Raw genomic sequence first — 114535 nt, forward strand, 5'->3', positions numbered from 1 at the left:
CGGTGAGGAATTGGTCATGGAGCTATCCGGTTTCAATTCGGGAGAAACCAATCCGGTGCTGCTGGTTTTTGGAGCAATTATTCTTATGCTGGCGCTTTTCATATTCGCTGTAAGCCGCGGCAAGGGTAAAACCGGGAACGGGGAAGAAGCAGTTGTGAGTGAGGACAAACTTTTACAGCGGATTGCCCGGCTGGATGATGAATATGAAGATGGGGAAATTGCTGAAGATAGATACCGGCAAAAACGGGAAGAACTGAAACAAGCCATCTTGAGGCTTCGGCGGGATGAAGGAAAAGATTAAGGAATCACTTGATGTCGGGCAAGGCCAAGACAACCCGGTCATTGAAGTCAACCGCCTGGTAAAGTCCTTTAATCACCGTCCGGCCTTGAAGGGTATTGACCTGCGAATACCACAAGGGCAAACGATGGTTGTTTTCGGGCCGAATGGCGCCGGCAAGACCACTCTGCTCAAGATCCTGGCCACTGTCATGAAGCCAACCTCCGGCCAGGTAAGAATCAATGAGGTTTCCTTAAATGAGAACCCTGATGCCGTCAGGCGACAAATTGGGGTGGTCAGTCACCAGAGTTTCCTCTACGGCAGCCTGACGGCCAGTGAGAACCTTGAATTTTACTGCAGGCTTCATGATGTTGACAACCCGCGTCACCGCGCTGCGGAAGCCGCCGCCATGGTGGGTATGACCTATCGCCTGCATGACCGCGTGGATACTTTCTCCCGGGGGATGCAGCAGCGTGTTTCGATTGCCAGGTCACTGCTGCACCGGCCTTCAATTCTACTCATGGATGAACCGGAAACCGGTTTGGACCAGCAGGGCATTGTCATGTTGTGGGATCTTATCCGGCGGGAGGGGACTACGGTAATTCTCACCACCCACAATATGGAACGTGGACTGGAGCTGGCCGACAGGGTTGTGATTATGAACAAAGGCAAGATCGCGCTGGACGCAAGCGCAACCGCGATTGATTTGGACGGCTGCAAAAAAGCCTATTTTGAACTGACCGGCGGATACTCATGAAGTCCACTTTCACCAAAGTATGGGCCATCGTGCAAAAAGATATAATGACCGAGTTGCGTACCCGGGAGACCGTTGTATCGGTACTGGTATTTGTACTGATGGTGCTGGTGGTTTTTAACTTTGCTTTTGGGACTGACCGGGCAGCTATGGAAGCGGTGGCTCCCGGTGTCCTGTGGGTTGCTTTTTCTTTTGCCGGTGTGCTGGCGTTGAATAGGACTTTCATGCCTGAAAAAGACAATGGCTGCCTGGAAGGGATGCTGGCCTGTCCGGTCAGCCGAGAAGAGATTTACCTGGGAAAGATGCTATCCAGTTTTTTGTTCATGCTGCTGGTGGAAGCGGTGACCCTGCCGGTATTCGCTCTGCTGTTCAATCTGCCGGTTTTATCGCTGCCCATTATCCTGGTAACCGTGCTGGCTACACTGGGTTTCGCCGCTGTAGGCACACTATTCTCCGCTTTGGCAGTCAACACCCGGGCCAGGGAAATGATTCTGCCCATCCTGTTTCTGCCGGTAGTTGTCCCGGTAATCATCAGCGCGGTCAAAGCAAGTGCCCAGGCCTTATCAGGCGCCCCTTGGGGTGATATGATGTCCTGGATTCAAATACTGGTCGCTTTTGACGCCGTTTTCTTGGCGGCGTCGTACATGATATTCAGTTATATCGTGGAAGAATAAATTCCGGAGGATGTGATGAAAGCAGGATCGCCCAAGGCAAGTTATCTTTTACTTGGACTAAGCATCATCCTGGTAACAGTTAGTTTATTGCTGATTTTTATCGTGGTTCCGACCGAGGCGACCATGGGTATAATACAGCGAATTTTTTACTATCACGTACCGGTGGCATGGGTTGCTTTTCTGGCGTTTTTCGTGGTTTTTATTTCCAGCATAATGTACCTGTGGAAAAGAGACCGGAAGTGGGATATTGTCGCCATGTCCTCGGCCGAGCTGGGTGTAGTTTTCACTACTCTGGTGTTGATAACCGGTTCAATATGGGCTAAGCCGATATGGGGCATATGGTGGACATGGGATGCCCGGTTGACTACTTCACTGGTGCTTTGGCTTATCTACATAGCCTATTTGCTAGTACGTTCTTATATACCAGAGGAAGAAAAAGCGGCTCGTTTTGCCGCTGTGGTGGGTATTATCGGTTTTATTGATGTTCCTATTGTAGCGCTGGCTATTCAGCTTTGGGGCACCCAGCATCCTGACGCGGTTATCTTTGCAGGAGGACTGGCTCCTGAAATGCTGGCGGCATTACTCACCAGCCTGGCAGCAATTACCTGCGTGTATTTGTTGTTACTATGGCAGCGCATTGGCTTAAGGAAAGCGGAAATTAAAATCAAAGAACTCCGCTCGCGGGGTGATTATTAGGAGGCTCTGTTTTGGAGAATATTAGTTATCTGTTCGCGGTGTTTTCGGTAATATGGCTGGTATTGTTCGGATACGTGTTTTTCTTGATCCGGCGGCAGCAGCAGTTAAAAAAGGATATAGACGCATTGACCGCCGAGCTTACTGAGCACCAATAGTGTTGTTCCTAACCAAATTATCAGAGTTGGTTATATTTGGTGGGATTATTACTGGTAACCTCGAAGTGACTATATAAAAAGTACTAATACTTACAGCAAGATTATCTTGACAGTACTAGTTCTTAGGGCTATACTTCCGGTGTCAACGACGCATGTTGTTCTCGACAAAGCTTTTTTTATTCGCCCGCGGGCGAAAAAATAAAGAGAAAGGAGGTATGATATGCCCAAAAAGACTCGGGGAAGGGTGGTAACCGCCTTGCTCGGGCTGCTTGTGTTGGCAGGTCTGGCCCTGGTGCTGGCGGGTTGTACCGGAGAACCGGGCGCAACCGGACCGCAGGGTCCGCCAGGGCCTCAAGGTGAACCGGGTGAAGATGCAACTGTAGCCTGTGTTGACTGTCACAATGAAACCGACCTCATATCCGCCAAGAGGCTGCAGTACAGCTATTCCGGGCACAACGCCGGCTTAACACTTGATTACGCCGGGGCCAGGGATAATTGCACCGCGTGTCACTCAGGTTCAGGCTTTGTGGCGTGGCAGGAACAGGGTGGAGCTACCAATGATGTTGACGCTCCCGCCAACAATACCAAAATTGACTGTCGTTCCTGTCATGAAATCCACACGACTTATTCCGAAGATGACTTCGCCCTCCGCAATGCTGAACCGGTTTCCTTGATTACTGATTCCAGTCAGGTTTATGACGCCGGCACCAGTAATCTTTGTGTCAACTGCCACCAGACACGAACAGCTCCGCCGGTGTCCAGTGGTGGGACTACCAGCTTCAGCAGCACTCATTACGGCCCGCATCACGGACCGCAGGCCAATTTCCTGCTCAGTATCGGTGGTTACGGGTTGACTGATGATCCCAATCCCCACGCTACTGAGGTCGAAGGAGGCTGCGTGACCTGCCATATGGCTGATGATTCAGCCATTCAAGCCGGCGGTCATACGTTCAAACCTTCTTTGGAAGGCTGCCAGGATTGCCATGCTGACCTGAATACCTTCAACCGCCATGATGTGCAGACAGAAACCCAGGCGATGCTTGATCAACTTGAAGCACTGCTGGAACAGCAGGGTGTTATGCACGACGGCCATCCAGTAACCGGACAGACCTTTACTGAAGACCAGATAGGCGCTTACTGGAACTGGATATTGGTAACCGAAGACGGCAGTCTGGGAGTTCACAATTCCTACTACGCCAGTGAACTACTGAAGAAATCGATTGCTGACTTAAGTTAATTAATTCTCGCGTGAAGCAAGGAGGGGAGCGTAGCCAACACTATTCTCCCCTCCGGCTTTTGGGTCATTAAGTTGACAACCGAGACAGGGCTGTTGTAGCATTCACAAGTATTAGTACCATATACTTAATACCGACTAGTACCGCACCATAACTAATTAACAGGATCACGAAGGAGAGTTATGGCAAAACAGGATAGGCCACCGATATACTTGTTGAATGGAAATGCCGCTAGACCAAGAATAATCCTGCCCTGTTCTGTCGGTGAGAAATCGGCGGTGGCTGGATGAAGAAAAAGATCAACCGCAGGGATTTTCTAAAATACAGCGGCGGAACCGTTGGTTTGTTCGCAGCTACTGGGCTGTTCAGAGGTCCGCTGGAGCCGCTGGTTGACAGTCACATTAAAACGGTAGAACTCAGGTGGGGTAAGGAGACGGTAACTACTTGCCCGTTCTGTTCCTGCGGCTGCGGGCTTATATGCTATACAGACGGCGACAAGCTGGTAAGAGTGGAAGGTGACCCTGAACATCCCATAAATCATGGTTCTGTCTGTCCCAAGGGAGGAGCCCTGGTTCAGTTGCGCAATGGGAGCGAAGAATGCAGCAGCAACCAATTTAGATTGCAGCAAGTTCATTACCGGGCCCCGGGTTCAGAAGAATGGGAAATCAAAGATTGGGATTTTGCCCTGGACCGCATTGCCCGAAAAATCAAAGATACCCGGGACCAGAACTGGATTTCAACCAATAGTAGTGGTCGGAGAGTGAACCGGACCGACGCCATAGCCTCTCTCGGTGGGGCCATGCTTAGTAATGAGGAATGCTATTTAATTTCTAAAATGATGCGGTCACTGGGGGTGGCGTACATAGAACACCAGGGGCGTGACAGCCAGGCGTCTGGAATAAGCGGTCTGAAAGCATCATTCGGTCGCGGGGCGATGAGCAATCACTGGACTGATTTATCAAATTCCGACAGCATTATAATTATCGGGTCCAATATGGCCGAAAACCACGCGGCCTGTTTTCTTCATGTAAAATCAGCCCAGGACAAGGGTGCTGTTGTCATCAGTGTTGACCCAAGGTTCACCCGGACATCGGCCAAGGCGAATGTTTATTGTCCGCTGCGGTCTGGAACCGATATCGCCTTTATCGGTGGGCTGATCAATTATGTGATAACAGATATGGAGAATAATCCTGACGATTATAACCCGGATTACATCAGGAATTACACCAACGCCTCTTACCTGGTACGGGATGGTTATCAAGGTCCGGCGGACTTGGACGGCTTGTTTTCCGGCTATAATACCAATACCGGCAACTATTTGCGGGATGAGTGGAGATTCCAAAGGGATTCCGCCGGTAATATCATGGTTGATGAGTCTTTAAGTGACAGCAACTGCGTTTTTCAGATACTGAAAAAACATTTTGCCCGATACACCTTGGGAAACGTGACCGAGATATGCGGTACTTCCATTGATGTTCTGACGCAAGTTTATCGTGCTTTCTCACAGACCGGCAGACGAGAAAAAGCCGGAGCCATCGTGTGTTCCACCGGAGTTACCCAGCATACTAATGCCACTCAAATTGTACGGTCTTTAGCCGTACTGCAGCTGCTATTAGGCAATATCGGTGTTGCCGGCGGAGGGGTTAATACACTTACTGTAGAATCAAATGCCCAGGGAGCGACCGATCACGGGATGCTGTCTGAATTGCTGCCTGGTTATATTGATTTGCCGCGGGATATTGATATAGACATGAAGCAGTATAAGGACCGGCTGGAAGGACATAATGACAGTTCAGCGGGATTACTAACCATCAACGAGCGAATACCTGCACTTACCAGCCTGCTCCGCAGCTGGTACTCAACGCATGCCCGGCCTGAAAACGGCTTTGCCTATGATAATCTGCCTCGTCTGGACATTGAACGTTCATATAACGGTATGGAGCTGTTCAGGGCGATGTCCCAGGGAGAGGTAAAGGGGCTGATGGTCTGGGGACAGAACCCGGCGGTAGGCAGTTCCAACGCCGGATTTACCCGAGAAGCCTTAGCAAAACTGGATTGGATGGTGGTATCTGACCTTTTTGAAACTGAAACAGCCGCTTTCTGGAAAAGACCCGGTACCAGCTCGTCCGGTATTAAGACCGAAGTGTTCCTGCTGCCGGCGGCCGCGTCGTTTGAGAAAGAAGGCAGCGTTACCAACGCCGGGCGCTGGATGCAGTGGCGAAATCAGGCTTTGGACCCCTTGGGGGAAAGCCGGTCTGATTTTGACCTGATTAACGAGCTTATGAAAAGACTGAAAGCATTATATGTTACCGAAGGCGGGCCACATGAAAGCGCTTTAACCGACCTTACCTGGGATTACCGTGGACCACAGGATGCCGCCCGGGAAATCAACGGAGTCAGCGCGGCAGAAGGCAGGATGCTGAGGGCGGAAGATGCTTTGAGTTCTGAAGGGGCAACATCCTGCGGCAATCGATTGTATCGCGGTAGCATGACTGAAACGGTTAACATGGCGGCTCGTCGTAATCGGGATCCCGGCGGGTTTATTATAAATCTCTATCACAGATGGGGCTGGAGCTGGCCTGGAAACACCCGGATTTTATACAACCGGGCTTCTGTCGACGGCAATGGTATGCCCTGGAACGAACGACATCCGGTAATCGAATGGAATTCCTTCACCCGGACGTGGAAAGGTGATGTTCCGGACGGGGCGGGGTCACCGGATATGAGTCCTTTTAGCGCTTTGATCGGCGGAAAAGGGAGCCTGTTCTCTCCTGGTCTCTTGGACGGGCCGATACCGGAGCATTATGAACCATGGGAAAGCCCGGTGCCCAATGCTCTCTCATCGGTAGCCCATAATCCGGTGATAAACCCGGTTGAAGGCGCCAAGGGGAATCCCGCGGATTATCCGCTGGTGGCTACCACTTTCAGGGTAGGTGAACACTGGGGTTCGGGACAGATGACAAGGAATATGCCCTGGCTGCTTGAAATGTCGCCTGAGCCTTATATAGAAATCGGGTCGGAACTGGCAGCTACCAGGAACATTGAAAGTGGTGACCTGGTGACTATCAGCTCGGCCAGGGGGCGGGTAGTCATGAAAGCCCTGGTTACGAAACGGATGAAACCATTCGAAATTCAAGGTAAGACCATTCACCAGGTGGCTTTGCCGACCCAATGGGGCTATATGGGCATGGCAACCGGTGACAGTGCTAACATCCTGACTCCCAGCGCCGGAGACGTCAATTCCGGGGTTCCCGAATTCAAGTCATTTTTATGCGATATTTCTAAGGGGGCGTAAATGGTAGAAGTAGCGGTATTGGTTGATATTACCCGCTGTATTGGCTGCCGGGCTTGTCAGATGTCCTGCAAGCAGTGGTGGCGTTTACCGTCTTCAGAGACTTCATTCAGCCCGGTGGTTACCAATCCCCCTAAGAGAAACGAGCATACCTATCTGAATGTGGAATATCACGAGGTCATTGACGAACAGGGTGAATTATCATGGAACTTTGTTCATAAACGCTGTTTTCACTGTGTTGATCCGGTCTGTGTTTCCGTATGCCCGGTAGCCGCTATGAGAAAGCATCCCAACGGCCCGGTTGTATGGGATGAGGCCAGGTGCATGGGATGCCGGTACTGTGCCCAGGCCTGCCCGTTCCGTATTCCCAATTATGATTATCACAGCACCTGGCCGGAAGTCAGCAAATGCTGGTTCTGCTGGGACCGTATAGCCGAAGGCTTACAGCCAGCCTGTTCCAAAGCATGCCCACCCAAGGCGATTGAATTCGGCGAACGGGAAGCCTTGTTGGCGGAAGCTCATCGCCGCATTGAGGAATACCCGGAAAAATATGTTGATTATGTATATGGGGAAAAAGAAGCCGGCGGCACCTCGCTGTTTTATATAGCCGGTGTGCCTTTTCAGGAATTGGGTTTCAATATGGATGTTCCCCACGAACATATGCCGGAGTTAACCTGGGAGTTTTTAAGCAAAATCCCGATGGAAGCCGCGGCCATTATCGGTTCACTGACCGCAATTTGGTATATCCGGGGACGTGCCCTGGGGGAAATGCCCGAGAAAAAGGAGGCCGGTCATGAGTAATGATAAGCCTTCTTTTTATACCAAGTGGGCGCCATCAAGTAATATTCCCTTGTTTACTCCCTGGAGCGTTTTTCTGCTGCTGCTGGCTTTGGGAGCACTTGGGGTGGCTGCGGCGAAATTTATTTTCGGCATGCATGCGGTAGACAATTTGAGCAATGACTGGCCCTGGGGCATCTGGGTGGCTTTCAATGTCATGGGTGGTGTAGCGCTCAGCGCCGGTGGATTTGTCACCGCCGGTATTGTCTATATTTTCCGTATCAAGCGTTATTGGCCGGTGATCCGGCCGGCGGTTTTTACCGCCTTTATCGGTTATGTAATTGCCGGCGCGGGCATTGCTATTGATATCGGCCGCACGCCGCGGATTGTTCATCCTTTATGGATGTGGCAGCCGGAATCGGTGATGTTTGAAGTAGCCGTATGCATGACGATATATACTACGGTGCTTTTTTTCGAGTTCGCGCCGCTGATTGGGGAACGTTTCCGCCTGCGGCGGATACTTAAGGTTCTTCATTCCATAATGATTCCCCTGATAATACTTGGCATTACACTTTCTTTTATGCATCAGTCCTCGCTGGGGGCTGTGCATCTGATCATGCCTCACTTGATGTATCCATTGTGGTACAGCGAGTGGATGGGTCACATGTTCTTTGTATCAGCTATGGCGCTGGGGCTTTGCGTGGTGATATTCGAGTCAACCGTCAGTTCCAAAATCTTTAAAAAAGGTCTCAGGGTTGACCTGCTTGGGGGGTTGGGTAAAGCCGCCGCCTGGATACTACTGGCCTATCTCAGTTTCCGGCTGTGGGACCTACACGCCACCGGAAGGTTGGATAGTTTCACTTTTGATAACGCTTTCGGCTGGCTTTTCGCCGTTGAGATCGGACTGATGGCGTTGCCGATGCTGCTGCTGTTCATCCCCCAGGTCCGGCGGTCTTCAGGCTGGCTTTTTTCATCAGCAGTTCTCGTAATGCTGGGAGTGGTTTTGAACAGATTGAGTACTGACCTGATTTCTTTTGCGCCTTCGAGAACCACAGCCTACATTCCGGCGGCTACCGAAGTGCTGTTTTCCATAGGACTGGTTGCCGGGGCTATGTTCCTTTTCCGTGTGGTGGCCAAATACCTGCCTCTATTCGAAGGACGGGGATACGGTTTGTCCACTGAAGAACAAAAGGCTAGTTTCCCTGTGGAGGAGGAGCCGGAAACCGCCGGTAGTTGATGCTGGCGAAAATATTTTGAAATAAAAACAGGCGCCTTCATCGACTGAAGGCGCCTGTTTTTTGAGCAAAAATCGACAGTTTTACTATAGGGGTTAATAACTAATTTAACGGTTTTGGTTCTCAGGTTTAACCAGCAGAATGGGGCAGGTGGCGCTGACTATTACTCTCTCGGTGGTGCTGCCGTATGCCCATCTACCACGGCCGGAACGGCCGTGGGTTGACATTACAATAAAACTGAACGGTGAATCGGCAGCCAGGCTGATTATTTCATCTGCTACTTTGCCGACACGGACTTCAATGCGTGTATCAATTCCTTCATCATTAAGCCTGGCCTGGATGGATTTAAGGTAACGTTGTCCGGAAACGGAGCATACTGCCGCTTCCTCATTCTTTTTTTCCCGCCACACATCCTGCATTTCATCGGTAAAATCAGCCGGGATTACCGGTTCATCACATACCTTGGTCAATATTACCTGAGTATTTTCCAGACCCCAGTCTTTCACCAGTTTAATAACAAATGGCAGGATTGATTCTGCCAGGGGTGATTCATCCAGCGGCACAATTATCTCTGTTCTGGGCCAGTTGCAGCTTACCGAACTCCCGTTGCGAATAAGCCATACCGGGATATTGGTACGACGCAGTACTTTCATGGCGTTGGAGCCTAAAACCCAGCGGTTGAAGCCGGAGCGGCCGTGAGTTGCCATCAGGATAAAATCACTGCTTTCCTGTTCGGCGTATTTTACGATGCCTTCGCTGGGCTGGCCTTCGAATATGGCTGATTTGGCTTTAACCGGCTGCCCGCTTTCTTCGCCTTGTTCCATGAGTTTATCAGCGGTAGTTTTAACATAAGCTTCGTGCATGGGGCAGAATTGGTTGTCCCCCAATTCGCAAATATGCAGGCAGGTGATCTCCATGTTCAGACGATGAGCCAGTTCCCTGGAGAACGGAAATACTATTTCACCCAATTTAGATCCGTCAAGCGGAATAAGAAGCCGTTTGAAATTAGCCATTTTTTCCTCTCAGCAGTTGAGGCGCAAAGCCTCAATTTGTTCCAAGGATTCTAACGCCGTATTATCGCCCAGTCAAGTTTTATATGGCAAAAGTGTTAGTACTTATGATATACTTACGATGTTAAATGTCTACCGCCAGCTGCTTACGCAGGCACAGAAAGGTCCATTAATGATATCTGTTTCCCGTCTGTTGTGTGATAATATCGGCCCCCAGGATTCTCTGCGCTATGGTAAACCCGGCGAGGATCAGGTTGCGCGTCATAACTCTTTTCTGCCGCCGATTGTTGTCTGGAATTGTACCCGGGCGTGCAACTTGCACTGCATCCACTGCTACGCCAGTGCCAACAATAATGGTTCACCCGATGAATTAACCACCGATGAAGCCAAAGCCTTTATTCAGGACCTGGCTGATTTTGGGGTTCCGGTTATTCTTTTTTCCGGCGGTGAGCCTTTGATGCGGCATGATATATTCGAACTGGCCGCCTTCGCCCGTGAGAAGGGAATGCGGGTTGCTTTGTCTACCAACGGCACTCTCATTGATGAAAAGATGGCAAAAAAAATACAGGATACCGGATTTGCTGAGGTAGGCATCAGCCTTGACGGGATAGGCGAAAACAATGATAAATTCCGGGCGCACAAAGGCGCTTTCGATGCCGCATTAGCCGGTATTAGGAGCTGCGTGGCCTGTAATCAGAGGGTTTCTCTAAGGCTGACTATTACTGGTCATACTCACCGGGAGATACCAGCGATACTGGATTTGATTGAGAAAGAAAATATACCCCGGGTTTGTTTTTACCATCTCGCTTACACCGGCAGGGGGGATAAGATGATAGAGGATGACCTTGCTCATGACCAGACCAGAGAGGCGCTGGATACTATCTGTAAGCGCACCGTAGAATGGCATAATAAAGGCATTGCCAAGGAAGTTTTGACGGTGGACAATGCAGCTGACGGTGTCTATCTTTACCTGAAAACAAAGGAAAAAGATGCGGAAAGAGCTTCTATTATATATAGCCTTTTGAAGAAAAACGGCGGCAATAGTTCCGGAATCCGGATCGGCGCTGTTGATGACACCGGACAGGTGCATCCGGACCAGTTTACCTGGCATCATACGTTCGGTAATGTAAAAGAGCGTCCATTCGGTGATATCTGGCTGGATACCTCATCTCCGCTGATGGCAGGATTGAAAGATAGAAAAAAAATACTCTCCGGGAAGCGCTGCCCCAATTGCCGGTTTCTTGAGCTGTGTAACGGTAATTTGCGGGTTAGGGCGGAAGCTGTCAGCGGCGACTACTGGGGTGATGACCCGGCCTGCTACCTCACAGACGAAGAGATAGGTATTTAATGACGGAGACCAATCGGACGGGCAAACAAATACTGGAACCTAAACTGCAGCTGGTGGCCTGGGAAATAACGCGAAGCTGCAATTTATTCTGCGACCATTGCCGCGCATCAGCGCTTCAGGGGCCTTACACCAACGAATTCAGCACGGAAGAATGTTTCAGGCTGGTGGATGACATACTCAAAGTCGGCAGTCCGATACTTATTCTTACCGGCGGCGAACCGCTGCTGAGAGAAGATATTTTTGATGTCGCCGAATATGCCTCTTCCAAGGGTTTGCGGGTAGTGATGGGAACAAATGGCACCTTAATAACGGAAGAAACAGCAGCGAAAATGAAGGCGGCATCCGTGGCCCGTATTGGAGTCGGGCTGGATTTTCCAAACGCGGTGATGGAAGATAAATTTCGCGGACACGAAGGTGCCTTTGAAGCGGCAATAGAGGGAATAAAAAATGCCCGGCGGGCGGGTATCGGGGTTCAGATTAATGCAACTATTACCAAGTTGAACGTAGGTTATCTTGAAGAACTACTGTTGCTGGCTAAAGAACTCGGTGCCGTTGCTTTCCACCCTTTTATGCTGGTGCCTACCGGCCGGGGCAAAGGGTTGGCTGAAGTGGAGCTTGCCCCACAGGAATATGAGGATATTCTCAATTGGATTTACGACAAGCAGAAGGAAATGGGTGACAGCATGTTTTTTAAGCCAACTGATGCACCTCATTACCTGAGAATAATGAAACAGCGGGAAAAGCAGTTGAAAACAAAAAATCCGGCTGGCAGCTGTCATTCAGGGGACGCACCTGTCGGATGCCAGGCACCGGCGCACCATGCCATGAATACCCTGAGCCGCGGGTGTCTCGCCGGATTAGGTTTTTGCTTTGTTTCTCACCGGGGCCAGGTGCAGGGCTGCGGCTACCTTGACGTATCTGCCGGTAATACCAGGGAACAATCATTCAGGGATATATGGAATAATTCGGCGCTTTTTAATGATTTACGCGATTTGAATTCTTACAAAGGAAAATGCGGTTATTGTGAATACCGCCGGCTTTGCGGCGGCTGCAGGGCACGGGCTTATGAAGCAACCGGTAATTACATGGAAGCTGAACCTTATTGCGTATATAATCCTAAAAAAACGATTACCAAATAGACGGAAAGCACTCAAGAGGCTTGTTATTGGATTTGGATACAACAGATAAACAGCTTATTGGCTTGCTACAGCGTGAGTTCCCGCTGGAAAGTGAGCCTTTTGATACTCTTGGAAGGCGCTTGGGAATCAGTGAGGAAGAGACCATAAGGCGCATACAGCGATTCAAAGATGAGGGGTTAATCCGGCAGATAGGACCGGTTTTAGAGGCTCGAAAGCTAGGCCGTCACACAATATTGGCGGCCCTGCGGGTGCCGGCGGAACATCTTGATAAAGCTGAATTGGTGATTAAAGCCCATCCAGGCATAAGTCATGCCTATCTGAGGGAACATGATTATAATGTCTGGATTACCCTTGCCGGGCACTCGGAGAATAATGTGCAGTCGGAATTGGAAAAGCTGCGGAAGGAAACCGGCGCTGACTCGGCGGTTTCTTTACCGGTAGTAAAACTGTATAAAATCGGTTTTTTTCTTGATCTGACTGAAAACGACCAACCGACTCCGGGAAACTTTGATATGGGGAACATCTACCAAATAGTGGAAACAACTTCTTTGGAAAAAAAGGTACTCAATGAAATCCAGCAGGATTTGCCGCTTATTGCCCAACCATTTAACATAATGTCCGCAAACTGCGGAATGGATGTAAACGAATTTTTAGCCTGTTGCCGGGCCTTAAAAGATAAGGGTGTTATGAGACGTTACGGGGCGGCGGTCAATCATCGCAAGGCCGGATATAAGGCAAACGCGATGACCTGCTGGACAGTAAATCCTGTAAGGATAGACGAGGCCGGGACCCGGCTGGCGGCTTGTCGGGAAGTCAGTCATTGCTACTGGCGAAGGCCCGGCGAAGACTGGAGTCATAATTTATTCGCCATGATACACGGGCAAAAAAAACAGGATTGTTTTCAGGTGGCAGAAAAAGTAACCAGTGAACTGGGCCTTGAAGAATATGAAGCCTTATTCAGTACCCGGGAAATCAAGAAAGAAAGGGTCAAATACCGGTTTTGAATCCCCAAAAGCGTTATTATCCGGCTTTTCTCAATATAACCGGGAGGAAGTGCGCCGTTATCGGCGGGGGCAGCGTGGCTTTGCGCAAAGTTGAAACATTGCTGGAATACGGGGCGGGCATAACGGTAATCAGCCCTTTTTTAGTGTCGGAATTGCAACAAATTGGTGGTGAAGGGTGGATTACTATTGTGGAGAGAGAATTCCGGGATGGTGATTTAGCCGGTTTCTTTCTGATTGTATCAGCTACGGATAAAGCTGAAGTCAACGACATGGTATACGCCGAGGCTGAACGGAGAGGGCAGTTGGTCAACGTGGTTGATGATGCCGGAAGGTCCAATTTTATCGTGCCTTCATCGCTGCAGCGCGGGGATCTGACCATCGCTGTTTCCACCGCCGGCAGGAGTCCGGCTTTAGCCCGCAGGATCCGCACTAACTTGGAAGACTATTTCGGTCCGGAATACGCTGAGCTGGTACAATTGGTAAATGATGTTCGGCAACAGTTATTGGCCGAAGGAGCTTTCGTCAGTCCAGCAAAGTGGCAGCAGGTACTGAATATTGAATATTTGAATAATTTGCTTCGGGATGGAAGAACTGAAGACGCAAAAACGATATTATTGGATAATCTCAGGGAAGGATAATGCCAAACAAGTATCACACACTCCAGATATGTTGTGTCGGAGTCAATCACAGCACTTCTTCGGTAGCTATTCGTGAAAGACTGGCTATAGGTCAATCACGGCTGAACGAAGGACTCGCGGTATTGAGGCAATATGTTGAATGCGGTGTTATTTTATCAACCTGCAATAGAACCGAAGTATATGCCACTTCTGATAAAGATGGACAGTTTCTGGAAGAATCACTGGTTAATTTCCTGAATGAATTTACCAGCGTCAGTTTCGCCGACCTGCTGCCCCATATATATTTGAAAAAAAACGCCAGCGCCTGCGGTCACCTGTTTCGGGTTGCCAGCGGTCTGGATTCAATGATTATCGGTGAGTATGAAGTGCTGGGGCAGATAAGCACCTCTCTGGAAGCAGCGGAAAAAGCGGACATGATTAATCTGCCTTTGAGAAATCTGTTCAACCAGTCATTAAGCACCGGCCGGCGGGTCCGGGAAGAAACCATGATAAGCCAAAGCGCAGTTTCCGTAAGTTCCGTAGCCGTTGAACTGGCTAAAGAAGTGCTCGGCGACTTGACCGGTCGGGTGATAGCCGTCATCGGAGCCGGGGAAGCCGGCAGATTAGTAGCCAAGGCCGCCCGAGACCGTGGCGCTTCCGGCTTGATTATCTATAACCGGTCGCGAGAGAAGGCTCATTTAATGGCTGATTCGCTTGGAGCTGACATGATTGTAGATGATATTACCGAAGCCCTTGTTGAAGGTGACGTGGCGGTAAGCTGTACGTCCGCGCCTCACCTTGTTATCAGTTCTGAGCAGGTCAGACAAGCAACTGAAATCAGGAAAGGGAGACCTTTGGTATTAATAGATATCGCCGTGCCGCGTGATATTGACCCCCAGGTTAGAACTATTGAGAATGTTGCTTTGTATAATATTGATGACCTGAATGATATATGCAGTATTAACCGAAACAAGCGTCAGAGTGAAAGCATAAAGGCTATGAACATAATCGGCGCTGAGGCTGAGAAGTTTGTTGAGTGGTGGGACACACTGGAGATTAAACCCATAGTAAGTGCCCTGATTCAGAAAGCGGAAGATATCCGCCGAAAACAATTGGAGATGACTCTCAGGAAGCTTCCCCCTATGTCTGAAAAGCAGCAGGAATGCCTGGAGTCAATGACTAAAGCTATTGTTACCAAAGTCCTGCATGATCCTATAGATTACTTGAAGGATGATGCGCAGAACAAAAAGGAATATTCACGTATGGTCAGTGAAATATTCCGTTTGGATAAGGAAAAAGTTTAATGAGCAGGATATTCAAAATCGGCTCGCGGGCCAGCCGTCTGGCGCTGGCACAGGCTGAATCGGTTAAAAAAATTTTAGAAACTGCGCATCCCGGGGAAAAGTTTGAAATTATCAAAATCAGCACCCAGGGCGACTTGAACCGTCGGGTGTCGATGGGAGAGCTACCGGGAGTTGGTTTTTTCGTTAAGGAAATTGAAGCCGCGCTTCTAACAGAAGAAATTGACATCGCCGTTCATTCGCTGAAGGATATGCCGGTGGGTATTCCCGACGCGCTGGAATTGGCTTCTGTGGTTGAAAGGGCTGATCCCAGAGATGTATTGATAACACGCGGCGAAACCCTGGCTGAGCTTCATCATGGGGCCAGAATAGGCACTGATAGTCTGAGAAGGGCATTCCAGGTTAAAGCTGTCAGGCCCGATCTGAAAGTGCAATCGATCAGGGGTAACGTTGAGACCCGAATGGATGGGGTTGCCGCCGGCAATTGTGACGGGGTGTTACTTGCTGCCGCCGGCCTGGTCAGACTTGGGCTGGAGCACCGAATTACAGAATATTTACCTCTTGATTATTTTCTGCCGCCGCCTGGACAGGCCGCTTTGGGGATTGAGATCCGGAATGATGACTCGGAATCATCCTTACTGGTAAAAACTATTGACCATTTACCGACTTACCAAGCCGTTACCGCTGAGAGGGCAATGCTGAAAAGACTGGGCGGCGGCTGCAGGGCACCGATAGCGGCTTTGGGGGAGGTTGAGTCCAACGGAACGCTGACCCTGAGAGGAATGATAGCGGACCATAATGGCCAGCGAATTATCAGGGCGGATATCAAAGGGCCGGCGGTTGACTGCGGCGAACTGGGCAAAAGCCTGGCTGAAACCCTCCTGGAAAGGGGAGCTAACCAGTTCATAGAGATGATCGGGGATAAAAATGGCTAAAGGTAAGGTGTATTTAGTAGGGGCCGGACCTGGGGATGCCGGCTTGATAACGGTTAAAGGTTGGGATTGTCTGAAGAAAGCCGATGTTGTCGTTTATGATTATCTGCTTGACGACCAGCTTTTGGAAGCGGTTCCAGAGCAATGTGAAAAAATATATGCCGGTAAGAAAGCCGGTTGCCATGCCCTTAAACAGTCGGAGATAAATCAGCTGCTGGTGGACAAAGCTCTACAGGGCAAGAATGTGGTTCGTTTGAAAGGCGGTGATCCCTTTGTGCTGGGTCGCGGCGGAGAGGAAGCCGAGGCTTTGCGTGACAACAAGCTGAATTTTGAGGTCGTGCCGGGGGTAACGTCTTCTATTGCCGCTCCGGCTTATGCCGGGATACCGGTAACACATCGGACACTGGCATCATCATTCTCGGTCATCACCGGGCATGAAGACCCTGGCAAATCTGAAAGCAGCATTGACTGGAACAGGCTGGCGAAGGCAACTGATACCCTGGTTTTCTTGATGGGTACGGCCAATTTATCCAATATTGTAGCCCGCCTGGTTGAAAATGGGCATGCACCGGAGACCCCGGCTGCTATAATCATGAACGGTACGCGTCCGGCACAAAAAGTGGTCACCGGTACATTGGTTGATATTGTTGAAATTGCCGCCGAAGCGGATATTCGCCCGCCTTCAATCACCATAGTGGGAGAGGTGGTCAGGATGCGGGCCAAGATCAACTGGTTCGATAATCGGCCACTTCATGGTAAAAAAGTGCTGGTAACCCGTTCCCGCAGTCAGGCAAGTATTATGGCTAGGCGTCTTATCGAAAGAGGGGCGATTCCGTTAGAATTGCCGGTGATTTCCATTGAATCCGGGGATGAACCGCAGATTGATAAGGCGATTTTGGACCGAGGAAAATTTGACTGGGTGGTGTTTACCAGCGTCAATGGTGTCGCGGCCTTTTTTAAACGTTTGAAAGCTAAGCATCAAGACTCACGATGGTTCGCTGGATGTCGCATCGCCGCCATCGGCCCGGCTACTGCCGAATTATTGTCGGAATATGGATTAACCGCTGATTTTCTGCCTTCTGCCTACAAAGCGGAAACGATTTTAGCCGAGTTGCGAGATGAGGAAATAAATGGAAAACGCTTCCTGCTCCCGCGAGCCGACATCGCTCCACCTCTTTTAGCCGAAGGGTTACGAAGCCGTGGAGGAGAGGTATTGGAAATAGCCGCTTACCGAACGGTTCGGGAATGCGGTACCCATTTCGAACAGGCGCGGTCGCTGGCGGAGGAAGCCGAAATTATCAGCTTCTGCTCATCTTCCACCGTGGAACATTTTTTGAAACTGGTTGATGTTTCAGCCATCCGCGACAATAAGATGATTGCCTGCATCGGACCGGTTACCGCAAAAACGGCAGAGAAATCAGGTCTAAGAGTAGATGTCGTGGCGTCGGAGCATACAGTATCCGGTCTGGTTGAAGCCATTGAGATTTTTTTTAAGGAGAGGGAAGATATATGAGTCATTTCCCCGAGCTGAGATTGAGAAGGCTGCGCCGGACTGCCGGGTTGAGAGATATTTTTAAGGAAACGGAAATAAATGCGGCAGACTTGATTTATCCCTTATTCGTTGTTGAAAGAGAAACTGAAGCTCAAATTATTTCCAGCATGCCGGGTGTCGTGAGACAGACACTCACCAGCCTGCCTCAGGAAATTGATGATATCCTTAAGCTGGGAATCAAGACCCTTATTATATTCGGTATTCCAGCCAGCAAAGACGAGGAGGGTTCCTCAGGGCTGGATCCGGAAGGTATAGTTCCCCGAACGGTTCGTCTTATAAAAGAACTTGCCCCGGATATTACGGTTATAACTGACGTCTGTTTATGTGAATATACCAGTCATGGACACTGCGGAGTCATCAGAGGCGGTGATGTTGACAATGATGTTACATTATCTCTGTTAGGCCGGATGGCAGTGGTGCATGCAGAGGCCGGGGCTGATATTATTGCGCCTTCAGATATGATGGACGGACGGGTTGGCTACATCCGCGGTGCATTGGACGAAAACGGATATACAAACACGCCGATACTGTCATATTCCGCCAAATATGCCTCCGCCTTTTACGGTCCTTTCCGAGAAGCGGCCGGTTCATGTCCGGATTTTGGCGACCGGAAAGGTTATCAGATGAACCCGGCTAACTCACGTGAGGCAATGCGGGAGATAATAACTGACATTGAGGAAGGGGCGGATGCGGTGATGATTAAACCGGCGTTGGCTTATCTGGATGTCATTCGAATGGCCAGGGAGAGATTTGACTGTCCTATTGTTGCTTATAACGTCAGCGGCGAATACGCGATGGTTAAAGCCACAGCACAGCTTGGCTGGGGTGAGGAAAAGCGGTTGGTCTTGGAAATACTGACGTCCATAAAGAGAGCGGGTGCCGATGCGGTAATAACCTATCACGCTAAGGACGCGGCTTGCTGGTTAAATGAAGGGAGAATATGAAAACATTCGAACAATCGGCTAGTTTATATACAGCTGCCCAGAAACTAATGCCCGGCGGAGTCAACAGTCCGGTGCGGGCTTTTAAATCGGTTGGAGGGCAACCGGTATTTGTCGAGCGTGGGCAAGGCGCTTATATAGTTGATGCTGATAACAACCGTTTTATTGACTATGTCGGTTCATGGGGGCCGATGATATTGGGGCATGCCTTTCCCTCAGTGGTTGCGGCAGTGACGGAGACGGCTGAAAAAGGCACCAGTTTTGGAGCGCCAAGCCGGTTGGAGATTGACCTGGCCCGCTTGATTAACAACGCCATGCCGCATATGGAGATGGTGCGCCTGGTTAATTCCGGTACTGAGGCCGTAATGAGCGCTCTGCGCCTGGCTAGGGCTTTTACCGGACGGCATAAAGTTATTAAATTTGAGGGCGGTTATCACGGACATTCCGATGGATTGTTGTCCAAGTCCGGTTCCGGTTTAGCTACCCTGGGCATACCGGATTGCCCCGGTGTTCCGGAGTCTTTTACCACGGAAACACTAAGCGCCGAATATAATAATCTTGAATCGGTTGAACTGTTATTTGATCATTATCCCGGCCAGGTCGCGGCGGTTATCTTAGAGCCGGTAGCCGCCAACATGGGTGTTGTCCCGCCTCAATCCGGTTTTCTGGAGGGACTGAGAGATATTACGCGGGAACGCGGGGCTTTGCTGGTTTTTGATGAAGTTATCTCCGGTTTTCGCGTGGCCTATGGCGGTGCGGCGGAAAAATACGGTGTTATACCCGACATGACGACACTGGGAAAGATAATCGGCGGTGGACTACCGGTCGGGGCTTACGGTGGACGCGAGGATGTAATGCGACTGGTAGCTCCGTCAGGACCCGTTTACCAGGCCGGGACACTCTCCGGCAATCCCTTGGCTATGGCGGCAGGGCTTGCTACCCTGAAAGAATTAAGTTCTCCCGGATTATATCAGGCACTGGAAGGGAAGGCCGCCATGCTGGAAGCTGGGATTTTGGAAGCTGTTGATGAGTCAGGGCTTCCGGCATCTTTAAACCGAGTTGGGAGCCTGATGACCGTTTTCTTTTCATCCGCGGGTGTCTCTAACTATGCTACGGCAAAGAATTCAGATACTGATGTCTTCAGCAGCTTTCACCAAGATTTGATACGAGAAAGTATCTACTGGCCTCCTTCGCAATTCGAGGCTGCTTTCGTATCAACAGCGCACAGTTCGGCTGATATTGAAACCACCATGCGAGTGTTTAAGAAGGTGTTTAAGAAGATGATGCGGTCAGGCGGGAAATTATAAACAGTCTTATTCAGAATTGAAAAATTGAATAGAGCGCGGCCCTTTCGTCCTCGTGGGATGGGCGTGATTATTATTGGTTCTGCCAGGTGGTTTTGCTTATGAGCGGCACAAAACGGCAACCGCCCAGTTTTTCGAGAGTATAATCTTTTAGCCTCCTGGTAACCCTGTAAAGTTCCTGTTCGTGGAGAGACCCGACGGGAATAACCATTTTGCCGTTGATTTTTAATTGCTCTAACAGTTCTGCCGGAATTTCCGGAGCCCCCGCAGTGACCATGATGGCGTCATAGGGTGCCTGAGGCGGCCACCCCAGGCTTTCCCGGGTAATGTGAAACTCAATATTGGAGTATCCCAGCTGCTCCAGGACCAGCGTTGCCCGCTCGGATAACTGCGGTATCCGTTCCGTAGTAATTATCCATTCAGCCATTTCGGCCATAACAGCGGTTTGGTAACCGCTGCCTGTGCCGACTTCCAGTATTTTTTGCCCCGGTTTTATTTCCAGAGCCTGCGTCATCCGGGCTACAATGGACGGCTGTGAAATGGTTTGGTTGTGGCCGATGGCCAGTGGTCTGTTATCATAAGCCTGGTGGAGATTTTCCGACGGGACAAAAGCTTCGCGTGGGACTCTGGAGATAGCTTCGATAACCGAGTGGTCGTCAATTTCACGGCGAAGCAGAGCCAGCAGCTCTGCCCTTTTTAATAATAAATTGGTATCGTTCATCTTAAATATCCGTGTCAGTTAACTTTACTCCCATTCCGCTCACGCGGGCAAATAATAATTTTAGGCATTGGTGTAGTATAATATCCACTGAAAATATTCTTCAATAATGAAAAGGAGGCTTATGAAGCTCATTGATTCTTTCAGCCAAAGATACAGCGTCAGGGCGTATAAGCCTGTTCCAGTAGAAGAAACTAAACTGAAGGCCGTGCTGGAAGCGATGCGGCTGGCGCCCACGGCCTGTAATTTACAGCCATTTCAATTTATTGTGATACATACTAACGGGCGGGAGGATGAACTTCGCCGCATATACCGACCCTCCTGGTTCGTGCAGGCGCCGCTGATAATAGGTGTTTGTGCCCAGGATGATAAAGCCTGGTCTCGTCGTGACGGCAAGAATTACGCTGATATTGACGCGGCTATTGCCATGGATCATCTTATTCTGGCCGCGACGGAAATGGACCTCGGTACTTGCTGGGTGGCGGACTTTGACCCTTCCGCGGCCAAAACCGTACTGGAGCTGCCGGAAAACGTGGAACCGGTCGCCTTTACTCCTTTAGGTTACTCGGCTGATACACCTAAAGGAAAAAAACGAAAAACCCTAGCGGAACTGGTTAGATATGAAAAATGGTAAAATTGAGATAAAGCGGTAATCAGTTATCTCCGTGATTTGGAGTGGAGTTCCATTTCGATGATTATCCGACAAGGAGGGAAAATATGCGATTGACTGATGAACAAAAGGTGATGCTGCAAGCTGTCAGCACCGCCATTGAAATAGAGACGGACGGCAGAGAATGCTATATGGCTGCTGCCAAGGAGAGCAACAACCAAGCCGGTCGAAATTTGCTACTTTCACTGGCTGAAGAAGAAGAGCAGCACCGAGCCGAATTTGAAAAAATATATGATGCTGTTTCTAAAGAAAAAGGTTGGCCGGATATTGAACCGGTTTTGGGCAATAGCCGAAAAATTAAAGACACCCTGGTTAGAACCTGCCGGGCAATGGGCGCTGACATCAGCGGCAATGAGACTGAAATTGAGTTGATAAAAGAGGCTATTGAAAAAGAAAAAAAGAGCTATGAATTTTATAAAGAGCGGGCGGAGCAAGCTTCTTATGAGAGTGAGAAGAACTTTTATTCCGCGGTAGCTAATGAGGAATGGGATCATGCCCTGACTCTCTCTGATTACTATGATTATTTATTTGACCCGGCTAGCTGGTTTTTGAATATTGAACACCCCTCGCTTGATGGCGGATAGAAATACCAAGAAGCAATGGACACGGTTATATTGATAAGCAGATTGGTTGCTGGTATCCCCGTAAATGGGATGCTATAATATGGCGCTTAAAGGCGGCGTATCAAAGCCGATTAATATGTAATTATTTAATTCAGTTGTTCTCAAGCAGGATATGCATCGAGCCTGTTTGTAAATATATTTTTCAAATAAGGTGCCGAAAACGCTTTAACTGAGACTGGACCTGGCAGACATTCCATAATCGTTTACTGAAAATTATGCTTGATTTTTCAGTCGGATGATATTCCCAACACGCTTTTTTCCGGTGTTATACACGTAGATGCCGATTGAAATGAGCAAGGAGATTTAAAGTGCACTACAAACCTTATTCACTGCATAATTTGGATACCTTACCGCAGCTGAAGTATCTGCGTAATGAGCAAAAACGGGATATAGAAATTGTTGGTTCTGTACTGCCTTTTCGGACCAACAATTATGTTACCGAACAGCTGATTGATTGGTCAGCAGTGCCGAATGACCCCATGTATATAACTACCTTTCCACAGAAAGAAATGCTGCAGCCTTCGGACTATGAATGCATAGGGAATTTATTCAAAAGAGAAGCCTGCAAGCAGGAGATTGATGCCGCCGCTGATGAAATAAGAAAGCGGCTGAATCCTCATCCTTCCGGCCAGATGGAACATAATGTACCGGTTCACCAGGGAGAAAAGCTGTATGGGATTCAGCATAAATACCGGGAAACGGTGTTGTTTTTTCCTGGACAGGGACAGACCTGCCATGCGTTCTGCACTTTTTGTTTCCGTTGGCCGCAATTTACCGGAATGGAAGAATTGAAGATAGCCACCCGGGAAATTGACCTGTTAAAAGAGTATCTACTGGCGCATCCGGAAGTGACCGATGTGCTGTTCACCGGAGGGGATCCCATGGTGATCAAGTCCAAGATACTGGCCAGGTACATTGAACCCCTTTTGACCGATGAGTTGCCTAATCTGAAAACCATTCGGATCGGCACTAAAGCATTATCATACTGGCCCTACCGTTTTGTGACTGATGATGACGCGGAAGAACTATTAGATATATTCAAAAAAGTCAGGGATTCGGGCAGACATCTGGCCTTTATGGCTCAGTTCAATCATCCGGTGGAACTGAAGACGGATATTGTAAAAGATGCTATCGCTAGAATACAGGATACCGGGGCGATAATCAGGACACAATCTCCGTTATTGAGGCATATAAATGACGCACCGGAAATCTGGGCCGAAATGTGGCGCCGCCAGGTCGATCTGAACTGCATACCATATTACATGTTTGTAGCCCGTGATACCGGCGCCCATCATTATTTTTCCGTACCGCTGATGAAAGCATGGGAAATATACCAAAAGGCTTTTCAATCAGTCAGCGGTGTATGCCGAATGGTGGGCGGACCCAGCATGTCCTGTCTGCCGGGGAAGGTACAGATCCTGGGCCCCGGAGATATGCAAGGAGAAAAAGTCATGGTGCTCCGTATGATCCAAGGCAGGAACCCAGACTGGGTCGGCAGACCTTTTTTTGCCGAATATAATGAAGACGCTACCTGGTATAATGAATTGATACCGGCCTTTGGTGAGCAGGAGTTCTTTTTTGAAAACGAGCTGCGGAATCTGCTTATACCGGGCGAAACCGAGGTTTTTTATGAGTAGCGTTGTTTATCTGACTGGCTATATAGACCAGGGTGAATAAACGCTTGGTGAGGCTTGTATGAATGTTAAGGATATATACGGCAAAGGACAGATAGTTTTCAGTTTTGAACTGTTTCCGCCCAAGACAGAAGAAGCATCACGAAAGCTTTTCACTACCATCAAAGAGCTTATTCCGCTGGAACTGGCCTGTGTCAGTGTAACTTACGGTGCCGGTGGTTCAACCCGGGAATTGACTCATGACTTGCTGGTGCGAATTCAGCAGGAAACCGGACTGACGGTTATCTCACATCTGACCTGTGTCGGTTCCACCCGGAGTGAGATTAACCGTATTCTGAAAAGATATGAAGCCAGCGGCATAGAGAACATCCTGGCTTTACGCGGTGACCCACCCAAAGGGCAGGCTAATTTTGTTCCCGCGGTCAATGGTTTCAGTTACGCGGTTGAACTTGTGGAGTATATCAAGAAGAACTTTCCCGATATGGGAGTCGGTGTAGCCGGATATCCGGAAGGCCATCCGCAGACGCCCAATCGGCTGACTGAGATGGATTATTTGAAGGCCAAGGTTGATGCCGGTGCTGATTATATCTGTACCCAATTATTTTTTGACAACCGGGATTTTTATGATTTTTGCGAACGCTGCCATTTAGCGGGCATTGATGTTCCTATTGTAGCCGGTATTGCGCCGCTGACTTCAGTTAGGCAGATGAAAAAAATGGCCGAATTGGCCGCCGGCACCCGTTTCCCGGCAAGTCTGCTCAAGGCGGTAAGCCGGGCTGAGGACGATGAAGGCGTCCGGGAAGTGGGTGTTCACTGGGCTACGGAGCAGGTTCGAGATCTTGTCGACCATGGTGTTGACGGCATACATTTTTATACGCTGAATAATGCGGATGCTACGCTGCAGATCTACAAGGCGCTGGGTGTTACCAGTTCCAGAAGGCTCTGCCAGTAACGTGAACCTTCAGTTGGTTTCCGCCGGCAGCGTTATCTCTACCTGGTTAAGCCATGCGCTGCTTCTGATATCTTTTTCCAGCAGGAAGCGCATGTAGTGGAAGAGTAGCTGCCTGATTTCCCGGTTAAGTGTCTGGTCCAGTTTCAGTCTTCCCGTAGCGCTGAAGCGGCTGGATGACAAAAAACGCATTACTTTTAGTGCGTTAACTGAAAGCGGATACACTCCGCTCCCTGAAGCGCACTGCGAACACAGGGTGCCGCCCATACTGAGGCAGAAATGGTTGGTAACAGCCCTTAGTTCTGAATTGCAGTTGATGCATGTATGCAGCTGCGGCTGGTAGCCCAAAGCCTTCAAGAGGCGTATTTCAAAATAACGGGACAATAATTCCAGATCCTCGGTTTTATCCGCCTCGGCCAGGCTTTCCGTCAGCAAATCAAAAATTTGCGTATTTGCCTGCTCTTCCGCGGTGAACAGATAAACCAGTTCGGAAAAATAAAGGGCATATGAAGTGCGTTCCAGGGATTCACGGATACCCAGGTAAGGATTAATTGTCTGGCTGCCGATGATAGTATGCATGCCTTTGCCGCGAGCCATAGTCAGGTTGGTATAGTTCAGTATTTCCAGGTGACCGGCCAGTTTGCTGCTTGATTTGCGTACCCCCTTAGCTACCGCGGCTACCTTACCCATCTCCTGGGTAAACAAGGTAATAACCCGGTCTGCGTCTTTCAAGCGCGCCCGGCGGATGACAAAAGCTGGTGTTTTTATTTCACGGGCGGAAGGCATGCGTAATTTCCCGGGTTTTAGTTCGGTGCAGCCGTTCAATAACCATCGGGTTTTTGAGTTCCCTCAGAGCATCGGCGGCTATCCACCTGGCCGCCGGATGGGATAGGGCGCTGATTTCCCCGGCGGTGTTTATGGCCAGACTGTGCAAATAGGTTGATTTTTTACCGATTTGTCTCAAAGCCCAGTTGACTGCCTTTTTAACAAAATTGCGTCCGTCTGTCGAACCGCGGATAATCTCCGGCAGTAATTCCGCCAATTTATGCTCCGGAATATCTTTTTTGCCCACAGCCAGACGAGCCATTAATACAAATCCAGCGCGTTTCACAAATTCTTCATCGCGGCAGCTCCATTCCAAGGCCTTATCATAAGCAAAAGATGTTTTTTCCCACAGGTTGGAGCATACCTGATCGCAGATGTCCCACGAGTCAAAATCCGTTGTCCATCTGTCCATTTGCGATTGAGTAACCCGCCTGGGGTCGTCTATAAGGCAGGCCAAGATCCGGGCTTCATGTATACCGCTCTTCCATAATTCATGTGCCAGCCCGTGCTTTTTACGGTGGGCTTTGGCCATTTGCCGCAGAACCGGCATTGAAATACCCAACGTGTTTACGGTGTTGATACCGAATCTTGCCATGCCGGCTACATTGGAATCATTACCAAGGCTTTTTAAATCCTTTATGATCGAGTCGCGTTCGCTCATAGCATTCTGGCTCCAGGGTCAGCTGTCTGGTCAGGGGTAACCAGTATCACATCATTTTTACCGTTAACAACGCCGAGAACCAATACCTCTGATATAAAATCCGCTATTTGTCGGGGCGGGAGATTGACTACCGCCAGAAGTTGACGTCCGACCAGGTCCTGGTGTTTATAACGTCGCGTTATTTGAGCGCTGGACTGTTTGATCCCCAGCGTGCCCAGGTCCAGCCAGAGTTTTATGGCTGGTTTATGGGCTTGAGGAAAAGACTCCGCCCTGATTACACGACCTGCCCGAATATCGATTTTGTTAAAATCATCGTAGGTGATGGGGTTTGTGACATCATTGTTGTAGGTCATATCAGCTGATTGCCTGTTCAGATTAGCTGTTTAGAACCCTGGACTGGAGCGGGCTTATAAGGCGATTCCTCCGTCCGGGCGTCTTCATGGGTTATTAAAATTCCTCCCGATGTTCCATTGCCCTGGAAAGGGTGACGTCATCTGCATATTCAATTTCGCTGCCGAAAGGCAGGCCACGTGCCAGGCGGGTAATTTTGACGCCCAGTGGCTTTATCAGACGCTGCAGGTACATAGCCGTTGTTTCCCCTTCCACATTGGCATTGGTAGCCAGCACCACTTCATTCACCAGGCCGTCTTCCAGGCGAGTCATCAATTCAGCGACGCGTATATCATCAGTGCCGATCCCTTCTCCCGGCGATATGGCGCCATGAAGAACGTGATAGGACCCGGTAAAAATTCCGGTATGTTCGATGGTCAACATATCCTGAGGTTGTTCAACTACACAGATACGGCTTTGATCTCTCTCGGGATTACCGCATATCGCGCATGTATCTCCATCGGCAATATTCCAGCATACGCGGCACAGATGGGTTTTTTCTTTTACCCCGATCAACGCTTCAGCCAGGTCCTTTACCTGGGCTTCGCTGGCTTTCAAAATATGGTATGAAAGCCTTTGAGCACTTTTAGGGCCGATACCCGGCAAACGACCCAAGACCTCGGTGAGGCGGTTGACCGCCGCGGCGGTGGATTTTGGGGCTTCTTTCATAGTCTAAGTTAAACCGGGAAAATTCATGTCGCCGCCGCCCATCATACCGGCCATCTGTTTGCTGGCGGTTTTTTTAGCTTTTTCCGCAGCCTCATTGATAGCCTTGATGATATTGTCCTCGAGTTGCCGTGTTTTTTCCGGTTTCATGGCATCAGGATCAATAGTGATAGAAAGTATCTTCTGCTGGCCGTTGGCGGTTACTTTAACCGGCCCTTTCTCCGCCTCGACGATGATCTTGTCCAGTTCTTTCTGGATTTTGGACAGCTGTGATTTCATTTCCATAGCCTGTTTCATTTTTGAGAAGTCCATTTATCCTCCACATTTATTATCTCAGCGCCGTGCTTCTGCGCTTCTTTTACTAGATGATTGCTGGGTTGTTCATAAATACAGCTGACCTGGCATGGCGTACCCAGGCAGGCTGTCAGGATTTCCGTGGTAACCCTTTTATTGTCGGGTTCGTTTATCTTGTTCATATGGATTGGGAATTTGAATGAAAGGGTCAACACTCCGTTTTCAAAAGCTACCGGTCTTACCCCGGCGCTACGCAGTATTGCCAGTGCCGGGGATCGCCGCAACTGCGGCGGTGAGCCGCTCAGTATCTGTGGCCAGCAGTCAACCAGCTGTTCCAGGTTTTCCACTGGCCCATCGGTGGTCATTTTTTCATCCGCGCCCCGCCCGGTTTCCGGCGGCGATACAGCTGTCTTTTCCCGGGGTGCCGCCTGCGGCGCTTCGGTAACTGGTTCGGGCTTATTCACCGATTCAACCTGGACATGAGGTTGAAGCCGGGATGGTTTGCCGACTTTATTGCCGGCTGGTTTTCCGGAGGCCGAATCAACGCTGGGTGAGTGGCGAGGAGTGAAATCCCGCGGCTGAGACGGCGTTGACAGCGGTTTTATTGTAGTGTTAATAAAAGCCATTTCCATAGCCAGCGGACTGCTCATGTCGGTATTGCTCAGTAAGTCGGTAAAATTCTTCAGCGCCCCAAGGATATACTCTGTGGTAGTGCTGGCGGCTGATGTTTCAGCTTCAGCCAGTTCCTCAGTTGTCAGTCCCAGTGAGCTGATGGACCCTGCTTTAACCATCAGCAATTGCCGTAGCTTTTCAATTAATTCCCGGTTGAACTGCTTGAGGTCAACGCCGTCAGCGGCCACTTCGGAAAGCAATTTCATGCCGGCTGTGGTATCTGCTCCTGTAATATACTTAACCAACAGGGCAGACCTGTCGTCTCCGGTAAGCCCCAGGCTTTCCCGAACTTGTTTCAGGTTTATACGGCCATCATATACGGTAGCTACCTGCTGCAGCAGATTTTCGGCATCCCGCAAACTGCCGCCGGAGGAACGAGCCAGCAGGGTAATACCGTCGCTGTCTATGGTAACACCCTCGGCCTTGGCGATATCCGAAAGCTTATCAGCGATATCAGCGGTTGAAAGGCGGCGAAAATCAAAACGCTGGCAACGCGACATAATGGTGGGCAGTATCTTGTGCAGCTCTGTGGTAGCCAGTATGAATATTACTTGCGGGGGCGGTTCTTCAAGCGTTTTCAGCAGGGCATTGGAAGCGCTGGTGGAAAGCATGTGGACTTCATCAATGATGTAGATTTTAAAGCGGGCTTGGGCCGGCGAGTAATTTACCCGTTCCTTGAGATCCCGGATATCATCAACGCCGGTATTGGAGGCGGCGTCTATTTCAATAACATCCATTGCCCCGTTTTCAGTTATAGCCCGGCACATCTCACAGGTATTGCAGGGTTCACCGGTGCCATTATTGTTCAGGCAGTTGATGGCTTTGGCTAAAATTCGTCCGGTGGATGTTTTGCCGGTACCACGCGGGCCGCAAAACAGATACGCCTGAGCCACCCGTTGCTGCCGAAGAGCCGACAGCAGGGTGTCAGTTATTGGTTTCTGGCCGACCACCTCCGCGAGGCTTTGAGGCCGCCATTTGCGATAATATACCTGACAAGACATAAGCACTGTGATTATACCTTATAGAAAGTTTACTGTCAGCCTGAGATTGGAGCACTGCTGACAGTTAAATATTTCTGACTGACAGCTTAGAAATAGCTTGACAATACAGCGCCAATGCATAATGATATGGGGCTGGAATGACAAACCAGAGGGGAATGGAAAAATGGAAGCTTACTGCGTTAAATGCCGCGCCAAAAAAGAAATCAAGGATGCCAAGAAGGTTACCTTAAAAAACGGCAAACCGGCGACACAGGGCGTGTGTCCTACCTGCGGCACCAAAGTTTTCCGTATAGGCTGATTGCACTTTTCCGGGCTAACCGGTGAGGTCGTTTCTTTACATCCGAATTCAGCTGGGTCATTTTTTGAGGTATTGCGCTGTTTTTAAAAAAAGTGCTCTGGCCGGTCTTTTTCTGCTATTATTAACGGGTTATTATTAGAAAGGAGTTCTGAAAAATCTTGGGTAAAATTAATGTCGCCATTATAGGCGTGGGAAACTGTGCCTCGTCTTTTGTTCAGGGAGTCCATTATTATCGTAAGGCTAAGGAGAATGAATTCGTACCTGGTCTTATGCATGTTAATCTGGGCGGCTATCACGTAAGTGATATCGAATTTGTCGCCGCTTTTGACGTGGATAAGAATAAGGTTGGCAAGGATCTTTCCGAGGCTATTTTTACCGCTCCTAATAATACTTACAAATTCACTGATGTCCCCATGTCCGGGGTTAAAGTTGAGCGGGGCATGACTCATGACGGCCTGGGTAAATACCTGTCCCAGATAATCGAAAAAGCCCCCGGTCCGACCTCTGATATTGTCGGGATTCTCAAGGAAAGAAAAGTTGACGTGGTTATCAATTACCTGCCGGTTGGCAGTGAAGAAGCCACTAAATGGTATGTGGAGCAGGTTTTAGAGGCCGGTTGCGCTTTCATAAACTGCATACCGGTATTTATCGCCCGGGAAAAATACTGGCAGGACCGGTTCATCAACAAGGGCCTGCCCATTATCGGCGACGATATCAAGAGCCAGGTCGGCGCTACCATCGTACATCGGGTGCTGACCCACCTGTTCCGGGAACGCGGTGTCCGCCTGGAACGAACCTATCAACTCAACTTCGGCGGTAATACCGATTTTATGAACATGCTGGAACGCGAACGCCTGGAAAGCAAAAAGATCTCCAAGACCAACGCCGTTTCTTCGCAGCTTGACTACAAGATGAACCCCGGTGATATTCATGTTGGTCCTTCGGACTATGTACCCTGGTTGGAAGACCGCAAGTTCTGCCACATTCGGATGGAGGGCACTACTTTTGGTAATGTGCCGCTGAACCTGGAATGCAAACTCGAAGTCTGGGACAGCCCGAATTCAGCCGGTGTTGTCATCGACGGAGTCCGCTGCGCTAAATTGGCCATGGAGCGAGGAATGAGCGGAGCGTTATTCGCCCCGTCATCATATTTTATGAAATCCCCGCCGGAGCAGTATTCTGATTCTTACGCGCACGAAGCCACTGAGAAATTCATTTCTGAAAGCGTAGCCGAGCTTAAGAAGAGCAAGAAATCCGAAAATAAAGAGGCTTGTTGACACCAACGATAAACAACAATGGTAAAGACGGGAGAAGCGGCTGGTGAGAATAGCACTGGTAGCGCCATATGATTTCGCCTATCACGGCGGCGTAGCTAATCATGTAACGGCCCTTGAGCGTCAGCTGACCGCGATGGGGCACCGTGTGGTTATTATCGCCCCGGCTTCCAAACCGGTCACCTCCTTTGGCGACCGGTTTGTGCATATTGGTACTCCGCGGCCGATGCCGGCTTCCGGTTCAGTGGCCCGTATCACCATATCCGTTCGGTTGGCTAATAAAATAAAAGGCGTACTGGCAAAAGAACAGTTTGACGTTATTCATTTGCATGAGCCTTTCATGATCATGCTTTGCTCGGCCATTCTACGCTACTCCAAAACCGTTAATATTGGTACTTTCCACGCCGCGGAGGGCAAGCCGGGATATAATTTCGGCTGGCCTATCAGCCGCTGGCTGCTGCGCAGAAGGGCAAAAAAGCTGCACGGACATATCGCTGTATCCTCCGCTTCCAGAGACTATCATTCCAAGTATGTAAAAGCTGATTACACCATTATTCCCAACGGTATAGACCTTACCCATTATAATCCTCAGGTCGAGCCGATGCCCCAATATAAGGACGGTAAAATCAATATTTTATTCGTCGGTCGCCTGGAAAAACGCAAGGGACTCAACTATCTTATTGACGCTTATAAAAAAGTGCACAAGAAACACCCGAACACCCGGCTGATCATTGTCGGGCCTGGGACACGCCTGAGGTCCAAATACGAACAGAAAGTCCGCAACGCCCGCCTGGAAAAGAATGTGGTGTTTATAAGCGACGTGAGCTATGAAGATCTGCCGCGTTATTACCAGACCGCTGACATCTTCTGCGCACCGGCTACCGGGGCGGAAAGCTTCGGTATTATCCTGCTCGAGGCGATGGCCCTGGGCAAGCCGGTGGTAGCTTCCAATATTTCCGGTTATGCCAGTGTGCTGACCCATGAACAGGAAGGACTCCTGGTGAAAAAGAAAAACGCGGCTGACCTGGCCAAGGCTCTGGAGCGTTTGATTGATGAACCGGTGCTCAGGGAGAAACTGGGCCGGCAGGGGCTGGTTACCGTGCAGAATTACAGTTGGGAAAAAGTAGCCCGGCGAGTCGAAGAATACTACCTGCAGGTATTGGCGAGCAACGGCAAATCTTTGCCACCGCAGAACCACACAGAATACAAGGAACTGCTGGTAGTTTAGGACAGGAATAAGCATTTTTGACTTTAAACGATATTCGCCGCCGCATAGGCGGCGGCATGACGAGCGGGTTAACCGGGCTGATGGCCCGCAGCGGCCTTAGTCCCAACGCGGTTACCGTAATCGGTTTTCTTATTACTCTCAGCGCCGCCTTTATTATAAGTACCGGAGAACTGCTGGCCGGCGGCCTGGTGGTGCTTTTCGCCGGGTTTTTTGATATGCTCGATGGCGCGCTGGCCAGGGCTACCGGAAAGGTAACCCGGTTCGGCGCGATCCTGGACGCAACACTGGATCGATTGTCCGAGGCGGCTCTTTTTATCGGTATCATGGTTTATTTCGTGCCGGAAAATAGCGCCTTGCTTATAATGCTGGTTGGTATGACCATGGCCGGAGCGCTTATAGTCAGTTATCTGCGGGCGCGATCCGAGGCGTCCGGAATTGAAGGAAAAGAAGGCGTATTTACCCGCCCGGAGAGAATAATTGTCCTGGCCGCCGGCCTGGTTACCGGTTGGCTGGTCGCGGCGCTGCTGATTATTTGCGTTATGAGTTACATCACCGTGATTCAGCGCCTGTTCGGCGCCTATCGTCAGCTGGAAGGTAAATGACACTGACAGCGCGTTCTGATAAAATATCTTTTTGCTTTTTATATTAATAAGCTTTTCTTAGATAATAAGAACCTGGGGGGATTTCTATGCCAGTAACGGTCATCGTTGGTGCCCAGTGGGGTGATGAAGGCAAAGGCAAGGTAATTGATATGCTCGCGGAGCGCGCCGACGCCGTTGTCCGCTTTTCCGGCGGCGATAATGCCGGCCATACCGTTATGAACCCAGGCGGAACTTTCAAGCTTCATCTGATCCCGTCCGGTGTTTTTTATCCTGACTGCACTTGTGTTATCGGAAATGGCGTGGTGGTGAATCCGGAGATATTCATCAGCGAGCGAACCGAACTCAACAGCCGCAACGTGAGCACTGACAATGTTTTTATCAGCGACCGGGCGCACCTGGTGATGCCTTATCACCTTCAGCTTGACGGACTGGAAGAAGCGGCCCGCGGTCAAAAATCGCTGGGAACCACACTGAGGGGCATCGGGCCGGCTTTTGCCGACAAGGTAGCCCGCATGGGAATCCGTGCCGGGGACCTGATGGATGCCGACGTTCTGCGCACCCGGCTGGAGTATGTACTGGAATACAAGAACAAGATACTCACCAAGCTGTATGATGAAGAACCTGTTGATATCGACAAGCTGTATGAACTGTGCTGTTATTATGCCGAACAATTAAAAGCCAATATCAGGGAAACATCCTCCTTATTAAATGAGATGGTGGATGACGGCAAAGCGGTTATCCTTGAAGGCGCCCAGGGGGCGCTGCTGGATACCGATTTCGGGACTTATCCCTATGCCACTTCATCTTCGCCGCTGTCCGCAGGGGGCTGCCTGGGTGCCGGGATTGGACCAACCAGGATTGACCAGGTACTCGGTGTTTTCAAGGCCTATTGCTCCCGGGTTGGGGCCGGTCCTTTCCCCACCGAACTGCTTGACGCTGACGGCGACCGCATTCGGGATACGGCTCACGAATACGGCACTACCACCGGCCGGCCGCGGCGTATCGGCTGGTTCGACGGCGTGGCGGCGCGTTTCAGCGCCCGCATTAACGGCATGACTGATATGGCGGTTACCCGCCTGGATATACTGGACTCCTTTGACGAGGTCAAGGTCTGTACCGCCTATCGACTAAACGGTGATGTTATTACTGACTTCCCGGCTGAACCGGGACTGCTTAATAAATGCAAGCCGGTTTACGAAACGCTGCCGGGCTGGAAACAGGAAACCACCGGCATAACGCGCCTGGATAAACTGCCTAAAGAGGCCAGGTCTTTTATTAACCGGCTGGAGGAATTGTCCGGCTGTCCAGCGGCTTACGTCTGCATCGGTCCGGTCCGAGACCAGACGATTGAGCTGAAATCACTGCTCTAAGCTTATTCCGGTGAAGACTCCTGTTGGCCTGGTGCCGCGTCTTCTATCCGCGGCCGGCGCAGCAGTAGGAACATTTTAAGGTCCGTGTTTGCCAGCGTTTCTTCTTTCAGCAGTTGAAAGCCCCATTTGCCGTACATGGCCACGTTCCGCTCATTCTGTGTTTCCACATAAGCCGGCAGGCCTTCTTCATCCAGCTTCGACAGCATCGGTCTTATCAGTCGGCTGGCAAAGCCTTTGCCGTGATGGGCCGGGTCAACAGCCAGCAATCCAAGGTATATGTGTCGTTTCGGGGCCAGTTCCCGCCGCAGCCGGCCAAACCGGGTATCGGCAACGGCCTCCCGGTATAAATGGCGCCAGCCGCAGCGCAGCGGCAGAGCCGGCCAGCCGGCTCGCAGATGGGCTAAAGGTGATTCTTTAGCATCCGGCCGAATCCAGATGGCTACTCCTTCACATTGCGGCGAGGTAACGTAAGCTTCATAGCCGTCTGAAAGTAAAGAAAGCCTGAGGTAATACTCGAAGGAGTACGGCAGGTTGGGCTGCTTGTCAATGTCCGGTATGAAATAATCGGTTGTCGGGTCGTCAATGAAAGCACGTCCGCAGGCAGCCGCCGCTGGTTTAACCAGTTCGGGACTGAGCGGCAGCGGTGTATCGGTTATATCTGATGGCATTTTTTTGTTATCGCCGGTCAAGGATGGGAAGACTGACGCTAGTTCAGCGGCAGGTCAATCTGGTAATGGCTCAGAGTTTCCCGGATAACGGCCGCGGCTTTTTCATCCGGTTCCGTCAGCGGCAGCCGCGGCGCGCCGACCTTAAAGCCCAGGTAGTTCAGGGCGTATTTAATGGGTATCGGGTTGGCCACCACGAACAGGTTATTGAATATAGGCGTCAGGTGGCGATGGATGGCCGCCGCCTCATTCATCCGCCCGGCAACGAAACTTTCCATCATCTGCTTTATCTGCAGCCCGACCAGGTGCGAGCCTACGCTGATCACGCCGTGCGCGCCGATGGCCATCATCGGCAGTATATCCGAGTCATTGCCGCTCCAGATGGTGAAGTCGGAGCGCAGTTTCTGGGTTTCATCAATGATGCGGGCTATTTCCCCCAGGTTGCCGGAGGCTTCCTTGGTGCCGACAATGTTCTGTATCCCGGCCAGCCGGATGGTGGTATCAGCGGACAGGGAAGTCACGGTACGGCCCGGAACATTATAAAGAATGATGGGCAGGGTGGTAGCGTCAGCCACAGCCTTGAAATGGCGATACAGGCCTTCCTGGGTGGGTTTATTGTAATAGGGCACCACCAGCAAAGCGGCGTCCACGCCCAGCTTTTCCGCCTTTATAGTATTTTCCACCGCTTCAGCAGTGGAGTTGGAGCCGGTCCCGGCGATAACCCTGGCTCCGTCGCTTACCGCCTCCTTGACCGCCATAAACAGGGCATGCTCTTCCTCCCAGGTGACGGTGGGTGATTCACCGGTAGTACCGGCAACCACGATGCCGTCGGACCCTGAAGCCACCAGTCCCCTGGCCAGTTTTTTGGTCTGTTCAAAATCAATACTGCCGTCTTCCTGAAACGGCGTAACCATAGCGGTAATCAGTCTGCCCAGTTCTTTCATAACTAACCTCCCAGCCAGCCGCGCCTCAGCATTTCTTCGGCAATCTGGACCGCGTTGAGCGCGGCGCCTTTTCTGACGTTATCGGCTACTACCCATATAGCCAGCCCCTTGGGATGGGATGAATCCTGCCGAATGCGCCCGACCCAGGTTTCATCTGTTCCGGCGGTCATCCACGGGTGGGGGTACAGGCTGATGGTGGGGTCATCCAGCACCCGGACACCCGGGGCCTTGGCCAGCACGGCACGGGCGTCTTCGGCGGAAATGGGGTGTTCAAATTCGATGTTGACCGCTTCGCTGTGGCTGACAAATACCGGTACCCTGACGCAGGTGGCGGATAAGGCCAGCTCAGGCAGGTGCATAATCTTGCGGGTCTCGGCCATCATCTTCCATTCTTCCTTGGTATAGCCGGTGTCCAAAAATATGTCTATCTCCGGCAGCAGATTAAAGGCAATCTGGTGCGGGTAAACGTGCGGTGTAACCGGCTGCCCTTCCAGTACGGTGTGGCTTTGCTCGGTCAAGGCCTCGATAGCCGGGGTGCCGCTGCCGGAAACCGCCTGGTAGGTGCTGACCACCACCCGCTTTATGGGATTGAATTGGTGCAGCGGGTTAAGAGCCACCACCATCTGGATGGTAGAGCAGTTGGGATTGGCGATGATACCCTTGTGGTTTTTCGCGTCATCAATATTGACTTCCGGCACTACCAGCGGTACGCCGTTTTCCATGCGGAAGGCCGAAGAGTTGTCAATAACCACGGCGCCTTTCTTGGCGGCTATGGGGGAAAAATGACGGCTGATATCGGCTCCGGCGGAAAAAAGCGCCAGGTCAATGTCTTCGAAGCTCTCCGGGGTGGTTTCTTTAACCTCGATTGTCCGGCCGTTGAAATCCAGCTTCTTGCCGGCGCTGCGGTCCGAAGCCAGCAGTGACAGCTCCTTGATTGGGAAATTGCGCTGGGCCAGTATCCTGGTGAATTCCTGGCCGACCAGCCCGGTGGCCCCGACGATGGCGACTTTCAGACCGTTCACAATTGCCTCCTTAGAAGTTTAGCAGTTTTTCCAGGCCGAAGACGAACTGGCCTGGGCGGTTTACAACTTCCCTGACAGCCAGCAGTACGCCGGGCATGAAGCATTCCCGGCTGGAGGTGTTATGCTTGATGGACAAAGTCTGTCCGGCGGCGCCGAGAACTACTTCCTGGTCAGCTACCAGTCCCGGCATCCTTACGCTGTGTACCGTGACGCCGTCGAATTTTTGTCCTCGGCTGCGGTGCTGGTCATCTTCGCCAAGACTGCCGAAGGGAGAAGTCCGTTCCGCGGCCATTTTACGGGCAGTGGCAATGGCGGTACCCGAAGGGGCGTCGGCCTTTTTTTCATGATGCAGTTCAATTATCTCGGCCCAGTCAAAATAGCGGGCGGCAATGCGGGAAAGTTCCATCATGACCACAGCGCCCAGGGCGAAATTAGGGGCAATCACAGCTCCGATGCGGTGCTCCTCAGCGAGCGCCCTTATGCGTTCCATGATTTCAGAATCAAGCCCGGTGGTGCCGATTACCAGGGAAACCCCATTCCTGGCGGCGGTTTCAACGGTGTTGGGTACCGCCTGGGCCAAGCTGAAGTCAACCAGTACATTCGGCTTGACCGTGTTCAGAAGCTGTTCCAGGTCCGGGCTCAAGGGAACCCCGACCGGCGGGTCAGCCGCTTCGGCGGCCTTGGAATCACAGGCGCCGACCAGTTCCAGGTCAGGGGCTTCACTTACCGCTTTCATCACTTCACGCCCCATACGGCCTAAAGCTCCCTGAACAGCAACTCTGATGGCCATACGCTTACCGCCTGAATGGAGGCCGGTCACCGCGGTTCATGGGCGCGCCGGGACCGGAGCGGCGGAAACCGCCCTGGGGAGCTTGGCTCCTCATGGCTTCCCGCTCTTCCTCCGTGGGGGGCGGCAGCAGGGCGCGAATCGACAGATTAATCCGGCCTTGAGAATCTATTTCAATCACCTTGACGGAGACTGTTTCACCGATTTTCAGCACGTCTTCGACTTTATCGACGCGGTGGTTGGCCAGTTCCGAGATGTGCACCATGCCTTCCTTGCCCGGCAATATTTCGACGAAGGCGCCGAAGCTCATGATGCGGGTGACGCGGCCACTGTAAACGGAACCGGGTTCTATATCCTTGGTCAGCCCTTCAATGATTGATATGGCTTTCTTGGCCGATTCGCCATCAGTGGCGCCGATGACAACGGTGCCGTCATCTTCAATGTCGATGGTGGTGCCGGTATCTTCAATTATGGAACGGATAACCCGGCCGCCGGGACCGATAACGGTACCGATCTTGGCGGGGTCAATCTTGAGTTTATACATACGCGGCGCGAAAGGCGACAATTCATCACGGCTCTGGCTGATGGCCGCATCCATGACATCCAGGATAACATTCCTGGCGTTTTTGGCCTGGGTCAGCGTCTGTTCAATAACCGCGAAGGAAATTCCCTTCAGCTTGATGTCCAGCTGGATGGCGGTAATACCGTCCCGGGTGCCGGCGATCTTGAAATCCATGTCGCCGTAGTTGTCTTCCAGCCCTTCAATGTCGGTCAGGGTAACGAAGCGGTCAGGGTCATCATCGTCAGTAATCAGCCCAATGGAGATGCCGGCCACCGCTTTTTTGATGGGCACCCCGGCGTCCATCAGCGACAGGCTGGAAGCGCAGGTACTGGCCATGGAGGTGGAGCCGTTGGAGCTTACCGCCTCGGAAACCAGCCTGATGGCGTAGGGAAACTCTGATTCTGAAGGGACCACCGGCAGCAATGCTCGTTCAGCCAGGGCGCCGTGACCTATTTCACGGCGGCCGGTGCCGATGCGCCGGGTCTCACCGGTGGAATAAGGCGGGAAATTGTAGTGGTGGATGTAGCGCTTGGAGGTATCCGGTGAAATATTGTCCAGCTTCTGTTCCATCTGCAGTGAGCCCAGGGTGGTGATGTTGAGAATCTGGGTCATGCCGCGGGAAAACAGGGCTGAGCCGTGAACGCGGGGCAGTACGCCGACCTCGGCGGACAACTCGCGTATTTCCTCAATGCCGCGGCCGCTGACGCGTTCTTTTTTATCCAGTATGGTGGAGCGCACCAGCCGGCGGATCTTTTTATCATGGGCGGCCATGATGTCGGCAACTTCATATTCTTCACCCAGCGTTTCCTGGAGTTCCAGCTTAAGCTTCTCCAGGTTTTCCTGCCGCTGTGACTTGTCGGCCTGGTAAAAGGCCTCTGCCAGCTTGCCGTCAACTATGGACGACACCCTGCTCATAAGCTCTTCTTCAATTACCGGAGCCTCGACCGGCCACTTGGGCTTGCCGATGGCATCAACTATTTCCTGCTGCAGGGCGATGATTTCCTGGTTAGCCTGGTGGCCAAAGCGGATGGCTTCCAGCACCAGGTCTTCCGGGGCTTCATTGGCGCCGGCTTCCAGCATGGTAACCGCCTTGGAGGTGCTGGCCACTACGATGTCAAACTTGCTGTCGGCCAGCTGTGAATGGGTGGGATTGATGACAAATTCACCATCAATATAGCCTACATGAACCGCCGAAAGCGGTCCCTCAAAAGGCATTTCCGAGATGCCCAGGGCGCAGGAAGCGCCGATGACACCGAGAATATCGGGGTCATTTTCCTGGTCCGCGGACAGAATGGTGACAATTATCTGGATTTCCCGCCGCCAGCTCTTGGGCAGCAGGGGGCGGAGGGGGCGATCGGCCAGGCGGCAGGCCAGGGTAGCGTTTTCCGAAGGCCTTCCTTCACGGCGGATAAAGCCACCCGGTACACGGCCGGCCGCGTACATCCTTTCCTCAACGTCAATAGTCAGGGGCAGGAAGTCAACTCCCGGACGCGGCTCTTTGGCAATAACGGCAGTAACCAGGGCAACCGTGTCGCCGTAGCGGACGGTGACGGCGCCGTTGGCCTGCCAGCCCAATTTTCCGTTTTCAATGATGAGTTTACGCCCGCCTACGGTGCGTTCAAATGTTTTTATATCTACCAATGGACTCTCCTTAATATTTCAGGGTTGTGTTCAGTCTTAATGCCGGACTGAAGCTATTTGCGCAGACCGAGCTTGGCAATGAGAGACTGGTAGCGGGCGGCGTCTTCTTTGCGTAGATAGGCAAGCATACGCCTGCGCTGACCTACCAGCCTGAGCAGGTTGCACTTGGTGTGAGAGTCACTTTTGTTGGCCGCCATGTGCGAAGTGAGCTGCACAATGCGGGCTGAAAGAATGGCTATCTGCACCTCGGCAGAGCCGGTGTCGGTGTCATGGCGCTTAAAAGCTTCAATGACGTTGATTTTGTCCTGTTTTTCCAATTTATTTCCTCTTTATCTTTTATCAAAGATGAAGTATAACACAACACACCGCGCAAATTAAAGCGATTTGCCTGTAATTTACAGCCGTCATCAGTCAGTTTAAGGTTCACGGTGTGCAAGGGTACCGCTAAAGGATTTTTCTTAACGGATAAATAATAGTTTTTTGCTTGAAACGAAGGAAACGACTCCATTATTCACGATTGAAAACACCATTTTGGGCTATTCGTTTACGGTAAAAACAAAACACAATCATATAATCTTCTACGCAGGTGTATATAAAACAGAACACATGATAGCATAAAAGCTGAACTTGGCGCAAGGGGGAGATGTTACAAAAAGGGTGTTTATAGGAAAATAAACCGGTTAAAATTGACAGAGGATTTGGTACACAGAAGTGAGATCACGTTTAAGGTCACCGGGAACATGGAAGTCGGTGCTACTATGACGCTGTTTTAACCTGCCGCGGGAATCGCCCGCCTGCGGTATTTAAGCCCCGCCGCTACTTGGTCATTTGACTCTGACTGTGACATGCCGTTATGTATCAACATTAACCAGTGAATATGTTATGGAAGAACACCGCAAATTCAGACTGGTGGATAACATGAGGCTTTTAAATGGATATACGGATTGGGTAACTGATGCTGTGCTAACGCTTTGCCTTTAATATCGATTGATTTACCTGTAATTTCGGCTAATTCTTTATTTTTCCTTCCAGGAGGAAAAGCGAACCAAATATCAGCGTTAGGGACAATTTTCAAAGCTGTACGAACGGCTGGTGCAATATCAGTATCACCGGAAATAATAACGATAACGTCACAATCGTAACTGTTATCGGGGGAATTGGAACACAATAATTCCATAAGCTTCACGGCAATACTTACATCGGTCTCTTTTTCTTCGTGACGTATAAATTTCCGGTGACATATAGGGCAAGTGATATCTTTTCTTTTAAATCGCCCATATATGGGCGTTACTCCGGTATCAATTAAGCATTTTATATAATTCTTATGACGGAACACTGTGTCTAGACGATTTAAATGTGTAGCAAATGCTGTAAAATAGTAAACCTCTTTGATTTGACTGTTTCCCCTGAAACTAGAAAGATATGATGCGCAAAGAGACCATAAGTCTAACCATTTATAGCATCCGTTGTTAGCATATCTGCCAACATATTCTATCGAATGATATAAGTTGAAACCATCGACTAAAAAAGTTACATTTCTCATTTTAATAAAAAAAACCCTCGGGGCCGCAACCCCGAGGGGGCTGATGGCCGTAGCCACCAGGGATGATGTCTATATTATATATACATATATATATAGTTTGCAAATGTCTTACTGCCACGTAATTCAAAGAAAATAAGAAAAATTTAGAGTTAACAAGACTATGTTAATTTTTTTTAAAACAGAATTCGTGTAAAGCATTCTATGGCACTGAGAAACGTCTAAAACGCTTGTTACGTTAATAATAAAGATTACCGACTTGGAATATCAGTGACTGTAATAATCTGAATGTCTTGCCCGTCCTCGTAATGACTGCGTATTTTATAGACCATGTACTTTTTAATTTCGTCATTATCAAGGAAGTTAATGGTGTCAAACATTCTAGGGAAAACATTAGCATCAAGAGGAATTACGGTTTTACTTTCTCCATTCTTGCTTTGATAAAAATATGTGCACTTGAAGGACATTATATTCAGCCTCCTGTAATAGGTATTAGATATCAGAGCTATTCCGTTAAAGTTCAACACCTTTTATGCGCTCGTTAATATCACCCTTTACAGTTTTTTTAAGTTGGTGATAAATTGTATCGAAATAATACACATATTTTTTAATATACTCCTCAGGATTATAGGTTACTATAGATAATTGCCCATCAGTAATCTTTTCTACTAAATCAATAAGCCTAATTTCAACTTGCGGATCCATATGAATTATTCCTCCTGTTATTCGTTAACCAGCTTTCTCCCAACAATTAATTATACCGCTTAAATTATATAATCCGATTAACTGAGTGGCAATCAATCTTTAAGCTATTAAACGAATTCATTAAATAGCCAGGTGTACTGAGTGCCAAAATAGCAGATGGTGTTGATTAAAGACTTGTGGTATCAGTCATTATTGATCAAGGCTCTTTGCTTATTATCAAAAACAGGTTTTTTAGTGAAATTGAAGTTTGTGTTAATTGTCTTTTATTGATTTGATACTATATCCAAATATCAGACCAATGTAAAAGGTAAACCAGGAATGACCTATATAGGTCCCAATCAATATACCGATAATAATAATAACTAAAAAGACGATTATTTGCCTGAATGAACTGGTTTTACTGTTTTTTGTACTTGAATCTTCCATTCAATTACCATGCTTGAATATTATTTTTGCTCATTTTTGTCATCGTTAGATTGTTTGACAGTCTGCCTTGTTAATAAAACAAAAAACGCCACTAATAGCCACGACATTATAGGGTAGTCTGAAGCTAAAGCGCTACATAAGAAAACCCCAGTAGCAAATCCACAAAACCAAATTGGCCCAACGTAGCCTTTCATACCGGTCAATTCTACATAATAAATAGAGTCTGTCAATAGTCTACCTAAAATAAAACAGTTGCGTGGCTAAATCTAACAATTATGGATTGTTTACAGTGGGGGAAGGAGAGATGATGTAAAAATAACTTTGAAGAGAAAGAAATCAGAAATCCGCTCGAATTTGCTCAGTCGTAATTATTCGTGAAGTCAACATATCAATTACTTCTGGACTATATGGCTTTCTGCCCTTAATATTTCGTAAAGCAGTAACCATTTGAGTTATTTCGCTCTCTTCTTTAAGAATTACATATTTCACATCATCGGGTTCGAAACTCAAACTAAATTTAGTGTGCTCCAATTTTTGTTGAGCTTTTACAACAAATTCAGAATTCCTAAGTTGACCATTATCAATAAGACCCAAAAGGTTGTTTTTATTTAAAAGGGCCTCTGAAGGCACATATCGCCACTCTCTTTCGTCATAGAAACGAACGTCTTGTTTGGTAGGTTTACCATCACGGTAGAGTTTCCCTTTATATGGTTTAACGTATTTCACTAATTCATAGAAATCATGAGATGTTGGGTCATTCTTCAAAATACCGTCACAGAAAACGCTATCAAACTTTTCTGCAAAGTGTGAATTTTTGTTGAAATAAACTACTGGATTCAGTCCCTTTCTAATACCCCATTGTTTTGACAAACCTATACCATAGCTTCCATACGTTTTGATATGCTTATCAACTTGAGACAAAGGAATGTCACAAAAGCAAACCATAGCATGAGCACCATTATGAAATTCATGGTATGGTCTAATAGTTATATCAGTCCATTGGTCGAATAAATCAAATTTTTCATAGCAATATCTCGGATAAAATGTATTTTTGAATATTCCTAATAAATTATCCATTGATGGGGTGAAGTGGAATAGAGAATTGGGGCTTAAAATGGTCATACTAACGTAGCGCCTCTCTTTATTTAATAACAGACCATTATAATACCGATACTACTATCGCTTTGAAATTAAATCAACTAATAGCACAATGATTACCTTTTTAGTCCCAGTGTTAGATCAGATTCAGCAATTACTCTTGACTAACACTCGGGAAGTGATTGTGGACCGCCAATGAGAAAGAGCATCAGTTTGAACGGAAACGGTTAGCTTGTATACAGGTATCCTAATAACTCCTTATAATATTTTGAAAAATTTTATTTCTGGAACGGGAATCCGGCCTCTGGGCATTCGTAATCCGCACGATGACTTACGAAGGGGAAGTGCAACATTAGGGCTGTAATGATGCAAAACACTTCTAAAGGACAGATTCAGAACACTTTTAATTAGCTCAAAACTCTGTCGGCAATCCAAGGTTGGTAAACACGTCGCAAGCACGGCAGCGGTCCTGGCGATATACAAGGGATAATTTTAACCTCCAGAGCCAATTCACCGTCAAGGGTAAAAAGGGATGACGGGTCTGTTATGCCGCCGAGATGTTCCGAGGCGCTCAAGCATTTGTCCATTAACGATTAAAACGATAGAATAAAACACATGGGATATAAACTTGATAAAGAACCCGAACTTAACAATCCGGACCTGATTGTCGGCTGGCCGGGCATCGGCAACGTGGGGCTGATGTCGGTGGATCACCTGTGGCGGCAGCTGGAGGCGGAATACCTGGGAGAGATAGAACCGGAGCCGTTTTTTTACCCCAGCGGCCTTAAAATTAAAGACGGGGTGATGCAGGAGCTGACTTTTCCAGCCAACCGGTTTTACTACAAGCGGCTGCCGGACCGCGACCTGATATTTTTCACCGGCGAGGAACAGCCTTCCGAGAGCGGCTCCACCTATGCCTCCGGGGTCAAGGCCTACCAGATGGCCAACCTGGTACTGGATGTGGCGCAGAAATTCGGCTGCCGCCGTGTATTCACCTCCGGGGCGGCGGTCAGCGCCATCCACCATACCGCCACTCCCGGCGTATGGGCGGTAGCTTCTGAACCCGGACTGCTGGCGGAGATAAACGGCAGCCGCGGCAATCGGTGGATGAGTGAGATGCAGGGCCGGGGAGTACAGGCTAATGTTTCCGGTTTAAACGGACTGCTGGTGGGAGCGGCGGCGCACCGGGGGCTGCCGGCGGCCTGCATCATGGGTGAAGTGCCGGATTACCTGGCCCGCTCGCCGATGCCGTATCCGGCGGCTATCAAGTCCGTGCTTGAAGTGCTGAGCAGCCTGCTGGAATTAAAACTGGATTACAGTGAAATTGACGAGATGCGGCAACAGATGGATGAGGTGGTCAACCAGTTTTTCAGCCAGTTCCCGGATGACATAAAGGAGAAGCTTTCCCAGCGACAGCAATCGGTTGCCGAGGCCGAGGGCGGCGAGCCGATAACTGACGATGACAAGAAATGGCTGGAAGACCATATAGAGGACCTGTTCAAACCGGGGGGCGGCGATGATCGGGCAGCTTAATTTTAAGGATTCACCGCAGCTGGAACGGCCGCTGATGGTGGTGGGCTGGCGCAACGACGCGGGGGACCTGGGACGGCAGACCTGTGACTACCTGCGCCGGACCATGGAACTAAAGGAACTGGCGGAAATCGAGCCGGCCGGCTTCTTTCCGATGACCAGCGTGGAAGTATCCAGTGACCTGGTGAGTTTTCCGTCCAGCCGCTTTTATTATTCCGACCGGGTACCGCTGATCACCTTTTTTTCTGATATTCCATCTTTTGAGGTCAACGATTTTCTGAAACTGGTGCTGGACGCCGCGGCGCGCTACAACGTCAGCCAGGTGGTGCCGGTCAACGGTTTTCCCATGATGCTTTCCCACAACACGCCGAGTCCGATACTGGCCAATATGAATTCACCGCTGCTGCGGGAATGGCTGTCCGGTGACGATGTCAACACCGATATTAATTATGAATCTCCGCCGGGGCAGAAACCGCCGGTCAGCAATTATCTCATCTGGGAAGCCAGGAAGAGAGGTATTGAGGCGGTATCACTGTGGGTGCCGGTGCCGTATTACCTGGCGCCGCAGACCGATGGCGGAAGCAGCCGCCGGCTGCTGGCGCTGCTGCGGCAGAAGATGGCGCTGCCGATAGACCTGACCAGAGCGGATGAAGCGGAAAAGCGGCAGCGGGACAGGCTGGGGGCACTGCGTGCCCATTCCGCTGAAGTAGATAAGGCGCTGACCATGCTGGAGAGCAACCTCAGTTTGACCGAATACGAGGCCGGACAGCTGGCCGCGGCGGTGCGGCAGGAATTGCTCCAGCCTTAAAGGATGTTCCGAAAAGGAAAAGCCCCGGTTATTTCGAACCGGGGCTTTTTTTAATATTATTTGCCCTGGCTGGTATCAGTCTTGTCGGCGGCCTTTTTGCGGCCGGTGCTTTTCTTTTTACTTTTAGCCGCCGGTTTGGCTGCCTTGGCGGGCGGGGCGCTTTTTCCAGGTTCGGCATCCGGCTTGCCGGACTCTTCCGGAGCGGCGGCAGGCGGCGCGGCACGACCGGATGAATCACGCAGGAAACGATGCACCTCATCCAGCGCCGGCGGGGAAACACTGAAAACTTCGATACCGGCGGGGAACTGTATCTGGTGGCCTTCCCGGATGAAGAGAACCCCGGCTTCATTTTCCTTCAGCGTTTCCGTGATTTTACCGCTGATGAAGTCATAGCGTTTTTTGGCCACCGCCATGAGATTTTCGGTAGCCAGCTTGGCCACTTTGGGAGAGGCGAAGCCAAGCATGACGAAGCGTTCCCAGTCAATGCTTTCGCTCATCAGCTCACGGTCTTCTAACGGAGTCAGTTCCGCGCCTTTTCCCAGGCGATCCATGGTCAGGTCATAACTGGGGGTTTCAAACTGCTTCAGCATTTCCACGGCGGACTCGCCGGAAGTGTCAATTCCCTCGTGGAATACCTTCCTGATAGCGCCGATTCGGTTTTCCAGGTGTTCCAGCTGGTCGCTGACTTCGCGCCAGTAGCGGTCAAAAAGGGTGTTGTACTGTGCCGGGGCGTCCGGCCAGCGATACAGCAGCGGCACGACATAAAGTTTTCGCTTGCCGCTGAAAGAGGCGGCTTCAGGCCGTTCAATTTTACCCAGTTGTTCACTCATATATTTACTCCTTCAGATGATTATTATTAACCTAATTTTCTCCCAGTACGGTGTTGTCGTATAGCACCGAGAGGCGGTCCTGGTGCCTTACTTCCTGGGCGGCCAGTGCCAGGGTCAGCTGCCGGGCCTGTTCATCGGAAAAAACCGAGGCCAGGTTGCGGTAGAAAGCGGCGGATTCGGCCTCCTGCTTGATGGCAAAACGCAGCGTATCCGGCAGTCCGGCGCCCGGCAGTTCATCCGGCGCCTGCAGGTGCGGTGAATCTTTCAACGCCGCGAGCTGCTTCTCCGAGGCGGCCGAAGAAGCTATGAAAGACGCCGGGTCCAGGTTTTTCAGCCGGCGGAGGTGCTCTTCTTCAGCTTCGGCCAGTTCCCGCAGCAGGGCAGCGGCTCCGGGGTCATCGGTCTGTTCAGCCGCCCGGTGATACAGCGTCGCTGAGGCTGTTTCCTTGAGCATGGCGGTCTCCATTATTTCAGCTATCTGGTCATTCATCGGAACTCCTGCTGCGGCGTTGATATATAACTTATTCTAAGGAGGCGGGCGCGAAACTGTCAATCAGCGCCTTTGCCGGCAAGGCTTATTGGGGTATAATCTGGGGACAGACTGAAGGAAAGCGAGAGCTGGATATGACATACCGCAAGATACTGGTACCGCTGGATGGTTCCGAAACGGCCGAACAGGTGCTGCCGTTTGTCAAGGAGATGACGGGACCGGATACGGAACTGGTGCTATTCAGCGTTTGCCCGGAGGATGAACAAAGGCTATGCCGCCTGAACAGCATTTATCTCCAGGTACAGGCCAGGGAGCTTGAGTCTGATGGAGTCAAGGCGATGGTTCATACCGAGCCGGGTGACCTGGCGGATAAAATCAAGGAATATGTTGCCCGGGAGAAGGTGGACCTGGTAGCCGCCTGCCGCCAGGCGCATTCCGACCTGGACCGGGAAGACAAGATGCTGCGCAACCTGGCTTCTCGAAACTGCTCGCTGCTGCTGGTTAAGCCGGGTACGGTCAATCCCAGCATCAAACGCATCATACTGCCGCTGGACGGCTCCATGGTTTCCGAAGAAGCGATTCCATTTGTTTCCGAACTGGGGCAGGCGCTTAAGGCCGAAGTGGTGCTGCTTTCGGTCAATGCTTTCCCGGACATCCCGTCCGACCGGCCCCCGTCAGCCAAGCCCAGCTGGGATGAATACGCCCTGATCCTGATGGGTGAAGTCAGGCAGCAGGCTACGGCCTATCTGGAACGGGCCGCTGAGGAGTTCAAAAAGCAGGGTGTAAATACAAGAACACTGGTGGTCTTCGGCGGCGCGGCTGAAGGAATTCTCAAGGCTTCCGAAGAGGAAAAAGCGGATTTGATAGCCATGGCGACCCACGCGCGGACCGGGCTTGACCGCTGGGTGTTCGGCAGCGTAGCGGCCACCGTCAGCGCCGCGACCCGGCTGCCGATGCTGCTGGTGCACGGAACCCGGCGTGATTATTAGCGCCGAAGCCGATTTCCGGTAAAGAAACCTCAGTTTTATTTTGAAAAGGACTTTATATTGAAAAATACCAGGGTGGTTCCGGCCATATTGACCGATAACGCCTCCGCCGTACGCGAGATGGGGAGGGCGATGAAAGGCGTTGCTGACTGGGTGCAGGTGGATATCATGGACGGGGAGTTTGTCCCTTCACGCAGCATCGGCTGGCAGTCAGTAAAGGCCGCCAAGCTGAGCTTTGACTGGGAAGCTCACCTGATGGTTCGGGAGCCGGAAAGCTATTTCAGCGGCTTTAAATCCGCCGGGGCGCGGCGGGTGGTTTTTCATTACGAAGCCACTCCTGACCCGGCAGCGGTTATCGCCGCGGCGGAAAAGCTGGGAATGGAAGTCGGTATGGCGCTCAATCCGGAAACCACCACACAGGCGGCGGCGCCTTTCCTGGACCGGCTGGACAGCTTGCTGCTGCTTTCGGTGAACCCCGGCTTTTACGGCGCCGAGTATATACCCGGTGTGCTTGACAAGGTAGGTGAACTGCGGGCGCTGGCTCCGGAACTGCATATCGGTATTGACGGCGGCATAAAGGCGGATAATATCCTGGAAGTTGCCGCCAGCGGCGTGGATGACATCTGTGTCGGCAGCGGTATTTTCCGCGCTCCCGATCCGGCGGCAGCCTGGCGCAAGCTGCAGGCGCTGGTCAATGAAGTCACTCGTTAATTAAGCCGACCTCCGGCCGGGGTTAATGATCCAGCAGCGCTCGGTGCTCGATTTCAGCCATTTTTTCCAGCCTGCGGCGATAGCGCGGTTCATCACGGAAAGAAGCCTTCAGAAAGGTCAGGCACAGTTCCTGGGCAAGTGACAAACCGATAACGCGCGCCCCCAGGCATAGAACGTTCATGTCATCATGCTCCACCGCCTGGTGCGCCGAATAGGTATCATGGCAGACCGAAGCGCGGATACCGGGTATCTTGTTGGCGGTCATGGCCGCGCCGGCTCCGGAACCACAGATCAGTATTCCCCTGCGGACCCGTCCTGAATTGACTTCCCGTGCCAGTTTTTCGGCGTAATCCGGATAATCATCATCCTGGAGGAATTCAGCCGCGCCGAGGTCATTGATTTTGTAACCCTCATGGCGCAGCAGCGGCAGCAGCGCTTCCTTCAGGGCGAATCCACCGTGGTCAGCAGCTATAGCTAGGTTGTGTCCGTTACTCATACGTCCTGCCTCATAAGTTCCAGGGCGGCTTCAATTATCCGCTGGGCGGTAAAGCCGAATTTTTCAAACAACACACCGGCGGGCGCGGAGGCCCCGAAGTGATCCAGTCCGATCATGATGCCCCGGTCCCCGGCGTAACGCTCCCAACCCAGGGTGCGACCGGCTTCCACGGTTACACGCCTGCGGATGTGCGGCGGCAGTATTTCCCGGCGGTATTCCGCCGGCTGTGATTCGAACAGTTCCCAGCTGGGCAGGGATACTACCCGGGCCGTGATGCCGCGGCGCCGCAGTTCCTGTCCGGCCTCCAGCGCCGGATGCACCTCGGAGCCGGTAGCGATAATAACCAGGTCCGGTTCGCCCTCAGCCTGCCAGAGGATATAGCCGCCGCGGCCGACCGCCGCCGTCGGCGATGCGCCGCCGCGGTCCAGACCCGGCAATTTTTGGCGGGTGAGCGCCAGGGCGGTGGGTCCTTCCTGCCGTTGGAGGGCGGAATTCCAGGCGGCGGCGGTTTCCGCCGCATCGGCCGGCCGGAAGGTTACCAGGTTGGGTACCGAGCGCAGCCCGGCCAGCTGTTCTACCGGCTGGTGGGTAGGGCCATCCTCACCCAGTCCGATGGAGTCATGGGTGAAGACATATATAACCCGAAGGCCCATCAGCGCCGCCAGGCGTACCGCAGGACGCATATAATCGTAGAAGATCAAGAAAGTAGCGCCGTAAGGAATCACCCCGCCGTGCAGCGCCATGCCGTTGGTTATGGCGCCCATGGCGTGCTCGCGGACACCGAATTGCAGGTTGCGTCCGGCCGGATTGCCGGCGCTGAAGATTGAATCAAAATTCATTATGGTCTTGGTTGACGGCGCCAGGTCTCCGGAACCGCCAAGCAGGTTAGGTATGTTCTGGCCGATGACGTTGAGTACCTTGCCTGAGGCTTCGCGGGTAGCCATCGGCTTGTCTTCCGGGCTGAACATTTCATCCAGTCCGTCAGCCCAGCCGGCCGGAAGTTCTCCGGATATGCAGTTTTTCAGCTGAACCGCTTCTTCCGGGTAGGCCGCGGTGTAGGCATCCAGTTTCCGCTGCCACTCTGACTGCTGAGCTTGCCCCCGCTCCACCGCGTTCATCTGCTGCTTTACTTCATTTGGGATAAAAAAGGCTTCTTCATATGGCCAGTTAAGCTGTTTGCGGGCGGCGGCCAGTTCTTCTTCTCCCAGGGGTTCGCCGTGGGCACTGCCGGTGCCGGCCTTGGCGGGGGAGCCGTAGCCGATTACGGTGCGGCATATTATGAGTTTTGGTTTAGATTCATCACCGTGGCGGGCTTCATCTATGGTTTTGCGTACCGCTGAGGTGTCTAGACCGTCAATGGGACCGAACACCTGCCAGCCATAGGCGCGGAAACGGGCGGCGACGTCTTCATTGAAGAAGTTGGCGGTATCACCTTCGATGGAAATATTATTGTCGTCATAGAGGTAAATCAGCTTGTCCAGGCGGAGGGTGCCGGCCAGCGAAGCCGCCTCAGAGGCAACGCCTTCCATTAGGTCTCCGTCGGAAACCAGCGCGTAGGTGTAATGGTCAATGACCCGGTGCCCCGGCCGGTTGAAACGGGCGGCCAGCCATTTTTCAGCCAGCGCCATGCCCACGCCGCTGGAGAACCCCTGTCCCAGGGGTCCGGTGGTCATCTCCACACCCGGGGTCAGGCCGTATTCCGGGTGGCCCGGCGTCCTGGAGTCCCACTGCCGGAACTGTTTTATTTCCTCAAGGGGCAGGTCGTATCCGGTCAGGTGCAGCAGCGAATAGAGCAGGGCGGAAGCGTGACCGGCGGAAAGAATAAAGCGGTCCCGGTCAAACCAGCCCGGGTCCGCCGGGTTGTGTTTCAGGAAATGCTGCCAGAGGGCATAGGCAGCGGCAGCGGCGCCCATCGGGGTGCCGGGGTGGCCTGATTTGGCTTTCTGCACCATGTCGGCGGAGAGAAAACGGATAGTGTTAATGGCTAAGGCTTCGTTCTGATTACTGTCCATCCAATACCTTTCAGAAAATGTAACTTTTAGCGGGCGAGCTTTATTATAACGTTATCGCAAGGCAGCTCCAAACAGCCGCAAATACATTATAAAACATTAGACGCTTCAGTAAAATCAGGCTGGAACAGCCGGGCAGGGATTCCTGCGCGCGGTGCCGGAAAACTCCGGTCAGCTGCCGCTGTGCATGGCCTGGGTAATGACGGAGCGGGCCTGCAGAAAGGCTTCCACGATGGCCACGTCAAACTGGGTGCCGGCGCAGCGCCGGATTTCATCAACGGCATAGGTAACGCTTTTGGCTTCACGGTAGGGGCGCTCCGAAGTCATGGCGTCAAAAGTGTCGGCCAACGCCATGATGCGGGCGCCGAGGGGAACGCTTTCACCGGCCAGTTTATCAGGATAGCCGCCGCCGTCCCAGCGTTCATGATGGTTGCGTACCATGGCCAGGATCTCCGAGTCATCGACAACCGGTTTCAGGATTCTTTCGCCGATGGCCGGGTGTTTTTCCATTTCTTCGCGTTCTTCCGGCGTCAGGATGCCGGGTTTATGCAGTACGTTGCCGTCAACACCGATTTTACCGATGTCATGCACCAGGCCGGCCAGGCGAATCTGTTCGACCAGGGCGTGGGGTACGCCCATTTCAATTCCGATGGCTACGGCCATTTCCGAGACCCGCTGTGAGTGTCCGGCGGTATAACCATCTTTAGCGTCCAGGGCGTAAGCCAGTGAAGTAATGGAATTGAAAAAGGAAGACCGGATTTTTTCCGCCTGAACCTCAACCTTGTCTTCCAGGCTGCGGCGATACTCGCGGTTTTCCATCTGCAGATTGCGCTTCTCCAGCGCCCGGCTGACGGAGAAGACCACCTCATCCAGCTTGAAGGGTTTGGTCAGGTAGTCATAAGCACCTTTTTTCATGGCGTCAATGGCGGTGCCGGTTTCGGTAATGGCGGTAGCCATGATTACGGCGATATCCGGGTAGAGGCTCTTGATTTCCGCCAGCAGTTCCAGGCCGCTTTTACCGGGCATTTTTATATCGGAAACCACCAGGCCTATATCCGGGTTTTCCCGCAGAACACCCAGCGCTTCATCGGCGGAGGCTGCTTCCAGGCACTGGTAACCCTCGCCGGCCAGTTTCTGGTGCAGCAGCCGGCGAACAATCATCTCATCGTCAACGACCAGGATAGTTCCCGGAGCTTTAGCTGAGTTCATGGCAATGATAATACCACTTTTTCTACGATTCCGACCAGTTCTGCGGGAGAAAAAGGCTTGGGCAGGTAAGGCCGCTTGGTGCCGGCCAAAAACTGGTCGGTGTTGTTGGAGATAACGTCCCCGGTGGTGAAAATGACTCCGGGGACCATTTCCGGTCGGTTGCTTTCAATCCAGCGGAATAGTTCTTCCCCGTTCATCCTCGGGGTGCGGATATCAATCAGGCAGATATCAAAGGTGGCTGACTCCAGAAGTTCGGTTGCCGCGTGCCCGTCAGGGGTTAGCGTGACATCATAGTCCGTTTCCAGGGCGCGGCGGCATACCTGGCTGATTACCGGTTCATCTTCGACCACCAGTACAGAGACCCTTTTTCGGCCGCTTTTGAGCAACAGCTGTTCCTGTAAAGATTATTGACTTTAGTCCACTTAAACATAGCATAAGTTCACCGTGAATACAACGAAAAAGGGGGCGTACTTTAGTACTGGTTATTCGCGGACACTCAGCCGGTACTGACGCCGAGCAGCCGGCCCAGCTGCCGGAAAGCCTCGGTCCAGGCGACGTGTTCCGGCTTATCGCGTAGATCCGGAAATACCCCGGTTGCCAGGTTATAAAAAATGTTCTGTGCCCGCCACAGGTCGGGGGTAATGTCTGCGTTTCGGAACAATTGCAGCAGGCGGGTGATATAAAGCAGGCGGTCACTTTCCGGCGCTGTCGGGAGAGATTCGGAAAGCAATTCTTCCAGGCGCGACGCCAAGCGGTAGCCCAGCTCATCCCGGCCCAGGCTGATGTTCCAGGCAGAGGCTTCCAGAAGCAGTTTCCCGGCGGTTTCAAGATCCGGCATCTTATCTCCCAGCAACCTGCTGAGATCGGCTTGCAGCACGAATTCGGCAGCCGTGGTCAACTGCGGCGGAACCGGCTGACCCAGACCGGAGAGGTATGCCATCAGTGGCTGGTAGCGGCGGTAAATCTCCCGGTAGCTCTCTTCGGCTTCAGAAAGCGTTCCGGCGATGATATGGTCCAGGATTTTCCCGCGCTCATCGGTAAAAAGATCAGCCGGTCCGTAGACGCGGTCGGGGAAGGTTTTATCCACATATTCCATCTCGTCCCGCTCGTCACCGGCAGCCAGTTGTTGCAGTTCACGGCTCAGCACCGCGAATTGGTCATTACGCTCAAACGGCGCGATGCCGGCTTTAAGGTCATGTTTATCATGGAAGATGGCGGCAAATACAAAGCGCTGCTGTTCGCCGGTGACAAGGGAAGTGACGGTTATATCCCCGGCGGCCAGGCGGCTGCGATTACTATTGAATAATTTCAGATTATGATTTTTTGTACTGAAAACAAAAATCTGGTTATGCTGCCGGTAATTTTCCAGGAAACAGCTCAGGGCGAAATGAGCCGCGACCCTGGCCATGTCAGCAACCAGCGGCGGTACGTTGCGCAGATAGATGTCCCGGCCGGTGCCCAGTTCCGCCCGGTTAGAACGGGCTTCAGAGATGATTTCCAGGAATTCCGCTTCCGGTGATTCGCCGAAAAGCTGACTCGACAGCTGCAGCACTCTACCTGCCTGCTTCAGAACCAATACTGATTCCAGACCGCCGATGTCGTCGAAAAACCAGCCGCAGCTGGTGAAACAGGCCATCAGCCCCCGCTGCAGTTCCATCAGTTTAAATACCCGGATTTTTTCGGCAGCCGACAGGGGTGTTCGCGCCCATCTTTTCATAAAAGACGCCGCCGCGGCGCCGTCGCGGCGGGCGATTACCGGCTGGTAGTCATTGCGGGCGGCCCAGGGATCGAACAGCAGCCGTCCCGCTTCAGTTTCAAATTCAGACTCGAGCCGGTCGCGCAGTAAATTCATGGCCTGTCTGAGCGGCTGCCGCCAGTGCTGATTCCAGCCGGGGTGACCGCCGGTAGCGCAGCAGCAGCCGCTGCGCCAGCGTTCAATGCCGTGGGCGCAGCTCCAGGAGGTGTTTTCTTTTATTTCGACTTCATATTTCGGCGGATAAAGCGCCAGGAACTCACCGATGGTAGTAACGCGGACTCCGGATTGCTGCAGGCGGTCGAAGGTATAAGCCAGGGCCATTTCGCCGAAACGGTGATGGTGACCGTAGGTTTCACCATCAGCGGCAATAGTGATCAGCTGCGGTTCAGATGAATCTTGATAAGAATCCAGAACGCGGCGGGTAAACAGGTCGCCGTTTTTGAGGACTTCACCGAAGGCCACCTCGGATGATAGACCAAAATGGTAAAAACAGATATTGATCGTATTGCCGGAGGGCAGCGGGCAGCGGTAAAGTCGTGAAGTATCGCTTATACCGTCAGCCAGCGGCTCCCATGATCCGCCGGGTACCCGGAAGCCGGCAGCCTGATGGGGAGCCAGAATGGTGTATTTGATGCCGCGGGAGGCCATGATTTCCAGTGTTTCCAGGTCCACCGCGGTTTCCGGCAGCCACATGCCTTCCGGAGCGCGGCCGAAACGATATTGGAAATCGCTTATGCCCCAGGCAACCTGGGTTTCTTTGTCACGGCGGTCAGCCAGCGGCATGATGATATGATTGTACCCCTGGGCTATGGCCGGGCCGTGCCCGTTGTAACGGGCCGAGTTTTCCCGGTCACTGGCGGTTATGGCCTCATGTACCTCGGGGTGAGATGCTTCCAGCCAGCCGAGCAGCGTCGGGCCGAAATTGAAATTAAGTTGGGAAAAGTTATTGACGATAGCGGTGATTTCGTTGTCGTCGTTCAAGATTCGAGCGGCCAGATTGGCGGCGTAGCACTCATCGGTGATGCGTTCATTCCAGTCATGATAGGGCGCTGCCGAAGCCTCTCGCTCCACCGTTTCCAGCCAGGGGTTCTCCCGGGGCGGCTGGTAAAAATGGCCGTGAACGCAGAAATACTTTTCAGTCATCTTCACCATCATCGGCCGGAACCAGTATGAGACCGGCCAGCGGCGGCAGGTCTAGCAGCAGTGAATTTCCCTGTCCGCCCCAGGCATCCATCTCCGTTTCATAAAGGATATTGGCGTTTTCTCCCGAGCCACCCCAGGAGGGATCGTCACCGGACAGGATTACGCGCCATTGCCCTGACAGGGGTACCCGGCAGCGATAGCGGCGACGGGGAACCGGTGTCAGGTTAAGAATTACCAGGAGCAGGTCATCCGGCCGCCGGCCGCGGCGAAGGAAGGAGATTATCGAGGCGGCCGCTTCATCAGCTTCCAGCCATTCGAAGCCGCTGGGTTCGGTATCAAGCTGGTGCAGAGCGGAGCGGGCAGCGTAAAGATGATTTAGCGCCGCCACAAACCGCCATAATTGATTATGAAGCGTGGATTCCAGGAGCTCCCAGTCCAGCTGCCCGTCGTGCTGCCATTCTGACCGCTGGCCGAACTCTCCGCCCATAAATAGAAGTTTTTTGCCGGGAACGGTGAACATATAAGTAAGCAACAGCCGCAGATTGGCGAACTGCTGCCACCGGTCGCCGGGCATTCGGCCCAGCAGCGATGATTTGCCGTGGACTACTTCATCATGCGACAGGGGCAGCAGGTAGTTTTCACTGAAGGCGTAAAGACCGCGGAAGGTCAGCTTGCGGTGGTGGTGACTGCGGTAAAGCGGGTCCTGGCTGAAGTATTCCAGGGTATCGTGCATCCAGCCCATATCCCACTTGTAGCCGAATCCCAGCCCCCCGTGATGCACCGGGCGGGATACCAGGGGCCATGATGTTGATTCTTCGGCGAAAGTATGAACATCGGGAAAGCGCCGGTAAAGCTCGGTATTCAATTGCTTGATGAAGTCAACCGCTTCCAGGTTTTCCCGCCCGCCGTGGCGGTTGGGCTGCCATTGCCCCGGCTGGCGGGCGTAATCCAGGTAAAGCATTGAGGCCACGCCGTCAACACGCAGGCCGTCGGCGTGGTACATCTCCAGCCAGAACGCGGCGCTGGAAATAAGAAATGAGATGACTTCCCGGCGGCCGTAGTTGAAAATACAGGACTGCCACTGGGGATGGAAACCCCGCCGCGGGTCGGAGTGTTCATAAAGATGGGTGCCGTCGAAGTAAGCCAGGCCGTGTTCATCCCCGGGAAAATGAGATGGCACCCAATCAAGGATAACACCGATGTCGTGGCGGTGAAGGTAGTCCACCAGGTACATCAATTCCCGCGGTGGACCGTAGCGGGAGGTGGGGGCAAAATATCCGCTGACCTGGTAACCCCAGGAACCATAGAAAGGATGCTCCATCAACGGCAGCAGTTCAACGTGGCTGAAGCCGGCTTCTTTTACATAATCAGTAAGCATCGGGGCTATTTCGGAATAGCTGAGGTAATCACCGGTCTCATTGCGGCGCCATGAACCCAGGTGGACTTCATAGATGCTGACCGGTGCGTCAAAGCTGCTTCTGGAGCGTCGCTGCGCCATCCAGTCCGTGTCGCTCCAGTTGAAATCCAGCTCCGCGGTCAGGGACGCTGTGTTGGGCGGTTGCTCGGCGGCCAGCGCGAACGGGTCCGCTTTGGCCGCCCGGTAATTATTGTATCGGGACTGGATTTCATATTTATAGCGCATACCCGGAGTTACCCCGGAAATGAACCCTTCCCAGATACCGGAATCACCCCGGCTACGGAGCGGGTGAGCGCCCGTGTGCCAGTCATTGAAGTCACCGATTACCGATACCGCGGCGGCATTGGGCGCCCAGACGGCGAAGCAGTATCCCGGAGCACCGCGGCGGACGGCGGGACGGGCGCCGAATTTATGGTAGAGCTGGTAATGGGTGCCTTCATTGAAAAGATGCAAATCTTCATCAGTCAGAAGGCTGGTGTCATAAAATACCTGGTTATCAGGGTTCTTCATAATTAACTCTATTTCGCAATCCATTGATTCCGGCCAGGAACTGCCTGATTTCAAGGTCGGAGCTGATTTGTTCCAGGGACAGGGCTGATTTGCGCCGCCAGTTGGGGTGCTGATCAACCGTACCGGGAATATTCTGTGCCCGGCGTTCCTCCCAGAGATCAGCCATATTTATTAAAAGCACTTCAGACCGGCTGCCGGCCAGTTTTTCGGTTATTGCCCGGCCGACTGCCCCAGTCGAAGGTGATGCCTGGCTGACGTGTCCCTGCCGTTGCAGGCAGTCCAGCATTGCCGTCTTGGCGCTGTCCCGGCGCTGTTTCTCCGCCGAGGCCTGTTCCGGCGGCAGCACACCCAGTTGCTGACGCTGGGGGATGTCCGTTTCTTCCCAGAAGGCGGCGAAGGGATGCATATCATGGGTGTTGAGGGCGCTTACCGCCTGCCGCGGTACGTTTGTCAGGCATTGGTCGTCGCCGGTAATCATTTCATACTGGGCTACATAACTGCGGTAGATGTGATGACGGCGCATGCTCTTCCTGACCGCCGCCGGTACCAGGCCCAGGTCTTCGCCGACGATAACCGCCCCGGAGCGGCGCGACTCCAGGCAGATGACGGCGTACATTTCCTCCGCGGGATAATGAATATACGCACCTTCAGCCGGAGAGGAGCCGGAGGGTATCCAGAACAGGCGATGCATGCCCATCACGTGGTCCAGCCGCAGGATGCCGGCGCACTGCAGGTGGTGGCGCAGTGTTTTCCTGAAATAACGGTAACCCTGCCGGCGCTGCTGCCGGGGGTGCGGCGGCGGAAATCCCCAGTCCTGGCCGCCGGGGAAAGCCGGATCGGGCGGGGCGCCGACGCTGACGCCGGGAACAAATAACTGTTGTTCCCGCCAGGTGTCGTAACCATCCGGATGGGCACCCAGCGGCAGGTCAAGATATACCGATTGACCCTGACGGCGCATTTTTTCCATAAAGCCGTTCAGCTGAGTGCTGATAATAAACTGGGCGTAGAGGTAATACCGCAGCAGTTCCGGACGGCAGTCGGCGTCGGTAATGAGGCCGCAACGGAGTTTTTCCGGCCACTGCCGCCAGGAGAGGCCGCGTTCCTCAGATACCGCCCGGAAGCGGCAGTAATCCTCTGTTTCCGGGTTGGAAACCAGGAAGCGCTGGTATTGCTGCCATCGGGGTGATGGCCGGCGGTGGAAAAAGTCATCCGCCAGTCGGCTCAGCAGGCGTTTTTTTGGTCCGGAAACCCGTGGGTAATCAACCAGGTCCGCCTTCCGTGTCTTATTTATTTCGCCTTTGAATTCCGCTGAATTCAGCAATTTTACCACTTCCGGGCAGTTATCCAGTTCCGGTATATTATCCATTTGAATATAAAACTCGTTCCAGAACATGCGGCTTACCGGTGCGTAGGGGCTGGGGTCAAAACGCTCTTCCAGGAACACCGGCAGCAGCGGCAGCGTGGCCAGGACGGTGCCGCCGTTGCCGGCGCTATAATCCGCCAGGCGGTTCAGGTGGCCGATGTCTCCGGCTCCCCAGTCTGACCGGGAACGCAAAGCATATAGCGGGGAAAAAAGACCCCACCGGCGGGTTTCGCCGGCAAAGCCGTGGGCACGGGAAGGCGCTGATACTACCAGGCTGGAAAAAGAATTTAAATTGCCTTTGAGGCTGAACTGGTGATAGCCGTGAGGTAAAACCTGGTCAAACGGAAGATTGAGGCGGCGAAACGCTTCAGAGATATTGGTAGATTTGACATAACGGTTAATTCCGCGCCAGGACAAGCGCCGGAGGTCACCGCTCTCCAGGCGCAGCTCGGCCTCAATTGTTTCCGGCAGCGGAACGGGCAAAGTTATCTCAATGTGCCGCAGTCGCCCGTTCCAGGCGATAATCACCGGTTCAACAACCTCCTCCAGCCTTTGTTGCCTCAGGCGTTGGGCAGCATCTTTTATGCCTTCCGGGGAAGGGTCATAGTTGACACCCATAGCCCGTGCCGCTGCCAGCACCGTTTCATTGGCGGCGCGGCGGTAGCGGCCGTGCATATCACGGAAGCGGAGTTGAATGCCGCATTCCCGGGCCAGCAATTCAATTGAGCGGCGGTACTCAACGGCGGAAATCATGATTGCTTCACTGTCCGTGACGCGATTTCATCGAGGGTTTTCAGGATACCTCTTAGCGGCAGGCTTATCAGGCCGGGATTATATTGGATTTCGTGGTAAAACTCATAAACCGCTTTTTCCAGCAGGTAAATGTAAAGCATTTCCTCTTTTTCGCTGTTGTCTGACGGCAGGAAAGCTGCTTTGCCGGCGGCGTCAAAATAGCCATTGAGAAAGTTGCTCACCGCTTCCCGGTACCATAATTCAGCTGCCTGTTCCAGCAGTTCGCTCACCTCCGGTTTGACGGTGTGGTCGATGGTGGTATTCAGCAGGGCGTCGTTGGCGGCGTAATGGAAAGACCTGAGCATTCCAGCGATATCAACGAGGGGTGACTTTTTCAGCCGCCGCTCGCTGACTGGACGCATGGGTTCACCCTCAAAATCAATAATGTAGAAGTCGTTACCGGTAAAAAGGACTTCGCCCAGGTGGTAGTTGCCGTGTATGCGGGTCTTGGTAGCACTGAATTTGCGGCGGGTAAAACCGCGGAACGCCTCAATTATTTCCTTCTCCCGTTCTAGGAACTGCCTGAGCAGGTCGGTTTCTTCCGGGTCTGTGGTCTGCAGCTTTTTGGCGGCGGTGATAGTTTTCTTGGCCAGGCTGCGCATTGATTGGAAACGGGAGCGCTGCCACAGCAATGAAAACGGTTCCGGGGAAAAATCAGGGTTCTGACCGGGCTCGGCCAAGGCCAGGTGCATTTGCGCGGTGCGGCTGCCCAGCTTGAAAACCATCTCCAGGCATAGGTCACCAATCAGACTGCGGCAGCCCGGTGATTTGTCGGCGACGGCTGCTGACAAATCAATGGATAAAGCGGACGGAGATGAAGCCCGTTCAATTTCCTCCGGCCGGGCGACAGCTTTTTCCAGGAAAGCGCTCAGATTGTCTTTGAGATAATGCCAGCCGTCGGACTCATGCTCTATCCAGCCCAGGAGAATACCGACAACGTAAGGCTCTTCGCCCGATGATTCACAGCTAACTACACCGGCGTAGGGCGCTGCCTGGTCAAAACCGGATTCCGACAGGTATTGATTGAGTTCCATCTCCGGGTTGGGACCGGGGTCCAGGCGTCGGTATATTTTGAAGATGAGTTTACGGTCATAGGCGATTGATGTATTGGACTGGTCGGCCCTCAATAGCTCGCTGTTTTGAAAAATCTTAGGCCCTGATACGAGGTCCGATAATTTATCCCCGGCTGTCGCCGATAGTGGTTTGGGTGAACGGCCGCGGCGGTTTCTTTGTTTCCAGATAAGCTCCGGCAGGGCCTGTCGGAAAACCGGGTCATACACGGCGTCATAGATTACGCCGTTTTCGCCGCCGGCAGTTAGGCGGGCAATCACGGCGCCCCGATTTTCCCGTGTCAATTTGCCGGCGGCGCTGCCGGCAGAGAAAGAAAGGGGCAGCAGGTAATGTTCGGCTGCCCCGTCATTATAAATTACTTCCAGTATAAGCAATCGGCTTTCAGCCAGGGCGGCGGTTTCAGCCAGTTTTACGGTATGTATCCGCCGATTCTTGCCGCCGAACCAGCGGCAGCCGGACAGGTAATCCGGCAGGATGTCAAGCAGCCGGTTTTTCCCTTCATCCTTGAAAATTTCCGACCATGACTTGAATTTACCGATTTCGGCGATGCTGCGCTCCTTTGACGCGGCGTCCTCTGTTTTATGACGGCTGAAGGCCAGCCAGTAGTAGCCGTGCCCGGGAAGGGTTATCTGATAGGAAGAATTACCGACTGCCGGAAAAGAGGCTCCGCCGAATAAATCCTGAAGAAAATAACCCTTGTACTCGCTCAGGTCCAGCGCCGCGGCCTGGGCATAACGGGAAAGATTGATTATTACCAGTATCATCTCATCGGCGTAACCGCGGATGAAGGCCAGCACCTTGGCGTTGTCCGGTGTCAGAAATTTGATGTCGCCGCGGCTGAACGCCCGGTAGTCCCGGCGCGCTGATATGAGTTTTTTCATCCACCACCACTGGGATGAAGGATTGTGACGCTGGGTTTCCACGTTTACGGTTTCATAATGATATTGCGGGTCAATAACGGCCGGCAGGTAAAGCTTCTGGGGGTTGGCCGAAGAAAAACCGGCGTTGCGGTCCATTGACCACTGCATTGGTGTTCGCACTCCGTTGCGGTCACCCAGGTAATAATTGTCGCCCATGCCGATTTCATCCCCATAGTAGATAATCGGTGTACCCGGCAGCGAGAACAGCAGCACGTTGATGATTTCGATCTTACGGCGGTCATTGTCCAGCAGGGGAGCCAGGCGGCGGCGTATCCCCAGGTTGATGCGGGCGGTTTTCTCCGAGGCATAGACCCGGTACATATAGTCCCGCTCTTCATCGGTAACCATTTCCAGGGTAAGCTCGTCGTGATTGCGGATAAAAAGCGCCCACTGGCATTCCGGCGGTATCTCCGGTGTCTGTTCCAGTATGTCGATGATGGGAAAGCGATCCTCCATCTTGATGGCCATGAACAACCGCGGCATCAGCGGAAAATGAAAGCACATCTGGCATTCATCACCACGGCCGAAGTAGGCGGCGGCGTCTTCCGGCCACTGGTTAGCTTCGGCCAGCAGCATTCGCGCCGGATAGCGCTCGTCTACATGACGACGCAGTTTTTTAAGAAAATCATGGGTCTGCGGCAGGTTTTCACAATTGGTACCTTCCTGTTCATAAAGATAGGGAACAGCGTCAAGGCGAAGTCCGTCAATGCCCATATCCAGCCAGAAGTCCACCAGCTGGAAAACCGCCTGCTGTACTTCGGGATTTTCATAGTTCAGGTCCGGCTGGTGGGAATAAAAGCGATGCCAATAATAAGCCTCTGCCTGAGGGTCCCAGTTCCAGTTGGATGACTCAAAATCCTTGAAGATAATGCGGGCATCCTTGAATTTATCCGGCGAGTTGTTCCAGACATAAAAGTCTCTCCAGTGGGAAGAAGGAGGCGCCTTTCTGGCTCGCTCAAACCAGGGGTGCTGGTCCGAGGTATGATTCAGCACCAGTTCAATAATCACCCGGATGCCGCGGCGATGGGCTTCCGATAAAAATTCCTTAAAATCACGCAGGGTACCGTAGTCAGGGTGTACCGATTGATAATCGGCAATGTCGTAGCCGTCATCCTTGAATGGCGAAGGGAAAAAGGGCAGCAGCCAGACGGCGGTGATGCCCAGGTCCTGAAGATAATCCAGTTTTTCAATAAGGCCCCGGAAATCGCCGATACCGTCACCGGAAGAATCCCGAAAAGCCTTGATGTGCACTTCATATACTACGGCATCTTTGTACCACAATGATTCGGCCGGGGGATTATGCCTGTGTTTCACCATGACGCGGCTCCGGAAAAATACTTATTGTCCCCAGCCGGCGGCAGCGGCGTCCATCCGGCCTGGGCGCTACGGGGAGTTCGGGAAAAGATAAAGCCCTTTTTAACGGTCATTATTATGGGGTCATTATACTTTGATTAACTTGACTTGCCAAAGTCAGACGATATAATAGTGGCGCCGTTCCGGCCTGAAATCAACCTTAAACAGGAAGGTTATATTATTGGATATTGATATTATTAAAGCCCAATTACCCCGGCGCATCAACCGTTTGGCCGAGCTTTCCGCCAATTTATGGTGGAGCTGGCACCTTCCTGCCCGGGAAATGTTCGACCAGATTGACCGTCGCTGGTGGCGTCACTCAGGGCACAACCCCGTTCGACTGCTGGAAGAGATTGACCCTTCACGCCTCGAGTTCCTGGCGGAAGACGCTGAATTTTTAGAGACATACGATGCGGTGATAGCGTCCTTTGACGCAAAAATGAACGGCAACGGACGGAACTGGGCTTCCGGGCAGCCCGGAGGCGCGATTAGAGAGCCTGCGGCATATTTTTCCATGGAATTCGCCGTTCATAATTCAATGCCGATGTATGCCGGGGGACTGGGTGTGCTGGCCGGGGATACCTGCAAAGAGGCATCAGACCTGGGCATTCCCTTTGTTGGTGTTGGCTTCATGTATCCGGAAGGATACTTTCAGCAGCGGATCAGCGAGGACGGCTGGCAGGTAGAAAACTATCGCCAGCTGGATTTCAATTTGGCGCCGGTGTGCCGTGTAGTCAACGACGACGGATCCCGCTTTCTCCTGAGTCTGCCGCTGGGGCAAAAAACAGTGTTTTTAACCTCCTGGAAAGTTTGCGTCGGTCGCAGCGTGCTTTATCTGCTGGATACCAATGTGCCGGAGAACTCACCGGAAGACCAGGGGCTTTCCGCCAGGCTTTACAGCGCCGGGCGGGAAACCCGCCTGCAGCAGGAATATTTGCTAGGCATCGGCGGAGTCAGGGTTCTCCGGTCACTGGGAATCAACCCGTCGGTATGGCATTGCAACGAAGGTCATACGGCCTTCCTGCTGCTGGAACGGTTGCGTGAATTCATGGCCGCCGGTGATGAACTAGATAACGCCGTCGGTAAAGTACAATCCAACTCTGTTTTTACCACTCATACCCCGGTTCCCGCCGGGCACGATACCTTTACCCCGGAACTGATGGAGAAGTATTTCAGCGGCTTCCGGCAGAACCTGAAGATGGAACAGGAGAAGTTCCTGTCGCTGGGCCGAGACTCGGCTGATGAGGCGTTTAACATGACCATTTTGGGGTTGAAACTCTCCGGGAAGGCCAACGGAGTAAGCCGGCTTCACGGCGAAGTCAGCCGCCGGATGTGGCAAAGCTTGTATGGGAAGGATGACCCGAAAGATGTTGCCATCGGTCATATTACCAACGGAGTTCATATTCCCACCTGGGTGGCGCCGGAAATAGCGGCCATATATGAGCGCTATATCGGCTCCGATTGGGACAGGCGGCAGGATGAGGTTGATTTGTGGCAGGCCGCGTCCGGAATACCTGATGAAGTGCTGTGGCAGGCTCACCAGGGACGGAAACAAAGACTGCTGCACTATATTCGTGAACGAGTCAGGCGGGAATGGAGCCGGGGCCAGGTATCGGGAGAACGGATGGCGGCTTTGGGAGCCATGCTGGACCCTGACGTGCTGACTATCGGCTTTGTGCGGCGTTTTGTGGAATACAAAAGACCGACGCTGCTTTTCCGGGATATCGAAAGGCTTAAAAATATAATTCTACATGCGCAGCGGCCGGTGCAGTTTATTTTTGCCGGCAAGTCACATCCGGCTGATTTTATGGCTAAAGAATTGATACACCGGGTTTACAGTCATGCCGCTGAAAATGAGTTTGAAGGACGTTTGTGTTTTATAGAAGATTATGACCTTCACCTGGCTCATTACCTGGTTCAGGGGGTGGATGTCTGGCTCAATAACCCCAGGCGGCTGCTGGAAGCTTCCGGAACCTCCGGGATGAAGGCGGCGGTAAACGGGGTGCTCAACCTCTCGGTGCGTGACGGCTGGTGGCATGAAGGCTTTAACGGCGGCAATGGCTGGGCGATAGGTGAAACGGCCAAGCCTGACCATGCCGACAACGAGGATGCCATGGACGCCGGCGCCCTGTATTACGTTCTGGAAGAGATGGTGGCCCCTCTATATTATGAGCGTAATCTCGGTCATATACCCCATCGCTGGCTGGCCATGATGAAAGAGTCTATCGGTACCGTATTGCCCCGTTTCACCGCTGCCAGGATGATGAAGGAGTACGCGGAGCAAATGTACTTCCCCATGGCGGGTCACCAGGCCACGGAGTAGCCCGAAAATTACTTTTTCAGAATCAGCGCCAGGTCCACCAGTTGTTGACCAGGAAGTTCCATCCGAAGGCGGCTATGATACCTGCGGCAGCTGACAATAGATAATGCAGCCCGGCAAAATCGGTCAGGGCACCGAGTATCACCAGGTAAATAACGAGTCCTCCCAGGCTGATGGTATTGAAGCGGACCAGCCGGCCGGCGAAGGTTGATCCCGGGCGGGACCGACCCCGGAAAGTGAACCGGTCATTAAAGAAGAAATTCCAGACAACAGAAAGCTCAAAAGACAAAGCTCCTGAAAATAGCAGATGCAGCCCGATGTTCTCTTTGAGAAGGGCCAGGGCTCCAAGGTTGACCAGTGTGCCGCTGGCTCCGACCAGCATGAATTTTATGACGCGGTTTAGTTCACCCGAACGGTGCATCAGGCTCAACAGGTGTCTGATGTAGTCACCCTGGGTCAGCAGTGATAGCTTGGTCTGACCGGCGCGACGGTTTTCAAAGCGGTAAGCCACTTCAGATGTGGTAGCATAGCGGCCTAAACATAAAATCTCCAGCAGGATCTTGTAACCCACCGGACTGAGCGATACTCCTTCCAGAATACTGCGGTGAAACAGGAAACAGCCGCTCATCGGGTCTTTCACGGAACGCGTGCCCGGCAGCAGCAGGTGAGCCAGCCAGCCGGCTCCGGCGGAAATAAAACGGCGCAGAGCTGACCAGTTGCCGACGCTGCCGCCCTTGATGTAACGGCTGGCGATAACCAGGTCAACACCGCTCACCGCGGCGTCAAGCAAAGGCCGGATGGTTTCCGGCGGGTGCTGTAAATCCGCGTCCATCACCGCCAGCAGCTGACCTTTGGCCAGCGCGAAGCCGTCAACCACCGCCGATGCCAGGCCCCGCTTGTCGGTGCGCACCACTACATTGACCGGATAGGCAGTCGCCAGGCGGCGAACTTCCTCGGCCGTTCCATCCGGGGAGTTGTCATCGATAATCAGAATATCGTAGGGGTAATCATTGAGCACCCGGTGAATTCTTTCCACCAGCGGCTCAATGTTGTCCTTTTCTTTGTAAGTTGGAATGACAATGGTCAGGTGAGCGTTTTTTTCTTTCATCGGGAGCTAATGCTAACTGAGCCGGGTAGCGGCGTCAAGCGGAAGGTCAGCCAACTGGCTCCAGAAATAGCGCCAATTGACGCGGCAAATAGACTGTAATACAATCCAACAAACTTTATTGGCGGATAAAACATAGAATGAAGATTCCTCGCGTTGTCATTGCCGGTACTTCCAGCGGAGTCGGCAAAACTACTATCGCTACCGGTTTAACCTACGCTCTGCACCGGCGCGGATTGAAGGTCCAGCCGTTTAAATGCGGTCCTGACTACATCGATCCAGGTTATCTTTCAGCGGCGGCCGGGGTGGATTGCCATAACCTGGACGCCTGGATGCTGTCAGCGGAGCATCTGCGGGAGCTTTTTGCCTATTTCAATCAGACCAGCGACTTGGCCCTGGTTGAAGGTGTAATGGGGCTGTTTGACGGTCATCGCAAAAAAGGCGGCGGCGGTTCTACCGCGCAGATTGCAAGGTTGATTCAGGCTCCGGTTATACTCACCCTGAATATTGCCAAGATGAGCGAGTCCGCCGCTGCCATGACGCTTGGTTACTGCTCTTATGACCCAGTTCTTAAAGTAGCCGGCGTTATTCTCAACCAGGCCGGGAGCGCCAGTCATTATAATTCTGCCAAAAGCGCCGTAGAAGATCGCTGCGGGATACCGGTTATCGGCTCATTGTCCAGAGCGGCGGCTCTTACTTTGCCCGAACGACACCTGGGACTGGTTCCGGTGGCCGAGGGAAGTACCGAATCCGGTTACCTTGATCAGCTGGCTGATTTGATAGAAGAAGGAATTGACCTGGACAGGCTGCTGGAGCTGGCCTGCCGGGCCGAAGATTTTCCGACTATTGGAAAGCCTTCGCTGTTTCCTGCCGGTCCCGTAGAGCGGCGCTGCCGCATTGCCGTAGCCCGGGATGAAGCCTTCAATTTTTATTACCAGGCCAATATTGAACTACTGGAAGTCTGGGGGGCTGAGATCAGTTATTTCAGCCCGATAAACGACCAGTCTTTGCCCTCCGGCACCGACGGGGTTTATATCGGCGGTGGCTTTCCGGAGGTTTTTCTGCCGGAACTGGAAGCCAACAATGCCATGAAGCAGGCGCTGAAGGACGCGGTAGATAGCGGAATGCCCGTTTATGCCGAGTGCGGTGGGTTGATGTACCTGTCCCAGAGTATAGCTGATTTCCAGGGGCGGCAATATGATATGGCTGGTTTGCTGCCGGGCTGCTGCCGGATGCAGGGGAAACTGCAGCGGCTGGGTTACACGGTGGCTGAGAATCTGAAAGCCACGCCGCTGGCGGACCGCGGACAGGTTACTCGCGGGCATCTATTCCACTGGTCGAGGCTGGAGGAGCCGGAAGCGGATAAAACGGCTTACCGCATCATTGAACCCCGGGAGCAGCTGGAAGGTTTTGTGCTGGGACCGCGGGATAACCTGCTGGCCAGTTACCTTCATGTGCATTTCGGCAGTGACTCCGGGATGGCTAAACATTTTATAGATCGTTGTGCTGACCGGTGAACTTGGACCTTTACGTTTTTCAGCTAATAGTCAGCGTTGATGCCGCTTTAAACCGCGGCCGCTATTTGGCGCAGGATAACGCGGGTTATGGGTAAAGATATTGGTAACAATACCACCCTGCTGGGTATGAGTCGGGAAGAACTAAAGGCTCTGGCCGAAGCCGAGGGCAACAGGTCTTTCCGTGGAAGCCAGCTGGCGGACTGGATTTATAAGCATAGCGCGGCTGATTTCGACCGAATGAACAATCTGCCGTTCGAATTTAGGGAACTATTGAAACAGCGATACGCGGTGGGCAGGTCCCGGGTTGTTGACTCTCAGCTCAGCGTTGACGGTACCTTAAAGCTGCTGCTGGAAATGACTGATGGAGTCAGGGTGGAGACGGTTGGGCTGCCTCATGAAGATCGATACAGCTGCTGTATTTCCACCCAGGCCGGCTGTACGGTTGGCTGCCGATTCTGCGCTACCGGTCAGAGCGGTTTTAAGCGGAACCTGACGGCCGGGGAGATGGTTGATCAGGTTCTGTCAGTGAATTCATTCCTGATGGAAAATCCCGGACAGGGACGGGTCGGCGTGGATCACGTCATCATGATGGGCATGGGGGAGCCGCTGCTCAATTACACTGCCGCGGTAAAAGCCTTGCGGCTGCTTTCGGCGGAAATAGGCATAAGCCCGCGGCGCATGACGGTAAGTACCATAGGTCACGTTACCGGTATCAACCGTTTGTCCCGGGAACAGCTTCCGGTAACCCTGGCTATTTCGCTTCACGCGCCCGATGACCGACTGCGGAAAACTTTAATTCCGGGATTTACCCGCTGGAAAATTGCCGAAATAATTGAAGCCGGCCGACGCTACGCCCAAATAACCGGCAGGCGGCTGACCTTCGAATACTGCATGCTGGATGGAATCAACGATTCTGTCCAGCATGCCAGGTCCCTGACATCATTATTGAGAGGCATCAATTGTCACGTAAACATTATTCCATTTAATCCGGCCGAAGGTCTGCCGTACAGACCGTCTTCACCCCGACGAACCCGGGATTTTATCTCCGCGCTGAACGCCGGTCATCTCCAGGTTACTGAACGGGTCCGGCGTGGAGCTGATATTGACGCTGCCTGCGGTCAGCTCAGGCGCCGCGGCGACTGAGTTCAGCACCATGTGTTTGCCAACACTTTAGACCTCGGCTACAATTAGGCACGGCTGGCTCCAATAAACAAATCTGTCAAGCACAAGAGGTTCTCATGTCAGATAAAGAAGAACTGCAGGCTGCCGGCGATAAGTCGGTAAACGCCTCCAAAGAAGCTATTAGAGAAGCGAATGAACTGGCGCGCACCGCGCGTACCATTGTTGATAATGCCGAGAGACAAGCCCGGGAAGCGGTTAAGCAGGCTGAGAAAGCCATTAAAAGCGCTGATGACAGTTCACGAAATTACGCCAAAAACTATGAGAAAGCCATCAGCCAGGCTGAAGAAGCAGCGCGCAAAGCCCGGGAAAACGCGGAAAAGTGCACCCAGGCGTATGAGGACGCTGTCAGCCGGGCTGAAAAGGCTATTGATGACGCCAAATCGGGTGCCGATGAGCTGAACAGGTCATATCGAGAGGCCTCAAAGCAGGCAGAGAATACGGTAAAAACCCTCAAAGAAGAAGCGGCGGAAGCTCAGCGTGAGGCACGGCAGGCGCTGTCCGGAGCTGAGGCGTCCGCCAAGGAGATTGCAGGGGACGCTGAGAATGCCCTGGCAACTGCCCGGGAAGCCATGTCGGTAGCCGATGAAGCCCGGAATACGGCCCGCGGTACCGCTGCTGAAGCGGCGGAAGTAATTGCCGCGGTCAGACAGAATACCGAAAATGCCGTTGCCGAAGCCCGTAAAGCCGTGGCCGATGTTACTGACCGGGTTAGACAGACTGAAGAAAGCCTCAAAGCCGAGGTTAACAGTTTCACTGAAACCGCGGCTGAAAAGATGAGGCAGGACCTGGGGTCTGCGGAGACTGAAGCTCGCCAGGCGGTGGCGGCAGCCGAAGCTAAGGCCCAGGAAGCGGTGCGGCAGGCGGAATCCGTGCGGCAGCAAATCCTGGAAGAATCTAAAAAATACGCCGCGGCTTATGACAAGGCAGTTAAAGAAGCCGAGGCGGCGGCCGAAGAAGCGCGGACAGCCGGTGAGCAGTCGGTTTCCATGTCACAGCAAGCGGCTGAGCTGGCCCAGACAGCCGGTGAAGCAGCCAAGGAGGCAGCTGAAAATGCTTCCCGGCTTTCCATTGAGGCCAGTGACAAAGCAATCAAAAAAGCCGAAGCCGCCAGTGAAAACAGTGTGCGGGCCTCCAGTGAAGCGGTGGCCAGGGCTGAGTCTGTAAATTCAGAGGTTTCCGAAGCCGCCCGAAAAGCTGACGCCGCAGCCGCTGAAGCCGCCAGAAAAGCCGACGAAGCCGCCCGGGGAATTGCCGGGGCTGAAGCGGCTTCACTGGAAGCTAAACAGGCTGCCGAGGCGGTTGAGTCAAAGTCCCGCGATATTATTAAAAGAGCCGAGACACTTTCACGCCAGACGGAAACTACCCTGAGCGGGTATGCCAAGAATTACGAACGAGCTATTAAGATTGCGGAAGAAACGGCTTTATCGGCGCAAGCGGCGGGTGAAAAAGCCACCTCCGTTTCGCAACAGGCGGTGCAGCGGGCGGAAGAAGCGGCCGGTACGGCTAAAGAGGCTGCTGAAAAAGCGTCGGCGATGGCTAGAGCTGCCAGCGACAAGGCGGTAAAAGAGACCGAACAGGCTCGCGAGAACTGCATCCGTATCTCCGCTGACGCTATTTCCAAGGCAGAAGAAGCGGCCCGTTCCGCCCGTGAAGCCGCGGAAAACGCCGGTCAGGACGCCCGTAACGCCGCCGAAAAAGCCGACGAAGCCGGCAAGGCGGCCTCAGCCGCGGCTGAGGAATCAGTCAGGGTTTCCCGGGAAGCGGTGGAGCGGGTGGCGGTCATTACCGAAGAGGCCAAGCAAAGCGTGGCTGATTGGACCAGGGAAACACAATCTCATATTCAGATGCTGGAAGAACAGGCGCGCACTACCCGGGAAGCAGCCGAGGCTTCAACCGCGTCGTCAAAGGAAACCATTGCACGTATGCAGCAGTTAATGGAAGCCGCCCGGCTCTCCAGTGAGGAGTCAACCAAAGCGGCTAAAGACGCCGCTAAGGCGGCCCGCAGGGCAGCCCAGGAAGCAGCCCGTTCATGGATAAAAACCTTCCAGGAATTGATACAGGAAGCCGGAGAAATCGGCAGCGTGACCCGTCAGCTGGTAGCCGAAACCGGGGATGAATTGAAAAAGCCCCAGCCGAAAAAAGCCGCCAAGCCGGCTGATGAAAAGAAAACGGCGCCGACCCGAGAAACAGATGCGGCAAAAGATGATGACGCGTCCGGGCAGGAACAGCCACCTGCCTCGTCACGAGAGGTGATGAAAAACCGCATGGAAATGCTGGAGCAGATGTTTAAGGAAGCCAAGAACCTGCCGCCGGAACCACCGGAAGAATAGCTGGTATTGGCGGTATTAGGCGTTAAAAAAGGGCTGGTGCACTCACTAGCCCTTTTTTGCGTCTCAAACAGATTATAGCAACGAGGGGATGTCCTTGAAGGACTCTTCAACTCCCCGGAAGCCGTACTCCAGACCGGACTGGCGGCGGCGGGCGTTGTTGATGTAGCCGATGGTCTTGCTGAAGTAGTCCATAACCCGGCTGGAGTTGACCAGCTCTGACAGCACCACGGTAACGTCCAGGGTTTTATCACCTCTGGGGTAATCACCGGTGCGGATAGTGGCTTCGCTGGCCATGCCTTTAAGGGCGCCGGACATCTCGTTGATTAGGTCCATGCTCATATCGGCCTGAGCGGCGGTCAGCAGGTAAAGTCCGCGCTTGGCGTCGGTGGGATTGCAGCGCAACGAAAGGTCGGCCAATGCAGCGTTGATAGCTTCGGCTCCTTTCCGTACCTCGTTGCTCTGGTCCCGGAAGTCAGCATTACGGTTGAAGCGCAGCTTTGGTGTTTTGGTCTGACCAAATCCGATGACCGTCCACCCTGACAGCGTCTGGATGATGTCACCGCCGTCCATGACCTTTGAGCCGATGTATTTAGAGTTGCTTTCTTCGCCGGCACACAGCAGGTTATAGAATGGTTTGACCATGTGATAATTGATTTTATCAAGATTGGATCTTAAGGAGTGGCTGGCTTTTATAAAGCGCTGGTTGTCCACCAGGAAAATCGCGTCGGCAACCAGGTAGGCTGATTTGAGACAGATGCCGACATTGAAAACCGAGCGTTCTTCAGTTGACTCCTCATAGGCGAAGGGCAAAACCAGCATGTTGTAAACCGGTTTATCGGGAAATCTTTCTTTAATCTGCTGCGACAGCACCGAGATAGCTCCGGAACCGGTGCCGCCTGCGGCGCCGGCGATCAGCAGGAAAGCGTCGGTTTCACCCAGCTTGGAAGTGTTCTTGATGGATTCAATCAGTTTATCACCGTCTTCACGGGCTATTTCGGCGCCCATCTCATTGATTTTGCCAACACCGTGGCCGGATGTTTTTTGAGCGCCTATGAGTATGCGATGCTGGTAATCAGAACGAATATGTTCTAATCCGGAAAGATCGGCCACATCACTATTGACGGCAACCACATTGGAAGCTATTTCTACGCCGCGGCGCACGCGGGCTACCCGGTTAAGTTTGGCGAATTGATCGGCAATGCGTCCGCCGCATTGGCCGCAACCGACTACCAGTAATTTCATCTTTATATACCTCCGTCCAGAAAGACGTTGAATTCCAAAATTGACGGGGCAATTTTAACATACCTCTTATGCAATGGGAAATAACCGCTGAGGATTCCGATTACCGGTACATTTACCCTATATGCTGCGCCCGTTTCGGTCAGGCGAAACCCGGCAAGAGTTACAAATAATGTCCGCAGGTGTTATAATCACCCGGAGTTCTTAATTTCGCTTATGTTTTCTACCGCCATAATTCAACAAGCATGGATTAGATCCGCCGGACGCTGTGAGTGCGCCAGGGGCACTCATCAGCATTTCGGACGCTGCAACCGGCCCCTGTTCTGGGAACGGCGCGGTGAGAGCGGGCCGGGCGGCTGGGTGGCTGACAGCAAGACCGGTAAATTCCTGAAAGACGTGAATGACTGCGAGGTTATCTGCTGGTACTGTGATAATAACTAGCCCTGGTGTACCTCGGCTTCCGCATTCCTGCCACCGCAGAACCTGGAAATCCGGTAATTTTATTACTTGCTTGCGCTTTTGGGGCGTGTTATTATCAATTCAGCATTCCGTATAAAAGTTACGGTATTGCGACGGATATAACGGAGGCATTTAATGGGTATTGAGTGGTATCGAGATCTGGTAATAATTGTTGCCGGCGTTCTGGTAATACTTATCAGTTTTGTAATGCTGCTGCTGGTGATATCCATTTACCGTAAAACCAACACTATTTACAAACGTTCCGAAGGTATAATGCGTTCCCTGGAGAACACATCAGGGGCCATTGAAGGATTTACCCAGTACGCTACCAGGGAACTGGTAAAACCGCTGATTGAAATAGCGGCGCTTTTTCATGGTGTAAAATCAGGAATAGACAGTCTGCTGCATAGGAGGAAATAGATTATGAGCCAAGACTCCGGAAGCAATTTCGCGCTGGGATTGATTCTCGGCACCGCTGTCGGTATAGGCATCGGGCTGCTTTATGCTCCGCACCCCGGCGAAGAAACACGGGCGCTGTTAAGGGACAGGGCGGCTGAATTCTCAGAAAGGGCTGATGGATTCGCCGACAAGGTAAAGGAAAGCGCCGCCCATGCCAGGCAGAACATGGAAACCCGGCTTTCCGACACCGAATAGCATCTGACGGCTTAACTAAGCAAAGGTTCGGTCTTGAAGGACGCCAATACTTCAGACTTGCCTTTGTTTTCAGTATCTGACGCAAAAGCGGAAAAGGGGTTAGAGTGCAGTTACAGCACATTATCACCCGCCATTGGCGGATGATATTGTTCCTGATAATTTTAACGGCATTTTTCGCGCTTATCTATGCCTTGAGAAGCGTGCTGCTGCCGTTCATGATTGGTTTGCTGGCGGCTTATATCCTGCACCCGCTTATTTTGCTGCTGGAAAGGCATGTAGTCTTCCCGCCGAAACTGGAAAGGTTCAAGCGGCTGATCCTGGTGAGCCTTGTTTTGCTGGTGCTGCTGATCCTGTTGGTCCTGGTGGTAAGCTATATGGCGGCGACGCTTATAAACACCGCCACCACGCTGATGGACAACGCTACGCAGATATTCAACGCGGTAACCACCTATTTTTCGGACCTGCTGGAGAGTGTCCGAGCGCAATTTCCGCCGGATATCCAGGCCAGCATCAATGAATTCGTGGCCGGGGCGGGAAACGAACTTACCAACGCCTTCCAGCGGCTTGTATCACAGAGTTTTGAGATAATCCCGACCACCATCGGTTTTATCTTCGGCTTTGCGGCGCTGCCGCTGTTTTTGTTTTATATCCTGAAAGACTGGGAAACCCTGAGGAGTAATCTTTTCCATGGGCTCCCGGGAATGGCAGCTGTCCATACCCGCAATATCATGCATATCGTCAGCAACGTGCTGGGACGCTACATCCGGGCGCAGCTGCTGCTGGGCAGCATCGTCGGCAGCCTGACCTTTATTGGTCTGCTGCTGCTGCAGGTGGATTTCGGGCTGGCGCTGCTGCTGGGACTGGTAGCCGGCTTATTTGAAATGGTGCCTACCATCGGGCCCTGGGTCAGCGGATTGTTCGCTGTTATTATCATCCTGGCAACGTATCCGGATATTGTAATCTGGGTAATCTTGCTGTTTCTGATGATCCAGGGACTGGAAAATAATCTATTGGTACCGCGGGTACAGGGTAAACTGTTGCATGTCCATCCGGCCATTGCCCTGCTGCTGCTGGTACTGGGTGCTTACCTGGCCGGAATCTGGGGTGTTTTGCTGGCCGTGCCGCTGGCGGCGACCATTGTCCAGATATTCCAGTACACTGATGACCTTGCCCGTCTGGAAGATGAAAGGCCGCTTCTGCATCATGATAGCAAAACGTTTGAAAGATAGAATAAACCGGGCTAAAGACCGTGTTCTTTCTTATCGGCCGGTTCGGCTGGTAATGGGCACCATTGAAGGGCTGGCCGATAATGACGCCTCTCACCTAGCGGCCGGGGTAGCTTATTTCGCGGTACTATCTTTATTTCCGCTGCTGCTGGGCTTCATATCCCTGGCCGGGATTTTTCTGCCTTCGGAAGCGGTGCAGCAGGCGATCTTTGATTTTATGGAACAGAATCTGCCCGGTGTCGCCTCGGAAATAATTGTCGATAATATTGACCGCATTATCGCTTCAAGGGGATGGGTTGGTATTATCAGCCTGGTGGCCTTATTCTGGAGCAGCTCCAATATGTTCACCGCTATCGCCATTGCCCTGAACCGCAGTTGCGGTGTCTGTGAACGTCATCCGTTCTACCTGCGAAAGCCGCGGGACATCGCTCTGTCACTCAGCGCCGGTTTCCTGTTTCTTTTTTCCGGTGTTCTGCCTACGGTAATAAGCCTGATACCGGCAACTAATTTGCCTTTGCTGGGCAGCACTACCAATTTACTGCTGACAGCCATAGGCGCCGGTCTAACAGTACTGGTGTTTCTGGTGCTTTACAGTTTCCTGCCGACCAAAAGGCCCCTCTGGCGCTTTGTCTGGCCGGGTGCCCTGCTGGCGGCTTTTCTGTTTGAGGCCGGACGTTACGTATTCATCCTGTTTTTATCAAATTTCGCCAACTTCGAACTGGTGTACGGCACCATCGGCTCGGCAATAGCGCTGATGATATGGATATACCTGTCGTCCCTGATACTGTTGATCGGCGCCGAGTTCAATGGACAGTTGAAGAGACTGCACGAGGGTACGCTGACGCTGGAAGCGGACAAACCTATTTAAGGCGGCGCTTCTCGGTCAGGGTGATTTCATAGCGCCATGATATGGCGCCGCGGCTGCAGATGTATTCACATTTACGGCATTCCCCGCAGTCACAGTCATTATCATGAATGATGCCGGAATCCGTCATCTTAAGCTTGCCCTGGCTGCAGGCAGCCAGGCATAACATACAACGGTCACACTTCAGCGGATCAATAAATATCTGAGTCACCAATTTATATTACGCCTAACCTTTGTCCCATGATGTAACCAAAATCATCTTTCGGCCAGTCTTTTTAGTTCTTCCGGATTTAATATTACAATCCGTTGACGTTCTACCCGGATAATGCCGTCTTCCTCCAGGCTTTTTAAAGCCCGGGCGATCACCTCCCTGGCGGTACCCGCCATGGATGCCATGTCGCGCTGGGTCAGCCTGACCGTTCCTGATTGCGGTACGTGTTCCAGCAGTATCCCGGCCAGCCTTCCGGCTACCGGGCGGAAGGAAAGGTCGGCTACCAACTCTCCGAGGTCACGGATTTTCTGCCCCAGGGTGCGGATGATGTTGGCGGCCAGGGCTCCGTAGCGGCAGGATTTTGACAAGAGTTCTCGGCCATTCAATTTGTAAACCACAACCGGAGTCAGCGCCTGGGCTCCTGAAGGGGTCGGGCTGCCGTCAAAGGCGGCTACGTCGTTGAAACTGTCGCCGGGACGGGCAATAGCCGTTATCTGCTCCTTGCCGTCGGCGGAAGTACCGAATACCTTGACCGCGCCGCTGGCTACCAGGAAGAGATAGTGATTATCGTCTTCTTCATGCAATATCATTTCGTCGCGGTCGAACTTGTCAGTAACCGCCAGTTCTTCAACCCGCGCCAGGTCCCCATCCGACAGCCCGGCAAAATAGGGCGTCTGGCGTAAGAGGTCATGCCTGCTGATGACCGGCAGTTCAGTTTTGGCCACGGTTTCTGTCATAACGCTGTGATTATAAAAGCCCGGAAAGTCTATGGCAAGGTTATTCTGAAATAAAGTTGTCAATCAGCCTGGTTCGGCCGATTTTCACCGCCAGTGATACCAGGAAAGGTTGTTTGATATGGGCTGTTTCACGCAGCGAACCGGCCTCGGCGATGCTGATATAATCAATTTCGGCCAGCGGCTCAGTCTCTATCATTGCCGCCATGCGGTTTTTGATGATATCGGCGTCGGTTTGACCGCGGCTGATAAGCTTTTCAGCCATTTGAAGAGAACGGTAAAGCACCGTTGCCGCCTGCCGTTCGGCTTGGCTGAGGTAACTGTTGCGGCTGCTCATGGCCAGGCCGTCAGCTTCGCGGATGGTGGGCATGGCCACGATTCTGACCGGCACGTTGAGGTCTGCGACTATTTTTCTTATTACCGCCAGCTGCTGGGCGTCCTTTTGTCCGAAATAGGCATTATGCGGCTGCGCCAGGTTGAGCAGTTTCAGTACCACGGTAGCCACTCCACGGAAATGACCGGGGCGTGAAGCCCCTTCCAGCCGTTCGGCTATCTGACCGGGGACAACCGCAGTATCGGCGCTCGGCGGGTACATTTCAGCGGCGTCCGGCAGGAATACGGCATCAGCCTGGGCTGCTTCCAGCCGGGCAAGGTCGCGGCCTGTATCCCGGGGATAGGACTCAAAATCTTCATCCGGCCCGAATTGAGTCGGATTGACGAAGATGCTGACAATGGTATAGTCATTATCAGTCACAGATTTATTAACCAGTGAAAGGTGCCCTTGATGCAAAAAACCCATGGTAGGCACCAGTCCGACGCGTCCGGTAAGGCCGCCGCGGTAACGCCGCAGTTGCCCGATAGTTTTAATTACTTTCATCTGACCTAAGCTGTTCAATTATGGAGTCATCCATATCAAAACACTGCGCATCCCCCGGGAAGGCACCGCTTCTGACCTCATCGGCGTAATCATTTAGAGCGCCGGTAATGATGTCGGCCAGCCGGGCATACTGCTTGGCGTGTTTCGGCACGAAATCGGTGAATAAACCCAGCATATCGGAAACCACCTGAACCTGGCCGTCGCAGCCGGCTCCAGCGCCGATGCCGATGGTGGGGATACTTAGACTGGCGGAGATAAATGCTGACAGCCGGGAGGGCATGGTTTCCAGGACCACCGCGAAGGCGCCGGCGGCTTCCAGCGCCCGGGCGTCAGCAAGTAGTTTCCGGGCCGCTTCCAGGCTGCGCCCCTGGACTTTATGCCCGCTGAGCTGGTTGACTGATTGAGGCGTCAGACCGATGTGACCCATGACCGGTATGCCGCAGTCAACCAGCTTTTTTACTTTATCAGCCACGATAACGCCGCCCTCCAGTTTGACCGCGTTAGCGCCTGCTTCCTGGATGAAACGCGCGGCATTTCTGAGCGTTTCATCCAGGGTGATGTGATAAGTCATAAAGGGCATATCAGCGATGACCATGGACTCCCGGCTGCCGCGGGTGACCGCTTTAGTATGATGCAGCATGTCATCCATGGTAACCGGGATGGTGGAATTATAACCCAGCACTACCGTGCCCAGTGAGTCACCTACCAGGATGAGGGGAATGCCGGCCCGGTCAATCAGCTGTGCCGTGGGATAGTCGTAGGCGGTGAGCATGGAGAATTTTTCGCCCCGGGTTTTGAAGTCACGCACCTGCTGTATGGTGGTTCTCATAATAGTCCTCCTAGGCGGGGATAACCCCTGATGGGTCTTTAACTGAGGTAATTCGGTTGAACGCGTCAACGTAGACCAGCTTTGGCGTATGTTGCGCCAATTTTTCCTCCGATACCTGCACGTAACTGAGAATGATGACCATATCACCCTTAACGGCACACCGGGCAGCCGCTCCGTTCAGCCCGATTTCGCCGCTGCCGGTTTCACCCTCGATAACATAAGTGTCGAAGCGCTGACCGTTGTTAAGATTCAGTACCTGTACCCGTTCAAACGGCAGGATGCCGGATGCTTCCAGCAGTTCACGGTCAATGGTGATGCTGCCCTCATAATCCAGGTCGCAGCGGGTTACCCGGGCGCGGTGTATTTTACTGTTAAGCATGGTTCTCATTATTCATTCTCCAGTAGTTGTCTAAGTTCGGCAGCTCCCTGCCGGTCAAGACCGCCCGCGGCGGCGGCCAGCGGTATGGTTTCCATGGCCATGCACCGGTAAATATTGAGCGCCTCCGGTGCCCGTCCGGCCAGCGCCTCCAGGTGTGTCCGCACTGTCGCGGTATCACCGCGGGCTACCGGACCGGTGAGGCATCCCGGTATTCCGATGTTTTCCATATTATCAACCGTACCCCGGATGAGCGGCAGCAGCGCCGCCATCGCTTGTTCTTTGTCAGCGAAAGTCCGCCACAGTCCGGCGGCTTTGCCGGCCAGCGTTACCAGGTAGTTGGACGCCATGACCGCCGAGGCATGATACAGCACCCGGTCATCGGCGGACAGTTCAATCACCCGGCCGCCCAGCTTTACCGCCATTGTTTTAAGTAGGTTCAGAAGCGGCTCGGCGGCTTCCGCGACAAAGGTAATGCCGGGCTGGATGGCTGCCTGTTTTGGAGAGGCGGCGCTTTGCAGGGGATGAAAAACACCGGTTGCCGCTCCCTGGGCAACTAGGCTTCCGAGCGCTTCCCGTGATGTGGCCGCCGAAACGTGGCAGAACATCTGCCCAGGCCGGGCATGCAATGCCCCGGCTGTCTCCGCTATGGCTCCATCTGGAGTGGTGATAAAAACAAGGTCGGTGCCGTCAACTGCCTGCTGCGGTTCCGCGGCGGCAACAGCGTTCGGGAGTTTATCGGCCAGCAGTTCCGCTGAGCTAAAGCTGCGGCTGGCAACAGCGGTCACGTCGTAGCCTGCAGTCTCCAGCCCGACCGCCAGCGCGGTACCCATCCTGCCGGCGCCGATGAATCCTATCTTTAATGATTTAGCAGTCATAGAAAAACCGAATGCCTTCCCGGCAAAGCGGAGAAGGCATTTCCTTCCTGGCTATTGCCGTCTCGTTCCGGTGAGGGATACAAGCGGACTATTTACACACTAATTATACTATACCGGGACAAATTATTGCAGTCCCCGGCACGTTAAAAACGGTCAAGAGCCGTTTTTGAGCCTGTGGAACCAGTCTTGACACACTTTATCCAGGTCAGCCGCGTGAGGCCTGCGGAAAAGATTCGTATGGAGTTCGGTAACCGAGATGCGGGCCTGTTCAATGGCCTTGATGTCGGTGCCGGCAATGGCCTCGAAATCAAGCTGGCGGCGCACCAGCCAGTAGAACTCGCGGCGTCCGTCGTGGCCTTCCTTGACGCTGTCGATGTTAGTCTTGTGTGCCAGTACCGTCAGTTCAATCCCCTTGATTTTCTCCAGCGGCAGGTCCGGAACGTTTATATTCAAAAAGATATCCTTTGGCAATTTACCGGCCAGTATATCGCCGGCGACGATGGCGGCTAATCCGGCGGGTATTTCCAGGTTGGCCGAATCCACCCCGGCACTGGAGATGGCTACGGCGGGAATGTTCCGGAGATAGCCCTGCAGGGCAGCGCCGACCGTACCGGAAATAAGAACGTCATCGCCCATATTGGGACCGTTGTTGATGCCGGATATAACCAGGTTCACCGGGCCTTCTATCAGGTTTTCCAGCGCCAGAATGACCGCGTCGCCGGGCATGCCTTCAACGGCAAAGCACTCCGTGCCGTTAATGGGTGAGTCTGCCTTGCGCACCCTGAGCGGCTGCCGCAGGGTGATGGCGGTGCCGGTGGCACTTTGTTCTCGGTCAGGGGCGGTTACCGCCACCGGAGCAACGCCGGCAACATGGGTTGCCAGTGCCCACAAACCGGCCGCGTTGATGCCGTCGTCGTTGGAGATAAGTATTTTCATGGGAGTTCAGGATAGCATAACCGGTGTGATTAAAGCCAGTGCGGTTGCGCTGGTTTATTTTATGGATATTCAACTTTAAGAAAGCTGATATACTGTGCCGTCAGCCCGGTTGACGACCCAGACATGCTGACCGTCATAGGCCAGAGCGGCTCTCAAGGCATAGGTGCCTTCGGTGAAATAAGAGGTAGTCAAGCTGACGATTTCCCGGGTGGCGATGTCGAATTCGGCCACGGTGCCGTCCTCGATGTCCACCATCCAGATGGTGCTGCCGTCGGTCACCGCGTTGCCGCCGTAGACCGGCATTTCCATCTGGACAACCTCCACCGGATTACCTTCAGTGTCATTATCCAACCAGTAAAGATAGGGACCGATATAAAACCACAAATCCTCGCCGTCAAAGATCAACGAACCACCAAGAGCGCCGGGCACACTGCCGATTGAGTCAACGATATTGCTGTGGTCAGGATCAATCCGGTAGAAAGTCTGCCCGGCCGACCAGAGATAACGACCATCAGAGATCAGATAGTTAGGGCCATGTCTGACCAGACGGTCATCGACAACGATGCCGTTGGTGCGGCAGATCTTGCTGATGCCGCCCATGCCGCCCCAGAGATACTTGCCGTCATAATACAAGGAACCGTAATCATCAGGATTGACTGTCCACCGGGCATACACCGTCGTTTTCAGACTGTCGGCATTTATTTTTACCAGGTGACCACTCGGGTAACTCCCGCTGAGAACCGATACCCAAAGGTATTTGCCGTCGAAGGCCATACCTTCAGCCCGGCCTTCAATAGGAACATCCGCCACCACCGAACTGTCACCCGGGTCAACCTTGCGAACCGCGCGGCTACCGTCGTCGGCCACCCACAGGTACTCCCCGTCGAAGCAGGCGCCGATACCGCTCTGCCATTGAACAGTCAGCGGATCGACGTCCGCCGAACTGCTGAAGTTGAAGCAAAACCAGCCGTTGTTGTAAAGATTACCCCCCACGCTGAACAGGATCATCAAGACCACCGCAAGGGTGCCCCGGTTACGGCCGGCCGACCGCAGAAAACGAACGACAGGATTGGCGGACTCATCATCAACCGGAAGCTCACCGGCGGTTTCCTTCTGCCAGTCACGACGGGTGAGAAAATAGTAAATCAGGGGGGCAAACGGGAGCAACAGGCCCGAAGCCAGCGCCCATGCCAGCGATTCGCCGACGCGCCGGCCCAGTCTGCGGGCGTCACGGAATACGATGAAACCGATAATGCCCCCCAGGCCGAACCACACCAGGAAATAAGCGTAAGCACCTAACATCTCAACCCTTCCTGTTCCGTTCCAGAGAGGAAACCTCGTCTTTCAAAGCGTCAATTTCCTCACGCAGTTCCTGGTTTTCTTTCCGTCGTTTTTTGATAAGATAATTGCGCACCAGGACAACGATGATGGCGACGGGAACAAGCCAGAGCAGGATATTGATGATAATAATCATGAATTCCAACGGTCCAAATGTCATCAGCCGGAATCTCCCTTCTTTTCGTCCGTTTCTTGCCCGTCATCGGAACTCAAGGCTGACAGGCGACGGCGCAGGTCATGCAGTTCCTGCTTCAGCGACTCGTTTTCTGGCGCAACCGGAGGCCGGATGACCTGGTAGATGACCCAGGCTAAACCGGCCAGGAGCAGGCCGATGAACAGCACCTCGAACAGTCCGAACCTCACCAGTACAACCTTTCTTGGGTGCCTGACGCATCGGAATTCAGGGCGTCAGCACGGCGGAACTGGATAACCCCGAGGACGAGTACTGCCAGGCCCAATGCCATCGGCAGGTAAGCTGAATAATACCATGGTGATATTTCACCGTATGTGGTCAAGGCCGCCCGCCAGAATAAAAAGCCGCCCACCGCGGCTGAGACCAGGCCGGCCGTAATCTGGTAACCGCTGAACCGGATGTCATATTCCCGCTGAATAAGAGCAAATAGAAATATGAAAGTGCCGAGCAGCATCACCGCAACTTCCAGGATAATGCTTGGCGGGTGAGAATAGAATATGATACTGTCCGACAAAGGCACGGAACCGGCCTTCAAGTCAGCCAGGTGCCAGGCGCTGTACACAAGTCCCGCGCCCAGTGCCGTCTGCAGAATTGCCGCAGTTTTTAATATTTTTAAATTCATGGTTAATCCCCCGTTACCGCAGTGGATTGAGCGGTCTGCGGCTCACCTTTCCGGCCGTCCTAAGAACCAGTTTTCCGAGTAACGCAGATTAAGCTCCCTGGTTTTGACACGGACAATTGAGTAGAGCAGGAACATCGCGGCGATAAACGATACCAGGGCCAGGTTATGAGTATGAAAACCGCTAACTTTTTTCATTCCTAGATTGTTTTAAACTCCTTTCTGAACAGATGATATCAGGTGGATATCTAGTTGATGCCCGGTTATAATATTCATTGTTTTGTCACTCCTGACGGGAGTTGACGAGCTCGTTCCAATGGGATTTTGTCTAACTAGAAAAGGATACCGATTATGATGAAAGATACCAATGTAACCAGATGAGGCAACAAAAGAATCGGGTAATCGACATAGGATAAACCCCTGCCATTATAGAATGAAGAAATAAAGAATAATGCGCCAATTCCCATAACAATAAACAATGCGCCCCCCAATCTGTGCCAGAGAGCGGCTATCGTCGTAAATATCGCTAATAAACCAAGAACACTGACTGCACTAATAAGGGCAGTCAATAGCGGATTAAGGCCATTTGTATTATCAAACACCGACACAGACGTGTTGATGATTGTGGCACTAATGATTATCGCCGCCTGTAAGGCATAAAACAGTCTTTTTTCTTTAGCCATACATTTCTTTGCCATTTATTCGTGCCTCATCCGTTACTTATCGGTTTTTCTTCTGAGTCGCCTCGATGAAGACGCTTTCCAGACTGCCGGTGGTGCGGCGCATCTCGGTAACATACAGTTTCTCTCCTGCCAGGGCGGCTGATATCTTTTCGGCGGCATCGCCCGGAGCAGACACCAGAATCCGGTCCCGGCCCTGTTTAACCAGGTAGCCGGCGGCTTCCAGCAGCGCCGCCGACGCCGTCAGGTTGCCGGTGACGATTTCAAATACAGTATCAGAAGCAGTACCTCCGTCGAGAAGTTCGGTCAGAGCGCCCTGTTTAACCACCACGCCCTTTTTCATGATAGCCAGGTGAGTACAGACCTGTTCCACCTCGGAAAGAAGATGGCTGGCCAGCAATATGGTCTTGCCCTGGCGGTTGAGTTCATTAATCAGATTGCGGATTTCGACGATGCCTTCCGGGTCCATGCCGTTGGTCGGTTCATCCAGAATCAGAAACTCCGGGTCGTTCAGCAGGGCCAATGCCACCGCCAGGCGCTGCTTCATGCCCATGGAATAGGTGCGGAACTTGCTGGAGGAACGGTCGGCCAGACCGACCAGGCGGATGACTTCGTCAATCCGCTCATCGGACACCGGTCCGGTCAGTTCACCGAAGATGCGGACATTGTCCCGGCCGGAAAAATTGGGGTAAAAACCATGCAGGTCCATGACCACGCCCACCCGCCGCAAAGACTCCGCCCGCCACGGCTCACCGAAAAGGCTCACCTTCCCGGAAGTGGGGGACAGCAGACCCAGGATACAGGAGATGGTGGTGGTCTTGCCGGAGCCGTTGGGGCCGAGGAAGCCGAAGACCTGCCCGCGCTCCACGGCAATACTTAAATCCTTCACAGCGGTGACATCGCCGAAGCGTTTGGTAAGATTGGCAGTGCTTAAGACAGTATTGTTCATGACTATGCTTTCAACTCCTTGCGGCGGAAAATGGTATAAGTGCCGATGGTATAAAATGCCGTGTACCCCAGGGCTGCTAAAATGGCCGGTACGGCGTCGCGGTAGCAGTCCTGGGGCCCGCCGCCGCCGGGGGCGAACGGCCCTGTTGCCGCGGCAAGTGACCAGTATTCCTGGATCAAGCTGTTGAAGTTGTAACCCAGAGAAAGCGGCGCCAGCATGCCCAGGATGCCGTCCTGGCAGGGGGTAGCCATCAGGAATATATTGCCGCCGATAAAGGCGATGATCAGGCCGATGGTCATGGCGGTAGTGGGTGAAGCCAGGATAGTGCCCAGGAGCGCGCCGCCCATCATATAGGCAGCAAACATAAAAGCGGTGATAGCGAAAACCGAGGCCAGAAATCCGAAGTCAATAACCGGCGGCGAAGGTGCGCCGAGGCTGTTGTAAGAGATGTAGCCGCTCAAGCCCACCGCGATGGTAAGCAGCAAGGCGAAAAACAGGGTTTGCCCCAGTACGGTCAGTACCTTGGCTGAAACCAGCTGAGACCTGTTTACACCCCGGCTGATTATCAGGCGGTAGGTGGAGTTACGGTATTCGGAGGCGAACAGGCTGACAGCGGCGGCCACGGCCAGGATGGGTATTAGAATCGCGATACTGGAGGCGGAGTTTCTGACCATGGATGAGAAAGAGAAACGCCCATCCTCGGATGTAAGGCTCTCTATTTCGCCGGTAAAATATTGGTCATACAGATTCACCCAGTAGTCAATATTTTCAGGCAGGAGCCTGCCGGATTCATCAACTTCAGTGAAGTCCTGGTAATCCGGATAGTCCTCAATGGCGTTGCCGAATATGACCAGCTGGCCGGTTTCCACCTGGGTTATGAGATTGTTTTTCTGTTCGTTCAAACGTCTTATTTCATAGGAATACTGGGTATCCATATTGGTACTGATGAGCAGTGAAAACAAGATAATGACGGCGGAAATAATGTAGAAAGAAGTGCCTTTGCGGAGTTTTCTTAACTCCAGGCGGGTTAATCTGAAGATACCGGCGATGTCTGGCATTATTATACTCCTGATTTTCCACTAACTGCGGCTATTATATCACCCGAAGATGAACAGAAGATGAATAAAACGGGGGGGGGTGAGAATTTTTAATATACTATCCATCGGTTTTTATAAAATAAGTGATTACACTGACCACACCGACCATAAACAATATGGCACCTATTACCCAGATAAAAAAGGGGCCGTTCATCATCCCCGTTGCCTGGAGATACACCCCCACTAATAGAATCCCAGCTCTTGGCCAAAAACCGGATTTCAACATAGTTTTGCCTCCTTCAGTATTCGTCATCTGGAGTTCAGTAACCTAGTCTGCGTGATTCCCAATACCATCACCACCGCTCCCAAAATGAAGGCAGGATACACCAAATAGAAGATATCCCCGATTACCCACTGGTCACCCATGATGGCGATACCCACTATTCCTGAACTCAGGGCTATCCCCACGCCTGCAGCGGTCTGCCAACCGGCGCGCAAAACCTGCTTACGGCTCTGATATATATTGAGACCGGCAATAATCAACCCTGCTCCGGCGATACCGAGGTTGGCTACGGCGTCATTCGGGGGATAGGCGGCGATTATGGTACCTGTGGGATCATCAACCGGCTCTCCTGATGAAGGATCTTCAAACTGGGCTTTATCCAATGCGACAAACGATACCAGGACTACCAATAAACCCAGCGTGACCTGAAGCCATGAAATATTTTTCATTTTCGTCCTTTCAGACTATACTCTCCGGTGCGATCATACAGAGTTGCCCAGCGGCATTTATCCCGTTCAAATTAAAAAACATTAACAAAACTCTTTTTTCGATTTAACGACAAGTACCATAGCTACTACACCTACAAACATTGGGAGTGTTACAATAGAAGCTGCAATGCCGATAAGCGCCAATCTCCACCTTTCGCGTTTGATAGCTAAAACACCTCCCATGATTGCCAATATGCTTGAAATCAACAATACTATCCTCAACCCGCTGAAGGCAACAAAATATAAATTGCTAGGAAGAGTATCGTTTTGATTAATGATGAACGGGATGAGAACGTACAGGAGAGTGAACAACCCTGTAGCAACGCTGATGACCCCGCCAATTACAGGCATCGCAGTACGGGGCTTCGCTGACAAATGAGATGGGTCCGTCATGTTGCCTCCATTTTTTCAAGAGTTATCTATGCAAGCTAAATCAGCCAATTCCGTGATATGCTCTTCAGATAACCTGTCACCAGCCAGGAGTTTCAGGTTAAACCTGCCGGAAAACTGCGGGTAAAAAACCGGCCGCTCGAAGACGGTGCCTACTTTTTTCAATAAACCCGGCAATTTGCCGGAGTTACCTTCCTGCCTGAAGAGGCTGAACGTACCCGAATCAGCCCGCGACAATCCCAGCAGAATACTGATGATGGTGGATTTCCCGGCGCCGTTGGGGCCAAGCAGGCCGAAGATGGCGCCCGGTGCCACTTGAAGGTCTATATTCTTCAGAGCGGTTACGGTGCCGTAGTGCTTGCTGATACCGGTGAGTTCAACAGCCACGTTGTTATCCTCCGTTTCAGAAACCGACAAGTGAAATGTCGCATCCAGCGGTAAACGTTCACGATTATACCATCCAAAGATGAAGGGGAGATGAACAAGCGGCTCCGGCCCCACTTCTTTTTGCCGGCTTTTTCTTGCCCGTTATTTCCGTCCTACCTCATTGAATATCTCATGTTTACGATCAATTATGATTGCTTTCGAATTAGTGCTTATATCCCGATGTTTTTCCGTAGATATTCACCTAACCCATAAACTACGAGGGTTATCAGAATTATAATAATAAGTGCACGGATATAATTCATGTTAGTGGTTGGTTCATGAAAATGAAAAACTCCTGCTGCAATCAGTATTACTGAAATCACCCCAGCGAACGGGGAGATAAACACTTGACTCCTCGCATATCCGGTAACACTGGCAATCAGAACAACGAGAATACCGAATACCATGAATAATGCTCCGTTAAATCGTGATCGTTGTCTCATATATTTCACTATTCCTTGGTTATTCCATTTCGAGATTTATTTGCTATCATGCTTGGAGGAGTATTTTTCAATATATTAACCATTGCTTAGATTCATACGGACATAAGACAGATTCCCAATAATTTCCATCGTCATTTGCGTTCACCGGAATACTGGTTGTGACCACCAAAAAGAGAGCCGTGAATAGTATTAACAGTTTTTTCACTTTTCCGTCCTCCGATTTATACTAATGAACCATGCTTTCCTTCTAATCTCACCTATTCATCGCTGCCCCCTTCGCCTTCAGGAATTTACCTATAGTTATCTTTTATTACCGCCTTTAGCATACAACTCAAAGATGAACAGACGATGACATTTTGATGACAATTTGATGAACGATAATAAATCTTTAGTACTATGGGATGAAAATCCTGCTGATTGACGATGATGAGCAATTGTGCATCCACATTTAATCTGCCGTTATTATGGCCGGGAAACCACTAAAAAAGTTATAATAACCCGTTTTGAAAACATCTGATTTTAACTATAATTTACCGGACAGGCTGATTGCCCAGACTCCGGTGGAACCGCGCGACAGTTCGAGGCTTCTGGTCCTGGAAAAAGAAACAGGCCTGATTCAGCACAGGAATTTTCGGGATATCATTGATTACCTGGAACCGGGAGACGCCCTGGTTTTCAATGACTCCAGGGTAATGCCGGCGCGGCTATACGGCCGCAAGCTGGAAACCGGTGCCAAGGTCGAGGCGCTGCTGCTCCTTCGGAAAGCGCCGAACCAGTGGCAGGCCCTGATAAAACCGGCTAAAAAGCTGGCTCCGGGGACGCTGGCAGCCCTTTATGACCAGTCGGGAAGGGACAGCGGGGTAACTTTTGAAGTTATCTCGCGGAATAAAGACGCTACCGCCGACATCCGTTTTTCTGATGAAAACCGGCTGCATGAACTGGGCATACTGGCCTTGCCGCCGTATATTCACCAACGCCTGGATGAACCGGAGCGCTACCAGACGGTTTATTCCCGCATCAGCGGCAGTGTGGCGGCACCGACCGCCGGGCTGCATTTTACGCCGGAGCTGCTGCGGCGAATAGAGACCAAAGGGGTCAAGCTGCTGTTTGTGACGCTGCATATTGGGCTGGACACCTTCCGGCCAGTCAAGGAAGAAAATCCGGCCAATCATCCGATTCACCGGGAATTTGCCGTGCTGCCGGCGGAAACGGCGGCGGCGGTTAATAAGGTAAAAGCCGCCGGCGGCCGGGTGTACGGCGTGGGTACCTCGGCGGTGCGGACACTTGAATGGGCGGCACAAAGCACAGGTATGCCGTTAAAGCCATTTGAAGGCTGGGTGGAGCTTTTTATCCTGCCGGGGTTTGAGTACCGGGTAATAGACCGGTTGATAACCAATTTTCACCTGCCCTGCGGCACGCCGCTGATGCTGACGGCGGCCTTTGCCGGCTGGGATAAAGTAAAGGTGGCCTATGAGGCGGCAGTAGCGGAGGAATACCGGTTTTTCAGCTTCGGTGACAGTATGTTGGTGGTGTGATGCCTACCCGTGAATGCCGGAGCAATATTGCGAGGTCAGCCGGCAGACCGGTTATAACGCTCCACGCGGCCGTTCAGCAGGAAGGATTCAATAATCATGGGCAGTATAAACAGCAGGGAATAGATAACGGCCAGCGGTGAAAACTTAACCTCCCCGATGACGGTGCCCGCTGTGCTGCCTTCGCAGACCGGCAGCAAAAGGACATAGCTGACCGCCCAAATCAGATAACCGGCAATAAATAAAATGCCCTGGATTGTTCGCCCCAGATAAAAGTTGTGCGCTCCCACCGGCCAGAGGAAGAACAGCAGGAAGTACGCCATTCCTAGGCTTTTTGGTTTTTCCACCCGGTTCATACAATTCCATCAGCCTCCTGCCTTCCATGGTATCACGCAATTTTCTGTTGTCAAAATACCCAGGACTTGGCAGCAATAGCGGATGCTTTGGGGAAAAAGGTTAAGGATTACTCTACGGCCATATCGATTTTCAACCGGTTGACCACCGGTGGCGGGGTATCTATTCCCACTTGAAGAAGCGAATAGTCAGTATCAGGCAAACCACCAGCCAGCCCAGCAGCACCATGATGTCTGTTGACAGCGGATACAACGGCGGTGACTCCACCATAACCTGACGGAAACCGTCAGCCAGGTAGGTAAGCGGCATGGCGGTGATGACCGGCCGGATGAACTCCGGCATCATGTCCACCGGGAAGAAAACGCCGGACAAAAACATCATGGGGAAAGAAATAAGGTTGACGATGGGGGTGGCGCCTTCCACTGTCTTGACCCTGGCAGCCACTACGTAACCCAGGCTGATGAACACCAGGGTGCCCAGGATAACCAGCCCCACCAGTAGCAGCCAGCTGCCCATGACCGGCACATCAAAAACAGCATTGGCGATGGAAATAAGTATGGCCGCCTGGACTACCGCCAGCACCAGACGGAAAGCCAGCTGGCTGATAACCACCGTGCTGCGGGACAGCGGCGTTACTCCCAGGCGCTTCAGTACCTTCTTTTCACGCCATTCCACCAGCGGCAATATGCCGAACAGGCCGCTCTGCATGATGGACATGGCCAGGATGCCGGGAACAAAGAAATCAATAAAGCGGAAGCTTTCGGAAAGGATGGATTCCTCTTCAAGGTCGATGAGTACTGGAGACTGAGTCAGTTCACGGTTGAACTGGTCAATAATCTGGCGGACTACCGGCAGGATAACCTGTGATGTCTGGGTTTGGGAAGGGTCATGGTAGATGGTCAGGGAGGCTGTCTCACCGGTGCCGACGGTACTGTCAATGTTCTCCGGTATAACGATAACGGCTGTCAGGTTGCCTTCCCGGAGCTGATCCAGGGAAGGGTCCAGTTCGCCTTCGGAGACAGTGAAAATGGGTACCGACGCGAAGGCTTCCGTCAGGCCCTGGCTGATGTGAGATTCGTCATCTACCACCAGTTTAATGTTGTAATTGACATCGTTGGAGCCGCCGAAGACCATGCCGAACAGGAAGATAAAGATAAGCGGGAACGCAAAAGTAAAGAAAACGGCGGTCTTGTCCCGTAAAAATTGTTTGAAGTTGGCGATAATTAGTTTGAGCATATTATTCCCTGATCTTGCGGCCGGTAAGTTTCAGAAAGACGTCTTCCAGTGAGGCCTGGCGTACATGCAGGTCTTTAAGCATGGAAGTGAGATTATTGGATTCGGCGTATTTGAGCACCGCTGACATGGTCGCGGGAATGCTGTCGGAATAGATAACCGCTTCGTTGAGGTCAATAGCCACCCGTGTGGCCCCTGGAAATTTCAGCAGTTCTTCTTCCGAGGGCAGTGGTTCCAGTTCAAACTGGATGGCTTTTTCCCTGAAGTTGCTGTTGATCAGTCCGCGCGGGGTATCCTGGGCAATAATCTTGCCGTGGTCAACGATGGCAATGCGGTCGCACAGGCGCTCGGCTTCCTCCATGTAATGGGTGGTCAGAAAGATGGTCTTGCCCTTGCGCTTCATATCTTCAATGACCTGCCACATGCCGCGTCGCACCTGAGGGTCGAGACCGGTGGTAGGTTCATCCAGGAAGGCAATCTCAGGGTCATTGATCAAGGCCATGGCCACAGACAACCGCTGCAGCTGCCCACCGGATAGATTTTTCACCAGCACCTTGCGGCTTTCTTCCAGGGAAAGCATCTCCAGTAGTTCATCAACCGGCAGGGTGCGGGTGTAAAAAGCGCTGAAGACGTCAAGCAGTTCTTCTACGGTGAGTGAAGGCATAAGCGCCGGAGTCTGCAGCTGGGCGCCGATGCGCTGTTTAATGGCATTAGAAGCCTTGGCTGAGTCCATGCCCAGGACGGTAACTTTGCCGGAGTCAAGCTTGCGCAGTCCTTCGATAATCTCCACCGTAGTGGTCTTACCGGCGCCGTTGGGTCCCAGCATGCCGAAGACTTCACCCTGGCTGACTTCAAAACTCAGGCCGTCCACCGCGCGGATCGGCCCGTATATTTTAACCAGGTTTTCAACTTTAATGACCAAAGGCTCTCCGGGAGTGCGGAATTATCAAGCGATTATAGCTGAAGGCTTGGGTGTATATCAACACTCAAAATAAAACACGCCCTGCCTATATATACCTGAGCAGGGCGTGTTTTGATTAAGTTGGAATCAATCCTCTAACAGGGAGGGGATATCCTTGCTCATGCCGTCGATATCCTCCAGTTTGGCGCGCAACTCTACCTGGCGCTGCTTGATAACAGGGATAAGGTCTATTGAATCTGAATAGAAATTACGCACTTTCTCTACATCTGATAATTCTGAAAGGATAGTTGTCACCGAAATACGGTTGGAACCTCTTGGGTAATCACCGTTGCGAATGATGGCATTGGGACATAATTCCCTCATCCATTCATTAAGCTCACGCATCATATCCATGTTCATTTCTTTTGCCGGTGCCGAAACAAGATATATTGCTCTGCCCGCGTCCTTTGGGTTGCATTTCAAGGAGAGCTCACTAATAGCTTCATCCATGGCTTGTATGCCCTTGTGAGTCTCAGATGTTTTACGTCTAAAATCGTTACTGCGCTCAAAAAGACTAAAAGATTTATTGAAATTCGCATGTCCCCAGCCATAAACGGACCAACCTGATAGAGTCTGGATTATATCGCCCGCATCCAAGGTTTTCGCACCGATAAACTTGGGGTTTTTCTCTTCACCCGCGCACAAAAGGTCATAGAAAGGCTCGACAATAAGCTCGTTAATACGTGAGATATTGTTGCCCAGTGATGAATCTTTCATGACATAACGTTGATTATCTATCAAGAAAACACAGTCAGAGATAGAGTAAATAGATTTAAGACAAACAGCAGAGTTATACGAAGCCCTTTCTTCTGTATCGCGTTCATGTTCAAATGGCAAAACAACCAGTGAGTACAAGGGTTTTTCCGGATAACGCTCTTTAATGCGCTGCGCTATTATGGGAATTGAACCTGATCCTGTACCGCCAGCTGCGGAAGCGGCCAGGAGAAAAGCGTCTGCTTCATAAAAATGCTTGGCGCTTCTTAAAGCGTCAATTACCTTATCCGCGTCAGCACGTGCTACTTCCGCTCCGAGTTCATTAATTTTACCAACACCGTGACCGCCAGTTTTGCGGCCGCCGATTAGTATGCGGTGTTGATAATCCGGTTCAATAGTAGTCAAGCCCGTGAGGTCTGCCGCGTCAGTATTGACCGCGAATATACCTGGGCAAATCTCGATGTTCCGCTGACTTTTCGCCCTCTTGTTTATCCTGGCGAATTCATCGGCTATTCGGCTTCCGGCCTGTCCCAGACCAACAATTATAAGTTTCATTGAATCCTCCTGATGTTAATCCCGATTCATTTTAGGTAGAGGTATATAGTCTGTCAACCATTACTAAAGTTGTTAAGGTCTAATTGAGTTTAGGAATTGATCTTGGACCCCATGTATGCCGCAAGATCGCCAAGCCTGGTAGCATAACCCCATTCATTGTCATACCACCCGAGAATCTTAACCATATTTCCGTCCATGACCATGGTTGAGGCGGAGTCAATGATACAACTTGCCGGATTGCCGCGGAAGTCTGAGCTTACCAGGGGCTCTTCGCAAAAAGAAAGGATTCCTTTCAACTTGCCTTCGGCTGCATTTTTAAGGCTTTCGTTGATTTGTTCTGCTGTAACATCTTGACTTACAACCGCGGTTACGTCGGCTATGGATACGTTGCCGACCGGCACCCTAAGAGAGATGCCGTGTATTAAGCCTTTAAGTTCAGGAATTACTTGGGCTACAGCCTTGGCAGCTCCGGTAGTGGTGGGGATTATATTTAGTGCCGCCGCCCGCGAACGACGCGGATCTTTGTGGTAGATATCTAAAAGGCTTTGGTCATTTGTATAAGCATGCACGGTATTAATGAGGGCTTTTTCAACGCCGAAATTTTCAAGGATGACTTTCACTATTGGGGTGACACAATTGGTAGTGCATGAGGCATTAGAGACAACGTCATGCTGGTCAGGCTGATAACTGAGTTGATTTACTCCCATTACTATTGTTGTATCAGCATTGGCTGAAGTGGTGGAAATGATTACTTTTTTGGCCCCGCCACTTAAATGCTGGGCCGCCAGGTTTCTGTCAGCAAAACGTCCGGTCGATTCGATAACTATATCTACATCATAGTCACCCCAAGGTATTTTGGCGGGTTCTTTTTCAGAAAAGGCTTTTATTTTCCGGCCATCCAATATGATGCCGTCCTGGTCTGACTGGATATTGCCTTTATAAATCCCGTAGGAAGAATCATATTTCAGAAGATGCGCGTTGGTGCCGGTATCAGCCAAGTCATTAATGGCAACGATTTCAAGTTTATCATCGTAATATTGTTTAATCGAGCGTAGGGCGAGTCGTCCGATTCTACCGAATCCATTAATACCTATTTTGGTAACCATAATCCCCCCAATTTATTTTTTGGAATATAAATTATTAAAGGATAACATATCCAGAAATGCCTCAATTCTCGTTTTTAAATGCTGATTAAGGTGCGTATCAGTATTTCCTTCAATGGTAAGAATTGGAACATTGAGTGACTGCCGCATCAGTATATCACCTATTGCGCGGTGGCAAAAGGATTGGACATAGTGGATTATTCCATCAATTTTCCGTTCAGCAATGGCGGCCGAAATATCATTGATTCGATATTCTGTTTCATAAGGATAGGTATAGGCGGTATATTGTTCTACTAAACTCGATGTTTCATACGGCATTGAGAACTGCCTTTGGATTTCATTAAAAACTACCCTGGCTCCACATTGCTCAATGTAATCATATAGATGCGCTGAATAAATAGGAGGAACACCGATAAAACCTAAACGTAGCTCTTGGGGATTATAAGGTTTCCTGTGTTGCGCTTCATCCAGCAGCGCCTGCCCTCGGACAAAATAATTTTCTAAATCTTGATTAAAATCAGACGTTGATACTAACCGAGAGTGATTTTCAGCCCCGCTGAGAAGATTGGTTTGCCAGGTCATTAAGTCGATATTACGAGCAAGAGCTCTCAGTGGTAATATCTCTCGACGGAGATTTTCAGCTTCCGCTAATGAAGTTCCCATTTCAGCGGCAAATTCATTCAGAGTTTGTATCATCAGTTGCTTGTCAGGCTTTATGGGATATGAAAAGGCAATGGTTTTAATGCCCTTGTATTTGAGGACATCCATAAGCATCAAGGTATTCGAGCAGTCTCCGCCGGTGACGCATACTACCGTTTTTATATTGTGCTTAAAAACAGAACCATAGATGCCTTTTATCCAGGCACAAGTGTTCAGGGGGAACCCATCTTGCTCCGCGCTAGATATGAGATCTTTCGTATTTTCAGCTTCAATGAATAGATTGTTCAGGTCAATTGGCTTATGACCCGCGGCCAGTATTATCTCCAAGGGTATTGTCGTGGTTATTCCGATTGTTTGCATTATTAAGAAATATTCTTAAAAGCTGATCTGCCGGCAAATTTCGCCTGACTACCCAGCTCTGATTCTATCGCTAGCAGACGGTTATATTTGCAGGTTCGTTCCCCCCGTGAGGGAGCTCCGGTTTTAATTTGACCGGAATTCAAGGCTACTGCTAAGTCAGCTATGGTTGTGTCCTCTGTTTCTCCGGAACGATGGCTTATCACAGCAGACCAATTGTTTTTAAGTGCCATTCCGACAGCGGCAATTGTTTCAGTAAGTGTTCCAATTTGATTGGGTTTTATCAATATTGAATTGGAAGCCTTGTTTTTAATACCTTTTTCGAGTCGGGTTACATTAGTAACATAGAGGTCGTCACCTACGAGCTGGACACGGTCCCCAGCTCTATCAGTTAAAAGACACCAGCCATCCCAATCATCTTCAGAAAGAGCGTCTTCAATGCTAATGATTGGATAGTCAACTATTAGCTTTTCATAAAACTCTACCATTTCTACACTGTTGAGACGGCGCCCTTCTTTTTCCAACAAATAATGGCCATCTTGGTATAATTCTGACGCGGCCACATCCAGCGCGATATAGCAGTCTTTTCCCGGATTGTAGCCGGATTTCTCTATCGCTTTGATAATTAATTCTATCGCCTCAGAGTTGGATTTTAGTGAAGGCGCAAAACCACCTTCGTCACCTACGTTTATACTAAAGCCCAATTTTCTCAGCAGGTTTTTCAAAGTATGGAATATTTCCGCGCTCATCCGCAGAGCGTCATTGAAGGTCGGCGCGCCAACGGGTACGATCATGAACTCTTGAAAATCAGTAGAATCAGAAGCATGTTTTCCACCGTTCAGAATGTTCAGCATGGGTACGGGCAGCAGATAGTTGCCCGTGGTATTCAAACTTTGAAAAAGAGGAATGCCCCTTGAATTTGCGGCAGCATGGGCTGAGGCAAGAGATACGGCTAATATGGCATTGGCGCCCAAACGGCTTTTGTTAGGTGTGCCATCAAGGGCAATCATTGTCTGGTCATTAGTGGCCTGGTCTTCAACCGGCATATCTAAGAGCATTGAGGAAAGTTCTCCATTGATGTTGGAAACCGCCCTGGTGACTCCTTTTCCATTGTAGCGCGCAGGGTTTTCATCACGCAGCTCTACCGCTTCATGCGTTCCGGTACTGGCTCCGGACGGTACCGCTGCCCAGCCAAATTTTCCGTCGGAAAGTCTGACGGTGGCCCCTACGGTAGGTGTCCCTCTTGAATCCAAAATTTCATGTCCTATGATATCTCTTATTGTTACCATTGGTAGTCCTTCTGCTGTTTGTTTTTTATTTCAATTATGCTGCTGATAGCTAATTCTACTGCTTCCTTAGCGCTGGCAGCTTGAATTATAGATTTATTAATTTCCTTTTCTTTCGACAGCGACCAAGTGTTTACTCCTATAACAGGAATGCCTGCTTGGCAGGCATAGGCGATTTCCGAAAGGGTACCGTATCCGCCGCCCACCGCTATAACTGCTTGCCCGCTTTTGGCGACAATCATATTACGTCCATAACCAATTCCCGTAACAATAGGGATAGTTACAAATTTATTCGCCGATTCACGATGCTCGCCGGGCAGAACACCGACGGTTAACCCACCGGAATTTACCGCGCCTCGGCATGCGGCCTCCATGATACCGTCAAGCCCTCCGCAAATGAGCACGGCACCTCTTGCAGCTAATTCCCGGCCTATTTCTTCAGCTGCTTGTATTTCATCAGCATTTGCATGGGAAGCGCCGATAACTGATATAAAATATTGGGACATAACGGTCAGGATTATATCATTGCTGATAAATACCGGCAAAAGCACAGGGGAGATATGGTCACGCGACGATGACGATAATAAGAATCAGAATGAGGGCAATTATGATGATGCCACCCACAAATAAAAAACGCGGCGGGATTTCTGCCAAGATGCCGGATAATGACACTCCGGCCCCGGTGGATGAGTGGTGCTGGGGGGCTTTGACCGGCTTGGGCTTCTCCATAACCGGCAGGGCTTCTTCCGGAAGGTCGGAGTAAGCGGCCCATTGCTTGTACAATTTCTTGAGTTTAGGGTCGGTTACCACCGGTTTGGGTTCACCGGACTGACCCTGGGATGTTGGAATAAAGGGTTTTCTGGCGGCAGCCATTTCAGCGGCGGTGGGCGGGTAGTCTTCCGGTGATGATTGTTCTGCCGTCGCTCCGGAACCGCTAAGCCGGGTACCACAGCCCGGACAGAAATCAAAAGGCGCCGACATTGTTTTGCCGCATGATGGGCAGGAGTGGGTTTTAGTCTGGTAAGAGGGTGTGAACAACGGATTGCCGCAGTTGGGGCAGAATTTTACATCACCGCCGGTTATTTCGGTGTCAATGTTGGTTCGGCACTTGGTGCAGGTAATGATATTATGGCCTTTTGCTGCGGAACTCATTTCAGTTGCTATTATAACATGGGCTGTACAGGCCGGGGCAATAACGTTGGACACAGACAAAACCAGTGTTTATAATGCCTTTGTGGCTGAGCTTAAACTATTGTTCCCTCATGAAGAAATCGAGGCCCGGGTCAGGCAGCTGGGCGCTGAGATAACAGCCGATTACCGGGGCGCTGACCCGCTGATTATCGGTGTGCTGAAGGGGGCGGTAATTTTCCTGGCTGACCTGATACGGCAAATAGACCTGCCGCTGGAGATTGATTTTATCGGGTTGTCCAGCTACGGAGACGGCACATCAAGTTGCGGTGAGGCGATAGTGACTGCCTGCCCGGCCGTATCTTTAAAAGGGCGGCATGTTCTGCTGGTTGAAGATATTATCGATACCGGTTATTGCCTGGAAAACCTGCTAAAAGTTATCAAGGCCGGGGAACCGGCATCGGTCAAGCTGTGCGCCCTGCTGGATAAACCAGGGCGGCGGCAAGTACCGGTCAGCGCTGACTATTCCGGTTTTAACGTACCGGATGCCTTTGTGGTAGGCTACGGCCTGGACTGCGGACAGCGGTACCGCAACCTGCCGGATATTTATACTTTGGGGGAAAGTGAGAGTGGGTGACAAGCAAACAGCCAGGTTAATCAGGGTTGCCCGGAGGCTTGAAGAGGCGGATGTGGTTTTCCGCAACGGTCGGGTGTTGAATGTTTTTACCGGTGAAATTGAATCAGTTTCGGTGGCGGTAGCTGATGGATTCATTGCCGGGCTTGGAGATTATTCTGAAGCCGGGGAAACCGTTGACCTTAATGGTAAATATTTGCTGCCTGGATTTATTGACGGACATACTCATATCGAAAGTTCCATGCTGGATATCAGCCAGTACGCCAGGGCGGTAATCGCCCGCGGCACCCTGGGCGTGGTTACGGATCTGCATGAACTGGTCAATGTTACCGGCATTGATGGCATAAGTTATATTTTGAAAGCAGCCGGCAATCTGCCGCTGGACCTGCATGTCATGGCGCCCTCTTGCGTTCCGGCGACACACCTGGAAACCTCCGGCGCAGAACTGGGCGCTGATGAAGTGGCCCAGGTACTGGGCATGCCCGGTGTTATCGGCCTGGGCGAAATGATGAATTTCCCTGGAGTGCTTTTTGGTGATGCCGGTGTGCTTGATAAGCTGGCCGCAGCCTCCGGTAAGGTGATTGATGGCCACGCTCCGGGACTGGGAGGTAGTGACCTTAACGCTTACGCCGCGGCTGGAATTGGATCGGATCATGAGTGCACCCGGCTTGAAGAAGCCAGGGAAAAGCTGGCGCGCGGTCTGCATGTCATGATACGGGAAGGCTCGACGGAAAAAAATCTGGAAGAATTACTGCCGCTGGTTACCTCGCGGAACAGCCGCCGCTGCATGCTGGTAGTTGATGACCGCAGCTGCTCTGACCTTAACCGGGATGGTGATATTGACGCTGTGGTTAGAAAAGCGGTCAGGCTGGGCCTGGACCCGGTAACCGCTGTCCAGATGGCCACTATAAATCCGGCCGAATATTTTGGACTAAAATACACCGGTGCCGTAGCTCCCGGCTACCGGGCTAATCTGCTGGTTGCTGATGATCTTGATAAGCTCGATATATCCCGGGTATATTACCGGGGCCGCCTGGTTGCCGCGGATGGTGAAGCCCTTTTCCCGGCGAAAACGGAAGACCCGGCCGGGCTGCGGCGCTGTATGCGGGTAAAACCTTTTAGCGCGGCTGATTTGAAGCTGGAAACAGCAGGGGAGAACACGCCGGTGATGGAACTGGTACCGGGGCAGATAGTCACCCGATACCGCAAGGAAAAGGTTTCTACGGTGCCGGATTTTGCCCGGGATATTCTGAAAATGGTGGTGGTGGAGCGTCACCGGGGCACCGGCAATATAGGCAAGGGGCTGGTCCGGGGATTCGGCATGACTCGCGGCGCCCTGGCTTCATCGGTAGCCCATGATTCCCATAATATCATAAGTGTCGGCGCCTCGGATGACGATATTTACGCAGCGATACAGGAGGTCGTCAGGATGGGGGGAGGTCTGGCGGTGGTTATCGACGGTCAGTTACTGGCCGGCCTGCCGCTGCCTATTGCCGGGTTAATGTCTGACCGGCCGCTGGCCGAAGTAGTGACTGATTTTGAGCAACTGGAGAAGCGGGCTAAAGAAACCGGCGTTAAACCGGCGGCGCCTTTCGCGGCGCTGTCTTTCCTGGCTCTGCCGGTAATACCGGAATTGAAACTGACCGATCTTGGCCCGGTTGATGTGGCCGCCTTTGAAATTATTGGAAAGCAGGATTAGATTACATGGTTTATCGACCGCCGTCTCCCAAGCCGCTGTTTGAGAACCGCTTTGACGCCGGAAAGCAGCTGGCGGAGAAACTAACATCTTATAAGAATGAGCCCTGTATCGTGCTGGCCATCCCCAACGGCGGATTGCCTGTTGGTCTGCAGGTGGCTCTGACACTGGGGGCGGAACTCGACGTGGTAATTGCCCGCAAACTGCCCATCCCGCTGCGGCCGGAAGGCGGGTTCGGGGCGGTTACCGATGACGGTACCACCATATTTAATAACGATGTTATAAAATCCCTGGAACTGACGCAGTCACAGATTAACTATCAGATAGCCAAAGTCAGGAATGATATCCAGCAGCGCAGTCTTGCTTTCCGCGGACCGGGGAGGGCGCTATCGGTGGTGGCCGGCAAGACGGCAATTATCGTTGATGACGGCCTGGCCTCCGGCTATACCATGATGGCCGCGGTGGAAGCCGTCCGGCGGCGTCGGCCGGAGAGAATAATAGTAGCGGTGCCGGTAGCCAGTGAGATGGCGGTGCGTAAGGTGGAGAAAATAGCCGACAGGGTAATAACGGTACATACGGCACTGGTGCCCAAGTTTTATGTTTCCTACTATTACCGATATTGGCATGATATGAAAGACGATGACGGCTTGAAATGCATCCGCGAATGGGAAATCCGCCGTTACAAGCCCAATCTGAAAACCATAAACCAGCCGTTTTAACGCGGAGCTGGTTTCTTTTTAACCGTTTTGCCGCAGGCGTGCAGGCGTTTGACCTCTTTGTGGTTCAGGCGGCGGCAGTCACCTTCCCTCAACTGCTTCAGTTCGACCGGGCCGATCCGGATTCTCCTGAGTTCCCGCACCTGGTGTCCAAGAGCGGCGAAAATTCGTCGTATTATACGTTTGCGTCCTTCGTGAATAGTGATGCGGTAATTGTAAGGCTGCAGGGAAACCGGCTTGATTTCAGCCGGGGCGCTCAACCCATCATCCAGTTCCAGTCCTTTTTCCGCCCGTTCAATTTCCGCTGATGATAAACTGCCGTCTATGGCTACCAGGTATTCTTTTTCCACACCGAACCGGGGGTGGGTAAGCCGGTAGGTAAGTTGGCCATCGTTGGTCAGCAGCATCAGCCCGGTGGTGTTTTCATCCAGCCTGCCGACCGGAAACAGCCGATATTGCCGCATTTCCGCCGGCAGCAGGTCCAGCACGGTACGTCGGCCCTGGGGATCATCGGTGGTGGACAAAAAGCCCAGCGGTTTGTTCAGAATTACATAATGTGACAGCGCCGGCGAGTCAAGTTTGATAATCCGGCCATCCAGTTTTACCGTGTCAGAGGTGACCAGGGGCTGGTTGAAGTTTTCCGCCGGTTGGTCATTAACAGTGATACGCCCGGCCTTAATGGCGGAGGCCAGATCCCGGCGTGAACCGGTGCCGGCGTCACGCAGGGCTTTCAATAGAGTAAGTCCGACCGGGTGCCTGGTACGGGTGCCTGTTTTTTTCATTGGTTGTCCAGTTCAGCCAGCAGAACATCAGCGTGTTCCAATAATTCCCGACGGCGGGCTACGGCAACATCAGCAGTAGACAGGTAATATTCAAGCGCTTGCCGGGGTGATAAGGAATCATTGTTATCGTCGCCGCCGAAACGGGCGCGGTTTTCATGCTCAATCTGGCGTGATATGGAGAAAAAGTATGCCGTCCTAAGCTGGTTTTTGATTTCCGAGTCGCGTATCAGGGGAGCAACTGACTCCGGCATGGAAATTTTGAGCTGGACTATCGCACCATTTATCAGCTCTTTCTTGGCGCTGATGATATTAAGTATTTCCCCGGTGGGATCAAGGGTTTCCGGTGATAACCTGGCCGCCAGAGTGAGGAAACGACGGCCTTCCAGCCGATGGAAATGATAATCAACTTTATTTTGCCCGTTTTCGGCGGTGACATTGATGACATAAAAACCCTTGTCATCCGCTTCTTCACCAAAATCCAGCCTTTCCATGCTACCGGCATAAACTACCGGCGGAGTTTCATGAAGCACCTGGCGCTTGTGCAGATGTCCCAGGGCTACGTAGTCGAAAGCCTCCAGGGCAATGTTGCCCAGCAGTATTGTTGGTTCATTGCCCAAAACCAGCTTATTTTCAGAGCCGAGCTTGGCGCCGTCCACCCAGATGTGTGCCGCCATGAGCGCCGGCAATGCCGGGTCGAGACCTTCAGCCATTTGCTGTATTTTAGCGGACATAATGTCTTCAATACGGGTTTTAAGGTCTTCAGCGGAAAGGGAGGCCCCTTCATTCTGGGCTTTGCTTTCCAGAGATCCCTTTCTCGGCCAGGGCAGCGCCGCGATCTGCACCGGCCCGGAGGCTGTTTCGATGCGGTAGATATCCGGCTGAGCGGCTACGGTGACACGGGGAATACGCAGGGTATCGTAAATTTCAGTTGAGGTGGCGCGGCCGGAAGCGGCAGGCAGATCATGGTTGCCGATAAGCAGAAACACCGGTATCTGGTGGTCCGCCATTTTCCGGATGCGACGGGCGAATTCCCGTTGCTGGGTCTGGGAAGGATCGCGGTTTTTGAAGGCGTCGCCGCAGAACAGTACCAGGTCCGCTTTTTCGCTAATGGCATATTCAACCAGTTTATCAAAAGCTGCCAGAAAATCAATAAACCTGGTATTCATCCCGGTTTCCGGGTCCGGATGACCGTAAAGCTCTACACCCAGATGGAGGTCAGCGAAATGGATTATTTTCATAATCGAATTACCATTATGCCAGCGACTGTTATTTCAGCTCTCCCTTCAGGCGGGGAAAGAGATAAGCTTTTATTTCGGAAACGGGTATTCGCTCCTGGGTCATGCTGTCGCGTTCGCGTATGGTTACCTGGTTATCTTCCAGTGAGTTGAAATCAACAGTAATGCAGTACGGTGTGCCGATCTCATCCTGGCGCCGGTAGCGGCGACCGATGCTCTGGGCTTCATCATAGGTGACCATCCATGCTTTGCGCAGTGAAGCGTAAATTTCTTTGGACAGATTAACCAACGGTTCTTTTTTTGACAGCGGCAGAACCGCGGCTTTGAACGGGGATAGCCTGGGGTGCAGTTTCAGCACTGTCCGGGTGTCATCCTTGTCCGGTTCTTCAGTGTAGGCGTCTATCAGAAAAGCCAGTACCGAACGATCTACTCCGGCCGAAGGCTCGATGACGTAAGGCATGTAGTGTTCCTTGGTTTCATCGTCAAAGTATTCAAGTTTCTTGCCGCTGTATTCCGAGTGCTGCTTAAGGTCAAAGTCACAGCGGTTGGCGATGCCTTCCAGTTCGCTCCAGCCCATGGGGAACAGGTACTGGATATCAGAGCAGGCCTTGGCGTAGTGGGCCAGTTCATCGGAACCGTGGGGACGCAGCCGGAGGTTTTCCGGTCTGATGCCGAAAGAAGTGTACCAGTCCAGACGGGCCTGGAGCCAGTGTTGGTGCCAGGAGTCATCGGTCCCGGGTTTGACGAAATATTCCAGTTCCATTTGTTCGAATTCGCGTGAGCGGAAGATAAAATTGCCGGTGGTAATCTCATTGCGGAAACTCTTGCCTATCTGGGCGATGCCGAAAGGCAGTTTTTTGCGGGTCGTGTTGAGCACGTTCTCAAAGTTGGTAAAGATACCCTGGGCAGTTTCCGGACGCAGGTAGACCACCGAAGACGTGGTTTCCATGGGCCCCATGAATGTTTTGAACATCAGGTTAAACTGGCGCGGCTCAGTCAGCCGGCCGCCGCAGGAGGGGCATTTGTCACCCTCGAAATCATCCGGGCGCCAGCGCATTTTACAGTCAAGGCAGTCAGACATGGGGTCGGAAAATCCGGTTACATGGCCTGAAGCTTCCCAGACGCGGGGATTCATCAGGATAGAGGAATCAACCCCGACTACATCGTCACGTTCCTGGACAATGGATTGCCACCAGGCCTGCTTGATATTGTTTTTCAACTGGACTCCCAGCGGTCCGTAATCCCAGCAGCCGCCCAGGCCTCCGTAGATGTCGCTCGATTGAAAAATGAAACCGCGGCGGCGGCTCAGCGATACGATTTTTTCCATGCCTGAAACGTTCATTTCCTGTGCCAAAAGATTACTCCTTTTTATTGTCCTGGTGAGAATTAAAACTGCGGTAGGCCCGGATGACCATGGGCAGCGCGTATCCGATTAAAACGATGCCGCCGATGACTAAAACAACCAGAGCGAAAAGCCACAGGTGCATCAGGTGTTCATTCTGAAGCGCGTAAAAGATGCTGTCCAGCAGGACGTAGCCCATGATCAGCTGCGCTATGGCCGGCAGGTTGCCCATTATGGTCAGTAACCGGGCCGGGTCAAAGACCAGACTGCTCGCGTTTTCCTGAAAAAGCTTTACCTGTCCGATTATTTTTACCGTGAGGTAAGCGGCTGCCGACAGCACCACTTGGATACCCAGCATCAGCACCGTGAAAACAAGCTTGGAGACCGCCTCACCGGAAGGTTCGCCCTCCAGGTTGAAACGATAGTGTATATCCGCCGGCAGCTGCCCGTAAAAAACAGCCGCCAGGCCGGCGGTTAAAAAAAGAACCGCCAGCGGCAAAATAATATAGCTTATACGAAACTGGAGCGGATTGTTGTTTTGCGGCAATTGCTTCCTCGGTGCTTATTCTACCGTAATACCGCGTTTGATGGAAATCTCCCGAGGCTCAGGGCGCCAGGTAAATCAACAAGCAGCACTCGCGATCCTTGAGCGGTGTGTCCGGGGTGATGATGGTCAGCCCTTCATTTTTTGTAACCAGAAACAGAGGCAGCGCTTTTTTATTTTCTTTGCTGAAATCCTGGTAGGAATATTTTTCACTCAACTCAGCCGTCTTAATCCGGACGCCATCAAGGTAGAGATCATTCAGGTATTCATAGCTGGCTTCATCGGAAAACAGGATTCGGCCCGGCAGGTGCAGCTTGACATGCCGGGATTTTTTGGCCGAGGGCATTGCCGCCGGTGGCAGCAGATAGGTATTACCGGTACCGAATTCCCGGCCGAAGTGGCGGGCCACCAGGTGATTGATGTTATCATCGGAAGTCATGGCCAGGACATTACCATATTCACGGATGTCCAGTTTGTCAATAATCCCCGGGGCCAGGGCGTCCCCGTAGTGGGCCTTGATTTTTTTACGCCTGGCGTAGGCCGTATTGGATTTGCTGTGGTCGATTATCATTACTGGAATCGAAGCATCTTTCAGCGCTGAAGCGATGTCTCGAACCCAGTTTTGACCGCCGATAAAGATAACTCCCTGGGGGTTGGGGCTGGCAATACCGAAGAACCTGCTGGCCAGGGTAGCCAGTCCGCTGGAAGAGATCACCGTTACCAGTATGACGGCAAAGGTTATCGGCAGCAGGATTTCGGCACCATCAATACCGTTTTCGGACAGCCGCAGTCCAAAAACCGAGGCTACTGATGCCGAAACAATACCACGGGGAGCGATGGTGCCCAGCAGCACCCTTTCTTTCGGTTTTAATTTGGTACGGAAGGAAGCGATAAATACCGACAAGGGCCGGGCCAGTGCAATCAGCAGCAAACTGAACAGCAGGATAGGACCCAGCAGCGGCAGTATAGCTTCAATTTCGATGGTGGCTGAAAGAATTATAAAAAGCAGGGAAATCAGGATCAGCCCCAGTATCTCTTTGAAGTCCACGATGTGTTCCACGCTGACTTTTTTCTGATTAGCCAGTATGACGCCGGCAATCACCGCGGTAAACAATCCGGCATCAGGCTGCAGTATATCGGAAACTATAAAACCGCCGATGACGATGGAAAGCACCACCGGAATCTGCAGAAAATCAGGTATCAGATAACGATGCAGCAGCCAGATGATCAGCGCTGCTGCCAGGCTGCCCAGTACGACCCCGACTATAAGGATTGTCGCCAGGGTAGCGACCACCTGGGTCAGGGCATCCTGCGGGCCGCCGGCAATAATTACCCCGAATACCAGCAGAGCCAGGGTAGCGCCGATGGGGTCAATCAGGATGCCTTCCCATTTTAGGATGGGGGCTATATTACCGCGCAGCCGAAGATGGCGCAAAAGAGGCATTATTACCGTAGGTCCGCTGATGACCAGGATAGCTCCGAGCAGTATGGCCAGCGGCCATTCAAGCGATAGGATCCAGACGCCGCCCAGGCTGCCCAGTATCCAGGTCAGAAGTACGCCGAGGGTGACCAGTTTGATGACCACCGGCGCGGTACGCTTGATTTCATCCAGTTTCAGGATGAGACCGCCTTCAAAGAGTATCACTGCTACCGAGAGTGATATGAATGGGGTCAGCAGGTCACCCAGCAGTTCCGAGGGATGAATCCAGCCGAATACCGGTCCGGCCAGCAGACCGGCGGCAATGAGGATTATTATTGACGGTATGCGGGTGTACCAGCCAATCAGTTGGGCGGTTATGCCAAGCGCCAATATCAGGCCAAGGCCGGCCATCAGGTGTTCGGACAAGGGCTACCTCATCAGCGTATTGATAAAATGTTAAGATACTATATAGTAAAATATAAGCTATGAGCAAAAATCGGGGGTGAATACATGATTGTTGAAACATTAGTTGTCGGTCCTATTGAGGCGAATTGCTATATCGTAGGCGATGAGTCTTCGCTTGAAGGACTGGTCATTGATCCCGGCGCGGACAGCCAAAAAATTATAGATAAGATAAACCAGCTGGGCCTGAGGATTAAATATATCATCCTGACTCACGGTCATTTTGACCATACCGCCGCAACCACAGCGGTAAAACAGGCTACCGGAGCACGTCTGGCGGTGCATGAGGCTGATGCTTCCGTCCTGAATGACGACTTTCTGCCGCGGATGATGGGAATGACGGTGGAAAAGATACCGGAACCGGATATTTTACTCCGGGGTTGGGAAAGCCTTGAGCTCGGCGATATGCAATTCACTGTTTTGCATGTTCCCGGCCATTCTCCGGGCGGTACAGCCTTATACGGCTGTGACGCCGTTTTCACCGGAGATGCTCTCTTTGCCGGTGGTATCGGCCGGACCGATCTCCCAGGCGGTGATTATAATGTGATGATGGAAAGTCTGAATACCCGGTTGCTTACGCTGGACGACGACATAAAAGTTTACCCCGGGCACGGCCCCGATACCACTATCGGAGACGAGCGCCGGGGTAATCCGTTTTTAGTTAATCCGCCCAGGCGGGAATGTTAGAAGATACCGTTCATGTTGGCGATGACCGGGGCCAGCACCAGGGAAACGATGGATACCAGTTTGATCATGATATTAAGTGAGGGACCGGAAGTATCCTTCATGGGATCACCGACGGTATCACCGACAACCGTAGCCTTATGAGCGAGAGAACCCTTGCCGCCATAAGCGCCGGTTTCCACCCACTTTTTAGCATTGTCCCAAGAACCGCCGGCATTGCTGAAAGAAACAGCTAAAATAAAGCCGGTGAAGGTGGCGCCTACCAGGAAAGCTCCCAGGGCTACCTTGCCAAAAATCAGGGCGACAACGATTGGGGCGAGGACGGTCATTACGCTGGGGAGAACCATCTGTTTGAGAGATTCACGGGTGCAGATGTCAACACATTTGGCGTATTCCGCTTTACCGGTGCCTTCCATCAACCCCGGTATTTCCTTGAATTGACGCCGCACCTCATTGACGATGGAGAAACCACTTCGGCCAACCGCCTGCATCGTTAAGGCGCTGAAAACCGCAGGCAGAAGTGAGCCGAGGAAAAGACCGACTAAGACGTGTGGGTCCAAGAGGCTAATCTGTGCGGGAGTGATGCCGACTGCCAGAGTATATGCCAGTAAAAGGGCTAAAGCAGTCAATCCGGCTGAACCGATGGCAAAACCCTTGCCGATAGCAGCGGTGGTATTACCCAATGAGTCCAGGGCATCAGTGCGTTCACGGATTTCATGAGGCATGCCGGCCATTTCCACAATACCGCCGGCGTTGTCAGCCACCGGGCCGTAAGCGTCGGTGGCGTCCTGAATACCCAGAGTGGACAGCATGCCGACAGCTGCGATTGCTATACCATACACGTCAGCGACACTGTAGGCAATAACAATGGCGATGACGATAAAGATCACAGGTGGGGCGACGCTCAGCAAGCCGTTGCCGAAACCGGCAATGATGTTGGTGGCGGCACCTGTCTGTGATGCTTCAGCGATTTTTAGGGTTGGTTTATAAACGTAGGAAGTAAAGTAGTTGGTGCTTTCTCCGATAGCCAGGCCAGCGGCTAGACCAACCAAAATAGCCCAGAATAGACCAATATCAGCGCCCAGCAATGAAACTGCGGCGAAAGCAAAAACTACTGACAGGCCGGCGGCGACAAAAGTTCCGCGGCGCAGTGCATTGAGTAGAGCTGTCATCTGCAGTTTTTCTCCGACGCGGACGGCAAAAATACCAATTATGGAGGCGACGATACCGCCGGCGGCGACCATCATCGGCAGCCACCAGGCCGTGGCCTGGTCAGGTACTAAAGCCAGATCAAGTTGGGTTGAGAACACGGCGATGGTTCCCAATGCCATGGTGGCAACAATGGAACCGACGTAGGATTCGAACAGGTCGGCACCCATGCCGGCGGTGTCGCCGACGTTGTCACCGACAAAATCAGCGATAACTGCGGCGTTGCGCGGGTCATCTTCGGGGATGCTCTGTTCAACTTTGCCGACAATATCGGCGCCGGTGTCAGCGGCCTTTGTGTAGATACCACCGCCGATGCGGGCAAAGATAGCCACCGCCGATGCGCCGAAACCAAAACCGGGGATGATGGCCAGGAAGTTGGGGTCGGAGTTAAAGGCAAAGTACAGGATTGATAAACCCATAAGCCCAATACCGACTACGGACATACCCATGACCGAACCGGCGCGGAATGAAACCTTCAGACCTTGATTCAGGCTGATGGCGGAAGCGGTTGCGGTTCGGGAGTTAGCCCGGATGGCGATGGCCATACCGATATAACCGGCCAGTCCGGAGCATATAGCTCCAAATACGAAAGCCATCGAAACTTTCCAACCGAGGTCAGGCACAACTGCCAGGATGACAGTGACCACGGCCACAAAAATAGCGAGTATGCGATACTCGCGTCCCAGGAATGCCAGAGCCCCCTCTTTGATGGCCTTGGCTATTTCACGGACTTTTTCATTTCCTTCATCCTGGCTGATTACAAATTTCGCAAAGAAACCAGCCAAGACCAGCGCCAGAACACCGCTGACGAGGGCGAGAAAAATTGGATCCACTAGTTCAGATACCTCCTTTTATTATTTTGCTCTCTTATTTAAGCCGATTGTTAAAGGCGTCCAGCAACCCTTCCAGGTGTTTTTGCTGCAGTGAAAGGGTCAGGTCGCTGCGGGTTTTTTCCAAAATACCGCGCACCATGTCAGTGGTGCGCCTCAGGTTTCCAGTGATAGCATCCGGAAAATCAATGGTTATCAGTATCTCATAAATGGCATCCATAATGCCAAGCAATTCTTCAGCCCGGGTCATGTCGCCCCGACGCATGCCGTCAAGAATGTAACGCCGAAGTTCGCCGACAACCTCGCCCATGCCATTGAGATACGAGGCGGAATCCACCGCCAGATCTTCAGGGGAGGGCACCTGCTGTCCGGTTATGACCGCCAGCGTAATGCGGCCCTCCGCGTATTCTTTCTGGGCATCACGGAAGAAGCTTATATTAGTCAGCTCGCCACTTGCTTTGATGCACCCCGCGGCTTCATTGATAAGATCTTCCGCTTTTTGGAGTGAAGCTTCGGCTTCGTCAAACTGTTGCCGGTGAACAGCTCGTATTGACAGGGAGCAGTAGCGAATTGCTTCGCGGGAGAGAGGTAAAGCGTTTTCCCGGGCGGCGTCCTTGTCCGTAAAGGCTCGCCGGATCCCAGAAGCAATGGCATCAAGTCGTTCGCTAAATGAGGCAGTCATCTGATGTCTCCAGGTCGGGCCAGTATCACCGGAACACCGACTTTCAGGCTCAATTCTTCACGGAGACGCGCGTCTGAACAGATAAGATAGTCAACGCCGCTCTCGGCGGCATTGACGGCTTCAGCCGGATCAGTCGCTGAGTAGCCGATAAGCTGTTCAATGGACAACAGGCGTCTTACTAACTCCGGCGGCAGTGACCCGCCGTTAATAGCAACACCGTCGGCTTTGATTCCCCTGGCGATGTCGGTGTACTCACTGATAATGAGCAGGGCTCCGGTTTCCCGGCAGAGCTTATCGGCGGCAACCGCTTGCTGCCATAATTCCTTACGGTTTGAATCTCCAATGTTTAGTTGAAAAGAGGTACCGGATGATAAACTGACCCCGTACATTTCATCAACATTGTGGGCTATGTAATAATTACCGGAGAGCCGGCTGATTTTGGCCTGGCGGGAAATAATACCGACCAATTCTTTCTCAATCTGGTAAACCGCGAAACGTATTTCCTCGAATATATGACTGTCGGCGGCGGCGTCGGGCAGCCGCGACAGCTCCTCCAGCACCCTGACGGACTGTTCTGTCCGCCGGGCATTAGCGATGACGGTCTCGATAAGGTCGTCCGCCTGTTCTTTGGCGGTGCTGTTTTCCTTGCCGACATCATCTGCTGCCGCTCGGGCGGACAGCAGGTCAATACTGGACAAACCGCTGCTGCTGAGCAGCTGGTGTCGGATTTTTTTGAGGCGGGAGGTAAGTACGGCGGAATCCAGGCAGAAACGAGCCACGTCCTCCATCACGCGCAAACCCTCGGATGCGCGGTCGAGGTTGGCATCAAAAGCTCTTAATGCTTGGCTGTGGAATTGAAACAAAGTACTTCCGATTGGGCGTTCATTCAATGTTGCCTTAAAGCGCTTGATTGTAGCATAGTGCGCAGCTTAACGTAAAGATTAATGGTCGATGGTGGGTTCTGGTATCAGGAACCTCGATCCGCCGTTACCGCGTAGGGTATATGATCGATGATGAAGGTGCCATTTTCCTTAAACTCAATTCCAATGAAATCAATGCGCCAGTCTCCGTTGAGGCGGTGCTGGGTCCTGTATTCTTCCGCAGCGGCGATGAGTTTTCGGCGCTTGTTGCGGTCGATGGATTCGGCCGGACAGCCGAAGGCAGCCGAGGTTTTGGCTCTTACCTCCACAAAAACCATTTCCCCGGATTTGCGGGCAATAATATCAATTTCAGCGTTTTTGCTGCGCCAATTGGTGTCAGTGATATTGAAACCCATTTTCTTAAGGTGTTTTGCCGCAATTTTTTCACCCTTTTGACCAATCTCAACGCGGTTCAAAGCAGACTCCTTGTGTTGCGTACCGGGGCAAAAGAAAGGCGGTGGATGTCGCATGGCCCCAGTTTTCTCAAGCATTCCAGGTGTTTGACGGTTCCGTATCCCTTGTGCCTACTGATCCAGTAGCCGGGGAAACGGGCGTCCAGGTCGACCATAAGGCGGTCGCGGACCACTTTGGCAATAACGGACGCGCAGGCGATGGAAACACAAGCGGCATCGCCGTTTACGATACCTTGCTGTGGCAACGGTACTTCTGGCAGTGAAAGGTAGTCAATGAGCAGCGCCTCAGGCTTAGGTGAGAGCTCCATCACTGCCTGCTTCATGGCCAGGCGGGTGGCCGGTACGATGCCATGGGTATCAATATAATGATGCGAAACAATACCCACACCTAAGCTCAGGGCTTTGCCGGTTATTTCCAGGTATAGTTTTTCCCGCTGCGTCGGAGATAGTATTTTACTGTCATTAACTGATTGCAGCCACCGGCTTTTTCTCTGCCGTTTCAGGATAACCGCGGCGGCTACTACCGGGCCGGCCAAAGCACCACGTCCGGCTTCATCGACACCGGCAATGATAGTTAAGCCCTGTTGATAATATTCTGACTCGGCGCGGAAACTGGGAGACTTTATTGCGATGACCATCAGCCGGTGATTATATCACTACGCCGCGGTGAAGACTAAAAAAGCACTTCGATAGGCTGTTGACTTTATTGTCCGCTTTGCCTACGATTAACCGCATATATGAACAAGAAATTGCGCGTCGCCCTGGCACAGGTAAACCCGACTGTGGGTGATTTTACCGGGAATTTGGAAATTATCAGGTCTTACATCAGTCAGGCGCAGACCAAAGGAGCCGATATTGTCATTTTTCCAGAGATGGCATTATGCGGATATCCGCCGGAAGACCTGCTGCTTAAGCCGAGTTTTATAAAGGCCAACTTTGCGGCACTTGAAGAACTCGTTTCCGGTGTGAGCGGTATTACCGTGGTGGTCGGCTTTGTTGATGAAACAGAACGCGGCCTGTACAACGCGGCCGCCGTGATTGAAGATGGCAAGCTGGCCGGTGTTTATCATAAGGCTCATTTGCCCAATTACGGAGTATTCGATGAACAGCGCTATTTCCAGCCGGCGGAGAGTTGTCCTATATTCAACTTGGGCGGTGTGAAAACCGGGATCAATATCTGTGAGGATATCTGGAAAGACAATGGTCCTGCTGCGGTTCAAGCCGGCGCCGGCGCCGAGTTGATTCTGAATATCAGCGCTTCCCCTTATCACAAGGGAAAATACCTGGTGAGGGAAGATTTGCTAAAGCGTCTGTCTCTTGAGAAGCGGGTTTCGGTGGTTTTCTGCAATCTGGTCGGCGGACAGGACGAACTGGTTTTTGACGGCGCCTCGGTGGTTTTCAACCGGCTGGGAACGATGACCGGCCGGGCAGCTCAGTTTCGGGAAGAGCTGCTGGTGACTGACCTGTGGTTCGGGCCAGATGATGCTGAATCGTCGGCCACCGACGGAAGCTACGAGATTGGGTCCTTGCTGGATTCTGAGGCCGAAATATACCAGGCACTGGTGCTTGGAACCCGTGATTATGTCCTGAAAAGTGGTTTCAACGGTGTTATCATCGGCATGTCCGGAGGCGTGGATTCTTCAATAGTAGCTGCCGTAGCAGTCGATGCCCTGGGTCCCGAGGCGGTGCACGGCCTTATCATGCCATCCCGCTATTCTTCGGCGCAAAGCGCGGAATATGCCGAAAAACTTGGCGCAAACTTGGGTATCAAGACTTATACGGTACCTATTGAAAATGTTTTTACTTCTTTTCTTCACAGCCTGGAGGATGTTTTTCAGGGAATGGGGCCTGATGTGACCGAAGAAAATCTGCAGGCCCGCATACGCGGTAATATGCTGATGGCCATGTCCAACAAGTTCGGCTGGCTGGTGCTCAATACGGGTAACAAGAGTGAGGTAGCCACCGGCTATACTACGCTTTACGGGGATATGACCGGTGGGTTTGCCGTTATCAAAGACGTGCCCAAGACGCTGGTATACCGGCTGTGCCGATACCGCAACCGGGCAGCCGGTGAAGAGCTGATACCTGAGGCTGTTATCAACCGCGTCCCCTCCGCGGAATTACGGCCGGAGCAAAAGGATTCCGACAGTCTGCCGCCTTATGAACTGCTGGACCCAATACTCATGGCTTATGTTGAAGAAGACCGGAGTGCCGCTCAGATCATCGCCCAGGGGCATGACGCGGCGACGGTTAGGAAGGTAACCAAACTGGTTGACTGCAGTGAATACAAACGCCGTCAGTCACCGCCCGGTGTCAAGATAACCCCCAAGGCTTTTGGCCGCGATCGACGGCTGCCGATAACCAATAAATTCCGTGGTTTTTAAAAAGCATGATTAATACAGCCAGCAGCGGGTGGAGATATCATTATTGTTCAGACAGTTTGCCATTTTCGGCATTCCGGACAGTTGCCGGATGGGTGCCAGTGAGGCGAAACAGCCGGATGCACACCAAGTTTGAGCAGCAATTCCATCATCAGGCAAACCGGCAATCCTACCACGTTTAAATAGCAGCCCTTGACGACGGCCACTGGATTGAAGTCCTTGTCCTGGATGCCGTAAGCCCCGGCTTTATCCATTGGACTGCCGGAGTTGACATAAGTATCAATTTCATTATCTGTATAATGCCGCATGGTCACCCGGCTGCTTCGGGTGCCGACCTGAGTTTCACCGGTAGCGGCATCGGTAGCGGCCATGGCAGTTATGACGAGGTGCTTCCTGCCGCGAAGCCTTTTTAACATTTCCACAGCATGTTCCGGCGAATTCGGTTTGCCCAGTATTTCATCTTCCAGGACAATGATAGTGTCAGCAGCGATAACCGTGCCGTTTTCGGTGATGGCAGCTATTGCCGCTGATTTAGAACCGGCATGACTGATAGCTTGTTCCTTCGGTGATAGGCCGGCAGTGGGCGCTTCGATAACCGAAGACGGCACGGTGTTAAAAGTCAAGCCCATGGCAGTCAGAATTTCCGCTCGGCGGGGTGACGCCGAGGCTAAAATGAGGTTTTGCCTGGCAGCGAAAGCGCTTTGCTTTGCCGGATTGCGTTTCAAAGCAACCACTGTTTCAATATGATGGGTCTGGGGAAAAAGATCAACCGGTGTAATATCTTCAATGTCATAAGGCCCGTGAATAAGGGTTGTCAGGTCCCGGGCCAGCGCCTCCGGATTACAGGAAACATAAACGAGGCGCCCGGGAGGATAAAAATTGAGTGTCCTGAGCGCGGATGGATGGCAGCCGTTTCTGGCCGGATCAATGATTACGGCATCGGCCAGAGTACCCAAGTGCGGCAGTACTGACTCGGTACGGGCTTCCAGCAGTTCAATATTACCGATGCCGCGGATATTTACTCGGGCGTCTTTTATCGCCGCCTTTGATTCTTCAATGGCTATGGCTTTTTTTACATAGGGTGCCAGCAGCACGGCAAAGGTGCCGACACCGGCGTAGGCATCGATGACGGTTTCCATCCCCGTCAGGTTCAGACGGTGACGGATGATATCCGCCAGTTTTTCCGCCTGAGCGGTGTTGACCTGGAAAAAAGCCG

114 protein-coding genes (2 of these 114 running past the window's edge) are annotated in these 114535 nt (G+C 52.1%); 46 read left to right on the forward strand and 68 right to left on the reverse strand.

Annotated features, from left to right (window positions below; all coding sequences use genetic code 11):
* The 9 genes from ACZ48S_RS03590 to nrfD form a co-directional block, all read left to right on the forward strand.
* A protein-coding gene (locus ACZ48S_RS03590; RefSeq protein WP_464214155.1) for a hypothetical protein crosses the window boundary here: on the forward strand, window positions 1-301 show its end. The gene continues 845 nt to the left of window position 1, outside the view; the window shows 301 of its 1146 coding nt (coding positions 846-1146); its start codon lies off the left edge, out of view; it ends in the stop codon at window positions 299-301.
* Complete coding sequence (gene ccmA / locus ACZ48S_RS03595; protein ID WP_464214157.1) at window positions 285-1034, forward strand: heme ABC exporter ATP-binding protein CcmA; 750 nt, start codon at window positions 285-287, stop codon at window positions 1032-1034. Before ACZ48S_RS03590 ends, ccmA begins: the two co-directional genes overlap by 17 nt.
* A complete protein-coding gene (locus ACZ48S_RS03600) occupies window positions 1031-1705 on the forward strand; it encodes a heme exporter protein CcmB (protein ID WP_464214159.1) in 675 nt (224 codons plus the stop codon). Before ccmA ends, ACZ48S_RS03600 begins: the two co-directional genes overlap by 4 nt.
* 15 nt (window positions 1706-1720) lie before the next feature.
* Window positions 1721-2401 (forward strand): cytochrome c biogenesis protein, encoded by a 681-nt coding sequence (locus tag ACZ48S_RS03605; RefSeq protein ID WP_464214161.1) that lies wholly within the window; start codon window positions 1721-1723, stop codon window positions 2399-2401.
* Window positions 2402-2412: 11 nt separating this feature from the next.
* On the forward strand, window positions 2413-2556 hold the full coding sequence (locus ACZ48S_RS03610) for a CcmD family protein (protein ID WP_464214163.1): 144 nt from the start codon (window positions 2413-2415) through the stop codon (window positions 2554-2556).
* Between the two features lie 220 nt (window positions 2557-2776).
* Window positions 2777-3793 (forward strand): hypothetical protein, encoded by a 1017-nt coding sequence (locus ACZ48S_RS03615; protein ID WP_464214165.1) that lies wholly within the window; start codon window positions 2777-2779, stop codon window positions 3791-3793.
* A gap of 284 nt (window positions 3794-4077) precedes the next feature.
* On the forward strand, window positions 4078-7086 hold the full coding sequence (fdnG, locus tag ACZ48S_RS03620) for a formate dehydrogenase-N subunit alpha (RefSeq protein WP_464214167.1): 3009 nt from the start codon (window positions 4078-4080) through the stop codon (window positions 7084-7086).
* Window positions 7087-7884, forward strand: a complete 798-nt coding sequence (locus tag ACZ48S_RS03625) for a 4Fe-4S dicluster domain-containing protein (protein WP_464214169.1) — start codon at window positions 7087-7089, stop codon at window positions 7882-7884. It begins immediately after the preceding gene.
* The gene (nrfD, locus tag ACZ48S_RS03630; RefSeq protein WP_464214171.1) at window positions 7877-9097 is read left to right on the forward strand and encodes an NrfD/PsrC family molybdoenzyme membrane anchor subunit; all 1221 of its coding nucleotides are present in this window, start codon (window positions 7877-7879) and stop codon (window positions 9095-9097) included. The genes ACZ48S_RS03625 and nrfD overlap by 8 nt, the downstream gene beginning before the upstream one ends.
* A 105-nt stretch (window positions 9098-9202) precedes the next feature.
* On the opposite strand, the gene ACZ48S_RS03635 is transcribed toward nrfD, so the two are convergent.
* Window positions 9203-10108, reverse strand: a complete 906-nt coding sequence (locus ACZ48S_RS03635; RefSeq protein WP_464214173.1) for a universal stress protein — start codon at window positions 10106-10108, stop codon at window positions 9203-9205.
* A 169-nt stretch (window positions 10109-10277) separates the two neighbouring features.
* On the opposite strand from ACZ48S_RS03635, the gene ACZ48S_RS03640 reads away from it, so the two are divergent.
* From ACZ48S_RS03640 to hemL, 9 genes are read left to right on the forward strand one after another with little or no spacing between them, the layout of a single operon-like run.
* A complete protein-coding gene (locus tag ACZ48S_RS03640) occupies window positions 10278-11453 on the forward strand; it encodes a radical SAM protein (protein WP_464214544.1) in 1176 nt (391 codons plus the stop codon).
* Entirely contained in the window at window positions 11453-12592 is a 1140-nt protein-coding gene (locus ACZ48S_RS03645) for a radical SAM protein (protein WP_464214175.1), read from the forward strand. Before ACZ48S_RS03640 ends, ACZ48S_RS03645 begins: the two co-directional genes overlap by 1 nt.
* A gap of 26 nt (window positions 12593-12618) precedes the next feature.
* Window positions 12619-13596 (forward strand): siroheme decarboxylase subunit beta, encoded by a 978-nt coding sequence (gene ahbB, locus ACZ48S_RS03650; RefSeq protein WP_464214177.1) that lies wholly within the window; start codon window positions 12619-12621, stop codon window positions 13594-13596.
* Complete coding sequence (locus ACZ48S_RS03655) at window positions 13593-14234, forward strand: precorrin-2 dehydrogenase/sirohydrochlorin ferrochelatase family protein (protein ID WP_464214179.1); 642 nt, start codon at window positions 13593-13595, stop codon at window positions 14232-14234. Before ahbB ends, ACZ48S_RS03655 begins: the two co-directional genes overlap by 4 nt.
* Window positions 14234-15517 (forward strand): glutamyl-tRNA reductase, encoded by a 1284-nt coding sequence (hemA, locus tag ACZ48S_RS03660; protein WP_464214181.1) that lies wholly within the window; start codon window positions 14234-14236, stop codon window positions 15515-15517. The genes ACZ48S_RS03655 and hemA overlap by 1 nt, the downstream gene beginning before the upstream one ends.
* On the forward strand, window positions 15517-16449 hold the full coding sequence (gene hemC / locus ACZ48S_RS03665) for a hydroxymethylbilane synthase (protein WP_464214183.1): 933 nt from the start codon (window positions 15517-15519) through the stop codon (window positions 16447-16449). Before hemA ends, hemC begins: the two co-directional genes overlap by 1 nt.
* Entirely contained in the window at window positions 16442-17959 is a 1518-nt protein-coding gene (cobA, locus tag ACZ48S_RS03670) for a uroporphyrinogen-III C-methyltransferase (RefSeq protein ID WP_464214185.1), read from the forward strand. Before hemC ends, cobA begins: the two co-directional genes overlap by 8 nt.
* On the forward strand, window positions 17956-18942 hold the full coding sequence (hemB, locus tag ACZ48S_RS03675) for a porphobilinogen synthase (protein ID WP_464214187.1): 987 nt from the start codon (window positions 17956-17958) through the stop codon (window positions 18940-18942). The genes cobA and hemB overlap by 4 nt, the downstream gene beginning before the upstream one ends.
* Window positions 18939-20246: a glutamate-1-semialdehyde 2,1-aminomutase gene (gene hemL / locus ACZ48S_RS03680; RefSeq protein ID WP_464214189.1), complete on the forward strand. Its 1308-nt coding sequence runs from the start codon at window positions 18939-18941 to the stop codon at window positions 20244-20246. The genes hemB and hemL overlap by 4 nt, the downstream gene beginning before the upstream one ends.
* Window positions 20247-20316: 70 nt before the next feature.
* On the opposite strand, the gene ACZ48S_RS03685 is transcribed toward hemL, so the two are convergent.
* Window positions 20317-20964: a protein-L-isoaspartate(D-aspartate) O-methyltransferase gene (locus tag ACZ48S_RS03685; protein ID WP_464214191.1), complete on the reverse strand. Its 648-nt coding sequence runs from the start codon at window positions 20962-20964 to the stop codon at window positions 20317-20319.
* 121 nt (window positions 20965-21085) lie between these two features.
* Between ACZ48S_RS03685 and ACZ48S_RS03690 the strand changes: the two genes are divergently transcribed.
* The 4 genes from ACZ48S_RS03690 (at window position 21086) to metF (ending at window position 24840) form a co-directional block, all read left to right on the forward strand.
* Window positions 21086-21595 carry a nitroreductase family protein gene (locus tag ACZ48S_RS03690; protein ID WP_464214193.1) on the forward strand — a complete coding sequence of 170 codons (510 nt, stop codon included), beginning with the start codon at window positions 21086-21088 and terminating at the stop codon, window positions 21593-21595.
* 83 nt (window positions 21596-21678) lie between these two features.
* Window positions 21679-22215, forward strand: coding sequence for a ferritin family protein (locus ACZ48S_RS03695; RefSeq protein WP_464214195.1), 537 nt, complete (start codon window positions 21679-21681; stop codon window positions 22213-22215).
* Window positions 22216-22562: 347 nt separating this feature from the next.
* A complete protein-coding gene (locus ACZ48S_RS03700) occupies window positions 22563-23891 on the forward strand; it encodes a KamA family radical SAM protein (RefSeq protein WP_464214197.1) in 1329 nt (442 codons plus the stop codon).
* 58 nt (window positions 23892-23949) lie between these two features.
* The gene (metF, locus tag ACZ48S_RS03705; RefSeq protein ID WP_464214199.1) at window positions 23950-24840 is read left to right on the forward strand and encodes a methylenetetrahydrofolate reductase [NAD(P)H]; all 891 of its coding nucleotides are present in this window, start codon (window positions 23950-23952) and stop codon (window positions 24838-24840) included.
* A 9-nt stretch (window positions 24841-24849) separates the two neighbouring features.
* Here metF and recO read toward each other — a convergent pair whose 3' ends face one another.
* From recO to dnaX, 6 genes are all read right to left on the reverse strand, one after another.
* Entirely contained in the window at window positions 24850-25623 is a 774-nt protein-coding gene (gene recO / locus ACZ48S_RS03710) for a DNA repair protein RecO (protein ID WP_464214201.1), read from the reverse strand.
* The gene (locus ACZ48S_RS03715; protein WP_464214203.1) at window positions 25607-26323 is read right to left on the reverse strand and encodes a DNA alkylation repair protein; all 717 of its coding nucleotides are present in this window, start codon (window positions 26321-26323) and stop codon (window positions 25607-25609) included. The genes recO and ACZ48S_RS03715 overlap by 17 nt, the downstream gene beginning before the upstream one ends.
* A complete protein-coding gene (locus ACZ48S_RS03720; protein WP_464214205.1) occupies window positions 26320-26676 on the reverse strand; it encodes a tRNA-binding protein in 357 nt (118 codons plus the stop codon). Before ACZ48S_RS03720 ends, ACZ48S_RS03715 begins: the two co-directional genes overlap by 4 nt.
* A gap of 94 nt (window positions 26677-26770) precedes the next feature.
* Entirely contained in the window at window positions 26771-27382 is a 612-nt protein-coding gene (recR, locus tag ACZ48S_RS03725) for a recombination mediator RecR (RefSeq protein ID WP_464214207.1), read from the reverse strand.
* 3 nt (window positions 27383-27385) lie between these two features.
* Window positions 27386-27691 (reverse strand): YbaB/EbfC family nucleoid-associated protein, encoded by a 306-nt coding sequence (locus ACZ48S_RS03730; protein ID WP_464214209.1) that lies wholly within the window; start codon window positions 27689-27691, stop codon window positions 27386-27388.
* Window positions 27673-29346, reverse strand: coding sequence for a DNA polymerase III subunit gamma/tau (gene dnaX, locus ACZ48S_RS03735; RefSeq protein ID WP_464214211.1), 1674 nt, complete (start codon window positions 29344-29346; stop codon window positions 27673-27675). Before dnaX ends, ACZ48S_RS03730 begins: the two co-directional genes overlap by 19 nt.
* A 163-nt stretch (window positions 29347-29509) precedes the next feature.
* On the opposite strand from dnaX, the gene ACZ48S_RS03740 reads away from it, so the two are divergent.
* The 5 genes from ACZ48S_RS03740 (at window position 29510) to ACZ48S_RS03760 (ending at window position 34118) form a co-directional block, all read left to right on the forward strand.
* Window positions 29510-29644 (forward strand): DUF5679 domain-containing protein, encoded by a 135-nt coding sequence (locus ACZ48S_RS03740; protein WP_464214213.1) that lies wholly within the window; start codon window positions 29510-29512, stop codon window positions 29642-29644.
* Window positions 29645-29802: 158 nt separating this feature from the next.
* Entirely contained in the window at window positions 29803-30921 is a 1119-nt protein-coding gene (locus tag ACZ48S_RS03745) for an inositol-3-phosphate synthase (RefSeq protein ID WP_464214215.1), read from the forward strand.
* 43 nt (window positions 30922-30964) lie between these two features.
* Entirely contained in the window at window positions 30965-32146 is a 1182-nt protein-coding gene (locus ACZ48S_RS03750; RefSeq protein ID WP_464214217.1) for a glycosyltransferase family 4 protein, read from the forward strand.
* A gap of 17 nt (window positions 32147-32163) precedes the next feature.
* Entirely contained in the window at window positions 32164-32748 is a 585-nt protein-coding gene (locus tag ACZ48S_RS03755; protein ID WP_464214220.1) for a CDP-alcohol phosphatidyltransferase family protein, read from the forward strand.
* Between the two features lie 86 nt (window positions 32749-32834).
* Window positions 32835-34118: an adenylosuccinate synthase gene (locus tag ACZ48S_RS03760; protein WP_464214222.1), complete on the forward strand. Its 1284-nt coding sequence runs from the start codon at window positions 32835-32837 to the stop codon at window positions 34116-34118.
* A gap of 2 nt (window positions 34119-34120) precedes the next feature.
* On the opposite strand, the gene ACZ48S_RS03765 is transcribed toward ACZ48S_RS03760, so the two are convergent.
* The 9 genes from ACZ48S_RS03765 to ACZ48S_RS03805 all read right to left on the reverse strand — a co-directional run bounded on the left by ACZ48S_RS03765 (window position 34121) and on the right by ACZ48S_RS03805 (window position 43532).
* On the reverse strand, window positions 34121-34786 hold the full coding sequence (locus ACZ48S_RS03765) for a GNAT family N-acetyltransferase (RefSeq protein ID WP_464214224.1): 666 nt from the start codon (window positions 34784-34786) through the stop codon (window positions 34121-34123).
* 38 nt (window positions 34787-34824) lie between these two features.
* On the reverse strand, window positions 34825-35727 hold the full coding sequence (gene dapA / locus ACZ48S_RS03770) for a 4-hydroxy-tetrahydrodipicolinate synthase (RefSeq protein ID WP_464214226.1): 903 nt from the start codon (window positions 35725-35727) through the stop codon (window positions 34825-34827).
* Window positions 35728-35729: 2 nt separating this feature from the next.
* The gene (locus tag ACZ48S_RS03775) at window positions 35730-36749 is read right to left on the reverse strand and encodes an aspartate-semialdehyde dehydrogenase (protein ID WP_464214228.1); all 1020 of its coding nucleotides are present in this window, start codon (window positions 36747-36749) and stop codon (window positions 35730-35732) included.
* A gap of 10 nt (window positions 36750-36759) precedes the next feature.
* Complete coding sequence (dapB, locus tag ACZ48S_RS03780) at window positions 36760-37539, reverse strand: 4-hydroxy-tetrahydrodipicolinate reductase (RefSeq protein ID WP_464214230.1); 780 nt, start codon at window positions 37537-37539, stop codon at window positions 36760-36762.
* Between the two features lie 4 nt (window positions 37540-37543).
* Entirely contained in the window at window positions 37544-39739 is a 2196-nt protein-coding gene (locus ACZ48S_RS03785; RefSeq protein WP_464214232.1) for a polyribonucleotide nucleotidyltransferase, read from the reverse strand.
* Window positions 39740-39792: 53 nt separating this feature from the next.
* Window positions 39793-40056 (reverse strand): 30S ribosomal protein S15, encoded by a 264-nt coding sequence (rpsO, locus tag ACZ48S_RS03790; protein WP_464214234.1) that lies wholly within the window; start codon window positions 40054-40056, stop codon window positions 39793-39795.
* 584 nt (window positions 40057-40640) lie between these two features.
* Complete coding sequence (locus ACZ48S_RS03795) at window positions 40641-41282, reverse strand: NYN domain-containing protein (RefSeq protein ID WP_464214236.1); 642 nt, start codon at window positions 41280-41282, stop codon at window positions 40641-40643.
* A gap of 510 nt (window positions 41283-41792) precedes the next feature.
* Entirely contained in the window at window positions 41793-41984 is a 192-nt protein-coding gene (locus ACZ48S_RS03800) for a hypothetical protein (RefSeq protein ID WP_464214238.1), read from the reverse strand.
* Between the two features lie 762 nt (window positions 41985-42746).
* Window positions 42747-43532 carry an abortive infection system antitoxin AbiGi family protein gene (locus ACZ48S_RS03805; RefSeq protein WP_464214240.1) on the reverse strand — a complete coding sequence of 262 codons (786 nt, stop codon included), beginning with the start codon at window positions 43530-43532 and terminating at the stop codon, window positions 42747-42749.
* Window positions 43533-44123: 591 nt separating this feature from the next.
* Here ACZ48S_RS03805 and ACZ48S_RS03810 point away from each other — a divergent pair.
* Together ACZ48S_RS03810 and ACZ48S_RS03815 are read left to right on the forward strand one after the other, a co-directional pair.
* Window positions 44124-45041, forward strand: a complete 918-nt coding sequence (locus ACZ48S_RS03810) for a PAC2 family protein (protein ID WP_464214242.1) — start codon at window positions 44124-44126, stop codon at window positions 45039-45041.
* Entirely contained in the window at window positions 45025-45846 is an 822-nt protein-coding gene (locus tag ACZ48S_RS03815) for a PAC2 family protein (RefSeq protein WP_464214244.1), read from the forward strand. Before ACZ48S_RS03810 ends, ACZ48S_RS03815 begins: the two co-directional genes overlap by 17 nt.
* A 56-nt stretch (window positions 45847-45902) precedes the next feature.
* Here ACZ48S_RS03815 and ACZ48S_RS03820 read toward each other — a convergent pair whose 3' ends face one another.
* Together ACZ48S_RS03820 and ACZ48S_RS03825 are read right to left on the reverse strand one after the other, a co-directional pair.
* On the reverse strand, window positions 45903-46676 hold the full coding sequence (locus ACZ48S_RS03820; RefSeq protein WP_464214246.1) for a hypothetical protein: 774 nt from the start codon (window positions 46674-46676) through the stop codon (window positions 45903-45905).
* Window positions 46677-46707: 31 nt separating this feature from the next.
* Entirely contained in the window at window positions 46708-47166 is a 459-nt protein-coding gene (locus ACZ48S_RS03825; protein WP_464214248.1) for a ferritin family protein, read from the reverse strand.
* Window positions 47167-47300: 134 nt separating this feature from the next.
* Between ACZ48S_RS03825 and ACZ48S_RS03830 the strand changes: the two genes are divergently transcribed.
* Together ACZ48S_RS03830 and ACZ48S_RS03835 are read left to right on the forward strand one after the other, a co-directional pair.
* Window positions 47301-48155, forward strand: a complete 855-nt coding sequence (locus ACZ48S_RS03830; RefSeq protein ID WP_464214250.1) for a universal stress protein — start codon at window positions 47301-47303, stop codon at window positions 48153-48155.
* 57 nt (window positions 48156-48212) lie between these two features.
* On the forward strand, window positions 48213-48863 hold the full coding sequence (locus tag ACZ48S_RS03835; protein ID WP_464214252.1) for a ribulose-phosphate 3-epimerase: 651 nt from the start codon (window positions 48213-48215) through the stop codon (window positions 48861-48863).
* 22 nt (window positions 48864-48885) lie between these two features.
* Here ACZ48S_RS03835 and ACZ48S_RS03840 read toward each other — a convergent pair whose 3' ends face one another.
* From ACZ48S_RS03840 to treS, 8 genes are all read right to left on the reverse strand, one after another.
* Entirely contained in the window at window positions 48886-49359 is a 474-nt protein-coding gene (locus ACZ48S_RS03840) for an RpiB/LacA/LacB family sugar-phosphate isomerase (RefSeq protein WP_464214254.1), read from the reverse strand.
* A complete protein-coding gene (tkt, locus tag ACZ48S_RS03845; protein ID WP_464214257.1) occupies window positions 49356-51371 on the reverse strand; it encodes a transketolase in 2016 nt (671 codons plus the stop codon). Before tkt ends, ACZ48S_RS03840 begins: the two co-directional genes overlap by 4 nt.
* A gap of 168 nt (window positions 51372-51539) precedes the next feature.
* Window positions 51540-52577, reverse strand: a complete 1038-nt coding sequence (locus ACZ48S_RS03850) for a response regulator (RefSeq protein WP_464214259.1) — start codon at window positions 52575-52577, stop codon at window positions 51540-51542.
* The gene (locus ACZ48S_RS03855) at window positions 52574-52963 is read right to left on the reverse strand and encodes a response regulator (protein ID WP_464214261.1); all 390 of its coding nucleotides are present in this window, start codon (window positions 52961-52963) and stop codon (window positions 52574-52576) included. Before ACZ48S_RS03855 ends, ACZ48S_RS03850 begins: the two co-directional genes overlap by 4 nt.
* 110 nt (window positions 52964-53073) lie before the next feature.
* Window positions 53074-55476: a DUF3536 domain-containing protein gene (locus tag ACZ48S_RS03860; protein ID WP_464214263.1), complete on the reverse strand. Its 2403-nt coding sequence runs from the start codon at window positions 55474-55476 to the stop codon at window positions 53074-53076.
* The gene (glgB, locus tag ACZ48S_RS03865; RefSeq protein ID WP_464214265.1) at window positions 55469-57403 is read right to left on the reverse strand and encodes a 1,4-alpha-glucan branching protein GlgB; all 1935 of its coding nucleotides are present in this window, start codon (window positions 57401-57403) and stop codon (window positions 55469-55471) included. Before glgB ends, ACZ48S_RS03860 begins: the two co-directional genes overlap by 8 nt.
* Window positions 57390-59519: a 4-alpha-glucanotransferase gene (gene malQ, locus ACZ48S_RS03870; RefSeq protein WP_464214267.1), complete on the reverse strand. Its 2130-nt coding sequence runs from the start codon at window positions 59517-59519 to the stop codon at window positions 57390-57392. The genes glgB and malQ overlap by 14 nt, the downstream gene beginning before the upstream one ends.
* Window positions 59516-62866, reverse strand: coding sequence for a maltose alpha-D-glucosyltransferase (treS, locus tag ACZ48S_RS03875; RefSeq protein ID WP_464214269.1), 3351 nt, complete (start codon window positions 62864-62866; stop codon window positions 59516-59518). Before treS ends, malQ begins: the two co-directional genes overlap by 4 nt.
* A gap of 217 nt (window positions 62867-63083) precedes the next feature.
* Between treS and glgP the strand changes: the two genes are divergently transcribed.
* Window positions 63084-65225, forward strand: coding sequence for an alpha-glucan family phosphorylase (gene glgP, locus ACZ48S_RS03880; protein WP_464214271.1), 2142 nt, complete (start codon window positions 63084-63086; stop codon window positions 65223-65225).
* A 22-nt stretch (window positions 65226-65247) separates the two neighbouring features.
* Here glgP and ACZ48S_RS03885 read toward each other — a convergent pair whose 3' ends face one another.
* A complete protein-coding gene (locus tag ACZ48S_RS03885; RefSeq protein ID WP_464214273.1) occupies window positions 65248-66330 on the reverse strand; it encodes a glycosyltransferase in 1083 nt (360 codons plus the stop codon).
* 137 nt (window positions 66331-66467) lie between these two features.
* Here ACZ48S_RS03885 and ACZ48S_RS03890 point away from each other — a divergent pair, with 137 nt between their 5' ends.
* The 3 genes from ACZ48S_RS03890 (at window position 66468) to ACZ48S_RS03900 (ending at window position 71356) form a co-directional block, all read left to right on the forward strand.
* Complete coding sequence (locus ACZ48S_RS03890; RefSeq protein WP_464214275.1) at window positions 66468-67844, forward strand: cobyrinate a,c-diamide synthase; 1377 nt, start codon at window positions 66468-66470, stop codon at window positions 67842-67844.
* A gap of 87 nt (window positions 67845-67931) precedes the next feature.
* Complete coding sequence (rlmN, locus tag ACZ48S_RS03895) at window positions 67932-68987, forward strand: dual-specificity RNA methyltransferase RlmN (RefSeq protein WP_464214277.1); 1056 nt, start codon at window positions 67932-67934, stop codon at window positions 68985-68987.
* 95 nt (window positions 68988-69082) lie between these two features.
* Complete coding sequence (locus ACZ48S_RS03900; protein WP_464214279.1) at window positions 69083-71356, forward strand: hypothetical protein; 2274 nt, start codon at window positions 69083-69085, stop codon at window positions 71354-71356.
* Between the two features lie 72 nt (window positions 71357-71428).
* On the opposite strand, the gene ACZ48S_RS03905 is transcribed toward ACZ48S_RS03900, so the two are convergent.
* Window positions 71429-72598, reverse strand: coding sequence for a tubulin/FtsZ family protein (locus tag ACZ48S_RS03905; RefSeq protein WP_464214281.1), 1170 nt, complete (start codon window positions 72596-72598; stop codon window positions 71429-71431).
* Window positions 72599-72811: 213 nt separating this feature from the next.
* On the opposite strand from ACZ48S_RS03905, the gene ACZ48S_RS03910 reads away from it, so the two are divergent.
* The 5 genes from ACZ48S_RS03910 to ACZ48S_RS03930 all read left to right on the forward strand — a co-directional run bounded on the left by ACZ48S_RS03910 (window position 72812) and on the right by ACZ48S_RS03930 (window position 75802).
* A complete protein-coding gene (locus ACZ48S_RS03910) occupies window positions 72812-73036 on the forward strand; it encodes a hypothetical protein (RefSeq protein ID WP_464214283.1) in 225 nt (74 codons plus the stop codon).
* A 153-nt stretch (window positions 73037-73189) separates the two neighbouring features.
* On the forward strand, window positions 73190-73474 hold the full coding sequence (locus ACZ48S_RS03915) for a hypothetical protein (protein WP_464214285.1): 285 nt from the start codon (window positions 73190-73192) through the stop codon (window positions 73472-73474).
* Window positions 73475-73477: 3 nt separating this feature from the next.
* The gene (locus ACZ48S_RS03920) at window positions 73478-73708 is read left to right on the forward strand and encodes a YtxH domain-containing protein (protein ID WP_464214287.1); all 231 of its coding nucleotides are present in this window, start codon (window positions 73478-73480) and stop codon (window positions 73706-73708) included.
* A gap of 104 nt (window positions 73709-73812) precedes the next feature.
* Window positions 73813-74937 (forward strand): AI-2E family transporter, encoded by a 1125-nt coding sequence (locus tag ACZ48S_RS03925; RefSeq protein WP_464214289.1) that lies wholly within the window; start codon window positions 73813-73815, stop codon window positions 74935-74937.
* A complete protein-coding gene (locus ACZ48S_RS03930) occupies window positions 74927-75802 on the forward strand; it encodes a YihY/virulence factor BrkB family protein (protein WP_464214300.1) in 876 nt (291 codons plus the stop codon). Before ACZ48S_RS03925 ends, ACZ48S_RS03930 begins: the two co-directional genes overlap by 11 nt.
* Here the strand turns inward: ACZ48S_RS03930 and ACZ48S_RS03935 are convergent.
* From ACZ48S_RS03935 to ACZ48S_RS04025, 19 genes are all read right to left on the reverse strand, one after another.
* A complete protein-coding gene (locus tag ACZ48S_RS03935; protein ID WP_464214302.1) occupies window positions 75795-76010 on the reverse strand; it encodes a hypothetical protein in 216 nt (71 codons plus the stop codon). The genes ACZ48S_RS03930 and ACZ48S_RS03935 overlap by 8 nt on opposite strands.
* A 44-nt stretch (window positions 76011-76054) precedes the next feature.
* Entirely contained in the window at window positions 76055-76735 is a 681-nt protein-coding gene (locus tag ACZ48S_RS03940; protein ID WP_464214304.1) for a Crp/Fnr family transcriptional regulator, read from the reverse strand.
* Window positions 76736-76787: 52 nt separating this feature from the next.
* Complete coding sequence (gene panC / locus ACZ48S_RS03945; RefSeq protein ID WP_464214306.1) at window positions 76788-77621, reverse strand: pantoate--beta-alanine ligase; 834 nt, start codon at window positions 77619-77621, stop codon at window positions 76788-76790.
* Window positions 77608-78450: a 3-methyl-2-oxobutanoate hydroxymethyltransferase gene (gene panB / locus ACZ48S_RS03950; RefSeq protein ID WP_464214308.1), complete on the reverse strand. Its 843-nt coding sequence runs from the start codon at window positions 78448-78450 to the stop codon at window positions 77608-77610. The genes panC and panB overlap by 14 nt, the downstream gene beginning before the upstream one ends.
* Before the next feature lie 10 nt (window positions 78451-78460).
* A complete protein-coding gene (panD, locus tag ACZ48S_RS03955) occupies window positions 78461-78838 on the reverse strand; it encodes an aspartate 1-decarboxylase (RefSeq protein WP_464214310.1) in 378 nt (125 codons plus the stop codon).
* Window positions 78838-79704: a Rossmann-like and DUF2520 domain-containing protein gene (locus ACZ48S_RS03960; protein WP_464214312.1), complete on the reverse strand. Its 867-nt coding sequence runs from the start codon at window positions 79702-79704 to the stop codon at window positions 78838-78840. The genes panD and ACZ48S_RS03960 overlap by 1 nt, the downstream gene beginning before the upstream one ends.
* A 153-nt stretch (window positions 79705-79857) precedes the next feature.
* Window positions 79858-80640 (reverse strand): 5'/3'-nucleotidase SurE, encoded by a 783-nt coding sequence (gene surE / locus ACZ48S_RS03965; RefSeq protein ID WP_464214314.1) that lies wholly within the window; start codon window positions 80638-80640, stop codon window positions 79858-79860.
* A 75-nt stretch (window positions 80641-80715) separates the two neighbouring features.
* The gene (locus ACZ48S_RS03970) at window positions 80716-81942 is read right to left on the reverse strand and encodes a hypothetical protein (protein WP_464214316.1); all 1227 of its coding nucleotides are present in this window, start codon (window positions 81940-81942) and stop codon (window positions 80716-80718) included.
* 1 nt (window position 81943) lies between these two features.
* Window positions 81944-82138, reverse strand: a complete 195-nt coding sequence (locus tag ACZ48S_RS03975) for a hypothetical protein (RefSeq protein WP_464214318.1) — start codon at window positions 82136-82138, stop codon at window positions 81944-81946.
* Complete coding sequence (locus ACZ48S_RS03980) at window positions 82138-82341, reverse strand: hypothetical protein (RefSeq protein ID WP_464214320.1); 204 nt, start codon at window positions 82339-82341, stop codon at window positions 82138-82140. Before ACZ48S_RS03980 ends, ACZ48S_RS03975 begins: the two co-directional genes overlap by 1 nt.
* Window positions 82338-82793: a hypothetical protein gene (locus ACZ48S_RS03985; protein WP_464214322.1), complete on the reverse strand. Its 456-nt coding sequence runs from the start codon at window positions 82791-82793 to the stop codon at window positions 82338-82340. The genes ACZ48S_RS03980 and ACZ48S_RS03985 overlap by 4 nt, the downstream gene beginning before the upstream one ends.
* Window positions 82794-82835: 42 nt before the next feature.
* Window positions 82836-82988 (reverse strand): hypothetical protein, encoded by a 153-nt coding sequence (locus ACZ48S_RS03990; protein ID WP_464214324.1) that lies wholly within the window; start codon window positions 82986-82988, stop codon window positions 82836-82838.
* A 134-nt stretch (window positions 82989-83122) separates the two neighbouring features.
* Window positions 83123-83488, reverse strand: a complete 366-nt coding sequence (locus ACZ48S_RS03995) for a hypothetical protein (protein WP_464214326.1) — start codon at window positions 83486-83488, stop codon at window positions 83123-83125.
* A 22-nt stretch (window positions 83489-83510) separates the two neighbouring features.
* Window positions 83511-84419, reverse strand: a complete 909-nt coding sequence (locus tag ACZ48S_RS04000; protein ID WP_464214328.1) for an ABC transporter ATP-binding protein — start codon at window positions 84417-84419, stop codon at window positions 83511-83513.
* Between the two features lie 2 nt (window positions 84420-84421).
* The gene (locus tag ACZ48S_RS04005; RefSeq protein ID WP_464214330.1) at window positions 84422-85477 is read right to left on the reverse strand and encodes an ABC transporter permease; all 1056 of its coding nucleotides are present in this window, start codon (window positions 85475-85477) and stop codon (window positions 84422-84424) included.
* A 97-nt stretch (window positions 85478-85574) separates the two neighbouring features.
* Window positions 85575-85742 carry a DUF3955 domain-containing protein gene (locus ACZ48S_RS04010; RefSeq protein WP_464214332.1) on the reverse strand — a complete coding sequence of 56 codons (168 nt, stop codon included), beginning with the start codon at window positions 85740-85742 and terminating at the stop codon, window positions 85575-85577.
* 23 nt (window positions 85743-85765) lie between these two features.
* Complete coding sequence (locus ACZ48S_RS04015) at window positions 85766-86188, reverse strand: hypothetical protein (protein ID WP_464214334.1); 423 nt, start codon at window positions 86186-86188, stop codon at window positions 85766-85768.
* Window positions 86189-86269: 81 nt separating this feature from the next.
* Window positions 86270-86620, reverse strand: a complete 351-nt coding sequence (locus ACZ48S_RS04020; RefSeq protein WP_464214336.1) for a hypothetical protein — start codon at window positions 86618-86620, stop codon at window positions 86270-86272.
* A 15-nt stretch (window positions 86621-86635) separates the two neighbouring features.
* On the reverse strand, window positions 86636-87004 hold the full coding sequence (locus tag ACZ48S_RS04025) for an ATP-binding cassette domain-containing protein (protein ID WP_464214338.1): 369 nt from the start codon (window positions 87002-87004) through the stop codon (window positions 86636-86638).
* A gap of 985 nt (window positions 87005-87989) precedes the next feature.
* Here ACZ48S_RS04025 and queA point away from each other — a divergent pair.
* Entirely contained in the window at window positions 87990-89021 is a 1032-nt protein-coding gene (gene queA / locus ACZ48S_RS04030; protein ID WP_464214340.1) for a tRNA preQ1(34) S-adenosylmethionine ribosyltransferase-isomerase QueA, read from the forward strand.
* Window positions 89022-89056: 35 nt separating this feature from the next.
* On the opposite strand, the gene ACZ48S_RS04035 is transcribed toward queA, so the two are convergent.
* The 9 genes from ACZ48S_RS04035 to ACZ48S_RS04075 all read right to left on the reverse strand — a co-directional run bounded on the left by ACZ48S_RS04035 (window position 89057) and on the right by ACZ48S_RS04075 (window position 97393).
* Window positions 89057-89374: an NINE protein gene (locus ACZ48S_RS04035; RefSeq protein ID WP_464214342.1), complete on the reverse strand. Its 318-nt coding sequence runs from the start codon at window positions 89372-89374 to the stop codon at window positions 89057-89059.
* A 160-nt stretch (window positions 89375-89534) separates the two neighbouring features.
* Complete coding sequence (locus tag ACZ48S_RS04040; protein ID WP_464214344.1) at window positions 89535-90608, reverse strand: ABC transporter permease; 1074 nt, start codon at window positions 90606-90608, stop codon at window positions 89535-89537.
* A 1-nt stretch (window position 90609) separates the two neighbouring features.
* Window positions 90610-91527 (reverse strand): ABC transporter ATP-binding protein, encoded by a 918-nt coding sequence (locus ACZ48S_RS04045; protein WP_464214346.1) that lies wholly within the window; start codon window positions 91525-91527, stop codon window positions 90610-90612.
* 126 nt (window positions 91528-91653) lie between these two features.
* Window positions 91654-92835 (reverse strand): tubulin/FtsZ family protein, encoded by a 1182-nt coding sequence (locus tag ACZ48S_RS04050; RefSeq protein ID WP_464214348.1) that lies wholly within the window; start codon window positions 92833-92835, stop codon window positions 91654-91656.
* A gap of 89 nt (window positions 92836-92924) precedes the next feature.
* The gene (gap, locus tag ACZ48S_RS04055) at window positions 92925-93941 is read right to left on the reverse strand and encodes a type I glyceraldehyde-3-phosphate dehydrogenase (protein ID WP_464214350.1); all 1017 of its coding nucleotides are present in this window, start codon (window positions 93939-93941) and stop codon (window positions 92925-92927) included.
* Window positions 93942-93953: 12 nt separating this feature from the next.
* Window positions 93954-94925, reverse strand: a complete 972-nt coding sequence (locus tag ACZ48S_RS04060) for a 2-hydroxyacyl-CoA dehydratase family protein (RefSeq protein ID WP_464214352.1) — start codon at window positions 94923-94925, stop codon at window positions 93954-93956.
* Between the two features lie 35 nt (window positions 94926-94960).
* Window positions 94961-96244 carry a phosphopyruvate hydratase gene (gene eno, locus ACZ48S_RS04065; RefSeq protein WP_464214354.1) on the reverse strand — a complete coding sequence of 428 codons (1284 nt, stop codon included), beginning with the start codon at window positions 96242-96244 and terminating at the stop codon, window positions 94961-94963.
* Window positions 96238-96747: a TIGR00725 family protein gene (locus ACZ48S_RS04070; protein WP_464214356.1), complete on the reverse strand. Its 510-nt coding sequence runs from the start codon at window positions 96745-96747 to the stop codon at window positions 96238-96240. The genes eno and ACZ48S_RS04070 overlap by 7 nt, the downstream gene beginning before the upstream one ends.
* 58 nt (window positions 96748-96805) lie before the next feature.
* Window positions 96806-97393 carry a double zinc ribbon domain-containing protein gene (locus tag ACZ48S_RS04075; protein WP_464214358.1) on the reverse strand — a complete coding sequence of 196 codons (588 nt, stop codon included), beginning with the start codon at window positions 97391-97393 and terminating at the stop codon, window positions 96806-96808.
* 46 nt (window positions 97394-97439) lie between these two features.
* On the opposite strand from ACZ48S_RS04075, the gene hpt reads away from it, so the two are divergent.
* Genes hpt through ACZ48S_RS04090 form a run of 3 tightly spaced genes read left to right on the forward strand, consistent with a single transcriptional unit; the run spans window position 97440 to window position 100418 of the window.
* Window positions 97440-98006 carry a hypoxanthine phosphoribosyltransferase gene (gene hpt / locus ACZ48S_RS04080; protein WP_464214360.1) on the forward strand — a complete coding sequence of 189 codons (567 nt, stop codon included), beginning with the start codon at window positions 97440-97442 and terminating at the stop codon, window positions 98004-98006.
* A complete protein-coding gene (ade, locus tag ACZ48S_RS04085) occupies window positions 97999-99702 on the forward strand; it encodes an adenine deaminase (protein ID WP_464214362.1) in 1704 nt (567 codons plus the stop codon). Before hpt ends, ade begins: the two co-directional genes overlap by 8 nt.
* A gap of 5 nt (window positions 99703-99707) precedes the next feature.
* Window positions 99708-100418, forward strand: coding sequence for a phosphoribosyltransferase (locus ACZ48S_RS04090; protein ID WP_464214364.1), 711 nt, complete (start codon window positions 99708-99710; stop codon window positions 100416-100418).
* On the opposite strand, the gene ACZ48S_RS04095 is transcribed toward ACZ48S_RS04090, so the two are convergent.
* The 5 genes from ACZ48S_RS04095 to ACZ48S_RS04115 are packed head-to-tail and all read right to left on the reverse strand — an operon-like array spanning window position 100415 to window position 106164.
* Window positions 100415-101197: a pseudouridine synthase gene (locus ACZ48S_RS04095; RefSeq protein WP_464214366.1), complete on the reverse strand. Its 783-nt coding sequence runs from the start codon at window positions 101195-101197 to the stop codon at window positions 100415-100417. The two genes, ACZ48S_RS04090 and ACZ48S_RS04095, sit on opposite strands and share 4 nt — an antisense overlap.
* Window positions 101194-102435, reverse strand: coding sequence for a metallophosphoesterase family protein (locus ACZ48S_RS04100; protein ID WP_464214368.1), 1242 nt, complete (start codon window positions 102433-102435; stop codon window positions 101194-101196). The genes ACZ48S_RS04095 and ACZ48S_RS04100 overlap by 4 nt, the downstream gene beginning before the upstream one ends.
* A gap of 28 nt (window positions 102436-102463) precedes the next feature.
* Entirely contained in the window at window positions 102464-103774 is a 1311-nt protein-coding gene (locus ACZ48S_RS04105; RefSeq protein WP_464214546.1) for a glycine--tRNA ligase, read from the reverse strand.
* A gap of 16 nt (window positions 103775-103790) precedes the next feature.
* Window positions 103791-104321: a hypothetical protein gene (locus ACZ48S_RS04110; RefSeq protein WP_464214370.1), complete on the reverse strand. Its 531-nt coding sequence runs from the start codon at window positions 104319-104321 to the stop codon at window positions 103791-103793.
* A gap of 58 nt (window positions 104322-104379) precedes the next feature.
* Window positions 104380-106164, reverse strand: coding sequence for a cation:proton antiporter (locus ACZ48S_RS04115; RefSeq protein ID WP_464214372.1), 1785 nt, complete (start codon window positions 106162-106164; stop codon window positions 104380-104382).
* An 84-nt stretch (window positions 106165-106248) separates the two neighbouring features.
* Between ACZ48S_RS04115 and ACZ48S_RS04120 the strand changes: the two genes are divergently transcribed.
* Window positions 106249-106887: an MBL fold metallo-hydrolase gene (locus ACZ48S_RS04120; RefSeq protein ID WP_464214374.1), complete on the forward strand. Its 639-nt coding sequence runs from the start codon at window positions 106249-106251 to the stop codon at window positions 106885-106887.
* Here ACZ48S_RS04120 and ACZ48S_RS04125 read toward each other — a convergent pair.
* The 5 genes from ACZ48S_RS04125 to ACZ48S_RS04145 all read right to left on the reverse strand — a co-directional run bounded on the left by ACZ48S_RS04125 (window position 106884) and on the right by ACZ48S_RS04145 (window position 111576).
* Entirely contained in the window at window positions 106884-108926 is a 2043-nt protein-coding gene (locus ACZ48S_RS04125) for a sodium-translocating pyrophosphatase (RefSeq protein ID WP_464214376.1), read from the reverse strand. The genes ACZ48S_RS04120 and ACZ48S_RS04125 overlap by 4 nt on opposite strands.
* A gap of 34 nt (window positions 108927-108960) precedes the next feature.
* On the reverse strand, window positions 108961-109605 hold the full coding sequence (locus tag ACZ48S_RS04130; RefSeq protein WP_464214378.1) for a haloacid dehalogenase: 645 nt from the start codon (window positions 109603-109605) through the stop codon (window positions 108961-108963).
* The gene (locus ACZ48S_RS04135; RefSeq protein ID WP_464214380.1) at window positions 109602-110468 is read right to left on the reverse strand and encodes a thiamine phosphate synthase; all 867 of its coding nucleotides are present in this window, start codon (window positions 110466-110468) and stop codon (window positions 109602-109604) included. Before ACZ48S_RS04135 ends, ACZ48S_RS04130 begins: the two co-directional genes overlap by 4 nt.
* Before the next feature lie 104 nt (window positions 110469-110572).
* Window positions 110573-110941 (reverse strand): YraN family protein, encoded by a 369-nt coding sequence (locus tag ACZ48S_RS04140; protein ID WP_464214382.1) that lies wholly within the window; start codon window positions 110939-110941, stop codon window positions 110573-110575.
* The gene (locus tag ACZ48S_RS04145) at window positions 110938-111576 is read right to left on the reverse strand and encodes a ribonuclease HII (RefSeq protein ID WP_464214384.1); all 639 of its coding nucleotides are present in this window, start codon (window positions 111574-111576) and stop codon (window positions 110938-110940) included. The genes ACZ48S_RS04140 and ACZ48S_RS04145 overlap by 4 nt, the downstream gene beginning before the upstream one ends.
* A gap of 99 nt (window positions 111577-111675) precedes the next feature.
* On the opposite strand from ACZ48S_RS04145, the gene ACZ48S_RS04150 reads away from it, so the two are divergent.
* A complete protein-coding gene (locus tag ACZ48S_RS04150) occupies window positions 111676-113322 on the forward strand; it encodes an NAD+ synthase (protein WP_464214386.1) in 1647 nt (548 codons plus the stop codon).
* 47 nt (window positions 113323-113369) lie between these two features.
* On the opposite strand, the gene ACZ48S_RS04155 is transcribed toward ACZ48S_RS04150, so the two are convergent.
* Window positions 113370-114535 carry the 3' portion of a Maf family nucleotide pyrophosphatase gene (locus ACZ48S_RS04155; RefSeq protein WP_464214388.1) on the reverse strand. The gene runs 679 nt beyond the window's last position, so only the last 1166 of its 1845 coding nucleotides appear in the window; its start codon lies beyond the right edge, outside the window; it ends in the stop codon at window positions 113370-113372.

It is taken from the genome of Dehalogenimonas sp. NIT-SK1 (assembly GCF_055384165.1).

Excerpts from the sequence above, each read along its gene's own strand:
- ccmA (WP_464214157.1), top strand. The coding sequence starts at position 285 with ATGAAGGAAAAGATTAAGGAATCACTTGATGTCGGGCAAGGCCAAGAC.
- ACZ48S_RS03600 (WP_464214159.1), top strand. The coding sequence starts at position 1,031 with ATGAAGTCCACTTTCACCAAAGTATGGGCCATCGTGCAAAAAGATATA.
- ACZ48S_RS03605 (WP_464214161.1), top strand. The coding sequence starts at position 1,721 with ATGAAAGCAGGATCGCCCAAGGCAAGTTATCTTTTACTTGGACTAAGC.
- ACZ48S_RS03615 (WP_464214165.1), top strand. The coding sequence starts at position 2,777 with ATGCCCAAAAAGACTCGGGGAAGGGTGGTAACCGCCTTGCTCGGGCTG.
- fdnG (WP_464214167.1), top strand. The coding sequence starts at position 4,078 with ATGAAGAAAAAGATCAACCGCAGGGATTTTCTAAAATACAGCGGCGGA.
- ACZ48S_RS03625 (WP_464214169.1), top strand. The coding sequence starts at position 7,087 with ATGGTAGAAGTAGCGGTATTGGTTGATATTACCCGCTGTATTGGCTGC.
- nrfD (WP_464214171.1), top strand. The coding sequence starts at position 7,877 with ATGAGTAATGATAAGCCTTCTTTTTATACCAAGTGGGCGCCATCAAGT.
- ACZ48S_RS03635 (WP_464214173.1), bottom strand. The coding sequence starts at position 10,108 with ATGGCTAATTTCAAACGGCTTCTTATTCCGCTTGACGGATCTAAATTG.
- ACZ48S_RS03640 (WP_464214544.1), top strand. The coding sequence starts at position 10,278 with ATGATATCTGTTTCCCGTCTGTTGTGTGATAATATCGGCCCCCAGGAT.
- ACZ48S_RS03645 (WP_464214175.1), top strand. The coding sequence starts at position 11,453 with ATGACGGAGACCAATCGGACGGGCAAACAAATACTGGAACCTAAACTG.
- hemA (WP_464214181.1), top strand. The coding sequence starts at position 14,234 with ATGCCAAACAAGTATCACACACTCCAGATATGTTGTGTCGGAGTCAAT.
- hemC (WP_464214183.1), top strand. The coding sequence starts at position 15,517 with ATGAGCAGGATATTCAAAATCGGCTCGCGGGCCAGCCGTCTGGCGCTG.
- cobA (WP_464214185.1), top strand. The coding sequence starts at position 16,442 with ATGGCTAAAGGTAAGGTGTATTTAGTAGGGGCCGGACCTGGGGATGCC.
- hemB (WP_464214187.1), top strand. The coding sequence starts at position 17,956 with ATGAGTCATTTCCCCGAGCTGAGATTGAGAAGGCTGCGCCGGACTGCC.
- hemL (WP_464214189.1), top strand. The coding sequence starts at position 18,939 with ATGAAAACATTCGAACAATCGGCTAGTTTATATACAGCTGCCCAGAAA.
- ACZ48S_RS03685 (WP_464214191.1), bottom strand. The coding sequence starts at position 20,964 with ATGAACGATACCAATTTATTATTAAAAAGGGCAGAGCTGCTGGCTCTG.
- ACZ48S_RS03690 (WP_464214193.1), top strand. The coding sequence starts at position 21,086 with ATGAAGCTCATTGATTCTTTCAGCCAAAGATACAGCGTCAGGGCGTAT.
- ACZ48S_RS03695 (WP_464214195.1), top strand. The coding sequence starts at position 21,679 with ATGCGATTGACTGATGAACAAAAGGTGATGCTGCAAGCTGTCAGCACC.
- metF (WP_464214199.1), top strand. The coding sequence starts at position 23,950 with ATGAATGTTAAGGATATATACGGCAAAGGACAGATAGTTTTCAGTTTT.
- recO (WP_464214201.1), bottom strand. The coding sequence starts at position 25,623 with ATGCCTTCCGCCCGTGAAATAAAAACACCAGCTTTTGTCATCCGCCGG.
- ACZ48S_RS03715 (WP_464214203.1), bottom strand. The coding sequence starts at position 26,323 with ATGAGCGAACGCGACTCGATCATAAAGGATTTAAAAAGCCTTGGTAAT.
- ACZ48S_RS03720 (WP_464214205.1), bottom strand. The coding sequence starts at position 26,676 with ATGACCTACAACAATGATGTCACAAACCCCATCACCTACGATGATTTT.
- recR (WP_464214207.1), bottom strand. The coding sequence starts at position 27,382 with ATGAAAGAAGCCCCAAAATCCACCGCCGCGGCGGTCAACCGCCTCACC.
- ACZ48S_RS03730 (WP_464214209.1), bottom strand. The coding sequence starts at position 27,691 with ATGGACTTCTCAAAAATGAAACAGGCTATGGAAATGAAATCACAGCTG.
- dnaX (WP_464214211.1), bottom strand. The coding sequence starts at position 29,346 with ATGTCTTGTCAGGTATATTATCGCAAATGGCGGCCTCAAAGCCTCGCG.
- ACZ48S_RS03740 (WP_464214213.1), top strand. The coding sequence starts at position 29,510 with ATGGAAGCTTACTGCGTTAAATGCCGCGCCAAAAAAGAAATCAAGGAT.
- ACZ48S_RS03760 (WP_464214222.1), top strand. The coding sequence starts at position 32,835 with ATGCCAGTAACGGTCATCGTTGGTGCCCAGTGGGGTGATGAAGGCAAA.
- ACZ48S_RS03765 (WP_464214224.1), bottom strand. The coding sequence starts at position 34,786 with ATGCCATCAGATATAACCGATACACCGCTGCCGCTCAGTCCCGAACTG.
- dapA (WP_464214226.1), bottom strand. The coding sequence starts at position 35,727 with ATGAAAGAACTGGGCAGACTGATTACCGCTATGGTTACGCCGTTTCAG.
- dapB (WP_464214230.1), bottom strand. The coding sequence starts at position 37,539 with ATGGCCATCAGAGTTGCTGTTCAGGGAGCTTTAGGCCGTATGGGGCGT.
- ACZ48S_RS03795 (WP_464214236.1), bottom strand. The coding sequence starts at position 41,282 with ATGAGAAATGTAACTTTTTTAGTCGATGGTTTCAACTTATATCATTCG.
- ACZ48S_RS03800 (WP_464214238.1), bottom strand. The coding sequence starts at position 41,984 with ATGGATCCGCAAGTTGAAATTAGGCTTATTGATTTAGTAGAAAAGATT.
- ACZ48S_RS03805 (WP_464214240.1), bottom strand. The coding sequence starts at position 43,532 with ATGACCATTTTAAGCCCCAATTCTCTATTCCACTTCACCCCATCAATG.
- ACZ48S_RS03810 (WP_464214242.1), top strand. The coding sequence starts at position 44,124 with ATGGGATATAAACTTGATAAAGAACCCGAACTTAACAATCCGGACCTG.
- ACZ48S_RS03815 (WP_464214244.1), top strand. The coding sequence starts at position 45,025 with ATGATCGGGCAGCTTAATTTTAAGGATTCACCGCAGCTGGAACGGCCG.
- ACZ48S_RS03820 (WP_464214246.1), bottom strand. The coding sequence starts at position 46,676 with ATGAGTGAACAACTGGGTAAAATTGAACGGCCTGAAGCCGCCTCTTTC.
- ACZ48S_RS03825 (WP_464214248.1), bottom strand. The coding sequence starts at position 47,166 with ATGAATGACCAGATAGCTGAAATAATGGAGACCGCCATGCTCAAGGAA.
- ACZ48S_RS03830 (WP_464214250.1), top strand. The coding sequence starts at position 47,301 with ATGACATACCGCAAGATACTGGTACCGCTGGATGGTTCCGAAACGGCC.
- ACZ48S_RS03840 (WP_464214254.1), bottom strand. The coding sequence starts at position 49,359 with ATGAGTAACGGACACAACCTAGCTATAGCTGCTGACCACGGTGGATTC.
- tkt (WP_464214257.1), bottom strand. The coding sequence starts at position 51,371 with ATGGACAGTAATCAGAACGAAGCCTTAGCCATTAACACTATCCGTTTT.
- ACZ48S_RS03850 (WP_464214259.1), bottom strand. The coding sequence starts at position 52,577 with ATGAACTCAGCTAAAGCTCCGGGAACTATCCTGGTCGTTGACGATGAG.
- ACZ48S_RS03860 (WP_464214263.1), bottom strand. The coding sequence starts at position 55,476 with ATGACTGAAAAGTATTTCTGCGTTCACGGCCATTTTTACCAGCCGCCC.
- glgB (WP_464214265.1), bottom strand. The coding sequence starts at position 57,403 with ATGAAGAACCCTGATAACCAGGTATTTTATGACACCAGCCTTCTGACT.
- malQ (WP_464214267.1), bottom strand. The coding sequence starts at position 59,519 with ATGATTTCCGCCGTTGAGTACCGCCGCTCAATTGAATTGCTGGCCCGG.
- treS (WP_464214269.1), bottom strand. The coding sequence starts at position 62,866 with ATGGTGAAACACAGGCATAATCCCCCGGCCGAATCATTGTGGTACAAA.
- ACZ48S_RS03885 (WP_464214273.1), bottom strand. The coding sequence starts at position 66,330 with ATGAAAGAAAAAAACGCTCACCTGACCATTGTCATTCCAACTTACAAA.
- ACZ48S_RS03890 (WP_464214275.1), top strand. The coding sequence starts at position 66,468 with ATGAAGATTCCTCGCGTTGTCATTGCCGGTACTTCCAGCGGAGTCGGC.
- rlmN (WP_464214277.1), top strand. The coding sequence starts at position 67,932 with ATGGGTAAAGATATTGGTAACAATACCACCCTGCTGGGTATGAGTCGG.
- ACZ48S_RS03900 (WP_464214279.1), top strand. The coding sequence starts at position 69,083 with ATGTCAGATAAAGAAGAACTGCAGGCTGCCGGCGATAAGTCGGTAAAC.
- ACZ48S_RS03905 (WP_464214281.1), bottom strand. The coding sequence starts at position 72,598 with ATGAAATTACTGGTAGTCGGTTGCGGCCAATGCGGCGGACGCATTGCC.
- ACZ48S_RS03910 (WP_464214283.1), top strand. The coding sequence starts at position 72,812 with ATGTTTTCTACCGCCATAATTCAACAAGCATGGATTAGATCCGCCGGA.
- ACZ48S_RS03915 (WP_464214285.1), top strand. The coding sequence starts at position 73,190 with ATGGGTATTGAGTGGTATCGAGATCTGGTAATAATTGTTGCCGGCGTT.
- ACZ48S_RS03920 (WP_464214287.1), top strand. The coding sequence starts at position 73,478 with ATGAGCCAAGACTCCGGAAGCAATTTCGCGCTGGGATTGATTCTCGGC.
- panC (WP_464214306.1), bottom strand. The coding sequence starts at position 77,621 with ATGAAAGTAATTAAAACTATCGGGCAACTGCGGCGTTACCGCGGCGGC.
- panB (WP_464214308.1), bottom strand. The coding sequence starts at position 78,450 with ATGAGAACCACCATACAGCAGGTGCGTGACTTCAAAACCCGGGGCGAA.
- panD (WP_464214310.1), bottom strand. The coding sequence starts at position 78,838 with ATGAGAACCATGCTTAACAGTAAAATACACCGCGCCCGGGTAACCCGC.
- ACZ48S_RS03960 (WP_464214312.1), bottom strand. The coding sequence starts at position 79,704 with ATGACTGCTAAATCATTAAAGATAGGATTCATCGGCGCCGGCAGGATG.
- surE (WP_464214314.1), bottom strand. The coding sequence starts at position 80,640 with ATGAAAATACTTATCTCCAACGACGACGGCATCAACGCGGCCGGTTTG.
- ACZ48S_RS03970 (WP_464214316.1), bottom strand. The coding sequence starts at position 81,942 with ATGTTAGGTGCTTACGCTTATTTCCTGGTGTGGTTCGGCCTGGGGGGC.
- ACZ48S_RS03975 (WP_464214318.1), bottom strand. The coding sequence starts at position 82,138 with ATGACATTTGGACCGTTGGAATTCATGATTATTATCATCAATATCCTG.
- ACZ48S_RS03985 (WP_464214322.1), bottom strand. The coding sequence starts at position 82,793 with ATGAATTTAAAAATATTAAAAACTGCGGCAATTCTGCAGACGGCACTG.
- ACZ48S_RS03990 (WP_464214324.1), bottom strand. The coding sequence starts at position 82,988 with ATGAAAAAAGTTAGCGGTTTTCATACTCATAACCTGGCCCTGGTATCG.
- ACZ48S_RS03995 (WP_464214326.1), bottom strand. The coding sequence starts at position 83,488 with ATGGCAAAGAAATGTATGGCTAAAGAAAAAAGACTGTTTTATGCCTTA.
- ACZ48S_RS04000 (WP_464214328.1), bottom strand. The coding sequence starts at position 84,419 with ATGAACAATACTGTCTTAAGCACTGCCAATCTTACCAAACGCTTCGGC.
- ACZ48S_RS04005 (WP_464214330.1), bottom strand. The coding sequence starts at position 85,477 with ATGCCAGACATCGCCGGTATCTTCAGATTAACCCGCCTGGAGTTAAGA.
- ACZ48S_RS04010 (WP_464214332.1), bottom strand. The coding sequence starts at position 85,742 with ATGTTGAAATCCGGTTTTTGGCCAAGAGCTGGGATTCTATTAGTGGGG.
- ACZ48S_RS04015 (WP_464214334.1), bottom strand. The coding sequence starts at position 86,188 with ATGAAAAATATTTCATGGCTTCAGGTCACGCTGGGTTTATTGGTAGTC.
- ACZ48S_RS04020 (WP_464214336.1), bottom strand. The coding sequence starts at position 86,620 with ATGACGGACCCATCTCATTTGTCAGCGAAGCCCCGTACTGCGATGCCT.
- ACZ48S_RS04035 (WP_464214342.1), bottom strand. The coding sequence starts at position 89,374 with ATGAACCGGGTGGAAAAACCAAAAAGCCTAGGAATGGCGTACTTCCTG.
- ACZ48S_RS04040 (WP_464214344.1), bottom strand. The coding sequence starts at position 90,608 with ATGCTCAAACTAATTATCGCCAACTTCAAACAATTTTTACGGGACAAG.
- ACZ48S_RS04050 (WP_464214348.1), bottom strand. The coding sequence starts at position 92,835 with ATGAAACTTATAATTGTTGGTCTGGGACAGGCCGGAAGCCGAATAGCC.
- gap (WP_464214350.1), bottom strand. The coding sequence starts at position 93,941 with ATGGTTACCAAAATAGGTATTAATGGATTCGGTAGAATCGGACGACTC.
- eno (WP_464214354.1), bottom strand. The coding sequence starts at position 96,244 with ATGGTAACAATAAGAGATATCATAGGACATGAAATTTTGGATTCAAGA.
- ACZ48S_RS04070 (WP_464214356.1), bottom strand. The coding sequence starts at position 96,747 with ATGTCCCAATATTTTATATCAGTTATCGGCGCTTCCCATGCAAATGCT.
- ACZ48S_RS04075 (WP_464214358.1), bottom strand. The coding sequence starts at position 97,393 with ATGAGTTCCGCAGCAAAAGGCCATAATATCATTACCTGCACCAAGTGC.
- ACZ48S_RS04090 (WP_464214364.1), top strand. The coding sequence starts at position 99,708 with ATGGTTTATCGACCGCCGTCTCCCAAGCCGCTGTTTGAGAACCGCTTT.
- ACZ48S_RS04095 (WP_464214366.1), bottom strand. The coding sequence starts at position 101,197 with ATGAAAAAAACAGGCACCCGTACCAGGCACCCGGTCGGACTTACTCTA.
- ACZ48S_RS04100 (WP_464214368.1), bottom strand. The coding sequence starts at position 102,435 with ATGAAAATAATCCATTTCGCTGACCTCCATCTGGGTGTAGAGCTTTAC.
- ACZ48S_RS04105 (WP_464214546.1), bottom strand. The coding sequence starts at position 103,774 with ATGAACGTTTCAGGCATGGAAAAAATCGTATCGCTGAGCCGCCGCCGC.
- ACZ48S_RS04120 (WP_464214374.1), top strand. The coding sequence starts at position 106,249 with ATGATTGTTGAAACATTAGTTGTCGGTCCTATTGAGGCGAATTGCTAT.
- ACZ48S_RS04130 (WP_464214378.1), bottom strand. The coding sequence starts at position 109,605 with ATGACTGCCTCATTTAGCGAACGACTTGATGCCATTGCTTCTGGGATC.
- ACZ48S_RS04145 (WP_464214384.1), bottom strand. The coding sequence starts at position 111,576 with ATGGTCATCGCAATAAAGTCTCCCAGTTTCCGCGCCGAGTCAGAATAT.
- ACZ48S_RS04150 (WP_464214386.1), top strand. The coding sequence starts at position 111,676 with ATGAACAAGAAATTGCGCGTCGCCCTGGCACAGGTAAACCCGACTGTG.